The organism is Candidatus Parcubacteria bacterium (assembly GCA_023131895.1).
Lineage (GTDB): Bacteria > Patescibacteriota > Minisyncoccia > Minisyncoccales > JAGMDC01 > JAGLYZ01.
The window spans coordinates 1-115,343 of sequence record JAGLYZ010000001.1 but is presented as its reverse complement, the minus strand read 5'-3'; the positions used below and the strand labels follow the sequence as shown (position 1 = coordinate 115,343).

General features: G+C 34.0%; 100 protein-coding genes, 3 tRNA genes, 1 other RNA gene and 1 pseudogene. 3 read left to right on the top strand and 102 right to left on the bottom strand.

Features of this window, described 5'->3' with window-relative positions; all coding sequences use genetic code 11:
- The first annotated feature begins 71 nt into the window (after positions 1-71).
- Positions 72-341: a hypothetical protein gene (locus KAT95_00525; protein MCK4520342.1), complete on the top strand. Its 270-nt coding sequence runs from the start codon at positions 72-74 to the stop codon at positions 339-341.
- A 107-nt stretch (positions 342-448) separates the two neighbouring features.
- Here the strand turns inward: KAT95_00525 and KAT95_00520 are convergent, their stop codons facing one another.
- The 47 genes and pseudogenes from KAT95_00520 to murB all read right to left on the bottom strand — a co-directional run bounded on the left by KAT95_00520 (position 449) and on the right by murB (position 39,733).
- The gene (locus KAT95_00520) at positions 449-847 is read right to left on the bottom strand and encodes a secondary thiamine-phosphate synthase enzyme YjbQ (protein MCK4520341.1); all 399 of its coding nucleotides are present in this window, start codon (positions 845-847) and stop codon (positions 449-451) included.
- Between the two features lie 212 nt (positions 848-1,059).
- Entirely contained in the window at positions 1,060-2,160 is a 1,101-nt protein-coding gene (locus tag KAT95_00515) for a peptidoglycan-binding protein (GenBank protein ID MCK4520340.1), read from the bottom strand.
- A gap of 217 nt (positions 2,161-2,377) precedes the next feature.
- A complete protein-coding gene (locus tag KAT95_00510; GenBank protein MCK4520339.1) occupies positions 2,378-2,701 on the bottom strand; it encodes a hypothetical protein in 324 nt (107 codons plus the stop codon).
- Between the two features lie 299 nt (positions 2,702-3,000).
- The gene (locus tag KAT95_00505; protein ID MCK4520338.1) at positions 3,001-3,255 is read right to left on the bottom strand and encodes a hypothetical protein; all 255 of its coding nucleotides are present in this window, start codon (positions 3,253-3,255) and stop codon (positions 3,001-3,003) included.
- Positions 3,256-3,560: 305 nt separating this feature from the next.
- Positions 3,561-3,848, bottom strand: a complete 288-nt coding sequence (locus KAT95_00500) for a hypothetical protein (GenBank protein ID MCK4520337.1) — start codon at positions 3,846-3,848, stop codon at positions 3,561-3,563.
- A gap of 86 nt (positions 3,849-3,934) precedes the next feature.
- A complete protein-coding gene (locus KAT95_00495) occupies positions 3,935-4,129 on the bottom strand; it encodes a hypothetical protein (protein ID MCK4520336.1) in 195 nt (64 codons plus the stop codon).
- Positions 4,130-4,327: 198 nt separating this feature from the next.
- Positions 4,328-4,834: a hypothetical protein gene (locus KAT95_00490; protein MCK4520335.1), complete on the bottom strand. Its 507-nt coding sequence runs from the start codon at positions 4,832-4,834 to the stop codon at positions 4,328-4,330.
- A 545-nt stretch (positions 4,835-5,379) separates the two neighbouring features.
- A complete protein-coding gene (locus KAT95_00485) occupies positions 5,380-6,066 on the bottom strand; it encodes an ABC transporter ATP-binding protein (protein MCK4520334.1) in 687 nt (228 codons plus the stop codon).
- Positions 6,067-6,074: 8 nt separating this feature from the next.
- Positions 6,075-7,229: an ABC transporter permease gene (locus KAT95_00480; protein ID MCK4520333.1), complete on the bottom strand. Its 1,155-nt coding sequence runs from the start codon at positions 7,227-7,229 to the stop codon at positions 6,075-6,077.
- Positions 7,230-7,329: 100 nt separating this feature from the next.
- Entirely contained in the window at positions 7,330-8,367 is a 1,038-nt protein-coding gene (locus KAT95_00475) for a carotenoid biosynthesis protein (GenBank protein MCK4520332.1), read from the bottom strand.
- Positions 8,358-9,065: a phosphatase PAP2 family protein gene (locus KAT95_00470; protein ID MCK4520331.1), complete on the bottom strand. Its 708-nt coding sequence runs from the start codon at positions 9,063-9,065 to the stop codon at positions 8,358-8,360. The genes KAT95_00475 and KAT95_00470 overlap by 10 nt, the downstream gene beginning before the upstream one ends.
- Positions 9,032-9,865, bottom strand: a complete 834-nt coding sequence (locus KAT95_00465) for a UbiA prenyltransferase family protein (protein ID MCK4520330.1) — start codon at positions 9,863-9,865, stop codon at positions 9,032-9,034. Before KAT95_00465 ends, KAT95_00470 begins: the two co-directional genes overlap by 34 nt.
- Before the next feature lie 2 nt (positions 9,866-9,867).
- Positions 9,868-10,647, bottom strand: a complete 780-nt coding sequence (locus KAT95_00460; protein ID MCK4520329.1) for a glycosyltransferase — start codon at positions 10,645-10,647, stop codon at positions 9,868-9,870.
- Between the two features lie 134 nt (positions 10,648-10,781).
- Positions 10,782-11,381 carry a TetR/AcrR family transcriptional regulator gene (locus tag KAT95_00455; GenBank protein MCK4520328.1) on the bottom strand — a complete coding sequence of 200 codons (600 nt, stop codon included), beginning with the start codon at positions 11,379-11,381 and terminating at the stop codon, positions 10,782-10,784.
- 149 nt (positions 11,382-11,530) lie between these two features.
- On the bottom strand, positions 11,531-11,806 hold the full coding sequence (locus tag KAT95_00450) for a hypothetical protein (protein ID MCK4520327.1): 276 nt from the start codon (positions 11,804-11,806) through the stop codon (positions 11,531-11,533).
- A gap of 3 nt (positions 11,807-11,809) precedes the next feature.
- Entirely contained in the window at positions 11,810-12,052 is a 243-nt protein-coding gene (locus tag KAT95_00445) for a hypothetical protein (GenBank protein ID MCK4520326.1), read from the bottom strand.
- 266 nt (positions 12,053-12,318) lie between these two features.
- Entirely contained in the window at positions 12,319-12,498 is a 180-nt protein-coding gene (locus tag KAT95_00440; GenBank protein ID MCK4520325.1) for a 4Fe-4S binding protein, read from the bottom strand.
- Between the two features lie 13 nt (positions 12,499-12,511).
- Positions 12,512-12,787, bottom strand: a complete 276-nt coding sequence (locus KAT95_00435) for a ferredoxin:thioredoxin reductase (GenBank protein ID MCK4520324.1) — start codon at positions 12,785-12,787, stop codon at positions 12,512-12,514.
- Positions 12,784-13,596: an AAA family ATPase gene (locus KAT95_00430; GenBank protein MCK4520323.1), complete on the bottom strand. Its 813-nt coding sequence runs from the start codon at positions 13,594-13,596 to the stop codon at positions 12,784-12,786. The genes KAT95_00435 and KAT95_00430 overlap by 4 nt, the downstream gene beginning before the upstream one ends.
- A 7-nt stretch (positions 13,597-13,603) precedes the next feature.
- Positions 13,604-14,413 (bottom strand): ATP-binding cassette domain-containing protein, encoded by an 810-nt coding sequence (locus KAT95_00425; protein MCK4520322.1) that lies wholly within the window; start codon positions 14,411-14,413, stop codon positions 13,604-13,606.
- A gap of 10 nt (positions 14,414-14,423) precedes the next feature.
- Positions 14,424-14,756: a thioredoxin gene (trxA, locus tag KAT95_00420; protein ID MCK4520321.1), complete on the bottom strand. Its 333-nt coding sequence runs from the start codon at positions 14,754-14,756 to the stop codon at positions 14,424-14,426.
- 5 nt (positions 14,757-14,761) lie between these two features.
- Positions 14,762-15,010: a metal-sensing transcriptional repressor gene (locus tag KAT95_00415; GenBank protein MCK4520320.1), complete on the bottom strand. Its 249-nt coding sequence runs from the start codon at positions 15,008-15,010 to the stop codon at positions 14,762-14,764.
- Positions 15,011-15,146: 136 nt separating this feature from the next.
- Positions 15,147-15,217 (bottom strand) — tRNA-Gln (locus tag KAT95_00410).
- 19 nt (positions 15,218-15,236) lie between these two features.
- A complete protein-coding gene (locus tag KAT95_00405; protein MCK4520319.1) occupies positions 15,237-16,151 on the bottom strand; it encodes a permease-like cell division protein FtsX in 915 nt (304 codons plus the stop codon).
- A gap of 6 nt (positions 16,152-16,157) precedes the next feature.
- Complete coding sequence (gene ftsE / locus KAT95_00400; GenBank protein MCK4520318.1) at positions 16,158-16,838, bottom strand: cell division ATP-binding protein FtsE; 681 nt, start codon at positions 16,836-16,838, stop codon at positions 16,158-16,160.
- A 3-nt stretch (positions 16,839-16,841) separates the two neighbouring features.
- Positions 16,842-17,940 (bottom strand): annotated as a pseudogene (prfB, locus tag KAT95_00395) (peptide chain release factor 2).
- A gap of 314 nt (positions 17,941-18,254) precedes the next feature.
- Positions 18,255-18,590, bottom strand: coding sequence for a hypothetical protein (locus tag KAT95_00390; protein ID MCK4520317.1), 336 nt, complete (start codon positions 18,588-18,590; stop codon positions 18,255-18,257).
- A gap of 785 nt (positions 18,591-19,375) precedes the next feature.
- Positions 19,376-19,447 (bottom strand) — tRNA-Thr (locus tag KAT95_00385).
- Between the two features lie 4 nt (positions 19,448-19,451).
- A tRNA-Gly gene (locus KAT95_00380) sits at positions 19,452-19,522 on the bottom strand.
- 78 nt (positions 19,523-19,600) lie between these two features.
- A complete protein-coding gene (locus KAT95_00375) occupies positions 19,601-19,993 on the bottom strand; it encodes a septum formation initiator family protein (protein ID MCK4520316.1) in 393 nt (130 codons plus the stop codon).
- A gap of 151 nt (positions 19,994-20,144) precedes the next feature.
- Positions 20,145-21,995: a translation elongation factor 4 gene (gene lepA, locus KAT95_00370; GenBank protein MCK4520315.1), complete on the bottom strand. Its 1,851-nt coding sequence runs from the start codon at positions 21,993-21,995 to the stop codon at positions 20,145-20,147.
- The gene (murJ, locus tag KAT95_00365; protein MCK4520314.1) at positions 21,983-23,374 is read right to left on the bottom strand and encodes a murein biosynthesis integral membrane protein MurJ; all 1,392 of its coding nucleotides are present in this window, start codon (positions 23,372-23,374) and stop codon (positions 21,983-21,985) included. Before murJ ends, lepA begins: the two co-directional genes overlap by 13 nt.
- Positions 23,367-24,050: a coenzyme F420-0:L-glutamate ligase gene (locus KAT95_00360; GenBank protein ID MCK4520313.1), complete on the bottom strand. Its 684-nt coding sequence runs from the start codon at positions 24,048-24,050 to the stop codon at positions 23,367-23,369. Before KAT95_00360 ends, murJ begins: the two co-directional genes overlap by 8 nt.
- Positions 24,051-24,085: 35 nt before the next feature.
- Positions 24,086-24,488: RNase P RNA component class A (gene rnpB, locus KAT95_00355), an RNA gene on the bottom strand.
- A 45-nt stretch (positions 24,489-24,533) separates the two neighbouring features.
- Positions 24,534-24,977, bottom strand: coding sequence for a ribonuclease HI family protein (locus KAT95_00350; protein MCK4520312.1), 444 nt, complete (start codon positions 24,975-24,977; stop codon positions 24,534-24,536).
- Entirely contained in the window at positions 24,970-26,133 is a 1,164-nt protein-coding gene (locus KAT95_00345; protein ID MCK4520311.1) for a DHH family phosphoesterase, read from the bottom strand. Before KAT95_00345 ends, KAT95_00350 begins: the two co-directional genes overlap by 8 nt.
- A 442-nt stretch (positions 26,134-26,575) precedes the next feature.
- Complete coding sequence (locus KAT95_00340) at positions 26,576-27,601, bottom strand: phosphoglycerate kinase (GenBank protein ID MCK4520310.1); 1,026 nt, start codon at positions 27,599-27,601, stop codon at positions 26,576-26,578.
- Positions 27,598-29,202 carry a type IV secretion system DNA-binding domain-containing protein gene (locus tag KAT95_00335; GenBank protein ID MCK4520309.1) on the bottom strand — a complete coding sequence of 535 codons (1,605 nt, stop codon included), beginning with the start codon at positions 29,200-29,202 and terminating at the stop codon, positions 27,598-27,600. The genes KAT95_00340 and KAT95_00335 overlap by 4 nt, the downstream gene beginning before the upstream one ends.
- Positions 29,203-29,207: 5 nt before the next feature.
- Entirely contained in the window at positions 29,208-30,500 is a 1,293-nt protein-coding gene (locus KAT95_00330; protein MCK4520308.1) for a hypothetical protein, read from the bottom strand.
- Between the two features lie 3 nt (positions 30,501-30,503).
- Positions 30,504-31,478, bottom strand: coding sequence for a hypothetical protein (locus KAT95_00325; GenBank protein ID MCK4520307.1), 975 nt, complete (start codon positions 31,476-31,478; stop codon positions 30,504-30,506).
- 115 nt (positions 31,479-31,593) lie between these two features.
- Positions 31,594-32,145 (bottom strand): class I SAM-dependent methyltransferase, encoded by a 552-nt coding sequence (locus KAT95_00320; protein ID MCK4520306.1) that lies wholly within the window; start codon positions 32,143-32,145, stop codon positions 31,594-31,596.
- A 217-nt stretch (positions 32,146-32,362) separates the two neighbouring features.
- Positions 32,363-32,575, bottom strand: coding sequence for a hypothetical protein (locus tag KAT95_00315; protein MCK4520305.1), 213 nt, complete (start codon positions 32,573-32,575; stop codon positions 32,363-32,365).
- A gap of 185 nt (positions 32,576-32,760) precedes the next feature.
- Positions 32,761-33,663 carry a protein translocase subunit SecF gene (gene secF, locus KAT95_00310; protein ID MCK4520304.1) on the bottom strand — a complete coding sequence of 301 codons (903 nt, stop codon included), beginning with the start codon at positions 33,661-33,663 and terminating at the stop codon, positions 32,761-32,763.
- Positions 33,664-33,829: 166 nt separating this feature from the next.
- On the bottom strand, positions 33,830-35,257 hold the full coding sequence (gene secD / locus KAT95_00305) for a protein translocase subunit SecD (protein MCK4520303.1): 1,428 nt from the start codon (positions 35,255-35,257) through the stop codon (positions 33,830-33,832).
- 48 nt (positions 35,258-35,305) lie between these two features.
- The gene (locus tag KAT95_00300) at positions 35,306-35,956 is read right to left on the bottom strand and encodes a DUF1614 domain-containing protein (protein MCK4520302.1); all 651 of its coding nucleotides are present in this window, start codon (positions 35,954-35,956) and stop codon (positions 35,306-35,308) included.
- A gap of 75 nt (positions 35,957-36,031) precedes the next feature.
- The gene (gene secA, locus KAT95_00295) at positions 36,032-38,566 is read right to left on the bottom strand and encodes a preprotein translocase subunit SecA (protein MCK4520301.1); all 2,535 of its coding nucleotides are present in this window, start codon (positions 38,564-38,566) and stop codon (positions 36,032-36,034) included.
- Positions 38,567-38,839: 273 nt separating this feature from the next.
- Positions 38,840-39,733: a UDP-N-acetylmuramate dehydrogenase gene (gene murB, locus KAT95_00290; protein MCK4520300.1), complete on the bottom strand. Its 894-nt coding sequence runs from the start codon at positions 39,731-39,733 to the stop codon at positions 38,840-38,842.
- Positions 39,734-39,846: 113 nt separating this feature from the next.
- Here murB and KAT95_00285 point away from each other — a divergent pair, with 113 nt between their 5' ends.
- Entirely contained in the window at positions 39,847-41,013 is a 1,167-nt protein-coding gene (locus KAT95_00285; GenBank protein MCK4520299.1) for a DegT/DnrJ/EryC1/StrS family aminotransferase, read from the top strand.
- Positions 41,014-41,270: 257 nt separating this feature from the next.
- Here the strand turns inward: KAT95_00285 and KAT95_00280 are convergent, their stop codons facing one another.
- The 20 genes from KAT95_00280 to KAT95_00185 form a co-directional block, all read right to left on the bottom strand.
- Positions 41,271-41,990 (bottom strand): hypothetical protein, encoded by a 720-nt coding sequence (locus tag KAT95_00280; protein ID MCK4520298.1) that lies wholly within the window; start codon positions 41,988-41,990, stop codon positions 41,271-41,273.
- A gap of 67 nt (positions 41,991-42,057) precedes the next feature.
- Positions 42,058-43,380 carry an exopolysaccharide biosynthesis polyprenyl glycosylphosphotransferase gene (locus KAT95_00275; protein ID MCK4520297.1) on the bottom strand — a complete coding sequence of 441 codons (1,323 nt, stop codon included), beginning with the start codon at positions 43,378-43,380 and terminating at the stop codon, positions 42,058-42,060.
- A gap of 3 nt (positions 43,381-43,383) precedes the next feature.
- The gene (locus KAT95_00270) at positions 43,384-44,436 is read right to left on the bottom strand and encodes an SDR family NAD(P)-dependent oxidoreductase (protein MCK4520296.1); all 1,053 of its coding nucleotides are present in this window, start codon (positions 44,434-44,436) and stop codon (positions 43,384-43,386) included.
- Between the two features lie 16 nt (positions 44,437-44,452).
- Positions 44,453-45,679, bottom strand: a complete 1,227-nt coding sequence (locus tag KAT95_00265) for a glycosyltransferase family 4 protein (GenBank protein ID MCK4520295.1) — start codon at positions 45,677-45,679, stop codon at positions 44,453-44,455.
- A complete protein-coding gene (locus KAT95_00260; protein ID MCK4520294.1) occupies positions 45,676-47,859 on the bottom strand; it encodes a bi-domain-containing oxidoreductase in 2,184 nt (727 codons plus the stop codon). The genes KAT95_00265 and KAT95_00260 overlap by 4 nt, the downstream gene beginning before the upstream one ends.
- Positions 47,860-47,893: 34 nt before the next feature.
- Positions 47,894-48,892 (bottom strand): NAD(P)-dependent oxidoreductase, encoded by a 999-nt coding sequence (locus KAT95_00255; GenBank protein MCK4520293.1) that lies wholly within the window; start codon positions 48,890-48,892, stop codon positions 47,894-47,896.
- Between the two features lie 33 nt (positions 48,893-48,925).
- On the bottom strand, positions 48,926-50,053 hold the full coding sequence (locus KAT95_00250; protein ID MCK4520292.1) for a glycosyltransferase family 4 protein: 1,128 nt from the start codon (positions 50,051-50,053) through the stop codon (positions 48,926-48,928).
- A gap of 79 nt (positions 50,054-50,132) precedes the next feature.
- Positions 50,133-51,299 (bottom strand): glycosyltransferase, encoded by a 1,167-nt coding sequence (locus KAT95_00245; protein ID MCK4520291.1) that lies wholly within the window; start codon positions 51,297-51,299, stop codon positions 50,133-50,135.
- On the bottom strand, positions 51,296-52,774 hold the full coding sequence (locus KAT95_00240) for an O-antigen ligase family protein (protein ID MCK4520290.1): 1,479 nt from the start codon (positions 52,772-52,774) through the stop codon (positions 51,296-51,298). The genes KAT95_00245 and KAT95_00240 overlap by 4 nt, the downstream gene beginning before the upstream one ends.
- A 28-nt stretch (positions 52,775-52,802) precedes the next feature.
- Entirely contained in the window at positions 52,803-54,551 is a 1,749-nt protein-coding gene (locus KAT95_00235; protein ID MCK4520289.1) for an alginate lyase family protein, read from the bottom strand.
- Complete coding sequence (locus KAT95_00230; GenBank protein MCK4520288.1) at positions 54,529-56,004, bottom strand: polysaccharide biosynthesis C-terminal domain-containing protein; 1,476 nt, start codon at positions 56,002-56,004, stop codon at positions 54,529-54,531. The genes KAT95_00235 and KAT95_00230 overlap by 23 nt, the downstream gene beginning before the upstream one ends.
- A gap of 21 nt (positions 56,005-56,025) precedes the next feature.
- On the bottom strand, positions 56,026-56,898 hold the full coding sequence (locus tag KAT95_00225; GenBank protein ID MCK4520287.1) for a class I SAM-dependent methyltransferase: 873 nt from the start codon (positions 56,896-56,898) through the stop codon (positions 56,026-56,028).
- A complete protein-coding gene (locus KAT95_00220) occupies positions 56,888-57,979 on the bottom strand; it encodes a glycosyltransferase (protein MCK4520286.1) in 1,092 nt (363 codons plus the stop codon). The genes KAT95_00225 and KAT95_00220 overlap by 11 nt, the downstream gene beginning before the upstream one ends.
- A 14-nt stretch (positions 57,980-57,993) precedes the next feature.
- The gene (locus KAT95_00215) at positions 57,994-59,022 is read right to left on the bottom strand and encodes a polysaccharide biosynthesis protein (protein ID MCK4520285.1); all 1,029 of its coding nucleotides are present in this window, start codon (positions 59,020-59,022) and stop codon (positions 57,994-57,996) included.
- A 29-nt stretch (positions 59,023-59,051) separates the two neighbouring features.
- Complete coding sequence (locus KAT95_00210; protein ID MCK4520284.1) at positions 59,052-59,972, bottom strand: NAD-dependent epimerase/dehydratase family protein; 921 nt, start codon at positions 59,970-59,972, stop codon at positions 59,052-59,054.
- Between the two features lie 13 nt (positions 59,973-59,985).
- A complete protein-coding gene (locus KAT95_00205) occupies positions 59,986-61,335 on the bottom strand; it encodes a phenylacetate--CoA ligase family protein (protein ID MCK4520283.1) in 1,350 nt (449 codons plus the stop codon).
- A gap of 58 nt (positions 61,336-61,393) precedes the next feature.
- A complete protein-coding gene (locus KAT95_00200) occupies positions 61,394-62,635 on the bottom strand; it encodes a nucleotide sugar dehydrogenase (GenBank protein ID MCK4520282.1) in 1,242 nt (413 codons plus the stop codon).
- The gene (gene wecB, locus KAT95_00195) at positions 62,632-63,708 is read right to left on the bottom strand and encodes a UDP-N-acetylglucosamine 2-epimerase (non-hydrolyzing) (GenBank protein MCK4520281.1); all 1,077 of its coding nucleotides are present in this window, start codon (positions 63,706-63,708) and stop codon (positions 62,632-62,634) included. Before wecB ends, KAT95_00200 begins: the two co-directional genes overlap by 4 nt.
- Before the next feature lie 16 nt (positions 63,709-63,724).
- On the bottom strand, positions 63,725-63,970 hold the full coding sequence (locus KAT95_00190) for a helix-turn-helix domain-containing protein (protein ID MCK4520280.1): 246 nt from the start codon (positions 63,968-63,970) through the stop codon (positions 63,725-63,727).
- Between the two features lie 51 nt (positions 63,971-64,021).
- On the bottom strand, positions 64,022-64,969 hold the full coding sequence (locus KAT95_00185) for a GDP-mannose 4,6-dehydratase (GenBank protein MCK4520279.1): 948 nt from the start codon (positions 64,967-64,969) through the stop codon (positions 64,022-64,024).
- Positions 64,970-65,016: 47 nt separating this feature from the next.
- On the opposite strand from KAT95_00185, the gene KAT95_00180 reads away from it, so the two are divergent.
- Positions 65,017-67,323, top strand: a complete 2,307-nt coding sequence (locus KAT95_00180; GenBank protein ID MCK4520278.1) for an O-antigen ligase family protein — start codon at positions 65,017-65,019, stop codon at positions 67,321-67,323.
- On the opposite strand, the gene KAT95_00175 is transcribed toward KAT95_00180, so the two are convergent.
- From KAT95_00175 to KAT95_00005, 35 genes are all read right to left on the bottom strand, one after another.
- A complete protein-coding gene (locus KAT95_00175) occupies positions 67,303-69,039 on the bottom strand; it encodes a hypothetical protein (GenBank protein MCK4520277.1) in 1,737 nt (578 codons plus the stop codon). The two genes, KAT95_00180 and KAT95_00175, sit on opposite strands and share 21 nt — an antisense overlap.
- A 2-nt stretch (positions 69,040-69,041) precedes the next feature.
- Positions 69,042-69,896 (bottom strand): hypothetical protein, encoded by an 855-nt coding sequence (locus KAT95_00170; GenBank protein MCK4520276.1) that lies wholly within the window; start codon positions 69,894-69,896, stop codon positions 69,042-69,044.
- A 100-nt stretch (positions 69,897-69,996) separates the two neighbouring features.
- The gene (locus KAT95_00165; protein MCK4520275.1) at positions 69,997-73,035 is read right to left on the bottom strand and encodes a peptidoglycan-binding protein; all 3,039 of its coding nucleotides are present in this window, start codon (positions 73,033-73,035) and stop codon (positions 69,997-69,999) included.
- A gap of 289 nt (positions 73,036-73,324) precedes the next feature.
- Positions 73,325-73,543, bottom strand: a complete 219-nt coding sequence (locus KAT95_00160) for a hypothetical protein (protein ID MCK4520274.1) — start codon at positions 73,541-73,543, stop codon at positions 73,325-73,327.
- A gap of 6 nt (positions 73,544-73,549) precedes the next feature.
- Positions 73,550-74,281: a hypothetical protein gene (locus tag KAT95_00155; protein MCK4520273.1), complete on the bottom strand. Its 732-nt coding sequence runs from the start codon at positions 74,279-74,281 to the stop codon at positions 73,550-73,552.
- 80 nt (positions 74,282-74,361) lie between these two features.
- Positions 74,362-74,859, bottom strand: coding sequence for a sigma-70 family RNA polymerase sigma factor (locus KAT95_00150; protein MCK4520272.1), 498 nt, complete (start codon positions 74,857-74,859; stop codon positions 74,362-74,364).
- A gap of 85 nt (positions 74,860-74,944) precedes the next feature.
- Positions 74,945-75,499, bottom strand: coding sequence for a DeoR family transcriptional regulator (locus KAT95_00145; GenBank protein ID MCK4520271.1), 555 nt, complete (start codon positions 75,497-75,499; stop codon positions 74,945-74,947).
- A 219-nt stretch (positions 75,500-75,718) separates the two neighbouring features.
- Entirely contained in the window at positions 75,719-76,306 is a 588-nt protein-coding gene (locus KAT95_00140) for a hypothetical protein (GenBank protein ID MCK4520270.1), read from the bottom strand.
- A gap of 367 nt (positions 76,307-76,673) precedes the next feature.
- Positions 76,674-76,883, bottom strand: coding sequence for a hypothetical protein (locus KAT95_00135; protein MCK4520269.1), 210 nt, complete (start codon positions 76,881-76,883; stop codon positions 76,674-76,676).
- 801 nt (positions 76,884-77,684) lie between these two features.
- Complete coding sequence (locus tag KAT95_00130; GenBank protein ID MCK4520268.1) at positions 77,685-78,884, bottom strand: restriction endonuclease; 1,200 nt, start codon at positions 78,882-78,884, stop codon at positions 77,685-77,687.
- Between the two features lie 76 nt (positions 78,885-78,960).
- Positions 78,961-79,677, bottom strand: coding sequence for a serine protease (locus KAT95_00125; GenBank protein MCK4520267.1), 717 nt, complete (start codon positions 79,675-79,677; stop codon positions 78,961-78,963).
- A gap of 3 nt (positions 79,678-79,680) precedes the next feature.
- Positions 79,681-82,380 carry an AAA family ATPase gene (locus KAT95_00120; GenBank protein MCK4520266.1) on the bottom strand — a complete coding sequence of 900 codons (2,700 nt, stop codon included), beginning with the start codon at positions 82,378-82,380 and terminating at the stop codon, positions 79,681-79,683.
- A 224-nt stretch (positions 82,381-82,604) separates the two neighbouring features.
- Positions 82,605-82,913: a hypothetical protein gene (locus tag KAT95_00115; GenBank protein MCK4520265.1), complete on the bottom strand. Its 309-nt coding sequence runs from the start codon at positions 82,911-82,913 to the stop codon at positions 82,605-82,607.
- A gap of 347 nt (positions 82,914-83,260) precedes the next feature.
- Entirely contained in the window at positions 83,261-84,574 is a 1,314-nt protein-coding gene (locus tag KAT95_00110; GenBank protein ID MCK4520264.1) for a trypsin-like peptidase domain-containing protein, read from the bottom strand.
- Positions 84,575-84,684: 110 nt separating this feature from the next.
- Positions 84,685-86,256 (bottom strand): hypothetical protein, encoded by a 1,572-nt coding sequence (locus KAT95_00105; protein ID MCK4520263.1) that lies wholly within the window; start codon positions 86,254-86,256, stop codon positions 84,685-84,687.
- A 134-nt stretch (positions 86,257-86,390) separates the two neighbouring features.
- A complete protein-coding gene (locus KAT95_00100) occupies positions 86,391-87,389 on the bottom strand; it encodes a beta-galactosidase (GenBank protein ID MCK4520262.1) in 999 nt (332 codons plus the stop codon).
- Positions 87,390-87,395: 6 nt separating this feature from the next.
- Positions 87,396-88,334, bottom strand: a complete 939-nt coding sequence (locus KAT95_00095; protein ID MCK4520261.1) for a hypothetical protein — start codon at positions 88,332-88,334, stop codon at positions 87,396-87,398.
- Between the two features lie 236 nt (positions 88,335-88,570).
- The gene (locus KAT95_00090; GenBank protein MCK4520260.1) at positions 88,571-89,728 is read right to left on the bottom strand and encodes a glycoside hydrolase family 1 protein; all 1,158 of its coding nucleotides are present in this window, start codon (positions 89,726-89,728) and stop codon (positions 88,571-88,573) included.
- Positions 89,729-89,836: 108 nt separating this feature from the next.
- Positions 89,837-91,309, bottom strand: coding sequence for a ComEC/Rec2 family competence protein (locus KAT95_00085; GenBank protein MCK4520259.1), 1,473 nt, complete (start codon positions 91,307-91,309; stop codon positions 89,837-89,839).
- Positions 91,309-92,010: an anaerobic ribonucleoside-triphosphate reductase activating protein gene (locus KAT95_00080; GenBank protein ID MCK4520258.1), complete on the bottom strand. Its 702-nt coding sequence runs from the start codon at positions 92,008-92,010 to the stop codon at positions 91,309-91,311. The genes KAT95_00085 and KAT95_00080 overlap by 1 nt, the downstream gene beginning before the upstream one ends.
- Entirely contained in the window at positions 92,007-94,112 is a 2,106-nt protein-coding gene (locus KAT95_00075; protein ID MCK4520257.1) for a ribonucleoside triphosphate reductase, read from the bottom strand. The genes KAT95_00080 and KAT95_00075 overlap by 4 nt, the downstream gene beginning before the upstream one ends.
- Before the next feature lie 97 nt (positions 94,113-94,209).
- A complete protein-coding gene (locus KAT95_00070) occupies positions 94,210-95,742 on the bottom strand; it encodes a radical SAM protein (GenBank protein ID MCK4520256.1) in 1,533 nt (510 codons plus the stop codon).
- Positions 95,739-96,383 carry an SdpI family protein gene (locus tag KAT95_00065; GenBank protein MCK4520255.1) on the bottom strand — a complete coding sequence of 215 codons (645 nt, stop codon included), beginning with the start codon at positions 96,381-96,383 and terminating at the stop codon, positions 95,739-95,741. The genes KAT95_00070 and KAT95_00065 overlap by 4 nt, the downstream gene beginning before the upstream one ends.
- 93 nt (positions 96,384-96,476) lie before the next feature.
- Positions 96,477-97,709, bottom strand: coding sequence for a cation diffusion facilitator family transporter (locus tag KAT95_00060; GenBank protein ID MCK4520254.1), 1,233 nt, complete (start codon positions 97,707-97,709; stop codon positions 96,477-96,479).
- A gap of 43 nt (positions 97,710-97,752) precedes the next feature.
- A complete protein-coding gene (locus KAT95_00055) occupies positions 97,753-99,423 on the bottom strand; it encodes a hypothetical protein (protein ID MCK4520253.1) in 1,671 nt (556 codons plus the stop codon).
- Between the two features lie 65 nt (positions 99,424-99,488).
- Complete coding sequence (locus KAT95_00050) at positions 99,489-100,835, bottom strand: hypothetical protein (protein ID MCK4520252.1); 1,347 nt, start codon at positions 100,833-100,835, stop codon at positions 99,489-99,491.
- 23 nt (positions 100,836-100,858) lie between these two features.
- Complete coding sequence (locus KAT95_00045) at positions 100,859-102,064, bottom strand: hypothetical protein (GenBank protein MCK4520251.1); 1,206 nt, start codon at positions 102,062-102,064, stop codon at positions 100,859-100,861.
- A gap of 40 nt (positions 102,065-102,104) precedes the next feature.
- Positions 102,105-103,277 carry a hypothetical protein gene (locus tag KAT95_00040; GenBank protein ID MCK4520250.1) on the bottom strand — a complete coding sequence of 391 codons (1,173 nt, stop codon included), beginning with the start codon at positions 103,275-103,277 and terminating at the stop codon, positions 102,105-102,107.
- Positions 103,278-103,302: 25 nt separating this feature from the next.
- The gene (locus KAT95_00035) at positions 103,303-104,256 is read right to left on the bottom strand and encodes a hypothetical protein (GenBank protein ID MCK4520249.1); all 954 of its coding nucleotides are present in this window, start codon (positions 104,254-104,256) and stop codon (positions 103,303-103,305) included.
- Positions 104,257-104,280: 24 nt separating this feature from the next.
- A complete protein-coding gene (locus KAT95_00030; protein MCK4520248.1) occupies positions 104,281-105,219 on the bottom strand; it encodes a hypothetical protein in 939 nt (312 codons plus the stop codon).
- 120 nt (positions 105,220-105,339) lie between these two features.
- Positions 105,340-106,473 carry a hypothetical protein gene (locus tag KAT95_00025; GenBank protein MCK4520247.1) on the bottom strand — a complete coding sequence of 378 codons (1,134 nt, stop codon included), beginning with the start codon at positions 106,471-106,473 and terminating at the stop codon, positions 105,340-105,342.
- Positions 106,474-106,598: 125 nt separating this feature from the next.
- Positions 106,599-107,690, bottom strand: a complete 1,092-nt coding sequence (locus KAT95_00020; protein MCK4520246.1) for a hypothetical protein — start codon at positions 107,688-107,690, stop codon at positions 106,599-106,601.
- Positions 107,691-107,701: 11 nt separating this feature from the next.
- Complete coding sequence (locus KAT95_00015) at positions 107,702-112,636, bottom strand: hypothetical protein (protein ID MCK4520245.1); 4,935 nt, start codon at positions 112,634-112,636, stop codon at positions 107,702-107,704.
- A 34-nt stretch (positions 112,637-112,670) separates the two neighbouring features.
- Positions 112,671-113,390 carry a transposase gene (locus tag KAT95_00010; GenBank protein MCK4520244.1) on the bottom strand — a complete coding sequence of 240 codons (720 nt, stop codon included), beginning with the start codon at positions 113,388-113,390 and terminating at the stop codon, positions 112,671-112,673.
- A gap of 21 nt (positions 113,391-113,411) precedes the next feature.
- Positions 113,412-115,343, bottom strand: a 1,932-nt coding sequence (locus KAT95_00005) for a hypothetical protein (protein MCK4520243.1), incomplete at its 5' end; no start/stop codon positions are given.

Genomic DNA, 115,343 nt, shown 5'->3' with positions numbered 1-115,343 from the left:
TTAAAAACTTGACATTTTTTAAAAAAACTTTATTATGAAATTACTGAACATTTAAAAAGGAGATAAAAAAAATGGTTGGAGAAACTGTAGGGCAGGCATTAGGTCTGAAGAGAAAAGAAGAAGAAAAACTCAAAGATTTAGTAGAAAAAATCGCCCTTATGAAAGGAGACAAAATTTCGGAGTATATAAAAAAACTATCTAAAGAAGGAGGGTTCGACTTGAAATCGCTTTTAGCCGGTTATTATCTAGCTAGACAGCAAATTGGATGTGGACTCAATATAAATGTAATAGCTCTGGTCCCAAATACCACAAAAGACAAGGATCTTTCTTTTTACGCTTAAAGATAGCCACAAAATTAAAAACGAAATCAAAAAAGGAGATTTATTAAAATTCTCCTGCTTTTTTTTATCCGCCAATAGTAAATATCCAATGCAGCGAATTTCATATTTCAACCTTCTATTATTTTTACTATTATTTTTCTTGTTCTTGGACCGTCAAATTCGACTAAGAAAATTTGCTGCCAAGTCCCTCTTATAGTTCTACCATCTTTAATCGGCAAAATCTTCCCTTGACCAGCCAAGCCGGAAAGGATATGAGAATCAGCATTATTATCAATTCTGTTGTGTTGAAAATCAATCCCGGATATTAGCTTTTTGAAGATTTCAAGCCAGTCCCTTTTTAATCCTTCTTCGTTCTCGGTCAAAATAATGCTGGCCGTAGAATGAGGGACAAAAATAAAAACCAAGCCGTTTTTAACGCCGCCTTCTTTAACTATTTCTTCCACTTTTTCAGTAATATCAATCAACTGATACCTATTTTCTGTTGAAACATTAAATTCTTTAAACATAATAAAAAGTTAAGCCAATTTCCCTAAAAAAATAGAGTTGACCCCATTTTCCCTAACATTGATAATAGAGTTTATGCTTTATACGTTTAATTTAACTCATTTTTTGGTTTTTTTCAATGAAAAACAAAAGCACGAGGCAGCGAAATTGCTGCCTCGTGCAAGAAGTCATAACTGTAAGGTCTGAATGATGATTATCTGATTGAGAGATAATATTACTCAATGTCTACACAAGCAGTTCCGTTAAAACATTTATCAGTTTCGCAATTGCAAACTTTCACTTCATGACTATTTTCTGAAGAGCAACCGCAAGCACCGATAGCACAGGTATTTGGGAAATCACTGGCTGATTTACAACACATTGATGTTGATACTTCTCCTCCAGAATCTATACATCCCTGCTCTTCTGTAGTTAATGTAGTAAATGTCTTTTGCTCGCTAATGTCATTATTACCTGCTCTATCAGTAGAATTTACTATAAAGTAGTAGATAGTATCAGAGATGAGATTAGATAATGCGACATAGTGGCTTAACACAAAACGAGTAGAAATTGCGTTCATGGTTCCAGTTACAACAACAAGTGGAGTTGTAGTGCTATACCAGACCCTGCTGTCTGCTTTCTCGTCAGTGGTCCAGGTAATTCCGGCTGATATAGCGTCAATGTTACTTGCTGTAACATTTGAAATAGCAGGCGGCATAGTGTCTTTTCCGAATGTTCCTCCATCCAATTTTTTAGCAATACCAGGAGGAAGTTCCTGTCCGGGTAATGCTTGAGGAGTAAAGCCGAGTTTTTTTCTAATTCCCGGAGCAATTAAAAGACCGGGTGGCACTTTGCCGGATTTACCTGCTCCTACAAGAAGTAACTCATTAATCCTAGCTGATGTTTTTGGTCCGACTAATCCAACTTGTTCAATACCTGCTATTTTCTGAAATCTTTTTACTGCATTTTTTGTCAATGGGCCAAAATATCCTGTAACCAGTCCTTCAGGATAAACATCTATGTCTGTTGCTAATACTTCTTGCAGCAACGTAACGTCTTCACCGCTCATACCCTCACGCAAATGTCTGATTAATTTTAAGGTTCCTTTAATCTCTTTGGTTGTCTCCCTTGCTTCTAGCCTTGCTTGTTCCAACGATTCTATCTTTATGATTAATGCTTCTATCTGGGTTTTTAAATTTTCAATCTGCTCTTGTAATGTCTGGATAAGTTCCTGAGCAGAAGAATCGTTTGTTGTTTTAGCTGAAAGAGAAACAGGCGCGCATAAAACAGTAAATAAAATACCTGCGCTTAAAAGAATAGCAATAATTTTTTTCATTTTATCTTTTATTTTAATTTTATAAAATGTATTCTTTTCTTAATTCGACCTTTTTAAGGATAGACTTCGTCTTTTATTATAGTATAAACTTGAAGGAAATAAAATTCAACCCCCGGAGTATTATTCTAATAATACCAAAAATACAAAAAAGCCGCCGTTTTGGCAATGGGTCCTGTTGATGTCAGACATCAACAGGTCTTTTGATTAAAGTTTACAATCATTTTTCATATCTTTTCTTAATCTCTTCAATTTTTTCTCCCAATGCCTTTTCAATATCAATATCCATTGCTTTTGCTAAAAGAAATGCAGTAATAACAACATCTGCAAACTCTTTAGATAGATTTTCTTCTTCTCTATTATTGAGTTTATCTTGTCTTTGAAGAGAATTATAAGAGAGAACCTCATCGCAAAGTTCGCCTAATTCTTCTGTTAATTTAACAGTTCTAGCAAGAATTCTTTTTTCTTTATCTGAATAGCCATAATATTTAATCAATCTTTTGTCTTCATCTTCTATAAATTTTAGTAAATTCTTGAATTCCATAAAATGATAAAAATAATAAGTAATCTTTAAGTAATTTTATTGTGCTTCAGATTTCTATGCTGCCATAATCGGTTTAGAACCCGTGTTTTAAGGGTAAATTCGACTATTTTGGGAGTGTTTCACCGATCTGCCTCGCCGGCAAGGCGGGTGCGTCTCAGTCGATGCGTTTTAAGCTAAAATGAGACAGTGCTAATGAGTATATTTTTTTTCGTTTCTATCCATTTACATATTTTTTGTATAACGGCATTTTGAAAAATCAAAGTTGACACTATTTTCCTGACTATTTCCCTCCACTGATACTATTTTTCTATTAAAGATTTTCTTAAAGTCGCTTTTTTAACACGGGAAATTTCTAAAGGAATTCCCTCACCGATACCTCCCTTCTCATCTAAATAGGTCATCATAAGGTAATCGCCCTCAATTTCTTCCGGCGCTTGCTCTTTTTCTCTTTGTCCCCCGCCTTCAAGTTTAACCTCCTCAATTTTGGGTTGTCCTATTTTGGATTCCTCTTTTTTAGGTTGTTCGTAGATATTTGGTTCTGGTTCTTTTCCCATAAGTTTTTAAAAATAAGATTGTTTTATGTTATCGATATTTTCACTATATCGAAAATTTACCGAGGTGGCAATTTTTTTACGCGGTTCGGTCACACGAACCGCGCTCAAGATGGCTGGCAAGCTCGGTCTTGAACCAAGACTTTAAGGGAAAATTTAGCCGTTTTTAGGAGTGTCTCACAATGCCTCTCGGTCTCCCCTATTTTTCACTTTTCAGTTCAAAAAGGCTCCTGACCCTGTTTTCCTGACCTCTATTTTAGTATAATTTTGTCAAATTTAAATAGTTTTAAACCTGACCTTAAACATTTTTAAAATTGGTCAATCTTGTTTTGTATTTTTCTTGCTTCTTGTTCCACAACCTGTCCGTCATATTCTCCGCTATGCGCGCTTTCTCTGCCATAACTTGGTTTCTTTTGATCAAGATGCAGATTGAGAATATATTTATCATCTGTTTCGCTTGTATAAATATGGAACCGTGGATAACCGCTTGGAGCCAAATGCCTTATATAGCTGTCATGAAAAGACATATACCCGCAATCTCTCATAAAGCTATATAAATTTTCATTAAATTTATTTTTCTCTATGTAAATTTTCATTATTTCAATTCTACCAAAAAACCGTTGAGAGTAAAAGATACTTTAATAAAAAATAGAGCATAGTTAGATTTTGTCTATGCTCTTTTCTATTTTTGTCTCTCGTTTTCTATCTTCTTTCTTTTGACTTTTGTGTGCAAGAGTTGTTTTATATCCTCTTTTATTATTACAAGAGGAATTATAAAAAACATACAAACTCTTGCCCATGGTCGTTGCATCTCTTTTCCTATCTCTTCTATACCAAGAAGTTCTCTTAATTCCTCTACATCATACACAGGAAACATTTTTTACCTCCTAAAATTTTTCTTTCTTCTTAATTACTCCCCCATATTTTTTTACAAAAAAGCTATCTCCTTTCTTATCTACTGGTTAACTTATTAGCCAGTAGGCAATTATCAGTTTATATGTTTCAAAAATCGTGTCAAGGCCAAATTATGGATAACTTTAATTAAAAAAATAAGCTTAGAATTTTATTCTAAATTCTAAGCATTTCTTTGTCTTTTATACTCTTCAATGGTGTCGTTTATGCTTTTTATTGCTTTATCTGTGTTCCCAAACCCTGCACTTATAACGTAAGTCATTGCATCCGCTTTGGTTATATCAAGCTTTTTTACTTTTTTCTTAGGCACCATCGGGCCAATTCCTGTAGTTACATTTGGACTAGTAGGATCAAACACCGGAACATTCTGTAAATCGGGATTGTCTAAATACTCTCCATTAACAAATCCTACAAGATAGACACCTCCTATTTCAGCAATACAGGGTATGCCTTTTTTTATATTCTCAGAGATGTGCTTGAAAGAAAACAGAATTTTTAGCCAATCTATCAGCATTGACTCTCTTTCATCTATTTTTATCTTTAGGTAGTGATATAGAAGGTTTATAACCGTTCCCGCAGCAATTAAAACCAGAAATACTACGGTTGTTTTTATCAATAAACCTTGATTCTGCCAGCCAGGAATAAATCTTAAAAAAAGATTAATCCCCATTAATAACAGGCCTATAATCCAACCTACCAGTCCTATTGCAATAACACTACTATCCCGATCTTCAATCCACCAAAAACAAATTTTCCTATTTCTTTTCTCATCTTCTCACCTCTTTTTTATATATTATGTACTGTATTTCCAATACTAATTTTAAAAACAAAAAAGTCAAGTCCGAAAACAAAAAACCGCCTCTTTGGTGAGACGGTTTGTTGATGTCAAACATCAACAGGTTTTTTAATTTTTTTACGCGGTTCGGTCACCTGAATTAGTATATGATGGCTGACCATCGTGAAGGATGTTAGAACGATTATTCAAAGCCAAACCGAGTATATTTACATCCCAGATTTAAGCCCATAAGCTTAAAATCATTATATCAGATTTTGCTCTACCCTGCTACTCACCATTTCTCAAAATCCTCCTCATTTGACATCTTCGTTGAGCGACATTTCGGGTACACTCATTCTGCTATCCGCTATTTTTTAAGCAAAAAAATTATCCAGTAGAAAACTTTTCTATTTTAACTGTATAGTGACAAATTTAATTTCTTAGACGACTTTCTCTTCCTTTTCAATCAACCCATCTTTAATCCAAATAACTCTGTCAACATATTTTTGATCATCTGGTTCGTGTGTCACCATAACAATTGTTTGCCTTAATTCTTTATTCAATTTTTGGAAAAGTTCTAAAATTTGTCTTGAAGAATTAGTGTCTAAATTCGCCATTGGCTCATCAGCAAACAAAATCTTTGGGTTGTTAATTAAGGCTCTGGCAATCGCCACTCTTTGCTGTTCACCACCAGATAATTCATGGGGGCGATGATCTACTCGTTCTTTTAAGCCAACCTTGTCAAGCATATCAATTGCTCTTTCTCTATAGCTCTGTTGTGAGCCATTTAAAGCAAATGCTGGCAATAAAACATTTTCCAACGCTGTCAATTCAAAAATCAGTGCGTATTCTTGAAAAATATAACCCAAACGTTGAAGTCTAAATAAAGTCTTTTGATGATTACTTAACTTCAAAACTTCAGTATTATCAATTAACAATGTTCCTTCTGTGGGAATATCTAAAAGTCCCAGCTGGTGAAGTAATGTTGATTTTCCACCGCCACTCTTACCCATGATTGCCACAAATTCACCTTCTTTAACATCAAAAGTGACACCTTTCAAAGCATGTGTTGGAACCTTGCCGTGATAAATCTTTTTTAAATTTTTTACTTCAACGTAAATACTCATATTTTTATTTATGCTCCCCAAATAGCTTTTAAGATATTTTCTCTGGCCGCACGCCATGCTGGAATAAGTCCAGCCACAAAAGCTGCGCCCAAAAGACCAAAAACGCCTTGAAGAACTTGAAATTCTTTAATAGTTAAAGTGATATCACCGATAGGAAATGCTAATGGGTGATTTATAAAATACGGTTCAACAGCATAAAACATTATAATAAAGCCAAACACAATACCAAAAATTGCATAAAATAATGCCTGTAAAATATAAGAAATAATAATGATATTTTCTTTAATGCCGATTGCTTTTAAAATTCCGATTTGGCGTCTTTTATTTATCGCATTGACATAGATTAAGATAAAAATTGTAACAGCGGCCACGGCTAAACCGATAAGGCTGATCATTGCCGCTATTAAATCAAAACTTTTTGTAAGATCGCCGACTATGCTAGTATATTCTGTCCATTTCCTAACTTTTAAATTAGGCGCCATTTCTCTAATTTTCTCAATATACCAATCTTCATTGCCGGTCTCATCAATCTTAACCAAGATTTGTGAAACTCTATCATCACTGGTTTGCAGGATTGACTTTGCTTCTTTTGCGGTGATATAAGCTATCTGATCAATAAGAGTAAATCGCACTTTGGAAATACCTTGAACAGTATATTTTCTTGTTATTCCATTGCCAAAGTTAAGTCTTACTTTTTCACCAACCCCTACACCCCCAAGACTTCTAAATTCTTCAAGCGCTCCGTAACCGCCAGCAATATCAGAACCTAAGACAATATCGCCAATTCCTCGTCCTTCTAAATAACGACCCATAATAATGTGATTTGAGATTCCAGTTACCAGTGGTTCTTCTTTTGGATCAATGCCGATGACTTCCCATGTGCCGTATTTAAAATCACCATCTTTATCTTTATCATAGGCAAAAGTAGCGGTCATTTTATAGTGCGCAATAGTTGCAACCACACCTGGCAGACTTTCAATGCTTTGCCGCAGTTCTTTTGCGTGTAAAATATAGTCTTTTCTTTTTGGCTCCTCTTGGGGATCAACAATAATATTAGCTACCGAGTTATCAATAAGTTGATTATTAATAGTATCTGTAATGCCATTTAAAATAGAGGCCACAAATACCAAATTAACAAAAGCCAATGATAGAATGAAAATCATTAAAACAATGGTGCCCTTATGACCATTTACAATTGATTTGTATCCCAAAAATAATGCAACTTTAAAATCTTTTATTATATACAATTTTCTAATTCTTAAATTATTTTAGCTTAGATTCAATAATAGTTTCTATTTGCTTTTTAGTCTTAATAATTTGAGGCGAGATTTTTCTAAAAAAATAGATATGTTTTTCTTTTTGTAAAAATAATGGCGCAAAGTGCAAGGCCAAATGAACTAAAAACATAAAAATTGCTATAAAAAGCAAAAATGGCAAGGTTTGATAAATATTAGTTATCACCAAACTAATCATAAATAATAAATGCATGGCTGTTAAAATACTGAAGGATAGAACATCAAAGTGCCATTGAATAATATTTTTGGATTTCAACACTTTATAAGCCATAATATTAACCATCTCTATAATAATGATAATTAAAATAACCATTTTCCAAAACTGCACTTGGGGATGATAAATAATGGCAATATCGTGTTTAAAGCACAGATTAAAAAGGTGAGACCAATCACCTAAATAATTAATCTGGAAAGGAGCAATGGCTAATATCAAAAAAAGATTTAATCCAAGATAAAAAAGACCGTAAGTAATTAAAGGACTAAAGCATTGGAGTATTTTAGTTAAAAATCTTTTAGGATTGAGTGTGCGGATAAAACGAATAATAAAAGAAAAACTAAAAACAACAACGATCCAGCCAAATAAATTCTCAAAAGGGACACCATACCATTCCTGATCAAGAGGAATTTGCCAATGCCAAAAATGTAGCCGAATAGCCACTGCATCCATAGACAAATCCAAAACTAAAGCAGTAAAGGCATCAAAAATAGGTTTAATTGTCCAAGAAACCCTATATTGGTCTGACAAAAGCATGGCACTGTAAATAATCACTGCCCAGCCAAGACCAACTGCTATAGGCACATCAAAAATTCTCAATAAAAATTGATCACTGTAATAGTAAGCGTGAAAAAAATAAATATTAATTATCTCTAAAAGTAAACCAAAAGCAAAAGCAGCTAATAGTTCAAAAATAGTTCCTCTATTTCTTTGATAAATAGCCCTTAAAAAAATAAGCAGAAAGGCTGCTACGCATAAAATTTCAAAAATAAGATAAAAATTTATGTCCATCTTTTTTTGAGTTTATCATTATTTTGAATTTTTAAACTTAACCAGATAGCAAAAAAAGCTAAAAGAAATCCAGCTATTATATCAACGAAATAATGAAACCTAAGATAGATTGTGGCAAACCAAAGACTTGGTATCAAAGGTAAATAAAAAATAAATAACTTGCGGGAATATTTATAGCTAAAAAATAAAATAATTGCGCTGAGGGCAACATGCAAGCTGGGAAATTCACCTCTATTATAGAGAAACAAATCTAATAATTTCTGAGTGGCTTTAGTAATGTATCCGCCTTGTAATTCAATTGAATAAAAATCCTTAAAAATAATATATGGACCAACTGCAGGAACTGCTAAATAAAAGGCAAAACTAATCATTATGGCTATAATTAAAGCTCTTCTTAAAGAGTAAAACGCCTGATATTTTCTTTGGAAATAAAATAGCCCTAAGATAATGGGAAATAAAAAAATATAAAATCCATAACTGAAATTCATATATTCGGTTAAAAAAGGTGAAATAAATCTTTCTAAAAGAAAGCTTGGCTGTTCCCCAAAAAATAAAAACCGATCAATAGAAGCTAAAAGCCAATCGTAATCGGGTCTTTTAAAAAATTCAACCAGCCTGGCAAAATTTATGTATATTCCAGTTAATAAAATAACTGGCAGACATTCTAAAACAAATTTGGGGATTCTCTTAAAAAACATATTTTAATTATATTTTTAATTTCTTTAATATAGCGAAGAGGAAAGCAAAATGCTAAAAACATAAGTATAGAATAATGAAGCCACCACTCAATAGTAAAAAATTGGCATATAAACTCAAAACACAATAAAGAGGCTACGATAAATAAAATTAAGCAGATACAACTCATCTTTAGACCGATTTTTATGGCAAAAGTTTTTGTGTTTCCTAAATCCTGCTCATAATCAACTGCCTGATGAGCTAAAAGACCTGTGCTGCTTAATATTGTAAACAAAATTCCAACTAAGATTATAGGAAAATTAAGACCTCCTCCAGCTAAAGTCGCTCCAGCTAAAAAAGGAAAAAATCCAAACATAAGTCCAGAAATAATTATATCTAAACCAGGTTTTTCTTTAAGCCGAATATGTTTCGCAGAATAAAGAGTAGAGGCAAAAATGCTTAATAATACAAGAATAAATCCGATAAAACTCATCCGAATAGCTAAAATAAGAGGAATGAACAATAAAATTCCTAAAAGCATCAGAGTGCCTTTTCTAGATATAATGCCTTGAGCCAACGGATTTGTATTTGCTTTAATTTTCTCTTTATGTTTTTTGTCAATTTCTATATCAAAATAATTATTTATAACAAAACTATAAGCAGTGGCGCAAAAATAAATTATAGCGATAAGAAAAAAACTTTGCAAAGAAGTGTGGACTAAAACCGCTCCAATAAGCGGAATCCAAAAGGTTGATTTTATCCAATCTTTAATTCTCAACATTTGGAAATACCCTTTTGATTGCCTAAATACTGTCTTATCCATAATTAATCCTTAAACCATTTATCGCTAACTTGATTAAAAAACTTTGTATAACAGTTAACAATTGGTTTTAGCGCTCTCTCAGGATAATCTCCGAAGCGATAATATTTAAATAGGACATCGGATTTAATTCCTCCAAATAAAAAGACATATATTGTTCCTATTACTCGTTGAAAAGCGACATTAATCCTTCCGTCTCTTTCAAATCTTCTCATAGACACAAAAATTTTACCATTAGAAAGAAATCTGAATTTACCTTCTTTGCTTGCTCTGCTGATATAATCCCAATCTTCGGCTATTTTTATTTTCTCATCAAAACCATTTATTATTTGATGTATCTTTTTTTTAATCAAAATGCAATAACCTGGAGCTTGAGGTTCAATATGCTGACTCATTGCGTAATACAGATTGCCAAAACCATAAAGTATATTATCAATTCCTTTATCACTCAAAGGCGAAACAAAGCAGGAAGCAATATCAAGTTGACTTGTTTTAAATTCTCTTAAAATCTCTTTTAAAAAGTTGGGTGGTAAAATAACATCGGCGTCTAAAAATAAAAGCAGGTCTCCATCAGCAGCCTCAGCTCCTCTATTTCGACCAACAGAAGGCAAACCTCCTTGCACTAATAGACATCCCTGCTCTTTTGCTATCTGTTTGGTTTTGTCTCTGGAATTTGCATTAGCAACAATAATCTCATAATCTTGAAAGGTCTGTTTTTTAATTGAACCTAAAAGAAAAGGAAGATACTCCTCTTCATTTAAGGTAGGTATAATAATGCTTAACATTTTACTTAAATAGACCAAAACTGGACAGCCAGTAATATACTAAAGCTACTCCCATTGCTGTCCATACAATGAATGCAAGAGGATGAAGGTTTGTAATAGTTAATAATTCCATAACTTAATAAAATCCTATATTGTTATTCATCGACATTTTGAAATAACACTGCGATAATTTGATTTGACACTTTTTCTGAATCAATTTTTTTATCTAAAAATGAGTATTCTAAAAGTAATCCATCCATCATTCCAGTAAGCAGAGAAGTCAATAATTTGCTATCAACTTTTTGTATTAATTTTTTGTTTGCAATCATTTCTTTAATTACTGGTTGAATTAAGTTAATAGTTTGTTCTCTTAATTGAATAATGTGTTTTCCTATCTGGGGATCAGCTGGCGATATTTTCAACATTAAAGATTTAATAAGATTTTTCTCTTTAAAACCAAAATCTAAATAATTCTTAATAAGCTTATGCAACTTTTTGTTAATTGTCCTCTCGTTAAACGCTTCTCCAAGCGACAAACTTAAATTGCCAAAAACTTCATCAAGCACTTTCATGTAAACTTCTGTCTTGCCTGTGAAATGATAATAAAGCGCGGCTTTAGTAATATTAAGTTTTTTAGCGATATCACTCATGGAAACGCCTAAATAGCTATATTCTGAAAAAAGTCTACCAGCGACTTCAATAATGTGTTTTTTGGTGCCTTGAATAATATCTTCTTGTTGTTTTTCAATAGCCATAATTTTATAGTCAGTTTAAGATTTACTTACCGAGTGGTAAGTTATTTTAGTATATCAAAACAAAGAGATATCTGTCAAGCCAAGCCCAATTGGCGATAATTTTAAATAAAAAATAAGCTTAGAATTTTATTCTAAGCTTCTCTTAAATGTTATCTTAAAAATCCTCCGCTTGCCAATACAGCAAATGCTTCATAGGGCTTCATATCAATTTCTTTCAGGGACTCTTTCTCTACCAAAAAGGTAAATCCGGTAAAGGGAACAGGTGTGTTCGGGACCATCACTGGAACAAGATTAACTTTAGGGTTGGAAATCACTTCGTTATTAGTAAAGCCCAAAAGATATTTTCCAGGAAATACCTCAATCCCTACTACCTGAGCATTCAATAGGTTTTCTGAAAGATGTCCTACTGAAGTCAATCTTGTCAAAATTCAGTGTTGCTTTCCTTTGCTCATCAAGGAGTTTATGACTGCTCCTATGACTATTAAGAACAGAAGCCCAAGACCTGCTTTGACAAGTATTGGTTGATTCTGCAATCCTGGAATCAGACCTAAAAAAAAACTGTTTCCCTTTAGTATTGAATCTATCACCAAACCAAGTATTCCTATCCCGATGAATAATAGAATACCTGTCCTTAAAGCCCCAAAAACAAATTTTCCTATTCTTTTTTTCATCCTCTCACCTCTTTTTCATATATTATGTGCTGTATTTTTAATACTAATTTTAAAAACAAAAAAGTCAAGACCAAACCAAAAAATCGCCTCTTTGGCGATAGATAAAAATGACCCAGTGCTGGGCGGCTCTGTCATCTGACTTAGTATATGACAGCTAGTCCCCTCGGTCTTCCGAACGCCTCACTAGCCTGCTCCATATGATAGAGTTTGTTCGAACCCGTCTAACAAAAATCTAATATCCTTTAATCGAAATTGAAATTACCAGTTCATTTTTTAATTATAGCGTTAAAAGGACAAATTTCTTTGCATTTGCTACAATTTTGACATTTTTTTTCATCTATGACCGCTTTGCCATCTTCCCCAATTTTAATTGCCCCGTAAGGACAAACTTCAACGCAAGCTCCACATCCAGCGCATTTTGATTTATTAATTTTAAATTTGCTCATATTTTTATTAAGATTATTTTACGAATAAAAAGCAATGACAGTGTCCGTCTTTTTTAATTTCTTTTTTACAATAAAGGCAAGGACAAACAATTTTGCTATTTTCTTTTTCGCTTTCCTTAATTCGACGGCACGGACAATACCTCCTGCCATATTTTCTTTCTCGTTCCAGCAACGTTTTAATCAAATAACTTACTACTTTTCGATCTGGATTTAAACGAAAACCGTTTTTTTCTGCGTAATTTTCATATTCTTCAAGCAATTGTTCAAATTTTTGTTTTTTCTCTATCATACTTTTTTATCAACAACCTTTTTTTTAATAAATGGACACTGTTCATTTTTTGCATTTCCGTCTAAAACCGCCCTGATAAACTCATTGCAAGATTTGAATCCGCATTTTCCGCAATTTAAATTAGGAACTAAATTTTTCAATTCCTTGCCGGCTAAATATCTTTTTTGTGTTTCTTTTTCATCAATTATTTTATTTCCATAACAATAACCACAGATTGCCGAAGGCATAGAATGTTTTAGTGTTAATTTTTTATCTTTTTCAATATAAGATGATGCTTTTATATATTCTACGATATCAATGGCTCCTTCTCCGGTAAGCCCGTTAGCTTCCACTATTTTTGCTTTAGGGTTAACCTTTAAAATCTTTGCTCTAAAAATTTCTCTTTCCGCTTGGGAAATTAAATCGCCTTTGCTAACAGCCACAACATCCGCATCGGTTAAAATCGGACCGTAGCGAAAAGGATCTCCCGAAGTAATATCCAAGATATTGATCCCCAGCCCTTCTTTAATATAAGGAGAACAACGAAGACACAGGCCCGCAGTTTCTAAAATAATAATATTTTTATCCTGGTTCTCTTTAATTATCTTGGGAATTTCCAGAGCGGTATAATGGTCTGGGCAAAGTTCTCCAGCTAATTTTTTAATGGCAGGAATTTTATATTTTTTAGCAATATGTTCGTTGTCTGATGTCTTCAGACAATCAAACTTAACGAAAAACAATTTGAAATCATCTTTTAATTCTTGAATTATATATTTAATTATGCTTGTTTTGCCTGAACCGGGCGTTCCGGCAAAAATTATAAATTTCATGTTATTTTTAGAGATTATTCTTAGATTTAATTGGTTCGCAGTATATTTCTATGTTTTTAATTTCTTCACCTTTTCTTATTTTTTCTCTTATATCTAAGCTATAGCCCTCTATCCAATTAAGGTAATAGGCAATACCTTTTTCCTTTAAAGAAGTATTTAGAATTTTAACAATACCTCCATCTTTGATAATAATTCTTTTATCAGCGTTTAATGCCAAAGAAGGGTCGTGGGTAACAATTAAAATAATTTTGCCCTCCTCTACTAAAATTTTAATTGCTTCTTCTTTTTTAATACCGGCATTTTCTATCTCATCAATTAAAATAATGGGCGAAATGCTGATATTAGCCACATCAGAAACCATTAGGGCTCTGCTTTGCCCGCCGGATAAATTTAACAAATTCATTTCAGGAGAAATTGCCTCGCCGGTAATTTTATTAGCTTCCTCTATTACTTCTTCAAGCAATCCCTGTCTTGGTTTCTTCCCGCGAGATTCCAAATGCAACTGTAAAAAATCCTTAACAGATATATCTGTTAAAAAATTCATGCTTTGGGCCAATGAAGCGATTAATTTTCTTTTTGGATTAGACCTTATTTCTTTGTCAGGAATTTCATCATTGACTAAAATTTTTCGTCGGCTTTTGGTGTCTTTTTGGGCCAATCTTTCAATATCATAAAGAAACTGGCTTTTACCTGCTCCAGTATGGCCAACAATCGCCACTACTTCTCCCTTTTTTATATCAATTTTTTCAAAATTTTCTTTTTTACCGAATTTATTTATCCCGGCTAAAATTGTGATTTTTTCAATTTTTTTAGTCATAAAATTGGTTTTAACTTTCTTTTTCAATAACAGACTCAACAGCTTCTGTAATAATCTCCTTTGGTTGAACTCCGATAAATCTTTGGACTATTTTTCCATTCTTGAATAAAATTAATGCTGGTATTGCATCTATTGAGAAAGTAGCAGAAATTAAAGGGTTTTTATCAACATCAATCTTGCCTATTTTTATTTTTTCTCCAAATTCATCAACAATTTCTTGAAGAATTGGAGATATCATCTGGCAGGGCACACACCACTCGGCCCAAAAATCAACCAAAACTGGCTTTTGGCTTTTAAAAACTTCTTCTGAGAAATTTTTATCAGTTAAAATTAAATCTGACATAAAAATTATTTATTTTTAATTATTTCTTTTAATAAAAACTCAATAGTTTTTCTTTTTTTAAGATTGATGGATTTTAGGCAGGAAGATAGATTGTCCTTGAAATACATTTCAATTACTTTCTTCAGACCAACATTGATTGCATAAAATTGCTCTGTTATTTTGCGGCAATCCTCCTTTCTCTCTATAAGATTAGCCAATCCGTCAATTTGACCCTTGACAATGTTTAAACGTTGGATTATTGTGTTTTTTCTCATATATTTATTTTCTAATTGTATAATTTCATATTATACCCCCTCAGGGTGTTCGTCAAGTGTTAAAAAAAACCGCCTTTCCGCCAATTGGCGGAGGCGACCTTTAGGCGGCTCAATCACCTGACTTAGCATATGACGGCTGCCGGGCTTGGATTCGAACCAAGATTCAATGCTCCAGGGGCATTTGGCCTACCATTAGCCGACCCGGCAATATTTAGCTTTCCAAGAATTACACCTTTAGGTATTTTCTGATGGCGATTAAACTGGAGATTACTCCCAAGCCAATGCCTGTTAAAAGCTGTATTAAGAATATAATAAATAAATTGCTTACAAAATATTCAAAAAGATTAAATCCTGAAACAATCTCTCCGATTTGAGGACTTAAAAAGAAAATACTTACAGTAAAAAACAAAAGACAAATAATAGCGGCAAATATGCCGGCAAGTATTGACTGGATTACAAAAGGTCCCCTTATAAACCAATTGGCAGCTCCGACCAGGCGCTGAACCTCAACCTCTTTATGATAATTTAAAATCGCCAGCTTAATATGGTTAAAAACAATTAAAATAGCAATAATAGAAACAATCAAAGCCAAAATAATTCCTGTTGTGTTAATTTGATAGCTTATGGAAAATATTTTTTCAATGATTGGTTTCTTTTGGAAATAATCAATTTTTGCTATTTTTTCGTTGAATTCAGCATTTTTTAAAAAATTATCAACTTCTTCGTATTGGGACGGCTGCCAAGATGTAATGTTCAAAGAAGCAAAAAAAGGATTTCTTCCCAATTCTTCCAATGAACCCATTAAAACCTCATCATCCTGATGCCTTTGCTTAAAAGCTTCAAGCGCCTGCTCTTTTGAAACATATTCCACTTTTTTTACTTCAGAGAATGCTTCAAGCTCTTCTTTGATTACAAAAATATCTTCTTCTAAACAATCCTCTTTGAAGTAAACAGAAATATCAACTTTTTCCTGAAAATCAGCAATCACAAGCTTTGTGATGTCTTTTATAATAAAAAGCGAAGTTGCTAAAGAAACAGCTAAGACCAAAATAAAAACTGTAGCAATTGAAAGCCCTATGTTTTTATAAAAACCTTTCCATCCTGCATTAAATATTCGCTTTAATGAGATTATTATAGGCATTTTTGATTAAATAATAAAACGGCCTTTTTCCTCATCTCTAATTATTCTGCCGTCTTCTAACGTAATGACCCTCTTTTTCAAACCATTAACTGTCTCCTTGTAATGAGTGGCTAAAATAATCGTTGTCCCTAATTCATTGATTCTCTCCAAAAGCTTTATTATGTCCTGTGTATGATAGGGGTCAAGATTGCCGGTTGGTTCGTCAGCAATTATCAATTTAGGCCTGTGAATTAAAGCGCGGGCAATAGCCACCCTTTGCTTTTCTCCTCCGGAAAGCTGGACCGGGAAATTTTCTGCTTTGTCAGACAATCCTACAATCTCAAGAACCTGGGGCACATCCCTTTTGATATCCTCGTCTCTTACCCCCATAACTTCCATTATATAAGCAATATTTTCGTAAATATTTCTTGAAGGAAGAAGTTTGTAATCCTGGAAGATAATTCCAATTGCTCTACGGAATTCTGGAAGATAACACCTTTTAATATTACTAACATTTTTCTCTTGAAAAAAAATTCTACCGGAATCAGGCCTTTCCTCTGCTAAAATCAATTTTAACATGGTTGTTTTACCCGCGCCGCATCTGCCCACAATACAAACAAATTCTTTATCTTTTATCTCTAAAGAAATATTTTTAAGGGCAGCATTGTCTGGCGGATAAATTTTTGTTATATTTTCAAATTTAATCATTGTTTATTTTTTAATTTCTGCCTCAATGAACTTATCTAAGTTTCCGTCTAAAACATCTTCCACATTAGAGGTTTCCACATCTGTTCTTAAATCTTTTACCATTTTATAAGGATGAATAACATATGACCTGATTTGATTTCCCCATTCAGCAGAAATTGATTTGCCCTTTGCTTTCTTAACTTCTTTTTGTCTTTCTTTTTCTCTTAATTGATAAAGTTTGGCATATAATAATTTCATTGCCTTCCCCCTATTCAATCCCTGTAAGCGTTCACTCTGGCAGCTCACCACAGTATTGCTTGGAATATAAGTAATGCGGATTGCTGATTCTCTTTTGTTGACATACTGTCCTCCAGGACCAGAAGCCCGAAAAACATCAATTTTTAAGTCATCTGGCTTAATCTTCATTTCCTCTTCATCTATTTTTGAAATTTCTGGCAGAACTTCAACCAAGGCAAAAGAGGTATGGCGAAGTTTTTGCGGAGAAAAAGGAGAAATTCTTACTAAACGGTGAACTCCTGTTTCCTTTTTCAAAAAACCATAAGCATACTTTCCTTTTATTTCAAAAGTCGCTGATTTTGTGCCTATTCTTCCTTCTGGACCGCCTGGTTCGCCAAATGACTGGTGTAAAAGTTTTGTTTTAAATCCTTTTCTTTCAGTATACCTTTTATACATACGTAAAAGTATTGTTGCCCAGTCCTGGGCATCCTGTCCGCCAGCGCCAGAATAAATAGAAAGTATGGCATTACCTTTGTCATATTTGCCAGAAAGAAAAGTTCTCTGTTCTTGTTTTTTTATTTCTTTCTCAATTTGAAAAATTCTTTCTTCAATTTCTTTTTCTAAACTCTCGTCATTTAATTTAATTATTTCTTTTAATTCCTCTAAATCCTTTTTAAATTTTTCAAATTTTTCTGTTTCTTCTTTCAAATCAGCTAATTCTTGGGAAATTTCAGCTGCTTTTTCTCTTTCATTCCAGAAATCAGGCCTTTGGGCTTTTTTTTCTAATTCTTTGATTTTTTCCTGTTTCTTAGCTAAGTCAAAGACGGTCCTCTAAATAGAGGATTTTATCTTCTAAATTTCTGATGTTTTCCTCAAAATCCTTCATACAATTTTAGTATAAGAACCTACCTCGCTCTACTCGGCAGAACCTTCTAATTGCTCGTTCAGTTGAAATACAAGAATAAATTCTTGTATTTCTTCTTCACTTACAATTATAGCAAAAATCGCCAAAAAGAAAAGACCAAAAGTGTTCTCACAGCAGAGAGGAGAGAGATTTCTTATCTACTGCGAGAACGCTTCTGGTCTCTTTGAATTCTTCATTTTTAAACCCGCAATCCTTCGACAAGCTCAGGACAAGTCTTGTGAGCTTAAAAATAAAGAGGAGGAAGGAATGAGTATACTTCCTTCAAAATTTTGATTTTAGTGAGAAAGTGCTTTCAACACTTTCTCTATTGTCCAACCAGCTGCGACTGGCAAACTAATCCTGAATGGCGCTCCGCTTGGCAGACCAAACAGGTTCACCAAATTGAGTTCCTTGTCCATCGTCGCTATCGTGACTATCTCCTCGCTTTCTGGGTTTTTACCCAAAAGCACTGCTGTCTTCGTGGGAGCCATTTGTTCTCCTTTCACTAAAAGCTGTGTGCGGTCGTAATCATCACTGACATCTCTGACATCCACTACGGCGATGCCGTCGCGAATTTCGTACCGTTCCACCAGTTGTTCTGTTGTTTCCTGCACTTCTTCCTGTCCTTCCAAGCCACCTACAGTTCCATAGGCGGCTTCATCTTCGCCAAAAACAGCGTAGAGGCTTTCATCTCCGGAACCGTCGCTCCGAGAACTCCGAAGCAGACACTCACTACTAATTTTTGTTTTGCGAGAACTAACTAAGGATTACCTCTCTCCTCTACCCTATACAAGATTGCTCTTATTCAGGGTTTAATTGCTCAATCCTTAATCCCGTTCATCGCTTGTATTAAAGAACTATTTTGAATAAAGAACTATTATTATTTCTCTCCTCTTATATTAAGGAAAGGGATGAAGAAGATTTTTTTGATACTCCAGATTAGAGTAGTAATGGCAAGCAACCTTTAACGATTCCTGCCTACAGCATTATTTTGCTGGTCTCCGCAAATCCAGGGTACTCTCTCCTCTTCATCCCTCTCCCTACCATGTATAACTTTTATTTAAATAAGCGACTCTTAGAGAGAGTCGCCTATTTAAACATGATTATAATCATCAAATTTGATGGCTAATGGTTATTACTCTCTCCTTTAATAACCTTTATATTATTTATTTTTTTCAAAAAACTATTTTTATTCTCTAACGCTTGTATTATAATATACCATTAAAATCTTGTCAAGAGTTTGAAGTGATTTTAGAAATCTAAAAGAACTGGAAAGAAAAATAAAAGTATGGAATGATGAATATAATAACCTTGAGCACTGCGGACTGAACGGAAAAACACCCAATGAAATGCTACAATTATTATCAATTAACGAACCGACAAATGTCCTTGCCTAAAACATTAATCGGAAAAAAAGAGCCGGGAGAGAGATTTGAACTCTCGACCTGCGATTTACGAAACCGCTGCTCTTCCACTGAGCTATCCCGGCAAATAGCGGGATACCGGAATCGAACCGGCGCCCTGACCTTGGGAAGGTCATGTACTGCCACTATACTAATCCCGCCTTCGCCAGCCGTAGCTGGCTTCGGCGGGCAAAGCCCGCAAAGTCAGCGAAGGCTGGACATATATATCTAAATATGGACTATTTATCGATAAATTTTTCTAAAAATTTATCTAAAAAACCTCGTTCTTTTTGTACCTGATTTTCATCCTCTATTTCTTTTTTAATTACCACTGCCTCCTCGCCCTGCTTTTTATAGCCCTGCTCCCTGATTTTCTCCTCTAAATATTCATCTTGGGTTGTTTGATAAACTCCAGCCTCCAGCTGCGCCTTTCTTGCTTCTAAGGCCTGCACTTCTCTCTGCAATTCTTGCTTTTGCAAGCGAAGTTCAGCTCTTTTTTGAGTTATATTCCAATTAGAAATAATCAGATAACTTATTATCCCAAATACAAAAATCAAAAAAAACAGAAAATACAATAATGAACGCAAATCATTATCTCCTTTCTTTCCATATTTTCTTTTTTTTGTTATCATAAAACAATGTCTAAAATTAAAGGAAAAACAATTTTTAAAGCAATCTGGATTATTTTAATATCCATGGTTGTTTTAGGTATGATTGGCTTCCTCTTCGCCCCTCTTTTCTAATTTTATCCTAATAAAATTTCCTCATTATTTCAATACACCCTTAACTCAAAACTTTTAGATAAACATCGGAAGGGATTTTAATCTGGGCTTTTTCCTTGAGTTTCTTTTTCCCCTTTTTCTGCTTTTCCAAAAGTTTTCTTTTTCTGCTATAATCGCCGCCGTAAAGAGGAGCAATAACATCCTTTCCTCTGGAGCTGATTGTTTCTCTGGCAATTATCTTGCCGCCAATTACGGCCTGCAAAGGAACACTGAATTGCTGCTGAGGCAGCACTTCTTTTATTTTCTTTAAAAATGTCCTTGCTTCTGGATATGCTTTTTCTTTTGGAACGATTCTTGAAAATGCTTCCTCTTTTTTTCCGATTATTAATATTTCTAGTTTGACTAAATCGGATTTTTCATATCCTAAAATTTCATAATTCATAGAAGCATAACCTTGGCTCACAGACATAAGCTTATCATAAAAACCAGTGATTACTTCTCTTAAAGGAATATGATAAGTCAATAGCGGTTTATTTAACCCAAGATATTCTGTCTTGATATACCTGCCTTGCAATTCATCTAAGATTTTCATTATATTGCCTAAGGCGTCTGAAAAACAGATTATTTCCAGCTTCACATACGGCTCTTGAATTTCTTTTATTATCGCGAGATCCGGCCATTCAGCTGATGAATAAACAAAAATTTCCTTATCCACTTTATCTATAATTTTATAAACAACTGAAGGCGAAAAAACTACTAAATCTAAATCAAATTCCCGGTGAAGACGTTCTACTGTAATTTCTAAATGAAGAGAACCAAGAAATCCGCAGCGGAATCCCTGTCCAAAAATCTCCTTATGTTCCGGCTCAAAATACAAAGAAGCATCATTAAGCTTCAATTTGTTCAAAGATTCTCTTAGTAAGCCGTATCTATCACTATTCTCTGGATACACGCTTATAAAAACAACCGGCTTCGGCTCTTTATAACCCGGCAACGCCTCAATATCAACAATTTTTAACTTTTCACTTTTAACTTTTAACTTGGTTATGGTGTCTCCTACTCTCACCTTTCCAGGTTCTTTAATGCCAGTGGCAATATACCCTATTTCACCAGCTGATAGCTTTTTTTGGGGAGACAATTCCGGCTTGAAATAACCGAGTTCTTTTATTTTTGATTCAGTTTCAGAAGCCATTAAATATATTTTCTCATCATTGCTGATCTGGCCGTCTATAACTCGGACATAGGCAATTACTCCTTTATAAGAATCAAATTTTGAATCAAAAATCAAAGCTCGCAAAGGCCTGTCCTGATTTATTTCTGGAGGCTTTACTTTGGCAATTATCGCTTCTAAAACTTTTTCAATATTAATGCCTTTTTTAGCAGAAATAGACAGGATGTCTTGTTCTGAAATGTTTAAGAGCTTAGCTAATTCCTGCTTTGTTTCTTCGGTTCTCGCTTGCTGTAAATCAATTTTATTAATTATTGGAATAATTGCTAATCCCTGCTTTTTGGCTAATTCTAAATTAGCCAATGTTTGCGCCTGGACTCCTTTCGCAGCATCTACTAATAAAATAGCTCCTTCTACAGCCGCTAACGCGCGGGAAACCTCATAGGAAAAATCTACATGTCCAGGAGTATCAACCAGATTCAAAATAAATTTTGAATCTGGAATTTTTAATTTTAAATTTTTAATTTTTAAACTATCTGTATCTAATTCCATTCTAACTGGCTGAAGTTTGATTGTAATTCCTCTTTCTCTTTCCAAATCCATCATATCTAAAAACTGCTCCTGCATTTTGTTGTCTGGAACAGTATTAGTCAGTTCTAAAAACCTGTCTGCTAAAGTAGATTTGCCATGGTCCACATGCGAAATAATTACAAAATTGCGAATCTGTTTTTTTATTGGTTCCATTTTAATTTGGTTGAAAATATTAAAAGCAAGGCAAGTTGAAAAATAGCTGAAAGAGACAGGGCTAAAGGCAGGCCAATAACCTGAATATTTGCTAAACTCTCAATATTAAGAAAACCTGTCCAAAACTGCTGGAAAGAATTAGCGAAAGAAAGCAAATGAACAAAATAAAAGCAAAGAAAAATATTTAACAGGGTTGCCGCTACACTGGTGAAAGCCGGGATCTTAGTATTTTGGACAGCGTAAAATGTTTTAGCGATTAAAAGAACCAATGATTGGGCAAAAATGCCGAAACAAAGCATTCCCAGACAAGCAGAAGTTAATTGCGCATCAAGCAAACTGAACCTCCCCACTCCCAGAATAATGTTGACTACTTCTTCTTTAAAAAGAAAAAGGAGAATACTTAAAAATAAGCTTAAAAAAAGAATTTTATAAAAAACAGAGAGAAAAATTTTGTCAAATTTTTCTTTTTGCTTTTTAGCGAATGACAAGCTTAAACTGGGAAAAGCAGCAGTGGAAAAAGAGATTGCCGCTAATGTCAAAAGAGGACGTGAAAGATTTTCAGCTAAATTAAAAACAGCTATGCTTCCAGCGCTCAAAGTAGAAGCAATTATGGTCACTACTACTAAATTAATTTGAGCAGCTGCCAAACCTATGGATCTGGGAATGGTTAGTTTTATTGTTTTTCTAAAACTCGGTTCAAAAAAATTAAAAAGTTTTTGATGCCTAAATCCTGTTTTAAATAAAATCGGAATCTGGATCAAAAAATGCAGGAAAGCTCCAAATACTACTCCCCAAGCCAAACCTTTAATGCCCATATAGGGAACAAAAAATAAAATGCCAAAAATAATACCAAGATTATATACTATGGGAGCTAAAGAAGTAATGAAAAATCTCTTAAAAACGCGCAGGACTGCAGAGAAAATATTGCTCATTCCCAAGATAATCGGGCTTAAAAACATAATTCTAGTTAAAAGTATTGTTAATTCTTTCTTTTCACCGGAAAAACCAGGGGTAATTATAGAAATTAATTGAGGGGCAAATATAAACAAAATAAGAGAAGCAATTATTAAAATAAACAAAAACAAATTAACAAGATTAGAAAGATACTCCCATGCCTTTTCTTTTGAAGAAATTAAATATTCACTGAAAATAGGGATAATGGCTGCGGAAATAGCGCCTGTCATTAAGACCATTGTCAAAAAATCCGGAATTTCAAAAGCAGCATAATAGATATCTAATTCATCTCCAGCGCCGAATTTCCCGGCTAAAAGCCGATCCCTAATAAAACCTAAAAGAGCGCTGATTAAAAAAGCCACGCCCAAAATCAAAGCAGCTGAATTAATGTTTTTTGTTTGTAGATTAAAAACTCTTCTAATCATTTTTTCGCAAAATAATTATTGGCGTCTGCTGGTTTGACTGGCCAGCAGGATTATCTTTTAAGAGCTGAAGCAATAATTTATCCTTGCCTTTTAAATCATCACTCTTTCCCAAGATATTTCCCCCCAAATCATTTATATCTGCCGCAACAAAAGAAACGTCATATTTCTCTTTTAATTGATTGCAGAAGTCATCAAGATTCTCAAGCCCTAAGATACCCATTTCAGAATATTGAGGAAATGCATCTCCGTAAAACCCGTCTATTTGATTTATTTGATGCCCGGCTACTCTGTAAAAGATTCCTCTGATGCCAAAAATTTTAGCAATACCTCCTAAAAAACTTGCTAATAAAATTCTGGGCAGGCCTGCTAATGAAATAGCGACCTGCATTTTTAAAGGATTGCCTACTGAAAAACCATAAGGAGTTTTTTTAGCAAACCTAGATAAAAACACAGCCCAATTTCCCGGACTGACATCTTTTTTATAAACTATTTTGCCCTGTATAATGGCAACAATTTTCTGGCATAAAACAACAATATCATTTTTCTCAACAGAAGAAAGAACATATCTCTCAATAATGTCTTCCAGCCTATCTTTTGTTTCAATAAAATGCGTCTTTATGGGATAGCGAGCCCATTTTTCTTCATTTATACTGATAACAATTTTTTTAGAATACATCAATCTTATTTTAACTTGTTTTTTGTAAATAAAAAAGCCCAAGCAGGCAATAAGCCGAATTCTGTTCCCCGCTTTTAGCGGGGAGGCAATCATTTATCTATGCCAAGAATTACTTCTTGACTAAAGCGAACCACTTTTTCATTTCGGCAAATCCGGAGATTGCCGAAATGCTTGTTCTTGCACCCGATAAGGATTTAGCCGTTTCACCCGAGCACATAAAATTTACGTGCTCGATTCGCCAAGCACTCAGCAAACTGAGTGCTCGGCGCCTCAGCTCTTTCGAGCTTCGGCGTCACTGTTCGCACCTCTAACCTTGCGGTCGACGGCTGTTAGCCGCTATCTTTTTAAACTAAGCACATAAATTGCTTAGAATGGGTGTTCGGACTTTCCTCTAAGCACTCAGCGAACTGAATGCTCAGCGATTGCCTTGCCTGCTTGAACTATTTTTATAATAACAAACTAAAAACAATCTGTCAACTATTTTTAAAATAGCTTTTTATTGCTGTTTTGAGCGTCTAAGGCCTGGTTGACTAATCTATCTGCTTCTTTATTTTGCTCTCTTGGAATTGATTTAAATGTTAGTTTTTTAAAATCAATTTTCAAATTCCAAACTTTTAAAAACAATGGCTGCAGGTTTGGTTCTAAAATCTTATATTTGCCGTTTAATTGATTTACCAACAATTCAGAATCAGAATTAATCTCAATTTCTGAATTATATGCTTTTTCCTTGCCAAATAATAGTTTTATCTTTTTCAAAGCAAAAATTACTGCCTGATATTCTGCCTCGTTATTAGTAATACCATCTCCTAAATACTGGAAATATTCTTTTAATGTATTTCCCTTTTCATCAGAAATTACTACTCCTATGGCTGACGGGCCTGGATTTCCGCGCGACCCGCCATCTGTGTAAATAATTATCTTATTCATATTTCTCAAAATATTTTATTAAACACTCTTTGAACTTTTCCAAGTTTTCGTTTTTAATACTGAAACCGGCTGCTGGCGCATGGCCGCCAAAAGTAATCAAAAGCTTTTCACAGCTTTGCATTGCTTGGACAGCATCCATTCCTGAAGGCATTCTTACTGCGCCAGTAGTTTTTTCTTTTCCTTTCTTGTAAATAAAAGTTGGTTTTTTATATTTGTTGCAAATCCTTGAAGCCACAGACCCGTTTAAAATATTAGTCCAGCCAGTATCGCCTTCAAAAATCACTGAACATGGATTTTCTGATATTTTTTCTTCTATTTGGCTGGTGATTTCTCTTATTTGAAAATGTCTTGTTTCATTTCTATCCAAGAATTTTTCAGCCAAGTTTTTTGCTTTTCTTTTATTCTCGCAAGTCAAAAGCAAAAATGCTTCTGTTAAATGTTCTTTAATTTCACTGACATTTAAGGCAGAAACAATTTTTTGAATTTTTTCTCTTTCTTTTAATCCGCCAACTGGCGGATTTAAAGAGTTAATTTCAAAAAAAACTTTTAATCCTAATCTTTTTGTGTATTTTAACGACCAAAGTCCTTTCTCAATATATTCTTTATTCTCTTTTTCTCTAATCATCATATCAGCAATAGTGGCTAAAGCGACTAATTCTAAAAACTGATTATCTAATGAATCACTCATTTTATCTTTAAGCATCACTTTGGCCAATTCATAAACAAGACCAGTGGCAGCAAATTCTTTAAAGGGATAATTATCTTCTTTTTGTTTTGGGTCAACAATAATTGAAGCTTTTGGCAAAGAACCAATCACCTTATGATGATCAATGATTATTACTTCAAAACCTATCTTTTTGGCTATTTCTACTTCTTTAAAATTAGTAATGCCTAAATCCAAACCAATAAGCAATGCTGGGGCTAATGGTTTTAAAAAATCCAAACCAATCTCGTTTATCCCATAACCCTCTTTTTCTCGGTCAACAAAATAAACAGCAGAAACTTTGCCGCTTAATTCTTCAATAGCTTCTTTTAAAATAACAACTGAACCAGTGCCGTCTAAATCAGCATCACCGTATAAAATGATTTTTTCTTTATTTTCAATCGCTTTCAGAATTCTGTTAGATGCTTTTTTAAGATTTTTGATTTCAGGCATTTATGAATTTCAGCCATAAAATCTGCCAAAACTATAAGTGGGGGTTGACAAGATTTTATAGTTGTGTATAATGAAAACGTGTAAGACCTGGTGGAGTCTTACGCACACAAACAAGGGTATGTCCGATGTTTTAAGGGCTTACCTATCCACCAAAAGGCAAGAATGGAAAAGAAAGAAAACTTTAGAAAATAAGTACTGTGCCACCGGAACAGAGAACTGAGTGTGGGTGGTAGAAGAAAGATTGGAAAATTCTGACAAACATCTTGATATTTTTTAGGACTGGTCAATGATGACTGTATCAATCAAGACGAAAACAGAAAATTCCTCTCCCTTCTGCCAAAAACCATTCCATTTTGCTAATTGCATCTTCACAACTTAATAGTTTTTATTTTTATCATAGGGCAATGTTATATATTTTCATCGCCCTTTCTTTATTTTTAATTTAACTTTTGGAGAACTTCAGTGCTTCAAGGCCAACTAATTTACTGTCAACTATGTAATCAAGCATTGCACCGCCGCCAGTGGATACAAAGCTGAATTTTTTAATTAAGCCAATCCTGGTTAAAAACTCAATTGTCTCCCCTCCTCCTATTACTGAAAAAGCTTTGCTTTTAACAACAGCTTTGGCAACCTCTTTTGTTGCTTTAGAGAATTTCTCTTCTTCAGTTTTTCCTAATGGACCATTCCAAAAAATGGTTTTTGCTGTTTTAATCTTTTCATTAAATATCTTTATTGTTTTTTCTCCGATATCACCGCTGTCTATCCAGTCCACAGGCAAGATAATTTTCTCCGGCTCTTTAAATTTTATTTTCTGCTTTTCTATTTCCTTAGGTATTAAGCCGCCGATTAAAACAAAATCAGAAATTTCAGATATCTTATCAATAAATTTTACTTTGGTCTCTACTTTTTTCCCTCCAATTATGGTTATAAAAGGCCTTTTAGAATTTTTCAAAATTTGGTCTAATATTTTTATCTCTTTTTCTATCAGCAAGCCAATACCTGATGGAAGATACTTTGGAATGCCGACAATAGAAGCATGCTCACGATGGCAAACAGCAAAAGCATCATTAATATAAATATCGCTCAATCTTGCTAATTGCTTGGCGAATTGAGAATTATTCTCTTTTTCTTGTTTGTAAAACCTCAAATTCTCCAAAACAACAATATCTCCTGATTTTATTTTTTTGACACTAAGACCGTCAACAAATTTTACTCTTTTATTTAATAATTCTCCTAATCTATTAGCGACTGGTTTTAAGCTAAATTTTTCTTCTCTTTTTTTCGGCCTGCCAAGATGGCTTATTACAATAATTTTTGCTCTATTCTTTATTAAATACTCAATAGTGGAAATACTTGCCTTAATGCGAAAATCATCCCTGATAGACCCTCTATCTGACAAAGGAACATCAAAATTAGTTCTTAATAAAACTTTCTTATTCTGAAAATTAAAATTTTTTAAAGTTTTCATTTTTTATCTTCTTCTTTCTTTAGGGACTCTTTTAAAACTTCTTTTAATCCTTGTATATCTATTTCCTTTTTGGGACGCTTCTCCCTTTCATTTTTTTCCCTTTTGCCGGGTCGGAAAAAAACAGGCTCCTGTTTTATCGCTTCGCTTAAAGACATATCTTTGTCTTTCGGTTCTTCTTCTTTTTCTCCTCTCTTTATTTTTTCAAGGCAGGTTTTGCAATAAACAGGCCTTACTCCATCTGGTTTAAAAGGAACTTTTATCATTCTCTTGCAGTTCTGGCATTGGGCATCGTAAAGAACCTGCGGTTCTGCCAATACTGGTTCAACTCCCTCTATGGGCTCTGCCCACTGAATAATGCTTTCCTCAACAGATTTTTTTTCTGTACCATATTGTTTTCTGGATTCCTGAATAATTGCTTCTTTATTTGATTCTTCTAACTTTGATTCGGGAGATAAGGTTTCAGCTGAAAACGGCCTGCCTGCCAAGCCATCAATCATTAGTTTCAAATAAATATTATATTTTGCCAAATTAACTAAATCAGAACCATTAAACTCTGGTAGAAACTCTTTTTCTAAAAATTCTGCATCTTCTGCTCCCACTCGAAAAGAAACAATTGTGCCCACGTTTCCAAAAACCGCGTCTCTTACTGTTTCTTCCATTTGAGTAATGTACTGATGGGCTAAAATTAAAGACAAGCGGTATTTACGCGCTTCAGATAATATATTAACAAATGATTCAGTGGCAAAGTTTTGAAATTCATCTACATAAAGGAAAAAGTCTCTTCTTTTTTCTTCCGGCACATCAACTCTGGACATAGCAGCTAATTGTATTCTAGTAATTAAAAGAGCCCCTAATAAACGGGAAGCATCTTCACCTATTTTCCCTTTGGATAAATTCAATATTAAAATCTTTCCTTCATCCATTGCCTGCCTCACATTAATAGTTGATTTTGTCTGGCCAATAATATTTCTAATTAAAGGCGCGGATATAAACTGGCCAATTTTATTTTGAATAGCAGCGGTTGCCTCTGTCTCATATCTTTGATTATATCTGGCAAATTCTTGAGTCCAAAACGCTTTTACTACTGGATCAGTCACTTTTTCTACGACTTTCTTGCGATAATCAATATCAGCCAGCATTCGATTAACACCTAAAAGAGTAGAACCTGGATATTCTAAAAGAGCTAAAATACAATTGTTTAAAATATATTCCATTCTGGCTGACCAGACATCAGGCCAGATTTTTTTAAAAACGCCCATCAAACCGCCGGCTACTAAATGCCTTTTTTCCGGATCTACTTCTTCCATAACATTAAAAGCAATAGGATAATCTAAATCAGCAGGATTAAAATAAATAACATCTTTAATTCTATTTTTTGGAACAAAATCAAGAAGGTTTTCCGATGCTTCGCCATGAGGGTCAACAAAACCTATCCCATGGCCTTGCTGAATATCTTGAATAGCCATATTCTCCAGCATAACTGTTTTACCCATGCCGGTTTTTCCCACAGCATAAACATGCCGGCGCCTGTCATCGGCTTTTATTCCGAATTTTTTCCTAATATTACGAAAATTTGTTTCCCCGAAAAAATTTATATCCATAAATTTTACTCTGTAGGTAATTCAATCGGAGCTTCGCCTCTCTTTGCCTCTACTCTTGAAATAGAAGGCGCAGCTGTAACTCCTCTACCTGGAAAATGATACAAAGAAGCTAATTCTTCAATATTTAGAATAAAAGTGCCGCCTGGCCATGGACAAAAAGGACCTAATCTTTCAATAAAATTTCTAAACATTCTTCTTTTCCGAACATAAACCCTTCTATTGTCTAAAAACCAAAGCCAAACAGTATGAACTTTAGTAATGGTTCTTCTCATTGGCTTTAATCCATTAAGATCAACTGTACCAAAAAGGTCAAAAAAGCCCATTGGAATAGCTTTGTTAGGGGAAAAAAACACATCCCTTTTTCCTAATTGAAGAAACCTTATACTGCATTCAAAAGCATATTTGCTTATTTTATCTTCAATAGCAGATACTACTTTCATCTCCCCGGGCGTCAGCTCCATTGCGGGCATAATGCCTCCTTCTTTTTTTTCTTCTTCTTCTTTTGGCGGCTCGCCAGTAACTAGGACATCTATTGCTTCTTCAACTATTGGTTTTGAAACTGACGGTTTTGGCCTGTTCACTAATTTATCTACTTCTTTTTTTGCCTTCTCTATAAAATCTTTACTTTCTTCAAGATGAGAAACCGGCTTAGCCATAATTTGAACCCATAACTGCTCCCCTGGCTTAAATTTTGCCATACCTTCCAAAAGATTAGACATAGGATCAATTCTTTTTTCTTCCTTTGATATTTCTGGTTTTTCTTCAAAAAATTTAGAATAGGTCTTAATGGGATAAATATCATCTTTTAGCTGTTCATAATCAGTGCCCCATATTTCCCAGTCCTTATTTGGAACATCCTGGGGAACTTTTTTAGTATAATCATCAACTTCTTTAATTTCTAAATCAGGATATTGGGAATAAAGCGTTGATTCAACTAAATTACGAGCATTTTCTGGAATTCTAATAAAAAAATGGGGCTCACCTCCAAAACAGGCAATTTCCAAAGAAAAACCTAATTGCATTTTTCCTTCAAACCATTTTTCCCTGTAATTAGGCGGGTCGTAAAAATGCCATAAGCCATTAAAAACTGTCTCCATTGCCTTAATAGGTCTTAGAACTTCTTTTGGCGGTTTTATTTCCAATACGATAGATCTCATCTTGCCAAACCAAACCTGATTTCTCCACCAAAGATAAATAAATAAAAAGGGCTTGATTAAAATAAACGGCAGAATAATCCACCACCAAGTCCTTAAAAAATTCCAAATGGTATTAAAAATTACAAAAATTTGATCTTCCATTTATTATGCTTCTTTGATGGTATATTTTCCTTGAGAATCCCTTAGAAAATATTCCTTATTCTGGAGATTCAAAAGAACAGTGTTTTTTTGGACAAAACGTTGAGATAAAACCTGCTCAATAATTGCCTTTGAAGGCAGTGGTTTTTGAGCTTCTTTTAAAACATTTTTGATTACATCCTTGACTACTCCTGGATTGTATCCCCAATCCTTTAAAGCATAAAGTCCCCTGCCCACTAAAACAAATCTTTGGTCTTTAATCAATTCATTATGAACTGTCTTAACCAGGCATGATTTCTTTTCCTGCTCCTGCGTTTCAATAAACTCTGCTACTTTAGTAAAATGCAATGGCTTGTTTTCTCTTTTTATCACTAAAAATGCTTTATCTTTTATGCCTTTAGGATTAATTTCCGGCCAATCAGAAAAACCGTATAAACCGTCCGGTCCTTTTAGGACTTGCTTTGACAGCTCAATATAATTAACTAAACTAATATCTTTTAAAGACAATGGCTGCTTTCTCTTTTTGAGTTCATTAGCAAAACCATTTATAGCTTTTTGAGCTGAATTTAAAGAATTTTTATCTATACTCCAAAAAGCATGAAGGTCATTTGTCTCAGAAAATCTTTCAAACTGTTTTCCCAAAGTTAATAAAAATAAAACTTGGGGCTTAAAGTTTTTTCCTCCAAGTTTCTCTAAAAGCAAATCTTCTCTTCTTAATCCGCCAGAATTCTCTAATTCTTGGCCAAAAATCTGAAAAGGTTTTTGGGCTGTCTGAACTGCTTTCGCCTTGGCTTTTTTGAAACCGTCTTCCTCTATCTGACGCACTCTTTCCCTGGTAATCCCATAGCTCTTGCCTATTGATTCCAATGTTTCTTTCTTATCTGCTCCAAAACCGAAACGTCGGCTTATAATATCTCTTGTTCTATCCTGCGGCAAGCATTCAAGAATATCATTACAAATTTTTTGATAGTTAACAAACATATTACATTTTTATATCATATTCCAGAAAAAGTGTCAAATCTTTTTCTGTGGATAAATATTGTAAAAAATCTCTTTCATTAAAGAAAGAGATAATGGGATTTCTAACAAGGAATTTTTATCTTGGAATCTGATACAATCTTATAAAAGAATATTCTGAATCAGATTTTACAAAAGGAATATTATCAAAAGTAAAAGCTAAAGAAACAAGCCGAGTTCCTGGTTTCAGCTCTGAAAGAAGCTTTTTTTCTAAAGGACCCATAGTGGGCTGCCAAAGATAGGTCAAAATAATATCAGCATCGGAGAGATTTTTTTTAAAAAAATTCCCTTGATAAATTTTTATTTTATCCTCCAGTCCAAGTTTCTTAATCTTTCTACGAGAAAGCCAAACTAATACAGGATTGATCTCAACACCAATAGCTCTCACTTTGTATTGTTTTACCGCTTCAAATAAAATTTTTCCATTTCCAGAGCCAAGATCGTAAAGAATCTCTCCGGATCTTGGACTGGCTAATTCCAACATCCTTTTGACTTTCTCTGTTGGAGAAGGCATAAAAGGAGCGCCAAATATCATACTTGAAGCAAAATACAATTGAATTAAAAGATAACTAACAAAAATAATCAAAAACGCCAGAAGTAATAAATTTAGAAAAAGAATTAAAGAAATCATTTTGTCCTTTTTAAATTATAATCAAAAATGAAAAAAATAAAAAGGGAGAAAAAATGAAAATCCCCCTTACTTTTTACATTTTGTGTTTAACTAGTTTTAATAAAAAAGGAGGTAAGGTTCTTGTTCTGCCTTTGCTCTGCATAAATTCTTTACAGAGGAAGCACAATTACCCTTTTAAGAGATATACATCTCAACCTTGCTCTTTTATCTTTTTCTCTTATCGACTGCCGAAATTCTTCTCTATCTGCTCTTCAAGAAGAATTCTTATAAATTGTTTTAGCTCGTCTTGAGGAATATTCGTTTTCTTAGAAATATTTCCCAATCCTCGTTTAAAAGTATTGAAACGAATACCTTCGTTTGCAATTTTTTCTTTCACGAGAGCTAAAGCTATCTCGCCTTGTCTTATCTCGCCCATGAATTTTTCAATCATTTTTTTCTCTTTCACCTCCTAAATTTTTTTATCGGCCGGTTTTTCTGTCTTCGCTGTCTTACTGGATTGTAATCTTTGTGGCCGAGAGCTGCTTACCAACTACATTGGCAAACAATTCTTAACCACAAAGATTTTTTTCTTTCCATATTTTAAGTATTTTAAAAAGCTATTTATAGCATAGCACACTATTTAATTTTGTCAAATTTTTCTCGGTGTTTCAGCCACCAAACAAGAACCGGACTGGCTAAGAATAATGAAGAATAAGTCCCAGCTGTAATACCAATCATTAAAGCCAAAGCAAAATACTTTAAAGTTTCTCCGCCAAAAAAGAAAATGGCTGAAAGAACAAATAAAGTAGTTAATGAAGTATTAATTGAACGGGTGAGTGTTTGATGCAGGGAAATATCAACTATTTCTTCAAAATTCTCTTTTCTATAAGGGCTTAACAAATTTTCTCTTATTCTGTCAAAAACAACAACCGTATTATTAATGGAATATCCTAAAACAGTAAGTAAGGCAACAATAATAGGAATAGAAATCTCTACTCCATAAAATTCTCCCAAAATAGCAAAAACACCTAAAGGTATTAAAACATCATGGCTTAAAGCAACTAAGGAAGCCAATCCATACTGCCAGCTTTTTATCGGCCTCTGAACTTTCCTGAATGCAAAAGCAATATATGAGACAACAGCCAAAAGAGACAGGACAATAATAATCTTTGTTTTGTCTTTTAATTCCTGGCCAATAATCGGCCCAATATTTTCATATCTTAATTGCTCTAATTCTCGGCTCTCTCTAAGTTTTTCAATAATGGTTTGATGAGTTTCTTCAGTAATATCTTTTGTTCTAATAATAACTCCTTTCTCTCCAGTTGGCTGGATTATTATGCTTCCTAAGTCAAATTCTGAAAGCTGGTCATGGATTTTCTGGTTACTCGGTCTTTCTTCAATATATTCTATTTCTAAAATGCTTCCTCCGGTAAATTCAATGCTGGGCTTCAAGCCAAAAAGACCAAGACAAAACAAACTACCAAGAATTAAAATTCCAGAAAAAATAAAATAAATCTTTGTGTATTTAAGAAAATTCATAAATCTACGAATAATAGTGAGCGAGACAATAAGGTTTTAAAGTAACTCTCGGAGCCTCGCTGGCATGGTCTCCGATTTTAAATCGGAGCAGCGAGGCGAGAGCGTAGGCTGGCAAATCTCGCTGGAGATTTGAACAGCCGGTACTTTAAAACTTTATTGCCGAGCACTATTTCCATAATCTGCCAAATTTTTCTAATCGTGTTCCTTTAAAATACTCTAAAAAGTTTTTAGTAATAAAAATGGCAGAAAACATGCTTAAAAGAATCCCCAAACTCAAAGTCAAAGCAAAGCCTTTCACAAAGCTTGTTCCAAAAGCAAATAAAATAAAAGCAACAATCAGAGTAGTTAAATTTCCATCTTTAATAGATGGCCAAGCCCGATTAAATCCTTGGTCTACGCTCTGGGAAAAAGTTTTTCCTTCTCTTAATTCCTCTCTCATTCTGGAAAAAATTAAGATATTAGCATCTACAGCCATTCCAATAGATAAAATAAATCCGCCTATACCAGCCAAGGTTAAAGTAACTGACATAAGCTTAAATATACTTAAAACTAAGAGAACATAAATAACTAAAGCAATTGAAGATAAAATTCCAGGAACCCGGTAAAATACTATTAAAAACAACAAAATTGCCAGAAAACCGTAAATTCCTGCTGTCAGGGATTTTTCTAAAGAGGCCTTTCCTAAAATTGGCCCGACTGTTTGCTGGGAAATCAATGCAATTGGAACTGGCAAAGCGCCAGCAGAAAGATTGCGGACAAGCTCTTTTGCCTCATCTAAAGTAAACTTGCCAGTAATTTGTGCTTTTCCTCCAGAAATTTTTTCCTGAACAGTAGGGCTGGAAATCATAATATCGTCAATATAAATAGCTAATGGCTTGCCAATATTTCTTTCTGTTAATTCTTCAAAAAGCCTTGAACCCTCCTCGTCAAACTGAAGCAGGATCAAGGGCTCATAAGCTGTTTGTCCAAAACCTAATTCTGATTTTTCAAGGTATTTTCCAGTTAAATCTGTGGATTTAAAAGGTTCTTCAAAAGCTAAATGCCAGTTTTCAACAATATTATCTATTTCTTCAAGGGTTTTTCCTTCGGCAAAATATTTATTTACTTCTTCTCTCTTGGCTATAATCTCATCAATATCATCTCTCTCTTCTCTAAATTCCAAAAAAGGCGTTTCGCCAATCATTTCAATTGCTTTGCTTGGATCATCTATTCCGGCTAATTCCACAATTAAACGGTGATGGCCTGATGTTTTCTGGACTTGCACAACTGGCTCTGTAATACCAAAAAGATTAATTCTCCTTTCAATAACATCCCTTAATCCCTGTAAAGAAGAAGTATAATCATCTTTCTCAATATTAGACATATCTGCCTCATAGACCAAGTGTGTGCCTCCCTGCAAATCCAATCCTAAAACAAAATCCTTTTCAGGCATTTGTGGAATATTAGTTAAGCGTTCAATATATCTAATCTCATTTTTCTTGGCATTAATAACATCAGCTGTGTTATTCCAATATTTCGGCTCCACAAAATTTCCTGCTGAAAAAGCCAGGATAAAAATAAGAACAATAATGACACGGATTCTTTTTTTAGACATATTTAAATATTATTTTATTGTATCTCTTAATTCAAAAATGTCAAATCTTTAGAAACTGGTTAAGAGAGATGAAACAATGCCAACTAAAAAGATGCCGTCAAACACGCCGGCTCCGCCAATAGAGATAAAGCCTGGGCTCAATCTTTGCGCTTTTCTAATATTTAAAATATCAGCGCCGATTAAAGCGCCTAAGACACCTGAGACAAAAGCGCAGGGAGCAGCAAATCCCGGAGCTAAAATTAAGGCAAAAATAGCTGAAAAAATCGGTGGAACAAAAAATGGCAGAGCTATTCCCCTACCCGGAACAATCCGAGCCAGATAATAGCAAATAATTATCATAAAAGCAGTAGCTGCTAAAACTGGCTCTAATGGAATTTTAGACAAAAAGAAAATGCAAAGCAGGAAAGGAATTATTCCTCCGCCTAAATTGACAGCTATTCCCTGCTCTATTAGCTTTGGCTTATGAAAAAAACTAAAAAATCTATATTCTTTAACTTGAACTAATTTTTTTCTGGTCAAAGGAATATTTACTACTGAACCAAATAAAATTAAAACAAGCAATAAAAATGTTGCTTCCGGCGAAATGCCTAAATTCTCAAATCCAATAGTAATAATATGAAAAAAGCCCAAAACAAAAAGAATGGGTAGAAAAAGAATAAAGAGTATTAAAATTGAACACCCGGCTGGCAAGAAAAACATATTATTTTATTTTACCAAAAAACCGCCTTCAACGAAAGGCGGTCGATAATACAAACACCCGGTGTTTGTATTATTTTATCCATATTTGGGCCAGCAGCACTTTTTGTATTTTTTACCCGATCCACAGGGGCAGGGATCATTCCTGCCGATTTTTTTTCTTTTACCTAAAGGCCTTTGGACTGAAGGCCGGGCAGAAGAAACTCCTGGAGCAGAACTTGAAGGATGGCTGAATTCCATCCCTGGACTAGGAACAGTTTTTTCTTCAGGCTTGGTTAAACTCACTTTAAAAAGGGTTTCCACAATATTTGCTTCAATCATATTAAGAAGCTGGCGAAACATCTTATGCCCTTCGTTTTTATACTCCACCAAAGGATCTTTCTGTCCGTAAGCACGCAAACGCACAGAATCGCGCAAATATTCCATATTTTCCAAGTGGTCCATCCACATAAAATCTAAAGTTCGCAAAGAAATAATTTTTTCCACTTTTCTCATATTCTCCTCACCTATTTCTTTTTCTTTTTTCTCATAATCAGCTTCTGTTTTCCCTTGTTTTTTAACTATTTCCAGAATTTGAGCTTTAAGTTTTGAATCTTGAGCTTTTTCTAAGATTTCCCTCCGCTTCTTATAAATTACCTCTCTGTGTTTATTTAAAACATCATCATAATCTAATAAATGCTTTCTCAAATCAAAATTCATTCCCTCAATTTTTTCCTGCGCTGATTCAATAACTCCTGAAACCATTTTGGCTTCAATTGGCTGGTCTTCTGGAATTTTCAGCATTTCCATCATTTTCTGAATTCTTTCTCCGCCGAAAATCCTTAGCAAATCATCTTCCAAAGAAACAAAGAACTGGGAAGAGCCAGGATCACCCTGCCTTCCAGACCTGCCCCTAAGCTGATTATCAATTCTCCTCGCTTCATGCCTATCTGTGCCAATAACGCAAAGACCATTGCTTTTAATAACTTTTTCTGCCTCCTCTTTATCAAAAGGATTGCCGCCTAAAATTATATCTACTCCTCTTCCAGCCATATTAGTAGCAATAGTTACTGCCTTATATCTGCCTGCCTGGGCAATAATTTCTCCTTCTTTCTGATGATGCTTGGCGTTTAAAATCTGATGAGGAATTCCTTCCATATCTAACAGCTTGCCAAGATACTCATTCTTTTCAATAGAAGTGGTGCCAACCAGAATTGGCTGGCCTGTCTCATGCCTTTTCTTAATCTCTGACACAACTGATTTAAATTTTCCGTTTTCTGTTTTATAAATTCTATCCGGCAATACCTCGCGAACCATTGGCTTGTTTGTCGGTATAATAACAACTTCCAAACCATAAACTTTGTCAAATTCTTCGCCTGAAGTGGCTGCTGTTCCTGTCATTCCAGCTAGCTTATTGTAAAGCCGGAAATAATTCTGAAAAGTAATTGAAGCTAATGTTTTTGATTCTGGCTGGACATCAACTCCTTCTTTTGCCTCAATCGCCTGATGCAGTCCACCGGAATAACGACGGCCTGGAAGCAAGCGGCCGGTAAAATCATCAACAATAATAACTTGCCCGTCCCCGCCTTGCGGCGAGGCAGGTTTCACCACATAATCTTTGTCTTTTTTAAAAAGCGCTTGGGCGCGCAAGGACTGTTCCAAATGATGCAGATATTTAATGCCTTTTTCTTGATAAATATTTTCCATGCCTAAAATTTTCTCTATTTTTTCAATGCCTGGTTCAGTAAGAGTAACTGCTTTCATTTTTTCATCAATTTCATAATCAGTTTCTTTATTCAACTTAGGAATAATACTGGCAAATTCTGAATACATTTTTGTGGCTTCTATATCAGGAGCTGAAATGATTAAAGGCGTTCTAGCCTCATCAATTAAAATTGAATCAACTTCATCAACAATCGCGAAATCAAATTCTCGCTGAGCTTTGTCTTTTAATTCATAAACCATATTATCCCTTAAACAATCAAAACCAAATTCATTGTTGGTGCCATAAGTAATATCTGCTTGGTATGCATCCTTCCTTGAACATGGACGCAAGTAACTCTCACTCACTTTAAAACCGCCAAGAATATCTCTTTCTTCATCTCTTTCATTGTTTGAGATTTCTGACTTGCCAAAGTTAGGATCATAAATATAAGCAGTATCATGAACAATGCACCCAACTGACAACCCAAGAAAGTCGTATATCTGCCCCATCCAGACAGTATCTCTTTTAGTTAAATAATCATTAACTGTTACCACATGAACGCCTTTATCTGTTAAAGCATTTAAATAAATTGGCAGAGTAGAAGCTAATGTTTTTCCTTCTCCAGTTTTCATTTCCGCGATTTTACCTTGGTGTAAAACAATGCCGCCGATTATTTGGACATCAAAATGCCTTTGATTTAAAGTTCTTTTTGCCGCCTCTCGCACTAATGCAAAAGCTCTTGGCAATATATCATCAAGCGTCTTGCCTTTTTTTAATTCTTCTTTGAATTCTTCTGATTTTGAACGAAGCTTTTCATTAGAAAAATCCTTGAATTGCAATTCAAGGCTGTTTATCTCATCAACAATTGGTTGAATCTTTTTTAAATATTTTTCATTAGCATCACCGAATAGTTTTGATAAAATTTTCATAATAACTTAATTTTAGTATTTTTCTCAAAAAAAACAACCCCCTTCTTTTGCGCAAGCGCGAAAAGGAGGGGGTTGGAGAAGAAATTTATTTCTTCTTCTTCTTCTTTTTTTTCTTAGCCATCTTAATTATCTTAAAAATCACATTTTGCGTTTTTTAAGAACAGCTAGTTTTATCTAGGACAAATACTCGACTTGTATTTGCCATTTAAATTTATTACTTTATTTTTTCATTTTAAAAAACTTTGTCAATGTGGATAACTATAAAATTTTTAATTATTCCAAATATTCTATTTCTTCTTTTAATTCAATGCCGAATTTTTGTTTTACTTTTTTCTTTGCTAAATTTATTAATTTCAAAACATCTTCAGCTTTGGCATTATCTAAATTGACAATAAAGTTAGCATGTTTTTTAGAAATTTGGGCTTTGCCAGCTTTCTTTCCTTTTAAGCCGCATTGTTCAATCAGCCAGCCAGCAGAATGTCTCTTGTGGTTTTGGAATATAGAACCAGCTGAAGGAAAATCCAAGGGCTGGTTGTGTTTTCTCCATTTTAGGTTTTCCATTGCTCTTTTTCTAATTTCTTTTTTATCACCTTTTTTCATTTCAATTTCCGCTGAAAGAATAATCAAATTTTTCTTATGCTTAAAAATACTATCCCTGTATTTAAATTTACAATCCTTATTTTTCAAAGTTTTGGATTCTAAATTTTTAATATCCAAACATTTTACTTTTTTAACAATATCAGAAATTGATTGTTCAAAAGCGCCGGCATTGCCCCTAATTGCACCGCCAACAGTGCCTGGAATTCCTATTGCCCATTCCATACCAGTTAGTCCTTTCTCTGCTGTTTTAGAAACCAGTAAAGATAAAGGCATCCCAGCTTCAACATAAATTTTTGGATTTTGAAATTTGGTTTTTATTTGGAATAATTTGGAATAATTTGGACTTTGGATTTTAATCACTAATCCATCATATCCTTTGTCTGCTGCTAAAATATTGCTTCCTTTGCCTAAAATAAAAAAATCCAGCCCTAGTTCTTTTACTGCCTTAATTGCTTTGATTAAGTCATTTGCAGTTTTGGCAATATAAAAATATTTCGCTGGTCCGCCAATCTTAAAGGTAGTGTAATTCTTCAATTGAACATTTTTTTTAAACTTTAAACTTTTCATTTTTAGTTTTAAAAGGCCGGGAGAGTTGACTCCAATTCTAAGTCTTTAGTGAGTGCTTGGCTCCCGGCCATTTTTATTATAGCAAACTTTTATTTAATATGCTATCATATTCAATGATGAAAATGTATTTTGTCCATCCGCAAATAAATTTAAAGAAAAAAAAACTTAAGGAAATCTTTTTTTCTTTTTTACAGTCCGCTGATTTAAAAGCTTTAAATAAAAAGCTTTCTTTTTGTTTTCCAGAAAAACAAATTATTTTCACTGATATGGGAAGATCAGCTTTCAGGATTATAATTGAAAAAATGAATTTAAGAGACAGCCAAATCCTTTTTCCTGCTTATGTTTGCGACATTTTCTTTCCTATTTTTAAAAAATATAATATCAAACCGATTTTTATAGATGCTGATATCAAAAGTTTTAATATCAAAATTGAAACAATAGAAAAGAAAATCACTCCTAAGACAAAAGCTGTTTTTGTTCCGCATATCTACGGACTTCCGAATAATATAAAAAAGATTACAGCGATTGCCAAAAAACACAATCTGAAAATAATTGAGGACTGCGCCCATAGCTTGGGAGCAAAGCAAAATGAAACTTATCTTGGAAATTTCGGTGATGCCGCCTTGTTCAGTTTATACAAATCTCTGCCTACTATAAGAGGCGGAATGCTGGTCTGCCCGAATGACTGGGAAATTGAATTGGAAAAAACTAGTTTTTCTTTCAGGGATATTCTTTCTTTTTTAAACTGCTTCCCTTTCTGGGCATATATCTTTAAAAAATTCGGCAGTAAAATCGCTCCAAAAATGATTAGAAAAGAAAAACTGTTTAAAATTGGAGGAATTAACCAGGTTTCTTTAAATTTGTTTTCCTGTTTTTTTGAAGAACATCAAAAAAACTTAAAAAAAAGAATTAAACTGGCCAGCTTTTTTCAAAAAGAACTTAAGTCCTTGGGCTTTGAAACGCAAAAATCAAAAAACAATAGTTTTGGCTACTTATCTGCTTTAATGCCAAAAAAAATAAAAGAAAAAAGAAACGATTTTATAAAAGGGCTGCAAAAAAAAGGCATCTTTTGTACGAGAATGTGGCACCAGCCAATAATCCTTAATCCAGAAGCGCAGAAAAAATATAAATTAGATTTGCGTCAATTTCCTAATACAGTTGATATCAGCCAGAGGATTATTAATTTCCCTTTGCAAAATCACTTTCAGAAAAAAGACATCAAAGAAATAATTAAAATGATAAAATCAGTTTTATTAACACTACAAGGACAGTCCTCGTAGTATCGGGGTTGACATAAAAGTTTGAATTTGCTAACATTAAATTAGTGAGTGTGGTTCCTATGAGAAATCAAAGGAGCTCCATTCTTTGTCGGCAAAAGATCCCGGTTTCCGGGGTTTTTTGCTTTATAAAAACCAGCCTCGATTTAAATCAAAGCGGGATACTAAAAGCAGCAAGGCATTTTTGCGGCTGAAATAAAAAAATTACTGAATAATTCAGTAATTTTTCTATAGGATAATATATCGAATTACTATTTGTTTTAAGCTAAATTTTTCTCTTTTTCCCACATTTCTTTGAAAAAAGCTAAAAATGTTCCAACAAACAAGCCTAAAACAGCTACAATAACTATATTTAACAAAGGTCTTGGTTTTACTGGTTGTTCCGGAATTATGGGCTTTTTCACTACTTTTGTTATTTGGATGGTATTCGTCTGATTTTTCAAATTTACAAGTTTGATTTGTAATTGAGCAATTCCTTCTGAATAGTATTTTTTTGTCTCCAAGAAATTTAATTCTGCTTGAATTTCCTCTATGTTTTCCTTAATCTCTGATTTTTTCTTATCTAACTTTTCTTGATGTTCTTTTAAAATTAAATTATCAATTTCTTCTAAAATTGTTTTAGCTAACTTTGGTTCGTTAGATTCTATTTTCATTACTACCAAATTTGTGTTTTTCGGATTTTCTGTTTTCATTTTAGGATAATCCTGTTCTGAAATTTGCAATTGTTCTCTAATTAAAACTCCATAAGCATCGCTCTCTATTTTTGCAACTATCTGACTCGGCTCCTCAATCAATTCAAAGCTATCCTTTCCTTGTTTTTCCATTATACCTACTTCCAAGCTTGTACTAATTTCATAAACTTTTGGCATATAATAACTAAAACCAGCTGCTACAGCAACTGCCAAAATAGTAATTCCAAAAATCATTTTTCTTCTTTTCAGAATTACTTTTATATAATCCATCAAATCAATCTCATCCATATTATCTCTTTGATACATGCCCTGCTCCATATTTTTTATATTAACAATATCTGAAAAAATGTCAATTTTATCTAAAAATAAGCTGAATGGTTTTGAATAAAATAGCCAAGTCCAAAAAGAAAGAACGATTTTTAATATAATAAAGGTCGTATTGAAATTTTTCTTTCGCCTCTTCAACAGAGGTAGAAGCTGGATAATGTATTTGCGCCCACCCAGTAAATCCTGGCCTCACTAAATACCGTTGTTGATAAAAAGGAATTTCTTTCTCAAAAATTCCACTTAATTTCTCCCATTCCGGCCTAGGACCAACAAAACTTAAATCCCCCTTTAAAATACCCCAGAACTGGGGAAATTCATCTAAGTGAGTGGTTCTTAAAAACCTGCCTACCATGGTAATTTGGCCTGGATCTCTTTCTCTCCAGGGTTCTTTATACTGGTCTGGCGTTTCTTTCATACTTCTAAATTTATAATGCCTAAATACCTTTCTATTTTTGCCTATTCTTCTATGAATATAGAAAATAGAACCAGGAGAATCTATTTTTATAGCCAAAGCAATAAAAGGGAAAAGAATTATTGTGATTAAAAGCCCGATAAAAGAAAAAACTATATCAAATGTTCTTTTTGATATTTCGTAAATTCTTCTCTTTGATTGTGAAATATTTTGCAAGAACCATAATTCATCAATATCTTCTAATGGCACTTTCTTTGTTATTGTTTCATAAAAAGTAATAAAACTAATATAATTTAATTTCAGAGGTAATGTTGAAAATATTTTTTGAGATAACTCTTTGTCTTTATGAATATCCAAAGCAAAAACGATTGTATCTACCCTATTTTTCTCTATAATTTCTTTTAGTTTAGTAATATTTTCTGCAGGGTCAAAAAAGGAAACTACTTCATAATTGCTTTGATTGATGTAATTTGATATTAGTTCTTTAAATTGTGAGCTAAGCCCTATAATAACTATTTTTTCTTTAAAACCTCTTGTTTTGATGACACGGTTTAGAATATATCGCCAAATAAAAATAAAAGAAGAAAATATTAAAATATCTAAGACCAAAATTGTTTTAGGGGTAATAACTGATTGAGGTTTTAAATAAAAATAAACGACCCCGAAAATTCCGGCCAAAAAAATAAAAATTACTAAATTACGTAAAACATCAAATATCTTTCTTAAAGGAGGTATCTCATAAAAATCAAAAGCAAAGAGAAGTAAAATCCAAAATATAGCAATAATTGAAAAATGAAAAATAAAAGCTTGTGTTCGCGGACCGGGCAAAAAAGAAAAATCACCATACCTTATAGCTAAAGCCAAAAATAATGCTCCATACATTAAAATAATATCTCCTATAATTAAAATACATTTAAGAAGACTCTTTTTGTCTGACATAAATTATTTTTGAAAACTATTAGTATAAATTTCTCGAACTGCTGAAGAAATACCAGGTCCGAATTTAGCAGATTTTTCTATATTATCCCAATTTTCTTTAAACCAATCAATAGTATTTATAAGGCCTTGTTTAAACTCTGTCTTAGGTTCGTAACCGACTAATTCTTTGGCTTTGTCCACTGAAGCCAATAATCTATCTTTAGTATCCCACTTTCGCCTACTGGCAAATCTTACTCCTGTCTTATTCCCTATTATTTCATTTATCATATTTGCTAAGTCAATAATCTTCGTTTCCTTGCCTGAAGCAAGGTTAAATTCTTTATTTATTGCTTTTTCATAAAAGCCTGCTCTTAAAAGCCCGTCAACTAAATCTCCAACATATGTAAAATCTCTTGTTTCTTCTCCGCTTCCGGTAATTGGCAATGGTAATCCTTTTTTTGCCCAATAAATAAAGTTAGGGATTACGTTTCTATACTGTCCCGGCACTTCCCCAGGACCATAAGAATTAAAAAACCTTGTTTTTACTACTGGCAAATCATAATGATTATAGAAAAAATTACAATATAGCTCTCCCAACATTTTTGTTACTTGATAAGGAGTACTTAAATTCATTGACATAAAATCTTCCTTCAAAGGCAGGGGAGATGCACTTCCGTAAATAGAACATCCAGAAGAAACATATATAAATTTCTTAATTCCAGTTAAGTTTGAATATTCAAGCATTTTTAAAGTTCCAAATCCATTTACTTGTAAATCTCTTTCAGGATAGTCAACCGAGTTTTGGTTGGCAAAAAAAGCAGCTAAATGAAACACTATTTCCGGTTTTTCGTTAAAAACTCGTTTTAAATCTATATCATCAGTTACATTCCCCTTTATAAACATAACATTCTGCAAAGAAAGAATATTCCATTTATAAGATGAAGATAAATTATCTAAAATAATTATAAGTTTTGCTCCAGCATTAGAAAGTGCTTTAACTAAATTAGTACCAATAGCTCCAGCTCCGCCAGTGACTAATATTGTTTTGTCTTTATAATATTGAATATAATCTTCCATAATATTTAATAATATCTTATTTTTTAATTATTTTCAAGAATAAATTTTCATATTTGCCAACGCAGATTTCCCGGGAAAAATTCTTTTCTGCATATTTTCTCGCATTCCTACTGAATTCTTCTCTTTTTTCTTTGTTTTTATAAAGCTCTAAAATTGCCTGTGACATAGCTTTTGGATTTTCAGGCTCCACAACTATTCCTGCCTGCGCTTGCTTAATTATCTTTGAAGCATCTCCTTCTAAGGGCAAGCTTGCGATAATAGGCCTTCCGGCAGCCATAATGCTCATAATTTTTCCAGGCACAACTGGTGTTTTCACTTCTTTTTTTAGGGTTGCCAGACAAATATCAGAAGCAGCTAAAACCTGTGGATAAATTCTACGCGGCTGCATTTGTAAAAACTTAACATTTTTTAATTGAAGCTCTTTTGCTTTATTCTGAAGTTTTTCTTTTGCCACGCCCTCACCAACTAAAAGAAATATTATATCTTTGTAGCTATCAAGAAGTTTAGCGCTCTCAACCACTGTTTCTAAGTCCTGGGCAAAACCCATAACTCCGGCATAGGAAACCACAAAGCTATTTCCTAAATTATACCTCTGGCGAAAATCGTTTATCCTATTTTCTGGTTTTATTAAACCAGTATCTACCCAGTTAGGCACTACTGATATTTTATTAGGATTTAGGCCATCAGAAACTAAATAATCAAGATTTCCTTTGGAATGAACTGTAATAAAAGAAGCTTTTTTATAAATAAATTTTTCCATCGCCCTGGCTATTTTTATTAAGAAGCCACTCTTAAGCAATCCTAAATCAATAGCGGTTTGAGGATAAATATCCTGAACATTAAAAATAAAAGGTGTTTTTCTAAAAAACTTAATTAAAGAAGCAGAAAGTCCTAAGGGCAATGGTGGAGAATAAACCAAAATTATATCCATCTTTTCTAAAAAAAGTCCTCTAATAAAAAAGAGGGAAGATAAAAGAAACTGTTCAAAAGTTCTTGCGGCTGGAATACCGCGAGGAAAAGGCAAAGTAGCCAATCTTACCACCTCTATTCCTTTCATCTTCTCTCGGAACAATATTTTTCTTTTATATTTTTTATCTAAGTTAGGAATATTATACTTTGGCAGTCCAGTAATTACTGTAACTTTATGGCCATTTTCAACTAAACTTTCAGCAAGTTCATAAAAAAGATGAGAAGCAGATCTAATTTCAGGAGGGAAAGAATTAACCAAAATAAGAATCTTCATGAATTTAATACATTGATATCAATAATTTGAGGGGTATTTTTTTGAATCGATTCTATTATTTTAAAAGTAGTAAGAGTGGTAAAAAGATATTCCTTGAACTTAACTGGTGTCTCTTCGCCTTTTTGAATTGCCTCAAAGAACAGCCGAAATTCATCTTTGTAACCTTTATCTATGTCAAAAGTACTTTTCTTTTTCTTTCTGCCGTTCTGTACATAAAGCATAGATTTAAAATTATCAATTACCGCCACTGCTCCTCCTCCAAAAATTTCAATTCTCTCGCGAGGATAAGCTCTGGTTCCAAGCGCTGTGTAAACTATTGAAGCTATTGAACCTGAGCTCATCTTAAGATTTATTAAAACATTATCATTAGAAATATGTTCGTTGATTTTACCAGAAATAGTTTTAGCATAAACTTCCATTGGTAAAGATCCTGTTAAAAATTGAATTAAATCTATAAAATGGCAACCCTCTCCAATAATACTTCCACCTCCGACAGATAGATCGTGAGTCCAATGATCTGGAGGAATATAACCGATATTAACACGGCAATTTACAGCAAAAGGACCTTTATACCAACTAAACAATTCTTTTACTAAAACACTAAAAGGAGAAAAACGTCTATTAAGACCAACCATTACGCGGGCAGAAGTTTGATTATAAATTTTGATTATTTCTTTAAGCTGCACTTCATTCATAGCTAAAGGTTTTTCAATAAAAATATCTTTCCCTGCTCCTAAGGCATCTTTCAACATTTTAGCATGAAGATTATGAGGGGTGGCAATTACTACTGCATCAATATCCGTATCATTAAGAATTTGTTTATAATTTGTTGTACAATATTTAAAATCAAATTTTTCACCTATAAAACGAGCATTCACACCTTCGGCATCAGCTATTCCTAAAAGATTAATTTTGGGAATTTGTTTTATTGTAGGAAGGATTACCCCTTTAGAATGAAGACCAGCCCCAATTAACCCTACATTTATCTCTTCTTTTTTGCTTTTCTTAATAATTTTTGTTTCATTCAAATTTATTTTCTGAATCTCTTTCTTGTTCTCTTCATATTTTAATAAAACTCCTATATAATTTTCTTTTGTTTCCCCTAAAATCATCTCATAGGCCTTTAAAGCATCGTCAATTTTAAACCTGTGTGTTATAAGTGGTTCTAGTCTTACTTTTTTTTCTCCAATTAATTTTAAAAATTCTTCAAGATTACGTCTCAATGTCCAACGAACATAGGCAATGGGATAATCTATGCCTTTTTTCTCGTACAAAGAGTCATAAATACCAGGTCCGGAAGAACGAGAAACAACTACTTTCAACTCTTTTTCGTAATAAACTTTCCTGGGAATATTAATTGTTATTTCCCCTGTAATCACCACTTTGCCTCTTTCCCTGGCAATTTCTCCAGCTAATTCAATCGGTTGATTACTATAGGTACTAGCAAAAATATAAACAATATCTGCTCCAACCCCTTGAGAAAAACTTTTTACCCTGTTCTGAATATCATCCTTATTAATTACTGCTACCTCATCAGCGCCTAATTCTTTGGCTAACTTAGTTTTATCCTCATTGATATCCACTCCAAAAACTCTAAGACCCGAAGCTTTTAAAATTTGAACAGCAATTTGTCCTAAGAGTCCTAATCCGATAACTACTGCTTTCTCGCCAAGGGTTGGTTCTCCTGTTCTCACTCCATGAAGAGCAATGGCTCCCAAATCCACAAAACAAGCTTCTTCAAAACTGACATTTTCTGGAATTTTAACACAGAGGTTTCTGGGAACATAAATAATTTCAGCATGAGAGGCAAACTTGTGACCAGCGCAAGCCACCCTATCTCCTACTTGAAATTCATCAGCCCCTTGCCCAACTTCGATCAGCTTACCTGCTGAACTGTAACCCAAAGGTAAAGGTTCTTCAAGTCTAGCCATTGCTTGTCGATAAGCCTCAAATAAACCCTCTTGTTTTACTTTATTAATAACTTTTTTAACTAAATCAGGACGGGATTTAACTTTAGCGAAAAGATTCTTTTTCGCCAAATTAATCATTAACTTTTCCGTACCAATACTAATTAAAGAATTAATATTTCTTACTAAAACTCCTCCCGGTCTAATAATTGGGGCTGGAACTTCCTGCACTTCTAATTCTCTTGTTTTGTAATTTTGAACAACTTGTTTCATTTTAGTTCTTTTTAAAAAAATTAAATAATTATTGTTAAATTTCGCCAACTTGATGCATCCATTGAATAGTTCGTCTTACGCCCGTCTTAAAATTATACGGCAGAAACCCGGAAATTTCCATAATAGGATGCATGTCAAACACATATTCTGTAAGAATATTATTAAGGCGGAAGCTTGTTAACGGAACGCTTTTCCATCCTAAATATTTTAAAACATCACCAATCTTTGCACATGACTTGGCAAACCATAAAGGTATATGCCTAATCTTTTTTGCGCCAGAAACTTTTTCGATTTCATTAGCAAAATCATATAAATCTGCTGGCTTATTATCTGCTAAATAGAAAGTTTTTTTATCTACTTTTTTTAAAGGAGCTAACAGCAATCTATGAATCTGATAAATAATATTTTCTACATAGCCAAGCGACCTTTTGTAATGGCCAGAACCAATATGAAAATACCATCCCTGCACAACAGCTTTAAAAAAGTTCTTATATGGTTCATCGAACCATGGACCCCAAATAGATATAGGTCTGATAATTGTCCAAGTATAAGGCAGGTTTTTCTGTTTTCTAACAATCTCCTCCATTTTTACCTTGCTCAAACCATAAGGCGTAGAAGGATTGTAATCTGTATCATGTTTTGGTACATATCCCATTTCACAAACAAGCAAAGAAGAAGTAAATATTACTCTTTCAAGACAAGGAATTTCTTTAAAGATATCTAATAAATTCTCCACTCCTTCTGTATTTGCTTTGAAATCACTCAATTTTTTTTCATCTACACCAGTTTTTGCTGCCAAATGGACAACATAATTAGGCGAAAAATCTTTGATTATTTTTTTTAGATTATCCAAATCCAATAAATCACATTTTCTCCAAAAATCTTTTTGGGTAAGATTTCGCGGCAAATCAACATCTAGATTAATAAAATCATAATTTTTATCTTTTAATAAAAATTCAATGTAATTGGTCCCGATAAAACCGGAACCGCCCGTAATAAGTATTCTCTTTTTTTGATTTGGATTATATCTCATAATTTAGTATTTTACATTATTTTTTTTAATTTATCAATAAATAGCTTTCTCTAATTCAGATATAGTTTGTTGAACACATTTATCCCAGTTAAAGTAAGAAGCTCTTCTTAATGCTTTTTGACGCATTTCCTGTTTTTTTACTTCCGACCAATTTAAAGTTTCCAAGATTTTTTCAGTTAAAATTTTTGGATTTTTACCTGGATAAAAAAGAGCAGTTTCATTAAAAATCTCTGGCAAACAAGAACTATCACTGGAAATACAAAGACAGCCGTAAGACATTGCCTCTGTGGCAACCATTCCAAATGATTCAACTTGACTAGTCATTACAAACATTTGACAATTTTTATAACACCAAGCCATTTCCTTATCATTTAAATCCCCCGCCCAAATAACTTTTGAAGATAACTTATGCTTTCTCAGCCAATTTTTTAATCTTTGCCTGTAGCCTTCCATTCCGGGACTGATTTCTCCAGCAATCACTAAAAAAGAAGTATCCGAATAATCATCAGAAAGTTTTTTAAAAGCATAAAATAAATCCTCTAATCCTCTTGTCGGTCTAATTGAACCAGCTGTAAATAAAAATTTATTACTCAATTCTTTTGGAATAATTTCCGGCCTGCGAACATCTTTTTCAGGTAAATCTTTTCCGTGATAAACTAAACTGATTTTGTCACTTTCTATCCCGCAATATTTAATAAGAAAATCGCGGGCGTATTTAGAAGGAACTATAATTCTTTTTGATTTTTTAAATGATTTCTTACCTTCTGTTTTACGAACCCATATTCGAAACTGTTCAATCAAGGGATTATCGCCAATATTAACAAAGGGCTCCATATTTTGAATCATATTCACAATTGGCACATTTTTAAATTTTAAAAAGCGCTCTAAGGGAATAAATATGACATCAGGAGAAAATTCTTCTAAGTTATCAATTAATACTGAATCATGTTTATTAAAAAAAAACTGAAATGGCAAGCAATTCACAAATTTAACGTTTAGAAACGAACCAAGCCAATCTTGAATATTTATGGATTTTGGAAAAGCACAAAGTATACTTTCTATTTTAGGGTTCTTGGCCATTCGAGGAATAATATTTTGTAGATATTTTTTATATCCTCCGCTCATCCCACCGCCAGTTATATTAATAATAGCAATTTTCATAATATTTGTTTATTTCGCTACAAAATGCCCCAGGGATGAAGTAGCGAAACAAGGTTCTGTGAACATAGTGAGCAGGTTCTTATTTTAAATAAAGTTCCAATATTTTCTCCAATTTAAAAAAACGTAAATTCCAAGAATGCTTTTCAGCTTCTTTTAATCTGGCTTCTATTTTAGTTGAATCTTCTGGAAAATGGTCAAGAATTTTTTGGATTTTTCTCAAAAAATCTTTGTAATCTAATCCAATCTCAATAAATTCTTCAAACTTTCTTGCTTCGGGCATATTTACAGAAACAATAGGTTTTCCCGCAGCCAAATATTCATAAAGTTTAAGCGGACTGCAATGTTCAGCCACTTTGTCTCTTTTATATGGATTTATACAAACATCAAATGCCTTAATATAGAAAGGCAATAACTGATATTTTTTTCGACCAAGAAGATAAACGTTTTTTAAATTTTTAATCTTTTCTATCTCAGCAAGCCGGGCAATCGGTCCAATTAAAACAATAGACCAGTTTGGTTTTGTTACAGCTATAAATTTTATTAAATCTAAGTCAATCCAATACTGAATAGTGCCTATGAAACCAATAATTGGTTTAGGAATTTTTTTTATTTCTTCAGCAATAGACGTTTTGGGTAAAAATGCTTTTTTAAAGTGTTCTACTTCAACGCCATTAGGAATAAGATAAATATTTTTATTAAATTCTTTTTTAGCTTGAAATATTTTTTCATGAGTGACAATGATAAGTCCTACTTTTCTAATTAATTTTTCTTCTAATAGTGTTATTGTTTTTTGTTTAACTAAACCCTTACTTGCTGAAAATTCATCTACACAATCATAAATAGCTAACTTTTCTTTGAATTTTCCAACAAAATAATCAGAATATGGTGTATATGTCCAGAAAATAAGGTGTTGAAGGTTAAGCTTTTTCGCCCAGTACTTTAATAGTTTCAAAAGAAACCAATTATTTATCTTGTTTATAAAAAAATAAGTTTGGAAAAATGGTAAAACCAATGGTAAAGTAGCTACATGTAAATTTTCTTCAATTTTTCTCGGACCCTTTAACCATTGGAAAATTCTTTTCCAGTTTGATTTAATAATATTAAAACTTAAAATACTTGTTTGAGCTTCAATATATAAAACTCTATTTCCCTGTCTGGAAAATCTCTGCATAAATCTTTGCTTTCTTGTCCAAAGATCATTCCAATCCTGTGTTGAAATACAAATAATATTTTGATTTTTAATCATTTTGCTAAAATTTTCTTTTTTTTAATTATTTTAATGGCAGCCATAGACATTCCTAAAAAAACCCAAAAGTATAAATTAAAATGGTCTCCAAATGTAAAATATTGAACTGTCATGGCGATAAAACTGGCTAAAAATCCAAGACAATATGGATACCAAAAACTGTCCTTAACTTTTCCTAAAGTGCGCATTATTATTCGATAATAGACAGATACTAAAAAAATAAGAGACAAAAAACCTAAAATACCAGTCTCAACTAAAGTATTTTGAAATACTCCATGAGCGCTTACTAAGGCAGAAGAAGAAAAATAAGAAGCTCCATACCATCCATAATTGCCAATACCCACCCCTAAAATAGGATACTCTTTCCAAAGATCAAATATAAAAGAATAATAAGTCAATCTTGGCCCTGCTGAAAATCTGTGAGTAAATTCTTCAGAGATAGTTTGATAAACTCCTGGAGAATAAAAAAAGAAAAAAAGACCGATAATCAACGCAATTAAAAAAAAGATAGCAACCAATTTCAACTTATATTTTGTTTTTATCATTATCAATAAAAAAAACATACTAGCCAAAAAACCTATCCAAGCTCCTCTAGATTTTGTAAGAAACAAAGCAAACAGCATAATAAAAATTAAAATAGGAAACCATTTAACGTTTAAAAAAACTTTTTGAGTAGTCTTGCTTTTATTTTTAAAAATATACATTGTCAGCAAAAAAGGAATAACTGAAAGCAAATAATGGCCGAAATTAAGGGGCTCTTGAAAAGTAGCATGAGCCCTAAAAAGAGAAGGGTCAGTATAATAACTCACTCCATAGCTATGTCCACCAGTTGAAATAGCACTAGTTATATCTACAAAGGGCAAACCAAACTTAACAGCAAAAAACTGATAGACTCCATATATTGAAACGACTAAAGCTATTCCAATATAGGCCTTTAAGACCTTTTTTAATCTTTTCTTGTCAGAACAAAAATGAAGAGTTAGAAAATAAGCCGAAACAAAGAAAAATAAAAAAAGTAACTGTATAATAGATCTCAATTGAGTTCCCCTATAACCTGCTTCCTTTCCAAGCTCTACTAAGGGTGGAGAAGAAAAAACAGTCATCAGTAAAGAAAGAGTGGAAACAGCTAAAAAAATGAAGATGGGGATATTCAAGTTTGATTTAAAATGCAGTTTTCTTCCTGAAAAGAATAAACCCAATATAGTTATTATTAATAAAATATAACTTATTCGGATAGTAAAATCTGCTTCAATTACAAAAGCAGCCTCAAAAGGAAGAGTAATTATAAAAAGCAAAAAAGAGTAAAAAGGAAAACGAAAAGCAAAAAGAACTAATGCAATAAAAATTAACGCGGCAAACAACCATTGAATATATTCTATAAAATAAACTGATACTATACTTATTATTATAGCAACAATAAAAACAAAAAAAGCTAACGAAATATTTTTTTTTGATAATGAAGATAATAGTGTCATAAAAAATTATTTTATTTATTTTCTTTCTTCATATTTTTAGTTTCTCGTTATTTTCTAAAAAATCTTTTACCGTTTTTTTGATGCTGTCTATATCTGGCATAAAATTTTTAAAAGGAAGAAAAAGGGTCACAAATTCTGTAGGGGTTTCTGTAATTTTAGAATATTTAACTACTGGTGCTGGGATTTTTATTCCATAGCTTGGAGAAATCCAACTTTTTCTAATAGATAAATTTAGATCTTTAGTTTTCAGGGGAAAAACTGCTAAATTTAATCCAGAAACATTTTTAGTTCTAATAAACAATGAATTTTCAGAATCTCTCTCTAATGCTATTTGGGAAAAATGAAAATATAAATCAAAAGAATGTCTGCCCCTTCCCGTTAAAATATCTTTGATTATCCAGTAATTATCTTTTTTATTAAAAATTATTTGCCTTCGATGTATTACTGGGTCTCTTAATCTTGCATACCCATTATGTTCAGCATCTAAGATATCAAAATCTTTGTGAATCTCCCATTTGTTAATCTTAATTTTTGCGTCACTTCTAAGAGAAAATAAATTATTTTTAACAAATCTATTCTGTTCTTCATTATCTACAACTACTGTATTGTGAAAAACAGTAGAACGGAATTTATTCCGCCATTCTGGATATGAAGTATAAACATAAGTTCCTGGATCAACAATAAAGTCCCGACCATTTATTTGCAGTTCAAAACTCAAAATGTCATTGTGTTTATGATTGCCAAGCTCACCGGTTCCAACTTTATTAGCAGTAATAAACATATAATTATCATTATGTCGAATAATATAGTAACCACTATGAAAAAAACTTTTACTTTTAACTTCCGGGGATTTATAATCTTTCCAAATTTCGCGAGCCAAATCAAGCAGGTAGCGATGGTCATTAACAGTCCAATTATAATAATCATTAAAAATGTGAAGTCGTCCGTTGTCGTTATCGCCAAGTTGGGGTATTCGACCGTTTGGTTTTATATAATAAGCCGCGAAATCAAACATTTTTCTTAGTTTATTCCAAAAATAATCCGAAAGCTCTATATTATTTAATTTACAAAAAAGGGCCGAATAACCAAATAATTCAGTGACTAACCGGTGATAAGAAATAGAGTTTTCCCAATTACAGCCGTCTTCATTTACTTGTGTTCTTATTTCTTCCTCTAATCCCTTAATCCCTTTTTTTAGCCATTTTTTTGATTCCTTGAAATCAGGAAAAAAAATACCCAAATAAACAAGACCAACCAAATTAGATAAATAATGATTACTATGACCAGATTCTAAATGAGAATAAATAAATTTGCCGTGTTGATAAAGAGAATTAAGGAATATTTTAATAAATTTTCTATCCAATTCATCTAAATCCTTGATATATTGCCATATCAAACACCAATTACACGCTCTAATAGCAACCTCCATTGTACATTTCCAGTTGACTCCAAAACCATAGGGATTCTTTTTTATCCAATCTAAAATTTCTTCTTGAATTTCTTGGATATACTTCTTATTGCCTGTTAAATTATAAGCTTTAGCTAAAATCGGAAGATGATAAAAACGAGATAGTTCCCACGGTACTTTAATATCAAATCCTTTGCCAAATTCATACCTTATCAGCCAAGACGGTAACCAATAAGGCCAAATTTTTTTAGATTTAAAGTCCTGATGCCAGTTAATTTTTGACCCTAAATTAATCTTTCCAGATCCAAGTAAATCAAAATAGTGATTGCAAATTTCATCTGCATCTCTAATTATTTCTTTTAAAAACATACTTTTGGATAATTTGTCTTAATAGTGCTTTTTCTTCAGGTAAAATCTCCTTTAACAAAAAAATTAAAATAGAATAAATTACTACACCAACTAAAATTCCTAAAATTAAACTTACCAAAGCAGAGAAATGTAAATTATTTACTAAAAAATATATTCCTCCTCCCATAATTATTGAGGCAAAGATGCATTTTATTAACGTTTTCAAGGGAAACTTCCAAATGAAAAACTTTCTTGAAAAATAGATTTCTAATATTAGCATTACCGCATATCCAATAAGAGTAGTAATTGCTGCTGCTATATAGCCGTATTTTGGTATAAAGATAAAATTAAGTTCTAAATTAATTAAACCAGCGATTATCAAAGACCACATAATATATTTTGTTTTTCTGTAGAAACCTAATCCGTGACCAAATTTTTGAGAAAGTCCTAGAAAAAAAATACTTAAGGCAATAAAGGGAAAAATTCGATAACCCTCAAAATATTCTTGTCCGGTAAAGATATCAATTATAGGCTTTGACAGAACACTTAATCCTATTGTTGCTGGTAAGCAAACTATTAAAAAGTATCTTGTGAGTTTGCTTACAAATTCTTGGCTTTCCTTTTTTCCCTTTTTTTCCCAAATAGTTACCCCTATCGGACTCGAAGCTAATAGAAAAAAAGAAACGAGAAGTAAGATACTGTTTTCTCCGATTGCATAACTTGCTGAATAGATTCCTACTTCCTGGGCCCCTCGAAAAAATTCGAGTATATACCTATCAGATAAAGTTAATATCCAATAAGATAAGTTTCCAATAATTAAAGGAAGACTAAACTTTACCATTTTTAAGGTAAGAGGTTTTGAGATTTTTTCTTTTAAGTGAATTTTATCTACTACTTTTTTCCAAAGCCAAGGAATAACTAAAACTATACTTAAAATTACTCCTAAAAGTAAGCCCTCAACTCCAAGTTTAAAAATTATTACCAGAATTAATCCAAAGCCAATAGCAGTAATGCTTTTCCAAACTACAAAATTGCTATACCAACCTACTAGGCGTTTTATCCGAAGAAAAGCAAGCAGGGTTTGAAAAATGCTTAAAAAAATAAAAACTCCCAAACCAATCAGCATTAGATTATAAAAGTTCTGAGAAATATAATTTCTACCGATTAAAATTATTGCCAAAAAGAAAACACTTATAATAAAAATAGAAACAAAAAGCCATTTTAGTATTGTACTATAAAATGTGTTTAATTTTTTATCGCGTTCATAGGCAGGATAAAATCTAACGATTCCCGAACCCAACCAGCCAACAATAACCGTTAGCACTGTAATGATACTTAAAACTAAAATATAATTTCCGTAATCTGCTGGCGAAAAAAGACGAGTAATAATTGGGATACTAATAAGCCCTACTGCGGCGGGAATGATCTGCGAAGGAATATATTTAATCGTATCTTTCACAAGTGCTCGTATCATAATATTATTGAATGTTCTTTTTCATAATGTCTTTTCTAATTTATAATAGCTATACATATGATCAAATATAGGAAATTTTTTAACAAAACTTTTGTCTAAAATTTTGTTTTGAATTATGCTCATTACTCTTGTAAGATATTTATTCTTAAAATAATCAACCATACCGCCTCCGGTATAATATCTATAAATTAATTGAAAACCATATTTGGCTAAAAATTTATCCAACGAATTAGCAGTAAAGAAAAATTGATGCTCGGGAGGAGAATACATATGCCAACCCTCTCTTTTTATCTTTGCTTTTAAACTATTAGAATCAGAAGTCATAACGGCTAATACGCTTTCAGGTTTGAGAACAGATTGAATTTTATTAAACACTTTATGAATATCTATCAAGTGTTCGATTAAAGCATACATTGTAATAATATCAAAAAAATTTTCTTTTATCTCTATATCTTCTATGTTTTGCTGTAGAATATTAAGACCGTGTTTTCGACCAATAGCTGCGAGATCAGATAATTCTACCCCACACTTCTCCCAAGATTTAGGAGCATAATATAAAAAATTTCCTGTATTACATCCAACATCTAAAATTCGAATGTTCTTTTTTGGTAATAAATGCTTTAATATTTGAACCTCACTTTTCCAGTATTTACTTCCTTTATAAATATAATCATCATTAATGGCTCTATTTTTATATCTAAAATTGTAAAATTTTTCGTAATCAAAATTAGGATATTGATCATATTGAATAAATTTAAGTCCACAATCAAGACATTCATAAATATTCCATATCTTATCATCATAGTTTAAAAATGTTTGCTTTGAAAACAAAAACTGTGTTTTTTCTGAATCACATAATCTACATTTTATATTTTTAACCTTATCAATATTCATTATTTTTAGGATTAATCACTTTTCTATAAATTTTCAGTATTTTTTCAGAATTATCCTCAATTTTCACTGTCTTCAATCTTTCTTTATATTTTTCGTAATTATCTAACGCATCTTTCACTTTTAAAGTGAAATCATTCATATCTCGATTTTTAAATAAAATAGTGCCTTCGGGTCGAAGAACAATATTACTAGCTATAGAGGGTATCTTAAAATATAATGCTTCACGAAGTGAAACTGCATCTCCGTCGCTATTTGTTGGTCTTACAAACAAATCACTCTTTATAATAATCGGGTACATTTGATAAGGTTTGGTTTGAAATAAAAAATTATTCTCTATCCCCATCTCTATAATTCTATGCTTCATTTTATGAAAATAATTATAATCTCCAATATTTGGAAGACAAAAAATAAAACCAATTTGAGGATAAGTATTTTTTAAGTGGGAGCATAAATCTATACACATATCAATCCCATACAGATCTTGGTTATGATAAAAGTTTATCTTAAAAGCATTTGCAGAGATTATCGGATAGTGAACTTTTATGAAATTCCACATCTGGTTAGGAATTTCTTGATAATCTTCTTTTTTAATCACTGGGGGAATAAAAGCTGGAATTACTGTTATCTTTTGAGAATGAATATTTGACGATAAAAGTAGATTCTCTGTCTCTTTATTAGCGGCAATAACAAAGGATGTGTGTTTGAGCGCTAATATAATAATTTTCTTTTTAAACCAGCTTGCCAACTTTAAAGAATCCTCCAAACTCGCTCCCTGAATTGAAATAATTGTTTTTTTCCCTAATAGTCCCATTAATCCTATTACTACTCGCATCTTCCAATCCGAATTATGATAGTGAATTATGTTCTCTCTCGCGAAAAAGAAATATCTTAGTAGCCATCTCTTTACATTTTTGATACATATGATATTTTCCTTTATCAACTCATTTTGTCCTTTCAGATCATAAACTATACACTCATATTCTTTCTCTTCTAGTTGTCTTTTTAATCTTTGGATGTGAATAGCAATCCCCCCATAGGGTGGAGGATATGATCCAATTAAAGCTAATTTTATCTTTGACATATTTCTAGCTTTTTCTATATAAAATCTTTATTGAGAAAATCTTTGAGTACTTGTTTAATTTGGTCTTTTTTAAGTAAAGAGTTTGGATCATTTGAGATAAAAGTATTTTTTTTAGATTTTTTAAAGTTTATTTGATGATAATATTTCATATTAATTTTTTTTAATTGTAATGGTAATTTTAAAAGGATTTCATTTTTTTCCATTAACAATTTACCATCTTCCTTAAATAATAATTCTTCGTGCTTTTTTTCTCCCTCTTTAATCCCTGTTACGGTATAATAATCTGAAGGGTATCCCTTCAACTCTAAATAAGCCTCAGCTAATATGCTTATTTTGCAAGAAGGCATTTTAAAGATAAAAATCTCACTATTTTTAGCGTAATAAGTAGCGGAAAGTATTAACCTTATAGTCTGTGATATACCCATAAAGAATCTTGTCATTTCAGGATCTGTTATTGTAATTTTTCTTCCTTCTTTTAATTGATTCTCCCAAATTTCTAATACAGAACCTCTAGAATACAAAACATTACCAAACCTCACCATCCCAAATTCGGTATCAATTCCATTTCTTAGATTATATATGGCAGCTACAATTCTTTCTGCTAATAATTTACTTGCCCCCATAACGTTTGTTGGATTTACTGCTTTATCTGTGCTTATCAATATCATCTTTTTTATGCCGTTATTTACACATGCTTCAATGACATTTTGAGTTCCTATTACATTTGTTTTTACTGCCTCAAAGGGATTTCTTTCGCAAACTAAAACATGCTTCATAGCTGCCGCATGGAATACAATATCGACATTTTTCATAGCTTTTTCTAAAGATTCTCTATCTCTTATGTCTATAAAACAATATTCTATTTTTTTATTTTTGTTATAATAAATTCCGTAAAATAGCCCTGTTTCTCGATTGTCAATTACTTTAATGTTTTTCGGATTAAGTAATAGTAACTCCTTTACTATTGCTGATCCTATACTTCCCAATCCTCCGGTGATTAATATATTCTTATTATTAAAGTATTTTTTGATTTGCTTATTCATGTTTTTATTTTTTAATTTATTTTATGCTTTTAATATAAATACCAATCAATAGTTTTTTTGAGACCTTCGTCAAAATCTATGCAAGGTTTCCATTTTAACTGTTTTTTTATCTTCGCATAATTAAGGAAACTTCGAGTAATTTCATTTTTTTTAGGATAATATTTTGGCTCTATATTTTTCCCCAAAATTTTTGAAATTTTTTGAATAACCTCATTTAGGGTAATCTCTTGAGAACTACCAACATTAAAAATTCCTATTTCCTTACTTTTAGCAGATATTAGAAACGCTCTTATTACATCTTCTATAAAAATGAAATCGCGAGTCGTTTGGCCATGGCTATAAATTATGGGCGATTTGTCTTTTTTAATTCTATTTATAAAAGAAGGGATTGCTCCACTTTCCCATTGTCTAGGTCCATATACATTACTTAATCTTAAAATTATAAAATTTAATTTATGGGACTTATAATATTCTTCTAGAAGCCTTTCAAGAATTAGATTTGCCCGACCGTAAAGTGATGATGGATGAGCTGGATAATCTTCTGAAGTAGGTAAAATTTTTGCACTTTCGTAAATTGCTCCACCTGATGATGCGAAAATTAATTTTTTAATCTGAAAAGTATGAGAGTAATCTAAAATCTTTTTAAATCCTTTTATTACATCAAAGCCATTTTCAAACAAGGGATCGCTAATTCCTCTTCTTAAATGGATTGGACCTGCTAAATTGAAAACGAAATCAGGTTTTTCTTCCCGAAAAATCTTTTTAACTAAGGGGGAAGAAATATCAAGATTATATATTTTTACTTGAGAAGGTAGTATGTTTTTTGAGCTGGCAGAAAAATGATCTATCACTACTACATCATTCTTGTTTTTTATTAATGCTTCACTTAAATGAGATCCGATAAATCCTCCTCCTCCAAGAATTAAATTTTTTTTAAACCTAATATTCATACTTACTTATTTTTTAATCTCCGAATTTAATTGGTAGTTTTTGAATTAAAAATCGGTATTTACCACTTTGGGTGCGTGGAATAGTGTTTACATATACAAAATTTATATCTAGCCCACTACTAACAGCTCTTTGCATTTTAGAAAGAATTTCTTGTTCATCATCAATTGAATATTGTGGGGTTTTCACTATTTTCACTGTTACCTCTCCCTCCTTCTCTTGAACAAGTTGTATTTCTCTTATCTTAAAAAAAGCTTCAAAATGCTGTGCGAATATAAGTGCCGTTAACGTAATAAGCCTATTATCTTTAGTGACCACTAAATCCTGCAATCTACCTTCTACTTTAGTTAATAGCGAGTAATTTCTCCCACATTCACATTTTGTATTTGAAGGTGTCGCCAAATCCATCGTACGATATCTTATAAAAGGACAGGCAAAATTATTAAATCCTGTAGCTACGATTTCACCCATTTTGTTTTCACCAGTCACTATATTGCCCTTTTTATCGATAAGCTCAACAAATCCATATTCGGGAAAAATATGATAGTAAGTACTTGTTTCACATTCTCCAGCTAATACTACCATCTCTGAATGCCCATACCAACTATAAACCCGGCATTGAAATACCTTCTCTAATAACTCTCGCTGCCAAAAATATAAATTTTCTGAACCACACAGTAATGTTCTAACGGTAGAAAATGGCTCAATATTATTTTCCTCCATAAATCTAGCTAGAATGGTGATTACTGAAGGATAGGCCTGAATAAAATCAGGTTTGAACTCTCTGATTTTGGCAATATATTCTGGCAATGTCTCGTCAGTTATATGGTAGGACGAAAGAATAAGATCTTTGTTTCTTGGATCGTATTCCCAAAACTTATTTTTACTAGCGAAGGGAACTATATTACCTCTTAGCACCACTGACCTATCACCTATTTTAAACCCAATTCTATTCCACTGAGTAAGTATAAAAGCCCATTCCTTGGCTTCAGATACCTCCCTTTCAAGATAAAATCCCAATGGTATGCCAGTAGAGCCACCTGTGGTTAGATATTGTAGTTTAGATTTAGGATAATTACGAGCTACCAGGTCTGGCAAGTTTTCCCGAATAATCTCTTTCGTCAAATAAGGCAGTTTCGTTAAATCACCAAAATCCTGGATGTCTTTTGGCTTTAATTCTCTTTCGTCAAATATTCTTTTGTAATAAGGCACATTTTTGTAGGCGTGATGCAAAAGTTTGCTTAGTTGCTCCATCTGATACTCTTCTAATTTTTCTCTGCTCCACCACTGCGATTTCTGAAGGAAATTATAGGTCTCCCAAAATACTTCGCCTAATCTTATTTTAGGAGGAATGAACCCATAAATATGTTTTATTCCTTGTTTTATTGGATAAGGAAGTTTTCTTATTAGATCTCGCATATAGTTATATATTATTCTTTCCGCCAAGAACTATTAAATTAATGTCTTCAAGTTTGTTTTTATCTAAAAAATTACGGGTATCTACTATATTTTTTACTGCGTATTTTTTGAAATCCACTTCTTTATAAAAATCATGATTAGTAACTAAAACTGCGCAATCAGAGTTTTTTAAAGCTTCTTTTATGTTTAATAATTTATAGGGAAAATTCTTAATATAAGGATCGTGAATTTTTACCTGCCAACCCTTTTTTTTGGCAAGTTTTATTATTTTTAAAGCCGGGGTCTCCCGCCAATCATCAATATTGGCCTTGTATGCAGCTCCTAAAATAGTGATGGTGGGCTTTTTAATATTTTTTACTGTCTTAGAAATAAGGTTTATTACATAATCAGGCATTGAATCGTTAATAGTTCTAGCCAGTTTTATCGCTTGGGTACCATTATCATCTTTTCTTACTAAAAACCATGGATCGATTGCTAAACAGTGCCCTCCCACTCCAGGGCCTGGCAGATTAATATTCACTCTTGGATGCAAGTTAGCTAGCTTTATTGCTTCCCAAACATTTATTTTTATTTTATCGCAAAGTTTTGCTAATTCATTAGCAAAAGCAATATTAACATCTCTATAAGTGTTTTCAATGATTTTTACAAACTCAGCAGTAGTAGTATCTGTTAAATAAATTTTTCCTTTTACAAAAGATGAATATATTTCTTTTGTTAAATTACTTGATTTTTTATCAATCCCGCCAATAACTCTATCGTCTTCTACCATTTCTTTTAAAGTTTTCCCGGGAATTGCTCTTTCCGGAGCATGTGATAGATAAATTCTATAGTTTTTATGCCTTTTTTTAAAAATTGGCAGAACAATTTCTTTAGCTGTACCAGGAGGTATTGTTGATTCAATAATTATTAAATTTTTATCATTTAAAATTTTATTTATATCCTCAGCTGCTTGTTTCACAAATCTTAAATCAGGCTTTCTATTTTTAGTAATTGGTGTTGGAACTGAAATTATAAATACATCTGCCTTTTCCGGAACCAAAGAAAAACTAAGGTTTTTTATCGCTTCTTTAAAAAGTTTAGGAAAACCAGCTTCTTGAAAAGGAAATTTTCTTTTAATTAAATCGTCAATTTTATTTTTATTCGAATCAACTCCAATAACTTTATAGCCCGCTTTAGCTAAAAAAAGAGCTGTAGGTAACCCTATATAACCAAGACCAAGAACACAAATTGTTTTATTCTTTCTCATTTTTTTTGAATAATATTTATTATTCTTTCCCCTGTCTTACCATCACCAAAAGGTTGCTTCCAAATTCTTTTTATATTCAACATTCTCTTGGTATTCTTTAAAATATTTTGAGGATCAGCTCCAACTAAAATATTACTTCCTATTTCTATAGTTTCTGGTCTTTCAGTATTATCTCTTAAGGTAACGCAGGGAATCTTTAATATACAAGTTTCTTCCTGGACAGCACCGGAATCGGTTAAAACTAGCCTTGCATTTGACTCAAGCTGAAGAAAGTTCAAAAATCCAATCGGCTCTATTATCCCTATTCCTTTCGGAATTTTTAATTTAAACTTAGATATCATTTTTTTAGTGCGAGGATGAATTGGATAAACTACTGGTAAATTAAACTTTTTATAAATTAAATCTAATCCTTTAAGAATCCCTTTTAATTTTTCTTTTTTATCAACATTTTCTGGACGGTGAAGAGTTAACAAAAAGTAATTTCCTTTTAATAATTTTAAATCATCTAAAATACTTGATTTTTCTTTAGCCAAATCCAAGCCTTGATATAGCGCATCAACGATTGTATTACCAGTAATAAATATCTTTTTATCAGATATTCCTTCGTTAATTAAAATTTCTTTTGCTTTTTTTGTCGGCGCAAAAAGAAAATTTGAACAGTGGTCGGTCAGAATTCTATTAATTTCCTCAGGCATTTCTCTAAAATATGAACGAAGACCTGCTTCTATGTGTCCAACTTTTATATGGAGTTTTACTGCCGCTAAGGCTCCGGAAATGACCGAATTGGTGTCCCCTTCTACTAAAACTATATCTGGTTTTTCTTTTATTAACACTTTCTCAATTCTAATCAACATCTTTCCCGTTTCTTCTCCGTGAGTTCCTGAACCGACTTTTAAATTGTATTTGGGTTGAGGTAATTCTAATTCTTGAAAAAATATCTTATCTAAATTTTCTGAATAATGCTGGTTTGTATGAAGAATAAAAAAATCAAGACGCTTTTTTTGACATTCCCGAATTACTGAAGCCATTTTGATTATTTCTGGCCGAGTTCCTAAAATAATTGCAATTTTCATAATTTCCTCAGTGAAATTACCACTTTTCAATGGTTTTTATGGCTTTTCTTTTTACTTTTTGATATGCCTGAACTGCCTTGTTTTCAACTTTTGGCGAGACCAATCTTAAAATTTCCTTGCCCCAGATCCTATATCTGCCGCCAACTTTGTTAGCTTTAAGAATGCCATTTTTTAAATGACGCTTAATAGTGCTTTCGCTTATTTTTAAAAAATCGCGAGCTTCCTCAGTTGTATATACTTGATCTGGTTTTATTTCAGGCATTATATTATTGTATCAAAAAGTGTCAATAGGTGTCAAGGGTGAGCTGATAAGTTAGTAAGCTAACTTATTCTTGAACCATTCCACGGTTTCTTTTAATCCTTTATCTAAATCATATCTTGGCTGCCAGCCAAGCTCTTTTTTTGCTTTTGAACAATCTAAACAGCTTGTTTTCTGCTCCCCTGGCTTTTCAGGAACATGAATTTCCTTGCAATCTGAATTAATCAACTTTCTAATTTTTCTAAAAATAGTATTAACATCTGTTTCTTGAGCAGTTCCAATATTGAAAATTCCAATTTTTTTCTTTTTGAAGGCTAAAATACCTGCTTCAACCACATCATCAACATAAACATAATCTCTGGTCTGTTTGCCTGAACCATTTATAATCGGTTGTTTGTTTCCAAGCATCTTATCGCAAAAAATAGCTATTACTCCTGCCTCTCCTTTTGAATTCTGCCTTGGACCATAAACATTTGATAAACGCAGGGATACATAAGGCAGACCAAAAACTTTATAATAGTAATTAAGATATTTATCAAAAACTAACTTTTCAACTCCATAAGGCGAAAGCGGCATTTCAGGATATGTTTCTGGAGTAGGAATAATGTCAGCGTCACCGTAAATAGCACCGCCGGTAGAAGTAAAGATAAACTTAGACACAGATTTACGCGGATTTAACTGATTTATACGGATAAAATTTTGAAGAATATTAAGGGAACCTAAAATATTGATTTTGGCATCCTCTACGGGATTTTCAACTGATTTTCTTAAATCAATCTGGGCTGCCAAATGAAAAACTGCTTCTGGCTTTTCTTTCTTAAAAACATCAGAAACCTTTGGATTTCTGATATCCAGCTTATAAAATTTGGCTTTTGGATTAAGATTTTTTTTGCTTCCAGTAGATAAATTATCAATAACTATTACCTTGTGTCTCTCCTTTACTAATCTATCTACAAGATGGCTTCCTATGAACCCGGCTCCGCCTGTAACTAATATCTTCATAATAAAAAATTTGCTTTATTTATTTCTTTTTTATATCATAAAATAATATGGAAAACAATGTTAATGAAAATAAATTTAAATTAGTTTACTTAATCGGCTTTCTTTTGATTTTGACTTTGCCGCTTTGGAATTTACCGCCATGGTTTTCGCCCCCTGATTGGGGAAAAACAATTGTTTTCAAGATTGTTTTATCTGCTTTGATTTTTTTGTTTATTTACCAAATACTTTCTAAAAAAGATTTTGCTGCTGATATTAAAAATAAAATTTCAGGATTTTCATTACTATCGCCATTTTCTGCTTTAATCGCACTCTTTGGAGTTTTTTTCTTAGCCACAATATTATCTCAAGAACCCTATTTTAGCTTTTGGGGTTCGCCTCATCGCTCTGGCGGATTTTTAAATTTCGGTTTTTGTATTATTTTCGCTATCTTAGCTTTTTTTATCTTGAAAGACAGAGATTGGAAAAAAATATGGATTTTTAACATAATTATTGGAATTTTGGTCTCTTTTATTGCAATTTTCCAACTTTACGGACTTTTTGAAAATATTTTAATCCCTTTTGATGGACGGCCTCCTTCTACAATCGGCGGACCAACATTTTTAGCTATCTACCTTATATTATTAAGTTTTTTAACTCTGGCTTTTGGAATTAAAGATAGAAATCTGTTTAAAAAAATCTTTTATTTCTCTTCTTTTACATTATTTCTCTTTACTATCCTTATTGTCACTCAAACAAGAGCTGCTTTTATTGGTCTTTTTATAGGTTTTGTATATTTCTTTTTATTCTATCCTGCTAAAAGCAAAAAAATCATTCTTGTTAAAATCTTAGCTAGTTTAGTTTTAATTTCAGGCATCTATGGTCTTTATTATGTAAACACTGCTTCAGAACTGCCTCAATTTATTCAAGAAAACAAATTATTAAAATCAGCTGTGAGCAGATTGTCAATTGAAAGAGCTTTAGATGACCCGCGCATCTCTGGCTGGAAAATCAGCTGGCAGGCGCTGAAAGACAAGCCAATCATTGGTTATGGACCGGAAAACTTTTCTATCGGTTTTGACAAATATTATGACCCTACTCTGCCCAAAATTGACGAGGCATGGGGTTCCTGGTGGGATAGGGCTCATAATTTTTTCCTTGATATTAGCACTAATACTGGTATTTTAGGATTGATTGTTTATTTGTCACTTTTTGGGGTCTTAATTTATGAACTGCAAAAATTAAAAAAAAGAAAACCAGAAAATCTAATAATGTATCATGGTATTCAGGCAACTTTTTTAGCTTATTTGGCTGCTAATTTCTTCAGCTTTGACACTTTCTCTACATACTTAATTTCCTTTCTTCTAATCGGTTATTGCCTAAGTTTAATAAACCAGCCAAATGAAATGGAAATCAGAAGTGTCCAAAAACTCACGATCGTGAAAATTTGGACACTTTTAAAAAAATACAAAAAGGCAATTATTGTTATTTTATTTTTATTCCTAATCTGGTTTATCTGGTTTAATATAAGCGCTTTTCAGGTTAATAAAAATCTAAAACTGGCTGGATATTATTCAAACGAAAAAAACTTTGAAAAGAGCTTTGAGTACATAGAAAAAGCACACAACAAACACAGCTTTATAGACAATTATGCCGGCTTGAGATATATTGACGTTATCAGCGCATATTTTAAAAACGCAAATCCTTCCCCCCAGGAAATAACTGAAAAAACTAACAAAGCAATAGAAATTTTAAGGAAAAATATAACTATTCGCAAAAATTATGCCCGTTCTTGGCTTTTATTAGGCGCTTATCTTAATATATCTTTGGAAACGCAAAAACATTCTCCTGAAGATTTTGAAAAAATAAAGCAAGAAGCAAATTCTGCTTTTGAAAGAGCTAATCAATTAAGCCCGAAAAGGCAGGAAATCATTGCTGAATGGGTAAAAACCGACTTACTGTCTCATAACTTCCAGCAGGCAGAAGAAAAGTCACAGATGTGTATTGATATAAATCCAAAGTTCAAGGATTGCTTTTGGATGATGGCTTTAACCCAGGCATATTTAAACAATATTGAACAAGCAAATGAAAATATAAAACTTGCTTCTAAAAAAGGTTATCCTGTAAATAATGAATTATCCTTGCTACATTTGTCTAAAGCTTATTATTATAATAAAAACTATGCAGAAATGGTTGCAGTGTATGAAAAGCTAATCAAACGAAAACCTAATTATGTTTCATACCGTCTCAACTTAGCCATTTTATACAAAGAAACAGGCAAATACAAAGAAGCAAAAAAACAAGCCCTAAAAGTAATAGAACTTGACCCAAATCTTAAGCCGCAGGCAGAAGAATTTCTAAGAACCCTGCCTATTTAACAATTCATTGATTTTTGCGCGCGTGGAAGAACCGACAAAACCAGTTCCATTTTCCAAGCCAAGCGGTTCCAATATCTCTGATTTATATTTTTCTTGAAAGCGGATAACCGCTTTTTTTGTTAGAGAGAGAAAATTGCCTGTGACCAACCCTTCCGGATAAACATCCTGGCCCTGTGATTTTAAAAACTCTTGAAGGCAGCTCACTTCATTGTTGTCCAGAAAGCCGAAGGAAAGATTGTTTTCTATGTTTTGGCAGGTTTGGTTATATTCATTTTTATTTCTCTCTGCTAAAATAGCATTTATTTTTGCCTGAATCATGGCAATTTGAGCTTGTAATTCAGCAATTTGTGCAAGAAGCGCCTGCCTTAATTCTGCTTCTTCCTGCTCCGGTGTTCTCTTTACTGTTGACAAAGTAAAAGAATATTTATAGGAATCCTCTTCGCCGTTAAAACCGGCTGTTTTTTCCTGGACTGAAGGAAGAAGAAATAATGATTTATTCTTTGTCCCGAAATCAGAAACATAAAGAACAGCTTTGTTATCATCGTCAAATTCAATAAAACCAATAGAAAACTCATCATCTGTTGACTCTATCAAATAAGGCACTATTAAATTAGTCCCTGAATTATCTTCAAATTCAACTTTTAAAGCATCTTTGCCTCCAATAATCTTATGCCAGTTCCCTGCCCAATCCTTAGTGGTATCACTTACAGAAAGAGTTGTCTCGCCTTTTTTAGGAAGAAAAATAATACGGGGTGAGATTTTTAAATTTCTTAAATTATCATTTAAATAACAATACTCTTCTCCGAGCTCACAATCATTGATTAAAACAGTAATTGTCCAGTCAGTAAATACATCTGAAAAATCCTTGTCAAAACCGTTTTTTTCCAAAGCATAGTTTAAAGAGGCAATGCCTGTTTTTGACGAGGTAAGCGAATCAACTAAAATCTTTATACCATAATGGTCAACCAAGTATTGGGTAAAAAGATTGACAACCGCATAGTCAGATTTTTCATTAAGCCATTCTGTCAAAGAATCGCCAGGAGAGTTTAAAAAACTTCTTACTCTTGCGGACAAATTGCTGTTTTCATACTCATCATCATAGCCCAAAAAAGTGGAAGTATGGTCAGCCCTTGCTTCATTGAGCCATATTTCTTCAGAAATTCCATAGCTGTTATCTTTCTGGTTAAAAGTGATTAAATGCATAAATTCATGCGCCAAAAAACCTTTTAGATTCGCGCTGTCAATAAAATCAGAGCTAAGATATACCATTTCCCTTTCATTTGATGCTGGCACCAGGGCTTTTTCATACTCATCTCCAGCATTAAAATAACCGGCTATATCATTAATCATCTTATGAATTAGCACTGTAATATGCCCGTCATTATCAATTCCTGTGTTCCATTCTATGCCAAAAGTTGGAGTCATTAATGGATAAATCTGTTCTTCAAACTCTTCTGCTAATACATCTAACTTTTTTCTCTTTTCCTGTTTTTGGACATCATTCAACTGGTTCCAGTATTGGTCGTCAATATAAAAATAAAGCTGGGAGCTTCTCTCTCGCAAAGTGGCTGAAATCTGGTCTCTTTCTTGCGAATCATATAAAGAATCAATAAAAAAATCAATGTTTTGGCCAATATAGTCAGCTGAAACAAAAAAAGGAGAAAGGCAAAACGCCAATCCAACAAAAAATATTTTTACTGAATTATTTGTCTTCATTATTACGTGATTTGCTCTTGAAGTTTTTGAATTAATTGAGTTATAAGTTCAATAATCTGCTGCTGGATTTCTTTGATTTTTTCTTTAAGCTCATCGGCTGTCATTGGTGTAATAGGTTCTGGTTCTGGCTCTGGCTCTGGTTCCTGAATTTCTAAAACAACTGTTATAGCAATTGCTTCTTTTGGTTCTTCTGTATTGTTCCACCAATCTATAGCTCTTGTTTTGATATTGTAATCTCCTTGTGCTGGATCTTCCCAAACATACTCCCAAGTAAAACCGGTCTCAATGCTAGTTTTCGGATTTGCTAAAACCCATGTTTCTCCATTGTCAAAGCTGATTTCTACTTTTTGCACAGAAGAGCCGCCAGTATCAGTGCTTTGTCCTTGAATAGTAAAATCCTGTTCAGCTAAAATTTCCTGGTCTTGTTCAAGATTAGTTATCAAAGAAACAGGCGCTTCTTCATCTTTATTTTCATCCAGCTCTACAACATAACAACGGACAATATTGGAAATTCCTGAACTGCCGTCATTATTAATCGCTTTCATTGCAAAAAACAAAGTAGCATCATCAGGCAAGCCATAAACTATGGCCTGTGTGGTTTCAGCTTCCCAATTCTGGGAAAATTCTGTTGCCTGGCTATAATTTGAAGCATTAATATTGGATAATGAATATTTTACCTCCCAACTGGTAGGACTGTTGCTTGGTATGACCCAACGCAGCCAAACGCCATTATTAACCTTGCCTTCAATGCACCTTAAACCAGTAATAGCGCTCGGCGCTGCCGCGCTGACTGAATTTGTTATTAAAAAAATACAACTAAAAATTAATAAAAAATAAAATAATTTTAAGTAGTTCATATTACTTAATTATATAATAATTCAAGAATCCATGCAAACTAAAAAGCCGTCCCAAAAGGAACGGCAATTTAGTTTCCCTACAAGGAAAGGAAAATAGTCGTTACAGATTTATGGTAATTGTATTAGCTTCTGATTGAATGCTCCAGTTATCTCCGCCGAAACCAACTTCACCGTCTGTTATAGTCACATCAGTGTAAGCCGCTATATACCATTTCTGGCTCAAGTCAACTGTTCCCCAATCAGAATCAGTAAAGTCAACTCTTAATTCAATGGTCTTAGGAACGCCGACTTCAACAGTCAAATTAGTGCTAATGCCTGAAAAAGCAATGGTTCCATCCCCCTGAGTAAGAACACGACTAGTGGTTAGTTGTGTGCCATCTCCGTCATAAAGCTTGAACAATGTTGCGTCAGTGGTTCCAGTAATAGCAGTTGGTATTCCACTATCAGTGGTAAATGTTATAGCTGTTATAACAGCGTTTTCCAGTTCAGCGTCCATATTTGCAACATCCCATTTACCAACAACTGTGTTGCTTGTTGGGCTGATTGTCCCAGAAGGCGAATCAGATGCTTTAGTTATTTCTACCACTTTAGTATCTAACTGGAATGTACCTCCGCTAAATGGAGAACTAATAGCAAAATCAATAACAGCGCTAGCGTCTGCGTCTGTTCCACTCTCAATACCAGTCAAGGTCAAAGAAGTAGTAGCGGATACGGTCAAATGGAAATTACCAACATCAGCAGTGCTTGTAGGATTACCTACTAATAGAACTGTTCTGTAGACATTCTTTTCAAAAAGAATATCATCGTCCCATGTGTCAGAATCAAAGGTGAATACACTACTCGCTTCTGAAACTGAATCAGTTAAGGCAGTAGTAGGAGTTCCATCGACATTGATATCATCAGCAAAAATCCTTAAAGCACCAAGTTTGCCAGTAGTTGATGGAGTAACAATCAAATCTTTTAGCTTCATATTCTCTCTAGTTGCTCTAATCTTTAAAGCACCTAAAACAACATTAGCGCTTGGAGTTAATACACCTTGATTATAATGGGTCAAGGTCTTGTTAGTGCTTGCCGCGCTTGTAAATGTTCCAGCAGCATAAATCTTAATCGCAGTGCTGGCAACATCATTAGTAGAAGAAATGGTTTCCCCAGAAGACATACCAGTTCCAGAATAACCACTAAAAGTAATAGTTATCACATCATCATTAACATCCAAATTAGTAGTAATTCCTCTAACAGCTAACTTCTTAGTGGTTCCAGCAGGAACAGTCCAAGACAAAGAATACACTTCTCCAGGAGACACGGTCTCAGCATTTACGGTTAATGTAGCAGTAGAAACCCCGCTAAAACCAGTATCAGTTATTTCATAAAGACCAACAGAGCTTAAATAATTAGTAGAGTCAATATCAGGGGTACCAGCAAACAGAATATTAATGGTATCAAATATTACATCCTCTCCAGTTGCTTTTACATCAAACACAGCCAAAGTTTGAGGGCTGGTTGATTGAATCATAAAAGCATCCTGTCCTTGAGGATGGCTGGCAGACATTGAAACAGATACTGTACCTGTTCCAATAGTAACTGTGTCAGCAGTAGTTGTTCCAGTGCTGGAGATATTTACTCCAGAAGTAGCTCCATTACCAACTACAGCGCCAGCAGCAATTGCCATTAAAATTGTTCTGTTATCACCGCTTGCAATATCAGCAATCAACTCAAAACTCTGGGAATAACCTTTAGTTAGAGCTACTGGAGAAGTTAGATTGAAAGTAACTTTGTCATTACTGCCTAATGTTTCAGCATCAGTAACTGCATCTCCGCCGATTTTTCTAACTTTAAGATTAGAAATATCAGAAGCAGAAATAGTTCCAGTATTGGTGAAAGTCATCTGGTTAATTGTTACATCTTCGTTAGAACCAGCAGAAACAGTGAATTTCTCTAAAACAACCTCGGTTTCTCCAATTTTAGCAGTGCTTTTTGGTAGAGAGCTGTATTCAGCTATAGTCAAGGTTCCAAGAGAACCAGCTGGCACAACAGTAAATACTTCACCTTTTACTGGAAAATCGCCAGTAAAGGTTGCCCCGTTTATTGCATCAGCAGAATCAATACCCATTTGAATAGTGGACATTGTTGTTCCAGAAGCGTCAACATTAACAGCAACGCTTAAAGTTCGGCTTCCTGCCTGTGCGATAGTTAGTTGAGGGACAATTACAAAAGTAGCTGTTCCTCCAACTAAATTCCTTTCTGTGGCTATTTCAACGTCATTTTCGTCAAGAATCTTGACTTTGGCAATAGTAGTAGTGTTTGTTTCAGCAGTTCCGTAATTCTTTAGTGTTAAACCATTAATGGTTGTAGCTTCATCTTCACTGCCGTAAATAATGAATTTGGTTACTGTGTTTAAAGCAGAACCTTTCATTACGTTAGCAGCAACTGGTGTTTCGTCAGAAAGCACAACGCTTAATGGTTCAACCACTCCTGCGTCTTTACAACTTGCATCAGCTACACATTGACTGGTTGCTGCTCCTTCGCAAACATCAGCTGCAGCTCCTGTTTCTGGAGTACAAGTTCGAGTTTGATTCATCTGAGTAGCAGAACAATCTCCACCACCGCAGACATCATCTACCCAAGCAGTACAATTACAGCCAGTAGGAGTTACTCCACTGACTAAAAGCTCATTTAACTTTGTTCTGGTTGTTGAACCAACATAACCGGTTCCAGAAGTTAAACCCCAAGAAGCTAATACTTCATCAGCATATAGTTCCTGGAATTTGATTACTCCTGCTTTGGTCAAAGGACCAAAATAAGAAGTTTCATTTCCTGGAGAACCAGCTCCAGTTGTACCTAACTTTGTTACAGAATCAGTGTTTAAAACAATCTGTAAACATTTAACATCGTCGCCAGTCATTCCTACACTAAGATTGCGGTCAAAACTGGTAATTGTACAACCTTCAATGGTACCTGTTGTGCCGCTAAGACCAGCCAACTGCGTCTGCAAATCAGCTAATTGAGCTAATAATAGGTCAATTTGAGCCTGCAGATCTTCAGTAGTTGTTGCTTGAACTGGCATAACAACCAAGCCCATCATCATTGACGCGCAAGCCAAAGTTGTAATACTAGCAATAATTTTTTTCATTTTAGACATTTATTAATTTTTCTTTAATATTCTTATCTTGTTTTTTATAAAAACAAGTAATTCTATTAAAGATTTTTATGTTTTTATTCTTTTATAACTATTATCGACCTTATGACATCTTTTGAATATAAAGAATTCTTTTTAGCTTTTAGCAAACATTCAGAAGATGTTTATTAATAGTTCTTTTCTTTGTTTTCTTTTCTTTTTGCCGACCTTTACCCCGTTAAACGGGATAAACAACTTTTAAAATAGTTGTTTTTAAAAAAATAATATAAGCTATTTTTTAATAGCTGATGCTTCAAACAATACCTTCCAATCTTGTTTCTATTCTATCTAATCTTGTCTCCATCCTATTTAATCTTTCAGTATGATCAATTAACATTACCCCATGTCTATTCAGAACCTCTAACGTCTCTTGATGTTGTTTAGTATTCTCATCAAAGCTCTTATTTATCATCCCGCCTAAATTTTCTTCAACTTTATCTAAATCTTGTTTTGTTATATTCTCGTTTGCCATATATCCTTAATAACTTAAAAGTAAGATTTTTTCAAGTGCTTGCTGAAAATCTCCTTGTCCAAGCAGCTCTTCTGCTTCATTTAATAATGTCTCTTGCTCAACATTCAAGGTTTTCCCCTCTAAACTTTTTATCTCCTGCTCTACCAAGCTCTTATAATAATCATTCATTGACTCGTCTAACTCTTCGCTGTCAATTTTTACAGCTAATATCTCTTCTACTTTTTCTTTCTGTACTTCTATGGCTTCAATTTTCTCTCTTACTTCTGCTGTAACAAGTGTATTTTTCAATGTTTCAGCTACTTCTTTCATAGCTTTTTCCACTTCTTGAACAGCTGAAGCAAGGTTTTTACCTCTATTTTCTTCAGCTATTATTGTTAATTCATTTAATTTTCTTTGTGTTAGATCTAATTGAGCATTAGTCCTGCCTTCTTCAGAAGTTAGGCTCAACTTAGTTTTCTCGCCAATTTTCTTCACTGAATAAAGCAAATCCCCGGGTAAAGCGTTTTCAGCAAAGCTGAAAACCGTGAATAACAAACAAAAACAAAGAGCCGTTGCAAAAGCCGGCTTTAGATAAGGCCTAACATTAAAAACTGAAATAAATTGGGAAATAAAAGATTCTTTTACTTTATTATCTTTATTATCGCTCAAAATCTGATTTTTTGTCAAAACAACCCAGTCCTGACTGGGTTTGATTTCTTGTAGTTTTTTTAATTTTTTAATGAGTTCTTTTTCGGTCATTAGACCTAAAAATACAAAATTATTGCTTCTTTCTATAATATATGACGCATTTTAAGCTCTTTTGTTACACCCCCTCCTCCCTAACTCAACTCTTTTTTAAGGGCTTTTAAGCCGCGATGAAGCATAACCCGAATCGTGCCTTGCGGCTTATTCATCATTTTAGCAAGCTCTGGAACAGATAAATCATCTAAATAATGGCAGATAATAATATCCTGATACTCTGGTTTAATGTTATTTAAAGCTAATTTCACGCTGTTGATGTCAGACATTAACAAGCTTTTTTCTTCTAAATTAGGCTGATTATCCTCTATTTCCTTGCAATTTTCTATAGAAACCAGCTTAGCTTTACTATTTTGACGATAATGGTCAGCAATCAAATTCCTGGCAATCTGATAAGCAAATGCTTGGGGATTTTCAATATTATTCCCTTTATTCAAACTCTGCCAAACCCGGGTAAAGACCTCTGAACATAGGTCTTGAGCTATTTCTTGAGAACTAACCTTTAAAAAGACAAAACGGTATATTTTATCAATATATTGATCGTATATTTTACTGAATTTTTCCTCTAAATTATCCATAAAATTGATGATTTGTACTTTTGTCGTATCAATGTCGTATCATTTTCAATTTTGTCGTATCAATGTCGTATCATTTGTCATGACATTATACTAATTCATAGAATGTTTTGTTAAAATCGTGATGCGCTTTTACTAAACCCTTATTTGCTAAAAAACCTAAATCTCTTTGAATGGTTCTTTTACTAATTCCTGGAAGACTATCTTGAATTCCCTGCACCTGAATTTTTTGTTCTTTGCTAATAATATCTAATATCCGCTCTTGACGTTGCAAAACCCATTCCCCAATATTCTCTTCTTCGTTAATCTTTTGAGGTTCGGTTTCAAAAGATTCTTCTTTTTTTAATTCATTATATATTTTACCATATTCTCTCTGAAGCACTAAAAAATTAGTTGGGCTTGATAATTTTTTAACTATAGCTATTTCAAAATATTTTTTAAGATCTTCTATATTTTTAACAATTTCCCTGTCAAGTTCATCTGCATTAATGCCTAATTCCTTGCTGTTCTGTAAAAATAATAAATCATTTAAAATCTCATTTACCATTGTCCTTATCTCTGCTCTCAATGGATCTTGTTTTGGAAAAAGCTCTGTCACTTTATAAACAGTAAAACTAAGATTGATAATATATTCTTTATCCATAATTAAAAGCTTTCCTCCTTAAAAGATTTTCTATACAATCACTATACCAGAAAATAAAAAAAGGAACAAATCCTTGTTTATATAATAGGAAAACCTCATTTTTAGTCAACTGTGGATAACTAATAAATTAACTTTTTTAATAAAAAAATAGGGCTCAAGTAAATACTATATTGCCCTTTGTGAGATTTTATTTTTTTCGCAAGTTTTCGCAAGAGTTTTTTACCAGTAAGTTTCTTTGGCTATTACTTTCATTCTTGAGAAAAGAGCTCTGGATAAGATCTGGGAAGTTTCCAGGTCTATTATACAGCAGAGAAGGATATAATTAGTAATTCCATCTAATCTATTAACTCTTTCCCAGGCCTTTTTTGCTTCTTCTACAAAATCGTAAAATTTAGCTTCCATGCGTTGATGGACATCGAAATAGCACTGAATGAGATTATACTTTTCTGTTTGCGGCAATAAACGGTTGGTTCTAAACTCTTTTTTCTCGAAATTAAGAGCTATCAAAATCTCGTCTTGACTAAATGGCTGCTTTAAGGCCTCTAAACACTCTTCCCAGGTTGGGTAATTCTGAGCGCTACTGATTAAATAATAATCCAGAAAGCCAAGGTTTACCAACCTAACCAATGTAAAGTCGCTCTCAACCACTACTTCTCCTCTTTGAAAAACACTTATCTTTTCTCTTGCTACAGGGTCGTCTAATTTAACCCTGCAAACTCCGTTAACTCTTGAAGATTTGATTATTCCTGGTCCATCAGGGGTTAAAACTCTCAATCCTGGCTTCAACCATTCTTCTTTTACAGACATTTTTATACCTCCTTTTTTATTTTGTACTGATTTGTGCTAACTTTGATATTACTTATTTACCCAAACCTGTCAATACTTTTAAAAAGGCATATATACCATTATAACAAGTAAAGTTTTATAAAAACCAAAAAGCCCCGTAGGGCTTCTTGGTAATACTCATTGTTTTAAAAGGTAGATGAGTATCAAAATCAGAATAATGTGTTCCATCTGATTTGCCTCCTTTGTGGAATAATTGGGGGCATCAACCTTTCTTGACCTCCTGCCCCCATTATTTTAAATATATCATATGAAATTATATATATACAACACCCATAACTCTATCTGCAAAGTTAGTTGGTCAACAATTTTAAACTTGATAATTAAAAAACTATTCTGTTTTTAGTTTTTCATCAAGAAATTTTTTGCTGAATAAGTGTATATAACCGCAATCACGACAAATTACCGCAACAACATTGTCTCCTTCTCCCATTTTGACCGCATTTGTTTCATCATCAAGAGCAAACAGTATAAATGGCATCTTTCTAACATCACATTCCTGTCCACCACAATTTATACATTTATTCATTATTTTGCTCATAATTGGAATATATTTTTCACAACTCATATTATTTAAAAATTATATTTAATCCCATCGACCTTTAATAATTTAATTATAGAGATACTCATTAAAAAATAAAAAACATTGACAACTAATAATCGGCATGATAAAAGTTATCCACAGGTTAAATCTTAATAAGGTGGTATAATAAAAATAGAGATATTCTCATTTGGGACAATTGCAGTGTCTATTTGGGCAGTTACAGCAAGTTCTTTTAGCACTGAATTAAATTAACTTAATAACTAATGGTTTTAGAATCTTCAACCTTTATGGTTGGAGATTCTTTTTTTGTCTCATTAATTAGGTTTTCGATCTTTTCTGTTGTGGCCTCGAAACGAAGCCATTTGCCAAATTTACTAATAATAGCATATCCAATTTTGTTTGGGTGATGAACCCAATTACAAAAGATAAATTTATCTTTCGCAAAACATATTTGAGAAGGTAGTTCATTAATTCTGATTATCAATTTTCTTGGTGCTAACTTTCCCTCTGCAACCGCCCCAAATAAAAATATCAATAAGCTAACAAAAAATCCCAGCCTGAAAACGAAACACCAAGAGGTAAATATGTTATTTACCATCTCTTGAAGCACCAAGTGGTTATTCCTCTTGATGCCTCGTTTTCAAAATGGGAAGCAAATTTTGATTTTTTTATTTTATGATAACAACATATTTTACAACAATAACAAATGATGCTTCTTATAGAGAAGACGAAAAATCAAGGAAAATATTACACCGCTAATTTATTAAGGTTTTTTTGGTTTAAATCGGTAAATACTTACTAAATTATTGGTTTTTTCTTTTCCAATAAATCCTTGACTGTAATCAATTTTATTTCTAATCCTTCTTTGTTTTTAATCCGTGCTACTTCTTCATAAGCACCCTTGCTAAAACTAAAAGCTACGATATAACCTTTTTTATAATCCGCTCTTTTAAGTGCAGTTTCAAAATTATCTACAATATTACGTCCCACTCCATCAGATTGTTTTACTTGTATTCCTGCTGATTTGGTTAAAATGCTTTCAGGATAATAACCATCTAACCCCATATCTCCTACCTTTTTTCTGCTTGCATTGGCTCTCATTTTATCTATCACTACCCAGTTTTGAAATTCAAAAGGCTCTAACTTTTTCACTTCCTCTACCGTAGTGGGCATACCAATCACCTCGTAATTGATACCCTCTATTGTTTTTAAATTCTTTTTTAGCCTGCGTTCTATTATTTTAATGGCTGTCGGTGATATATCTATCCCTATCCATCTTCTACCTAATTTTTGAGCTGCAGCCATTGTTGTCCCACAACCACAAAAAGCATCTAACACTATATCGCTTTTATTTGAAGACGCTTTTATTATTCTCTCTAAAAGTGCCTCTGGTTTTTGGGTAGGATAACCTTCTAACTCTTTTGATATACTTATTAAAGCGTTAATATCGTCCCAAATATCTCTTATATAAACATCTCTATAATATCCTTCTTTGTCCTTTTTTGCATCATAAAATGATTTTTTATATCGCAATCTCTCTTTTTGTGGATTAAAAATATAATTTTTTGTTTTTGAGTAGAAAAAAATGCTATCGTGTTTCCTTGCCCATCTTTTTTTACCAACACCTTGAATTCTATAAGCCCAAACTATCTCATTTTGAAAATTCTCTGGCCCAAAAATTTCATCTAACATAATTCTTATATGAGCATTAGCGTGCCAGTCGCAGTGAATATAAAAAGAACCAGTAGGTTTCAGTATTTCATACATCGCTTGAACTCTCGGTTTTAACCAACCAATGTAATGTTCTACTCCGCCCTCCCATCTATCCCTATAACTTCTAACTTCTGCTTCATCACCCCAGACAACCTCATATTGTTTGTGGGTAAAAAATGGTGGGTCAATGTAAATTAAATCCACATTCTCTTTAGGAAGTTTAGCTAACTCCTCTAAATTATCCCCACAAATAAGTTTATTGGTTTTCCAAAGCTTGTTTTCCATTGTTATTTATAATTTTATGAAGTCTATTGAAATTCAGCCTCAATAGATTGTAATCTCAATAGATTGTAAAATCTTTTTAAAATCCGAGGAAGGTTTTGATTTTAAGTACTGGGATGGTTACAATCCTGTCATCTGAGTCAGTTGTGTTTAAGCCCAAAACATTGCCCTCAATATCAAATAATGGGCTGCCTAAGACATTGTTTTTTTCAAAAATATTTGTCTCAATCAAATCCTGGCTAAAACTGCTTATAATACCTTGATTAACAAAAGTTTTTGGGAATTCTGCTCCTATAAGAAAAACTCTTTCACCTAATTTAAGCTTTTCAAAACCATTAAAGCCAGTGGTGGCTAAATCTGCTGCTTCAAGCTTTATCTGCGCTAAATTATTTTTTAAATCTCTTTTTACAACCTTGCCGTTAACTTTTTTGAAATCAGAGCCATCTTTAATGTAGAAATTAAATGTTGAGCCCTGAGGCACAAGTTCGGCTAAAGAAACTGCTATGCCGTCAGAAGTATAAATTAAACCAGAGCCGTATAAAATTTTCCCTGTTTTTTTAATTGTTTTTATCCCTATAACTGTTTTCTCCACTTTTTCTACTGCATTTTCCAAGGCAGTATTTTCTTGGATAATAGTTTCTCTTATTTCATTGATATAAACAGGCGGCTGGTCCAATCGGTATTCTAAAAAAAGAGGCCTTTCTATAAAATAAGGCCAAAGAATCTGGTCAGCAAAAATACCGCCTATTGTTCCGATTATAAAAATGACTATTATTTGAAATGCTAATTTAGGCATAATTTAAGCTAAAGCTTTTATTTTTTTCCGAATTTCTTGAACGCCGTTTAAAACAATTTTTCCATCTTTCAAATCAGCGGTAATCCTTTCCCCTTCTTTTAATAAACCAACAACTATTTTCAAAGCCAAAGGATCTAAAACAAGTTTTTGAATCACTCTCTTCAATGGCCTTGCCCCTAAATTAGGATCAAAACCTTTTTCTGCTAAAAATTCTTTTGCCTTAGAGGTAACATTTAAAGTAATTTTCTTGCTCTTTAAGCGGTTAACAACTTTTCCTAATTCAATTTCTACTATTTTTTTGATTTCTTTTTTGCCCAAATAATTAAAAATAATAATTTCATCAATTCTATTCAAAAATTCAGGCCTAAAACTGTCTTTCAAAGCAGGCATAACTTTGTCTTTCAAAGATTGGCTTACTTCTTCTTTTTTTTCTAAAAAACCTATTGAATTTATATCGCCTATTTCAGCAATCTCTTCTGAACCAATATTTGAAGTCATAATTAAAATAGTGTTTTTAAAAGAAACTTTTCTGCCTTTGGCGTCTGTCAAACGGCCGTCTTCAAAAATTTGAAGCAGAATATTAAAAACTTCGGGATGAGCTTTTTCAACTTCATCTAATAAAACCACGCTGTAAGGCCTTCTTCTTATTTTCTCTGTCAGCTGGCCAGATTCCTCATAACCAACATAGCCTGGCGGCGCGCCAATAATCTTGGAAACAGTATGTTTCTCCATATATTCAGACATATCCAAGCGAACTAAAGCATTTTCATCATTAAAAAGAAACTCTGCCAAAGCCCGCGCTGTCTCTGTTTTACCAACGCCAGTCGGGCCCAAAAACATAAACGAACCCAATGGCCGATTCTCTTCTGCAATTCCGGCGCGGGAACGCCTGATAGCATTGGCAATAGCCTTAATGGCTGATTCCTGGCCAACTACTCTTTTAGAAAGAATTTCCTCCATTCTTTCCAGCTTCTTAGCTTCTTCTTCCATCAACCGAGTCACCAAAATACCAGTCCAATTAGCAACCACTCGCGCAACATCCTCTTCAGAAACCTCTTGTTTTAACATTCCTTTTTTTCTTTGAAATATTGTAAGCTCTTTCTCTTTTTTGCTTATTTCTTTCAGAAGCTCTGGAACTCTGCCGTATTTTATTTCTGCCACTTTCTGAAGATTGCCTTCTCTCTGGTTGACTTCCGCTTGGAAATTTAAATCATCAATTTCCTTTTTTAAGCCCCTAATTCCCTGAATTAATTCTTTCTCTGTTTTCCAGCGCATTTCAATATCTTTTATTTTTTCATTCAAATCAGCTAACTTGCGGTTAATAACTGTTAAACGTCTTTTTAGCCCGGCTCCTTTCTCTTTATTCAACGCCTGTTTTTCAATTTCTAATTTCTGAATTTCTTTCCTGAACTCATCAAATTCTGTTGGCTCTGACTCTATTTCCAGACGGAGAGCGCTTGTCGCCTCATCTACTAAATCCACTGCCTTGTCAGGCAGGAACCTGTCTGAAATATAGCGGGCAGAAAGCTCAGCTGCTGCTACTAAAGCTGAATCCTTGATTTTGACTCCGTGATGAAGCTCGTATTTTTCTTTAATGCCGCGCAAAATAGCAATAGTGTCTTCAACTGTCGGCTCTGATACATAGATTGGCTGGAATCTCCTTTCCAAGGCAGCGTCTCTTTCAATATACTTCTGATATTCTTTTAAAGTAGTGGCTCCAATTGCCCGAAGCTCGCCTTTGGCCAAGGATGGTTTTAACAAGTTAGAAGCGTCAATAGCTCCTTCAGCAGCTCCAGCCCCTACTAAAGTGTGAAGCTCATCAATAAATAAAATATAATGGCCTGCTGCGCGATTTATTTCTTTAATCATTGCCTTCATTCTGTCCTCAAATTCTCCACGATACTTTGTGCCGGCAATTAAACTTCCTAAATCCAAAGAAATAATTTCTTTACCCCTCAAGCTTTCTGGAACATCTTTTCTAATAATTTTTTGAGCCAAACCCTCAACAATAGCTGTCTTGCCTACGCCTGCCTCACCGATTAAAACCGGATTATTCTTTGTCCTTCGGGAAAGAATCTGCATCAATCGCCTGATTTCATTTTCCCTGCCGATTACTGGATCAAGCTTGCCCTGGCGGGCCAACTGGTTTAAATTTCTGGCATATTTTTCTAAAACCTGGTATTTTGTTTCTGGTTCAGGGTCAGTAATTCTCTGGCCTCCTCTAATTTGCTTTAAAAGTTTTAAAACTTCTTGATAGCTTAATTTGCCGAATTCCAAAGCAGGCGCGCCTCCGGCCGCTGGTATAAAATTAACATTTTCTAAAATCTCTTTTGCTTTAGTCGGGACATCAATCAGGGCTAAAAACAAATGTTCTATAGAAATAAACTCATCGTTCATTTTTACTGCCTCCTGCCTTGCCCTATCCAAAACCTTTGCCATATCCTGGGTCAAATAAAACTGGCCAAATGCTTGTGGATTAGCAATGCTGGAAATCCCGCTTAAAGCGCCTTTGGTTTTCTTTTTTAAACCATCTATGTCAACTCCTATTTTTTGAAGCAAAGTTAAAACTACGCTGTCTTCCTGCGAGCATAAAGCAAAAAGCAGATGAAGAGCATCTATCTGCTGCTGACCCATTTCTCTTGCTGAATCTTGAGCCAATAATATTGCCTCTTGGGCTTTGTGTGTAAAATTAGCGCCAATCATAAAATCATTTTAACATTTAAGCATTTTAACATTTTAACAAAACTTTAATTCGTAATGTTTATATGCTTTATTTCTTTTTACTATAAAATAGGTGAAAAATCAACCCCATTTAAAATAAAAAGAGAGGGGTAAAAAAAATGTTTACCACCTCAATATATCTTGAAGATATTTTTTATGACTCCAAATCCTTTCGGAAATAATCCTCGCGCTTTGTTCCCACTATACTATCCTGCTGCCGTGATGGCGTTTCCGGTGCCGAGTCGTAAGGCGTTTTTTATTACTATACTGTCATCAAAATCCACATCTTCATCTTCTTCAGCGAGCATTATCTCATCCTGGGGTTGAAGTTCAACGCTACCTTCCGGTGGTCCCAATCCTTTACCATTTAATGCTTCTACTTGGGCACTTTTTCCGATGCCTGTTTTCGCCGGTGTAGCCTCACCCGCTAATAGTGATTCTACTGCCATCGGTGCTCCAGACAATGCAGCCATAATTACTGCTATTCCTATTACTAACGCAACTATTGTCTTCATCTTTTCGCATATCACCTCCTATTCTTTTTTAATATAGTGTGCTGCTCCATACTGCTAACCCTAGTTCTCTGTGGAAGACGTTATCTCCCCGTGTCATCACGTGTGATTGTTGGCTTTTGGGTTTGTTAGACCCAAGTCAATCACTAATACCCCTTTTCCGAGAAACTATCTTTGAGGGAGCAGCGTTTTAATCTATCACATTCAATTTAGTGATAAACTAAAATACTGCTCCCAACTTTATATTATAAAAGAACTAAAAAGAACTATATTATCCACATCTATTATTTATAGTAAACAACTAAAACCAAATATCAACCCCAAAATGCCGAGAACCGTTCTCGGAATTTTCATTCTTCGCGTTCGGATAGGATTACCCAGATTGTTCTTTCTTTATCGCCAGACAAGATTTTTAATTTTACCTTATCGCCTGGATTGTGCTTTAAAATAATCTTTGCCAAAGAATTGCTAATACTGATTTTTTCATTATTAAATTCCAAAATAATATCACCTTCTTTTAAGCCAGCTGTTTCTGCCGGCGAATCAGGAAAAATAGCTGATTCGCCTTGCTTTCCAGGAACAATTAAAATGCCGTAATCAACTGACAAACCCTGCTCTTCCTTAATTTTTTCATTGATTAAAACATAACGGACTCCTAAAAAAGGATAAACAATCTTGCCTATTGCTTTAACCTGCTCAATATCCTTTTTAGCGTTATTTACTGGAATAGCAAAACCAATACTTTGAGCGCCAATAACAGTAGCTGTATTAATACCTATTACCTCTCCCTTTAAATTTAAAAGCGGCCCGCCGGAATTCCCTTTGTTAATTGCCGCGTCTGTCTGAATAACATCTTCAAGAATTTCTACTAATCCGCCGCCAGAAGCGGTAATAGTCCTGCCCAAGCCGGAAATAACGCCTACTGAAATAGTATTCCTGAATTCTCCCAAAGCATTGCCAATGGCAATAACTGTCTGGCCAATTTGAAGATTAGAAGAATTGCCCAACTTTACCATAATAAATGGTTTTTCTTTAATCAGCTTTTCGTTTCCCTGTATTTTAATAATAGCTAAATCCTGAACAGGATCTCGAGCCAATACCTTAGCAGGAAAACTCCTGCCATCATTGGTAAAAACCGTATAATCAGCTTCTTTATCTAAAACAACATGCTTGTTAGTTAAAATCATTCCATCTTTAGAAATAATAAAGCCAGTTCCGCCTCCGATCTCCTGCTTTTCAAATCCTTTTTGCCGGTACTCTGGTATCTGAATTTCAAACGGCCAGTCCTCTCCAAAAGGATCAATAAAATACTGCTCAATAACAGGCACATCTTTTGTAATGATAATACTTACTACAGCCGGGGCGTTTTCTTCAACGACTTTAATAATTTTCTCTTCCTGAGTGGTTTGAGGAATATACTCTTTTTCTGTAATATGCTTTTCAATTATTTTTTCAGTTTCCGGAATTTCAATATCTAATTCTGAAAGATAATCTTTTACCTCCTGATAAAAATAATAACTGAAAAATCCTCCAGCTAAAAAACCGAAAAGAGAAGAAACAAGGATGCTTAATATTAAAATTCTAAAAAGAAAACCTTTCTCTATTTTCTGGCTTCCAGGAGCTTTTATAAATTTTGGAAATTTCAATTTTGGTAACTCGTACATATTATTTAAAATTTTTAATTATGCTTAAAGCGAAAAAAAACAGATTTTTCAAATTCTGGGGTGTAGGCGCGGGCTTCAATTTTTAATTATATCTTATTTAAAAACCTTGTTCAAATATCTTTCTTAAAACGGATTTTTTCTGTAACCCAAAAACCCATATATTTGCCAAGCATCAATCTTGTCTGAGCGTCAATAGCAGGTATGGTTCCAAAAACTATTAAACTAAAAGGCAGAAACAACCATTGCGCAAGAATGAAAAAACTTTTCCTTTTACCAAAATTAAAAGTGCGGGAGTTAATAATTAAAGTATTAACAACCATAAAAACAACTATCCCAAAGAGAGCTATTTTCATTAAACCGCCGGTAATGCCGGGAAGATTATATGAAAGAACGCTTTCTTTAAATGCGTCTCCGCCCAAAACAATAGGCAGCCATCCTAAAAAAAGAATAATTAAAGCATTTGTCGCCCAAGCCCAACAACCTTCCACCATTAGAAAACCATAGTGGAATTTCTTTCTAAAGGAGATTTTTTTATTTTTAAAAAATCCAAAAAGAAAATAGGGAATACCTTCGCTTCCCCAAGCCCAGCGCCTTTGCTGTTTATATTGGTTAACAACGGTTTGCCATAATGTGTCAGCTACGCAGTTATCTTGGGAGATAGGATAATGAAGAGGAACTGTTTTGTAGTTGCCGTCAAAAAATAAAAGAGATTTCCAAAATATGCCAGCGTCTTCAGAAACTACATTGCTTTGCCAGAAATCCATTTCTACCAGGGATTTAAAGCTCATAGAATGCGAAGAATAAGTAACTAATTTTTCCGGGCGCTGCTGCTGTATCATCTGCCAAAAAACATTACAACAAGAAACCACCCTTGAAAAAAAAGGCGCCTCTTCAAGATTGTTTAGATATAAAGGAATAGGCTGAAAGCTGGAATGGAATGGCTGAGGATCAGTTAAATAATTATAAGTTAAGCAGGAAAAATACTCTGGGTAAACCTGGGTGTCAATATCAAAAGAGGAAACAATAATGCTTTCATAAGGAATTTTCTCATGGTCTATTATTTCTTTTTTTACCTGAGAGCCGGCCCAGCACTCATTAGAACCCTTGCCCGCAATCTCTCCTGGAATATTATTAGGATGTTCAGTAATTAAAAATCTATAAAAAACGTTTCTAAATTCTTTTTCTATTCTTTGAGCTGTCGCCTTTGCCTGCTCTCCAGCTCTTTCTTCTATAGCTAAAACAACAATCATCTTATCCTTTGGATAATGGCAATCTTTCAGGGCTTGGAAACTTTCTCTGGCTATTCTTATGTCCTCCTTGTACATTGGGAAAACAATCAAATGATAAATATCTCTCCAATGATCCACTTTGAATTCAGGATTGAAAAATGATAATTTGTTTAGTTTTTCCTGCCAATCAATATTTAAATTTTTATAAAGCTGTTTATAAGCAAAAATTAAACAAGTAGAAAAATAAAGAGTTCTTAACAGCCAATAAACACAAAAAGCAATAATAAAAAAAGCGGCATAAACAGGAGCCAGCCAAGAACAAACAAACATTCCAATAAGGGTAAGCCATACCAAAACGCCTGGGAAAATCTCAAAAGCCCGGTAAATTATTCTCTCTTTCCAGCCTTTAACATCAGTAGCTTTTCCAATTTTTAAATAATAAGGAATACTCACAAAATTTTTAATTATTACAATTTAGAAGCGGAGAAAACAGATTTTTTAAATTCTGGGGCGTGGGCGTGGCGAAGCCCGAAGGGCGAAGGGGGGCTGAATTTGAAAAATCTTGTTTTCGGAGCAATAAATTGATTTTAGTTATTAATTATTTGTTTAACTTCGTCCCATATACTACTATCACCTTGTGTTTCCTTCATCCAGTACCACCATTCTCCTCCCCAAAGATAAAATTCTTTTAAGCCGGTTTTTCTGGCAAATGCAATATTTTCCTTGAATTTTTCCAAGTCCATTGTTTTTTTCTGCTCCTCAATAGGCAAATCATAGAGCAAAACCGGACCCCATGGCTCTGCCTGTAATTCTGCGCAAATTACTTCTTTATTAAATAATCTTTGGATAATCTGCGCCTTGCGCCAGTAAAAAACAGAGGGAGAAGGATAACTCACATAAATTTTAGGTTTATGAAACCAAACCTTTCTGTATAAAGAAATTCCTACTATGTCGCCTAATTCTGCCCCCTTAAACCAAAAAGAACCAGTGCCGCTCTCTGTAATAATAATAGGTCTATCTTTATAGTCAAGCATTTTTACCAAATCTATCTCTTGTTTTAAAAACTCTTCGCTAATTTCCGGACACTCGCCAAATTCAAAAAATGGTTCATTTTCAACCTGCCAAGCGATTATTGAAGATGAATCTTCATACTTTGAAACTATTTGCTTTGATAAATCTAAAATCTCTTTTTCTCTATTTTCTGTTGATAAGTTTTCTGCCCAATCAGGAATATGGCATTCTGGCCAGCGAGGAGTTTTCATACCCATTGCTAAAATAATTTCTACATCTCTCTTCTCTGCCTCATCTATTTGCCAATCCAAATCCTGGAAATTATAATCATCTTTTTCTGGTTCAATCAAATCCCAATAAGCAATCAGTCGTAAATTTTTTACATTTAAATCATCTAATATGGCTATATATGTTTCCTGCCAATTCAATCCTAACGCTTGAGCATGCTTTTGGGAAAAACTTACTCCCCAAGTAATTTTTTCTTGTTGAGGTGCTTGACCAATAAAAAAATAGCTGCCAATAATTAGAATAAACAATATCAGAATAACAAAAAAATACTTTATAGGACTTCTCATACTATATTAAAACAAAAACAAAATAAATAATCCTAAACCGATGAATAGAACAGCAATGGTTTTTTGAACGATAATTTTTTTTGAAATTTCTTCTTTTAGAACTTTTGGATACTTAAAACAAATAATAAAGGCAAATATCAATATAAAAACATATTCTACTCCTTGAAGAGCGTTAATAATTGCTATATACCCTATTGGCGCCAAAGCAATTGCCCAATTCTGCAAGATATTGGCCATTGCTCCAATCCCTTTGTTAAAAAGAAAAATGCCGGTTGTTCTTATTTTATAACCCAGGGTGGAAAAAAAAGAAATCATAGAAATTCTTGGTTTAAAAATTTTCTTTTTTAGCTCTGAACTGATTAGAAGAAAACCAAACGCAGTTAAAACCCCTCCTATTCTTATCCAAATATAGCCGTTCCAAAATGGCTGGGACAAATAAACATATTTTGTTAAAACAATTACCAAAGAAAATAAAAAAGCAGTAAAAACAGAATACTTCAGAACCCTTAAAGTAATAAATGCTTCTTTCCTAAAAGTAATTAATATACTTCCTAAAACCAAAAAAATAAAAGCAATTATTTTTGAAGAAGACAAAAATTCTTGGCCTGAAGAAAAAATATAAATTAAAATAACAACAAAAATTGGACTCAATCCGCCAATAACAGGAATTACCCTGGATGCCTCAAAAAGATGAAGGGACTTATAAAGACAATAAAGGGCAAAAACAAAAATAGAGCCAGTCAAAAAACTTAAAATAATTTGGTTTGCTGATGGAATATAAAAATCAATAAAGGGAATTAAAAATAGAACCAAAATTCCCATTATGCCAACATAAAAAGCATAGACCCTTGGATGAGGGATGGGTCCGGTTAAAAGATACTTATCAACCAAAGCGCATATTGCTAAAAGAAAATAAGCTGAAATAATAGCTGAAAGCCAAAGCATATTATAAAATTTTTAATTTTTAATTTTTAATGTCTAAATTTTTAATTAATAATTCTTGTGAAGAAAACAAATTTTTCAAATTAGGTTGGCGAGGATTCTGAATTTTCCGAAGACGCGTCGGAGCCCTTTAGGGTAAAGCGCAAGGAAAATTTAGAATCCGAGCAAACCGTGAGAATTTGAAATTGGTTGTTTTCGGAGCAATAAATTGATTTGAAAATTTCGCTGCCGAGCGTAAATTATATTTCTATATAATTATTTCTACAAATTTTAGCATAGTAATAAGCGCTCGGTCTTGGTTTTCGTTTCATTGTTTTATAATCAATTTCAATTAAGCCAAATCTTGGCTCAAATCCTTTATTCCATTCCAGATTATCCATTAAGGACCAGTGGAAATAACCCCTAACATCAATCCCTTCTTCAATTGCTTTATGAACCCAAAAAAGATGGTCTTTAATAAAATCTTTTCTTTGCTTGTCTTGAGCATCAGCCAATCCGTTTTCTAAAATATAAATCGGTTTTTTAAACTGATTTAAATATTTTAAAGCATAATAAATTCCTTTTGGATAAATTTCCCAGCCCATATCAGTTGTTTCCTTTTTAAAATTTCTTATAAATGGCGGATACCAAACAATTCTGTGGTGAAAATAATAATCAAAACCGATATAATCAAGCTGGCTTTTTATTCTTTTTAAAAACAAATGATTCCAAAAAATATGTCCGAGCCAAGCAAAAAATATTTCTAAAACACACCATTTTCTAGCCGGCTCAAAATAATTAGTAAGTTTGGATATACTAACTTGGGCATTAGGATATTGAGCATGAATAGATTGATAAGCGATTTTATGCGCTTTAACTAAATTATTAAAAACTTTTCTGAATTTTAAAATATTTCTTTTTTGAAAAGGCGGAAACCTGCCTGTTGAATATCCGCTGATATAAACCATTGGTTCATTCAAGGTCACCCAGAGATTAATTAAATCCCCTAATTCTTTGACAATAACTTTTGTATAGTTTTCAAAATGTTTTACTGCTTTTTTGTCTGCCCAGCCGCCCATTTTTATAAACCAAATCGGATTTGTCCAGTGCCAAAGCGTGACTATTGATTTAATATTTCTTTCTTTTAGAGCTAAAAGTACTTTTCTGTAATGTTCAATTTCTTTTTGATTAAATTTTCCTGGTTTTGGCTCAATTCGAGACCATTCAATAGAAAAACGATATGCGTTTTGATTAAACTTTTCCAGCCAATCAAAATCTTGTTCATATCTATTATAATAATCGCAGGCCTTTCCTGCTCTACTCCCCCAATCACAATTTTCAATTCCGCCTTCAACCTGATAAGCTGAAGTAGACGAACCCCATAAAAACCATTTTGGAAACCTTAGCACTTTTACCATTTAATAATTATAGCACGATTAAAACCATATTAAACCCGCATTTCAAATAATCTTACGTCACAGAATAGAACGATCGTTCTAATTTGTGACGGATTAGTTTTATGCAAATCAGTATTCCAAAAATTTTAGTTTTTGTTTTTCGTTTAGGTGCCAGGTAATAATGGCTAAAATTAAATAAGCAATTAAAAGCCAGAGCCAGGAAATATTTTCTATTGTCAGATAAGCAAAAGGCAATTGAGAAAAGAAATCAACAACTTTTGTAATATAGGTTAGTAAAAACCATACTGGCAAAGAAAAAATCCAGCCCAATGCCTGCCAAACCATTCCTAAAAATCCAGAAACAAAACCAAAAATCATAATAAAAGGAATAAAAGGCACAATTAGAATATTGGTAATTGGCGAAACTAAAGAGATATACCCAAAATTGTAAATTAAAATCGGCAAAGTAAAAACTTGAGCAGCTAAAGTCATTGCTAAAATGCTTTTAATAAAATCTATCGGAATTTTCTTTAAATAATCTTGAAAAACAGGCATTAAATAAATTATTCCCAAAGTAGCTAAAAACGAAAGCTGAAATCCAACATCATATCTTAAAAGAAGAGGATTATGAAAAAGCATTAAAGCAGCAGCAAAAACCAATGCCCTGTCAGCAACTCTCATCCTTCCTATTTTTTCGGCAAAAAGAAACATACCGCCCATAATACCAGCCCTTACTGCTGACGCTGGAAAACCAACCATAATAATAAATAAAATCAAAAAAACAATGGCAAAATAAAATGCCTGCGTCCGCCAAAGGCCTAAAGCCATACCAATCCACATTAAAATACCAGCTAAAATAACTATATGCATGCCGGAAACACAGGTAATATGCCTTGTGCCGGTAATGTTTAATTTTTGCTTCCACTCATCTGAAATCCGCCTTTTATCGCCTAAGATTATTGCTCCTAAGATTGATGATTGAGGTGGCGAAAGATTTTGAAAAATTGATTCTCTCAACTTATTTTTAAAACCCAAAATCTTAGAATAAACCAAAGAGCCAACGAAGGCCCGACCTTCGTTAATCTTTCTGATTTCTGGGTAATACATTACTGAATAAATTCCGTCTTTGGCTAAATAATCTTTATAGTTAAAGTCCTCAAAAACTTTAGGGGTTTCTAATCTTCCTTTAATTTCTAACCTATCTCCATATTGATATTGAGGATACGCGCCAGCAGTAACTAAAATTTTACTCTTGTTTATTTTAATTGTTAATTGTGTATGATTTTCCCTTGTATCTGGTTCTGCGTCAACTATTCCAGTTAAGGTTATTTTTTGCTCTAAATCATTATATTTTCTCAATTCATTATTTATAATTTTTAATTCAGCAATCCCCTGGCGGTAAATTCCAGTAGATAAAAATAAAATACAAAATCCCAGAATTACTAATCCTTTTTTTTTAGAAAAAGGCGGAATGGAAATTAACAAAATTCCCAAAATTAGAAAAAATAATATTAAAGCTAGAGAAAAATTAAAAAAGGAATTTAAAAAAATTCCTATAATAAAAGAAAGACAAAAACATAGCAATATTTTAGAGGCAGTCATTATCTTAGTTTGCAGATTTGAAATTTTGGTTTCATTGTTTCAACAGCCTTCTCAATCTCTTCTTTTTTTAAAACTGGGAGTTTGAGAATCTCTGGATTTAAAATCGGCTTTTGAGAATTAAACTCTTGAAAAAAATAACTAACTTTTTTACCGCCGATCCAATCAGCAATTTTTAATATGTCCTTTTCTGTCAACCCAGGCGCCACGGTTGTTCTGAACTCAAAATCAATTCTTCTCTGCTTTAAGATATCAACACTTTTTTTAATCTTTTCGATATCTGATTTATTCCCTGAATAAAAACTATATTTATTTTGCGGTGCTTTAATATCCATTGCCACATAATCTATCAATCTTTCTTTTATCAATTTCTCAATCATTTTTGGGCTTGAACCATTAGTATCTAATTTCACCAAATATCCTAATTTTTTTATTTTCTGGCAGAATTCTAATAAACCTTCAGAAATGGTAGGTTCACCGCCGCACAGGACAACTCCTTCTAATAATCCTTTTCTTTCTTTTAAAAAATCAAAAAAAACTTTTTCTGGAATTATTGGCTGTTTTTTTATTTCTTCTGGCAAAACAAGTTCACCGCTATAACAAAAAGGACAGCGAAAATTACAGCCCATTAAAAAAACCGTGCAAGCAACCTTGCCCGGATAATCAATTAATGTAACTTTTTGCAGTCCCCCAATAAGCATTATGTCTTTATCTTAAATTCTTTTCTCTCCTTGAACTCCTGCTGTTTTCCAGTATTGTATTGTGTCACGGGGCGGTAATATCCCACGACTCTGGAGTAAACTTCGCATGGCTGCTTAACAAGACATTTTGGGCACTCAAAATGTTCTCCGCTTAAATAACCGTGAACCGGACAAATAGAAAAAGTTGGGGTAATGGTAATATAAGGAAGGTGAAACTTCTCAAAAACTTTTTTAATTAAACTTTTTACGGTTTGAATATCAGAAATTTTTTCACCTAAAAAGAGATGGAGTACGCTGCCTCCTGTATACTTAGCTTGAATTTCGTCTTGGAGTTTTAATGCCTCAAAGGCATCATTTGTATAATCAACCGGAAGCTGGGTAGAATTGGTGTAGTAGGGATTTTCCTTGGTTCCAGCAGTAATTATATCTGGATATTTCTCTCTATCTTTTAAAGCCAATCTATAACTTGTGCTTTCTGCCGGTGTTTGTTCTAAGTTATAAATATTGCCAGTTTCTTTTTGATATTTAACTAGTTTTTCTCTCATAAAATCTAAAATTTCCAAGGCGAATTTTTTGCCTCTACGGGAACCAATATCTTCACCTAAGAAATTTAAAATTGCTTCATTCGTTCCTATTAAACCTATGGTTGAAAAATGATTGGCAAAATATGCATTGCGCGCTTTTTTTATTCCTGACAAATAAAATTTTGAATAAGGATACAAACCTTTTTCAATAAAATCCTCAATAGTTTTTCTTTTTATTTCTAAGCTTTCTCTTGCTAAATCCATCATTTTTCCAAGTTGTTCAAAGAATTCTTTCTTGGTTTTTGAAAGATAACCAATCCTTGGAAGATTAACCGTTACCACGCCAATACTTCCGGTTAATGTTCCTGAACCGAACAACCCGCCTCCACCACGGTTGTAAAGATCTGTCAGGTTTAACCTAAGCCTGCAACACATTGAACGTACATCAGATGGCTCCATCTCCGAGTTAATATAGTTGGCAAAATAATTGGTACCGTATTTTGCTGAGGCCTCAAAAATTCCATCAAAAGCTGGTTCATCCCAGGGAAAATCTTTAGTAATGTTTATAGTTGGAATAGGGAAATGAAAGGGTCTTCCTGATTTATCTCCTTCCAGCATTATTTCATAAAAAGCTCTATTAAAAACTTTCATTTCTTCCGCAAACTCGCCATATGTTTCTTTTTGCGGCTTGCCGCCAATGATAACTGGCTGTTTAGCAAAAACCGAAGAGGGCTTAAGGTCTAAGGTGACATTACTAAAAGGACATTGGAAACCGACCCGTGTTGGCACAGCCATATTAAATAAAAATTCCTGAAGCGATTGTTTCACCTGTTGATAGTTCAAATTGTCATATCGAATAAAAGGCGCTAAAAGAGTATCAAAATTTGAAAAAGCGATCGCTCCCGCGCATTCGCCCTGGACTGTATATAAAAAATTCACTGCCTGGCCTAAAATTGCTCTAAAATGTTTTGCTGGTTTTGTTTCTACCTTTCCTGAAACGCCGCCAAATCCCTTTAATAAAAGGTCATATAAATCCCAACCCATGCAGTAACATGCTAAGGAATCCAAATCATGAAGATGCAGATCGCCTGATTCATCAACTTCCCTTATCGTCTTGGGATAAATTTTATTAAGCCAGTATTTTTTTATGATATAAGTGACGCCGTAATGATTCAAACCCTGCAAGGAAAAAGCCATATTAGCATTTTCCTGAACCTCCCAGTCCAGCTTTTCCAAATACTGGTCAACTCGATTAACTGCCTCCTCGCTTACTGTAATTGCTTCTCTAATTCTTCTTCTTTGTTCACGATATAAAATATAGGCCTTGGCTGTTTCTACTAAATTTTCTAATATTAAAACTTCTTCGACAATGTCTTGAATATGTTCTACGGTGGGAACTTCATCTTTTTTAAATCTTCTGTTCAAAATCTGAACAATTCTATTGGAAATTCTCTTAGATTTCTTCCCATCGCCCTGGCCGCTGGAAGTAAGAGCTTTATAAATCGCTTTTGTAATTTTATCTTGGTCAAAATCAACTATTCTACCGTCTCTTTTTTTAATTTTAGTAATTTTATTTTTCATAAGAGGTTTATAGATATTATTCCATTTTACTCCGATAAAAAAACGGCGTCAAATTTTGCCTCCGCCGTTGAAAATCCGAGGTTATCCACAAGAGATTTTATGATACAGGGCCGTTTTTCCAAAGATCGTCTTCCATTTTTCTGCCGGTTTTTTCCTCCCATTCTTTCACAGACATAGAATGCCTCTTACGAATCTCATCGCCATATCCCAAACCATTATAAGCGCAAAAAGGCACTATGCCTTCCGGGGTAGAATAATGAATAACGCATCTTTTCAACCGTTCCAGATTAAGATTCCAAACATCCTGAAACCACATTGAACCGATAAAAAGGGCTTCGTGATGGAATTTACCCAATGATTTATATTGACCTCTGGTAATAGCGCTTATTAAAATATTTTTAATATCTAAACCTTCTGGCACTTTATTTTGATTAATAAATTGAGAAATATTTTTGATAAAAAGAGCAGTCACTCTTGCCCTGTAAAATGGTCCTGATTTTTCTAATTGCTCTTCAATGAACTTCCTTAGCCTCTCTACATTAATAAATCTAGTTATTGGCACTAAATTCCCATTCTTAACAAATACATAAGTTGCTCCGCCGCAGCCTGGGTGAGCAGTAAATTCAACTTGGGGCTCACCCCTTAGCCTTTCTACTAATTTTGATATTGGATAAACGAAGGGTACAGGATAAAAATCATCTCTTGTTATTTGTCCTCCAAAAGAATCCTCCAAGACCTCAAAAAGTTTTACATAATCAACTCTTTTTCTTTTTCTAACCTCATCAGGCACAAATCCTGCCCTTCCGCAAAAAGAAATGGGCTGGAAATTAACCCCTCTTACTATATCAATATTTTCTATGGCATATTTAACAATCTCTCCTGCTTCTTGAAGATTGGAATCAGCGATAACAGTGGGAACCAAAACAACGCCTATGCCTGCTTTTCTTAGATTCTCTATTGCTCTTTTATTTTCTTCTATCCAAGGGTTGGTTTGCTTTGAAACTCCGTCAAAGCTCATATAAATAGTATTTACTCCTGCCTTTTTAATCTTTTGACAATATTCCGGCTCTTCAGAAAGCCGTATGCCATTGGTGTTCAACTGGACATGAACAAAGCCCATATTTTTAGCTATTTTGATAATCTTTATTAAATCATCTCTAATTGTTGGCTCACCACCGGTGATCTGCAGCGCCTTTGAGGGCACAGGTTTTTCTAATCTTACTGCCTGCATCATCTTTTTCAGCATCTCTAAAGACGGCTCATAAATATAACCGGCGGCTCCGGCATTCATAAAGCAGTAGCTGCACCTTAGGTTGCATCTGTTGGTAACCATTAAATTTGTCAGAACTGTTTGGGAAAAATGCTTTGGATAAAGAAAATGCGAATCAGGCAGGCTTTTAATCTCTACATTTTCAACCCCTCTGCCATCTGCTTGATACTTCATCCATTTGCGATAAAGCTCTGGAGAACTGAAGTATATTGACTTAAAAACACCATGTATGGAACACTCTTTTCTCATCCACACCTTTCCTTCCTCCTCAATAATTTGAGCGTCTATTTTCTTAATTTTCCCTGCTCTAAAACATTCAGGACAAACAGATATTGTTTTTTTTAATATTTTAATGCTCATTTCTTTATCTTTATTTCTTTCTGATATTCAAGATAGGAATAGACAACTAAATAAATACTGACAAAAAGTATTGGAACCAAAACAAAATATGGAGCATAACTTTCCAAGACAATCCCTAAAAGAATAATTATGCCAGCACTTTTAAACAGTTTACCGCCCAGTTTGTGAGTTTTATTCCAGACATTTTCATTACTCAATGTCCAGGGAGTTTTAATGCCAATAAACCAGTTTCTTTTGGCATTTTCTACTAAAATTCCGCAGTAATAAAATAAAGCAGCCATAGCTGGAATCATCAGTTGTATCATACTGAATCTAATGCCAAGATTCCAAAAAATAGTTAAAAGATAAATATAAAACAGAAAGCCGAGCATCAAGACAATAAATGTATCAAAGTATTTTCTGAATTTTTCAATATTTTGTTTTAATGGATCAATTTTAGGAACCACAAGAAAAAGTAAAAACAATCCCAAAGACATTAAAGGCATTAAAAACAAAGCCCAGAATTTGGACATATAATCGTTAACTTCGCCTCTTGCATTCCAATGCGAAGCCATCATATCTGGCATCCTGTTATAAAAATAAATGCCAATCAAAAATGATATTAAAATAATCCCTAAGGCAATAATTTCTGTTTTTCTCATTATGGTATTATATCACATTTTTTTGAAAACAAAAAAAAGGACGTATAAACGCCCATATTTTTTTCGGAGTATCAAAATCCGATTTCGATAATATCAGGGTAAAAATTCTTTTATTTCGTTTTCGTCTTTAATGATGGTCAGCTTAATTCCTAATTCTTTTAATCTTTCTGTAGCGCCTGGACCTATTTTTTGAGTAATAACTTCATCTGGATTAAGCGATTTAATAAACCGCATACCGCCGCCAATACCTTCTGCGAAAAATGGATTTTCCACGATTTGTTTTTCTAAAATGCGGCTAGCGCGACCGCCTTCGCGATCTACCACTAAATATTCCGGCGCTCCAAAATCTGAATAGAATTTTCCATCTTTAAAAGGAATGACTATTCTATAACCTTTCTTTTCCGGACCTAATGGTTTAAATCGCTCGCGAAAATCAATCCTTCTACCCCATCTTTGCCTAATAAATCCCTGCCTTGTTTTATGCGATTCAACCTGAATAACCACATATTTTAAATTTTTGATTTTGGCCAATAAATCATTTTGTAATTTTTTAGAGACCCCTTCTGCTTCCTCTACTTTTAAACGAGCGTCTAATTTAATAGTGATTTCTGCAGAAATCACTGGCCCAATTTTCCGCGTTTTTAAACCAATTAAAGAAATATTTTTTTGCTTACAATATTCTTTAATCATTTCCTCAGTTTTCTCGTCCCTTACTCCTAATAAATTATCAACTACTTCCCTGCCTAATTTATAGCTTTCTTTTAAAATATACATACCAATAAAAATAGCAATCAATCCATCTGCATATAAAAAATAACCTGAACCCAAAGAAGCAATCAATAAGCCAATTAAAACACCAACTGAAGAAATAGCGTCAGCGCGCGAATGCTCGGCATCAGCAATTAAAGCCAGAGAATTCTCCTTGCGGCCGTATCTTAATTTCAAACGAGCCATTGCCTCATTTAAAAATATGGAAAAAACAACGACTATAATTCCTATTGAACTTAATTGAATAATATTTTTATTCAGAATACTTCCTACTCCATCATACATAATCCATATGCCTGCAAGAATTAAAAGAAGAACCACGCCTAACCCGCTTAAGGTTTCTGCAGCATAATGGCCATAAGGATGCTCTTTATCAGCTGGTTTTTTAGCAATTTTAATTCCAATAAAAACACCTAAAGAAGATACAAAATCAGTAGCTGAATGGATACCATCAGCAACCAAAGCAGCGCTGTTAATCATCAAACCAATCACTAATTTGCTAATCCCTAAAAAGATATTGGCTAAAATGCTAAAAATTGAGACAGATTCTTTATTCATATTTTTATTCTAACATAAACTTAATTTATTACCGATTCTGTTTTTATTTTAGCTCTCTTTCAATGTCTTTAATTTCTTTTTCTATTTTCTTTTTAGTGGTTTTGAGCGCTTTTTTAATATTTTCACAAACATCTTTTTCCGCTTCACTAAATCCAGGCTGATTATCAGCCATCTCAATCCGCTTTTCTATTTCTTTTCCTAAGGAATCAAAATTTTCTTTAAGAATTTCTCTTGCTTCACATGTTTCTTTTATTAATACTCTTTTAGCCAAACGATTTTTATAAAAGAAATAAGCAAATATAATAATTCCTAAACACAAAACTAAAAATAAGGATAGAACCAATGTTTTAAAAGAAACCATTAATGGTCCAAAAAAAAGCCCGCTGAAAAATATTTCTATTTCTTTTGCATCAGAAAAATCACTTATTGCTCCCCTGTTGTCTTGAGCCAGAGCAGATAAGGAATAATTACCGGATTTTAAGAATTCTCTTGTTGAAAAAGACCATTCTCCTTGATTGTTGCTAATGGTTTGCCATTTTCTAATTTCTTTATTGTCTTTTTTTAAAAAAATTGTAATTTCTGCATTAGGCAAGGATTTGCCTTCAATATAGAACACTTCTTCTCCTGCAATATATTTCTTGGGCCAGACATTAATTTCAGGAGATTCAATAGATTCTATATTAATAAAAGATTCAGCTTGAACAGAATTTCCAGCTTTATCTACAGCTCTTACTATAATTTCACGGCTGCCTGGATCTTGAAGCGATAAAAAAACAGGATTTATTTGCGCAAGCATTAAATTAGAAAAATCTCCTTGTCCAATTTTAAGCTTATAATTCTTTATTCCTGAAGCAGCATCACTGGTTTCAAAATAAATACTGGGCTTTGGATTAGTAGGATCTCCGGCATTATCAATCACCAATTCAAAAAGGTTAGGCGGCGTAGTATCAATCTGAATTTTATAATGCACAGGCTCCAACCATCCTGTTTCATCTTTTGAACTTAAATGAAAATACCAAATACCATCTAAAACTTTTTCATACTTTTTAAATTCCTTTATGCCTTCAGAAACTGTATCAGGCATGGCTTCTGGTTTTTGGTTTAAATCAAAACTAACATCAGTAATACCAGGGGTTAAATTCCATTTGAAAGAAGGGGAATTATTATTATACCATTCGTCTTCTTGAGGATGAGTTAGAGAAAAAATTTGAGGCAAAGCTGCTTCTGGTTCTTTTCCAGAAAGAGTTATTTTTTCAAGAATAAAATATTTGGCGCTTTTAAGATAAACTAAAACATTGGTTCCTTTGCCGTCGTCAGCTAAAACCCTGGCATCACCGAAAGTAAGATTTGAAACACCTAATTGTCTTGCTTTAAATTCAACAGTAATTAAATTTCCTATTCCTGTAAAGCCAGGCGTAGGCAATCCGCCAACAAACGAAATTTCACCTGTTGAATTAGAAAAAACCGGCTCTTCCGGCCAAAAAGAAAATATAGAATTTTCTTTGGAAATACTGACAATCTCTAATGTATCATATGGGAAATGAATAATTGCCTGTCCGGCATTAATAGGAATAGAGCCAGTGTCTACATTTACCTCCATTGAAAATCTCTCTCCTGTTTCAAGGCTTTGGCTTGCAGGTGTAAGAAAAAGCGAAGCACTTTCTGCCTTCGCTTCGCTAGGCAGAAAACAAGAAACCCACACTAAACAAAACACTAAACCGACACCAAGTAAAAGGTTTCGTGTCTGTTTAGTGTATGGGTTTTGTATGTGTTTAGTGATCATATGCCATTTAATTTTCTTTTAATTTCCTCTCTATTTTTCTCTGCTTCTCCCTTAACCCCTATGAGATATTTTTTTGTTCGCTCTAAACGCTTATTTTTGCGCCACCACAAAAATGTACATATCAAAATCAGAATTAGAATAATAATAAGGATTAAAATCAGTTTCCACCAAGAAATAAAAATGCTGAAAATATTTATTCCATTTTTTGAAACATAAAATAATTGTTCAGTCGGGATAACTTCAATTTTCTCCGCACTGTCTTGATAATTGCCAGCTGCGTCAAAAGCCCTAATTATTATTTCATGTTCTCCTAAGGCAAGCTCAGGCATTCTATACGGACTGCTCACTTCCACAAAAAAACCTTCTTTTTTCTCTTTGCCAGTCAAATCAATATGTTTTAACGTATAATGCTCAAGCCCTGAAAGCGCATCAGTGGTAATAAATCTAATTATTGGTTCTTTAGAAACAGAAACCGGGGAACGCAGCACGGGATCAAACACGAGTTCAAAACTTGCTGGCGCGCTTTTATCAATCTGAACAATATATCTGCTAATCCCGCCCCAAAGTTCGCCTTGCCTTGCTTTTATAGAAAAATACCATATTCCATCTTCTAAATCAGCAAAAGAAATTGAACTATGCTCCCCCTCAGAAACATTATCTGGTTCATCATAATAATTGCGGCTCATATTATAGCTAAAAGCATTTACCATTTCTGCTTTTTCCCAGCTAAAATTCGGGGTATTATTTTTATACCATTTATTTTGGTCAGGATGTGTATGGGAAAATATCTTAGGGCCTTCTGGCGGAGGAATAGTTAATGTATAAGCTCCTTTTCCTAAAGATGTTAAAATGTCGGTTCCTTTACCGTCGTCTAAAAGAACCTTGGAAGAATCTGCAAAATAAATACTGGTTTCACCCGGACTAATAGCTCTGAAAGTAATAGTAGATACTAAGCCAGAAGAAGTATTAATTCCTGGAGAAGGCGCTCCTCCCTGGAAAGAAGCCGTGCCTTCAATATTGGAATAAGCGGGCTGGGCAACCCAAACAGCAATAAATGACTTTCCAGCTGTTGGACTGGCTATTTGCAGTTTTTTTGGATCAAATTTTAAATCAACTTTTACAGCATTAACATTATTGCCTCCTGTGTTGATAAAAATAGAAATATCAAAAGTGCTTCCAATAAAAAAAGTGCCGCTTCCTGGCGAAAAATACAAAGAAGCGCCAGCTCCTTCTGCTACAGAAGGCAGCCCGCTAATACACACTAATATAAAACTAATCAACACTAATAATTTATATTTAGTGCCTATTGGTCTAATATTAGTGTTTTTTAGTGGTTTAGTCATTAGTGTCTATTGATGGATTAAATTCATTGAGTGTACTTCTGGTATCTTTTCCAGAACCACCAAACAATTAATACTGGTCCTAAAATTATAAAAGATAATAAAAATCCCATCAACCACCAAGGTAAAAAAACTCCTTTAATTTGCAATCCATTGCCTTCAATATGGGATATCAAAGGAGTCATTATCCGAAACCGGGCCTCGCTTTCTCTAATATTTCCAGCCCTGTCTATTGCTTTTATAATGACATTATACTTGCCTGCTTTTTTAAAAGGAACCCGATAAGGGCTTATTTCTTCAGAAAAAAAAGAACGAAAAGATTCTGAAGAGCTTAAATCAATAATACTTGCTTCGTAATGGTCAATGCCTGAAAAATTATCAATTGTCTCAAAATAAACCATTGTCTGATATCCAACTAAACGTGAATATGTTTCAACTCTCGGAAAGAATTCCTTTGGAGGATTAGTGTCAATTCTCACTGCCGCAGAAGAGGTCTTGCCCCAAATTCCTTTTTTATTTTGCCTTAAATGAAAATACCAAATTCCATCCTCTATATCGGAAAAAGATGCCATTGTTTGGATTCCTTCTCCTTTAGTGTCTGGCCTGCTCTTTGGATTTTCATCAAAACTCCAGGAAAAATCACTTATTCCTTGCTCTTTTTCCCAACTAAAAGCCGGGCTTGAATCAGAATACCAAACATTTGGACTCGGATGAGTGGGAGAAAAAACAACTGGACCCTCTGGCATTGGAATTAAAACCTGATATTCTCCGTTAATTTTATTAGTAAGAACATTCGTGCCTTTTCCATCGTTTAAAAGAACTCTGGATTCTTTTGTAAACTCAATTTTTGCAGTGCCAGAGGCCTTTGCCCGAAAAGCGACAGAAGAAACCAGTCCTGCTGAAGTGCTAATTCCTTCTGGTATGCCTCCCCTGAAACTTATTATCCCTTTTTTGTTTGAATAATTCGGAGGCAATATCCATTCAGAAATAAAAGAATTGCCAGCAGTTGGCGAAGTAATCTGTAAAATTTCCGGATTAAACTTTAACTCTGCCCAAACCACGTTTATGTCATTTCCTTCAGTATCTAAAAATATAGAAACAGTAAAAGTGCTTCCTACCAAAAAACTTCCCGAAGAAGGTGAAAGATAAAGCGAAGCCGAAGCCCCAGAAACCGAGAATGGAATAATAAAAAAAAGTATTAAGATAAATAATATAGAAAACAATCTCTCCATTAAAATCGCTAAACTACGCTAAACTTTACGCTAAACTACGCTAAACTTTTGTGTGGTTTCGCGTCTTTGTTTCGAGTGGTTTCGCGCTAATTCTTTTAATAATCAACCAAATTACTCCAATCACAGCCAGAATCAAAATAATTATCTGCCAAGGGAATAGTTTCTTTGTCTCTGAAGGTAGATATTCTGCTATTCTTTCATTTCCAGCCTTATCTACTGCTGCTACTTTTATAATGCTCTGTAGTCCTTGGTCTTCTAATAAATAAGGGCTGCTTATTGTTTTCCAATCTCTTTTGCCTTCTTTTATTTTGTAATAATCTATGCCTGAACCCTTGTCAGTGGTAAAAAAATTTAAAAAGTATTTTTCTTCAAATAGACTCTGGTCTTGAGCAATCTTTAAACTAAATTCTTCAGGAGCAGCAGAATCAATCATTGCCCTGTAAGTGATTTTCTCTGACCAACTCTGGTCAGGGTCTTTCTGCTTTAAAGTAAAATAATAAATTCCGTCTTCCAAACCAACATACTTCATATCGCCCATCCAAACCAATTCTCCTTCCGGCTTATCAAGAATATTATCAGGTTCAGCCAAAGAGTCCTGGCTTAAAAGATAACTATATTCGGCTTCTTCAACTAAATCCCAATGAATATGAAATGTGCTTGATTTTGACCATTTGTTTTGGTCTGGATGAGTAGTTGAAAAAATAAGCGGCCAAGCTTGTGTTTTTTCAATAATGTCATAACTCGCTCCAAGCAAACTCAAATCAGCTGAAGTGCCATGCCCGTCATTTAATAAAACATGGCAAGCTTCTTTAAAGCTAACTTCTGCCCCGCTAATTTCTTTTCCTGTAAAAATAACTCTGGCAATTATTCCATCTCCTTTAAATCCGCCCGGAACGCCTCCAAGAAAATATATTTCATTATTAGAAACATCCGGCTCTTCAGGCCAAAGAGCCAATATAGAACCTCCTTTATTAATATCAACAACTTCTAACAAATCAGAAGGAAATATCAAATTTGCTTTAACAGTATTTATTTCTTCTTCTTCAGTGTCTAATCTTATTTCAACAATAAAAGAATCGCCCTGATAAACAGTTTGCGCTTGAGGCATTAAATAAAACACCGCCGCTTGGCAATAATTAAAAACTAAAAATGAAAAGCTAAAAACTAAAATCAGAAAATAAGAAATTTTTAATTTTGAATTATAACTTTGCATTTTTAACTTTAAACTTTTAATTAAATTACCCTGTCCAGTAATAAAGCATAATGGAAAAGTCAACAAGATTTACTTCATTGTCTAAATTAATGTCAACGCAGGGGTCTTTAATTTCTTTTGACTCCCACCAGAAAAGCATAATTGAAAAATCAACAATATCTATTCTGTTATCGCAGTTTATGTCAGCTCCGCAGCAAACAGCAATTCCTTCAGGTAGAACTTCAAAATCTAAAGACTCGGAGAACATTGAAATCTCTCCTGTAGAAGATGTTGATCTTGCTCTAACCGAATAACCTGCTTTTTTTATTATAGAAGTATCAAGCGAATAAAGCCAGAATCCATCAGTATCAGATTTAGTCCTCAAAACAATTTCTTCTGAACCATTATTGATAAAAATATTAACTTCAGCTTTTGGAGCAGTATAACCGTATATATCCAAAACTTCTCCTTTAGAAATCTCAAAGGAACTCAAATTAATAGTCGGTGCCAAAAATAATCCAGCAAAAGTAGTGCTTGTTCTGTTTGTTAAATAAACACTAAAACTTAGAGTTGGTGATTTTTTCCCTTCTTTATCTTCAGCCCAAAGCGAAAAAATCCTAAAGCCAGACGGAATTCCAGTTAAGGTTGCTGAAAACTCAGCAGAAGAATCAGCTGTTAAAGTTGAAGCTATTGAGCCATTTCTTAAAATAGTGACTAAAGCTCCAGGATATGCTTTTCCATTAAAAACAACTGTGGATTGCAATATAGGCCCTCCTCCAGCAGAGGGAGGAGGAGCAACGCCTTCTACAACTGCAGAAATACTTATGCCTTCCTCTATTGGATCAAGGGCTTGGCAAAATGAAAAAGCAAATAATAAAATAGAAAATGTAATTGAAAATAAAAAAACGGCTTTATATGTTAAACAAAACCGTGAAAAAAAATCTTTTTTTCTTTTTTCAAGCTCTATTTCTTGGTTTTTCTTTTTCTTTAAAAAAAACATTCATTTTTAATATTGATTCAGAAATTATTGTTCTCCTTTAACTAATATTCTCATTGCCAATCTCCACCTTTTTCTGGTTTTATAAAAGAAAATCATTATTATTAATAAAGCTATCAAAGCGCCTAAACCTAATTTCCAAGGAAAAACCCAGAAAGTTAAGACAGGCGGATTAAACGGAACATTAGCAGTGCCGTAACTGCCTACTAATGTGGCAGTATAGCGGCCTACTAACCATTTTTTATCCCAAGAAGCCTCAATTTTTCTTATTGCTCCTGGAATAACATTGTTTTGCGGAAAAGCAACATCAGCTACTTTTTTCCCGCGCCAGTCGCTAATAGTTACAAAACCTTTTGGCCGTACATGAATAGTTCCTTTATTCTCAAACCTAATAGTGAACAGCACTGGTCCGTATTCTAAAAAAGAAGGAGATGAAAATTCTTTAACAATTAACTCTTCTTTTAATTCTCCTGAAACCATTAACAAAATCAAACCTCCTACTTTTTGAGTCAATGCTACTCCAGTAACTTCTTCGCCTATAGCTCCAGTTACACAAGCTAAAATTGAACCATAATGTCCTCCTGGCTCAGCATTTTCCGGAACATTTATAGTAAAATCAACAAACTTCTGTTCTCTTGGTTTTAAAGTAAATTCAGGAGGTATTGTTTCCACCCATCTTTTTAAAGAATAAGTTACTTCCTCTTCAGGGCTGACTATTACCTGACCTGTTTCACCAACCGGCCTGAAATCCTCTACTTCCATTTTTATGCCAATAGTGCTGTCAGTTGGATTATAAACCTTAAGCTTGTTTGAAATCACATCTCCTGGATTTGCTGTCAATTCAAAAGTTAAAGGAGAAATAGTAATACCTGTTGCTTGAGCATTAACCTGAAAAGCTAAAACTAATCCTGTTATTCCTACAAATATTAAAACACCTATTAAAAGTATTGCTTTTACACTTTTCATTTTATAAAGCTCTTATACCAAAACTTAGGCAAAAAATCAATCTTTATTAGCATAAAGTCCAAATCTGATGCCAACTAAAAATCGCACCCAAAGGGATTTTTCGCCTTAAGTTTATTTACCTTAATAAGTCGGCGTAGCAATTACAATAACAGTATCAGCATAGGAACCAGCTGGAGTAGTGCCTGCAATGCACGCTTTCATAGAAACATCAACCGTACCACCGCTTACAGCTGCTGCAGCAGTGGCAAAAGTTTGAGGGGTCCTGGAGATTGCCACATCAGAGACTGTATCATCATCAAATCCCTCATGAATGGTCAAACTGGAAGCATCCTTGCCATACACGCCATACTCTTCTGTACTAGTGCTTACAAGGCTGGAAGCTACTGCAGGAATTAATTTTACCGTAGCTGTTGATTTGTATAACCCAGCTGCATCTGTTCCGTTTCCCACATCTTTTATAGTAATGGTCGCTCCGCCAGAAGCATTTGTTGTTAAAGAAAGCTGTGTTGGCTGGCCGGCTGCAGGAGTACTAGTAGCGCCCTGTTCATTCGCTGTGGCATAACGCACTTCACTAGCATCTAATGTACCAAAACCAATAGCGCTATCTGTGGCAGTAAAAGTTAATGTTTCAGAAACAGTTGCTGAAACTGCTATCCCGGCAATAATCGCTACTTTGGTCTTGCCAGTGTCTCCAAAAGCTCCTGATATATCAATATCGCAAACACTGCTAGCGCCTTCACAGCCTCCGGCAGCAGGATTAGTAATCTGATTACTGCCGCCAGCGTTTGTTCCAATCTCAATTTGAACACATCTATCAGCAGCAATTTCCCCTGCGCTCGCATCTGTAGGAGGAGTAAAAGTAATCTGATCTGTACTGGTAGACACAGACACTCCCCAGACACTTGATGTGGCAGTATCTGCTAATGTTTTTTGAGTCCAACCGCCATCACAATTATTATCATCGTCAACAGCTAAATCAATGTCAGCAAGAACAATGCTACTAAGATCAAAACCATCATTTGATCCGTCAAAGGAAATTATAATCGTATCAGTGGAAGTCCCAACTCCAGTAGGAGTTACAAAATAAATTTCATGGTCTGAAACAGTTGACGGCCTTGAATCAGTAAGAACATCTTTTTCTTTACTGCAATAAGCTCCATGAACAATTGGAATGATTGTGTACATTCCAACCATTAAAATCCATAAAGAAAAAATAAGAGCTATTTTGCTGTATTTTTTTATCTCTTTAGCCATTTATTCTTTTTAATTTTTGTTTTTTCTATTTTTTTATTCTCGACCTTTCTAAAAAAATTTCTTTGGGTTAATTTAGAACCCGTAATTATTATATTATACTGTAAAAACAAATACTAAAAAAGGAGTCAATCTGTGGATAACTTTTTTACCTTTGCGCGCCTTTGTATAAGCGCTTTGCCTGCCCCTATAATCCTTTTGCGCATTAAAGCAAGGATAGCTAATATAAAAAGAGTAATAAGAGTAACTTTCCATGGAAAAGCCCAAAATATAATATCTTCTTTTATTTTACTATTTTCAAAATTAATCAACAAACTGGCTTTATATTTTCCAAAAAGCAAGTTCTGGGAAATAAAATTTGAAACTGTTTTTGGCAAATACTTTTCAAGTTTTTCTGGAAGTACTGGCCTGAATTCCACTGGAAACTTACGGGTTTTTCCAGGCAGAATTGTTGTTTTTGGTACCTGCGTCTCTCCTACTATTTTGCCCCTGCCTGTTGTAATCAGCAGTTTGCCTTCAGGCTTAATATGATAAGGATCATTGTTTTGAATGCGGAGAGTAAAAGGCAGATTGCTTTTTTCAACAATAGAAAACGTTTTCTCTCCAGCTGCCCATGCCTCGGAAAATATTCCAGTGATATTTGCTAAAAGATTTTCTAATTTTTGTAAATGAAACTCTTCAGGGATATTAAACTCAACAACAGTTAAAGGTTTTTCAGTTCTGTCTGATTTGTCAACTCCAACTGAAATCAAAAACAAAACGCCTATTTGAGGAATAGCTTCCAATGTTTTTTCTTCAAAATAAAAAGAAGGCAGTTTTGGCTCAAATAAAACAGTAACATAATGCCCGCCAATTTCGGCATTTTCAGGAACATTAATTGAAAATTTAACTTTTTCTGACTGGTGAGGTTCTAAAATAAAATAAGGGTTTTCAATTTCAAACCATTTTCTTGGATTAATGCTGATATCTGCCTCTTTCTCATTAAATGCTATGCTGCCTTCCTCGCCAGCTGCCTCAAAATTAATAACTTTAGCTTCCATTGGTATTGCTAAATCGCTTTTGTTTAACAAATAAATTTCATCTTGAAAACTCTGGCCAGGTTCAATTTCCTGTTCAAAAATCGGCGGCGACACGAAGATACTCATACCCTGCTCTGCCGAGCATATCCCACCAATAAATAAAAATAATATTAAACTAATTAAAATTCTTTTTTTATTCATAGCTTTATACGTCAATATTGCGCTGTACAAACAAACACAAGGGTTGTGGAATAGTCGCCTGCTATTTGCGTTGCCAAAACCGAGGCCTTTACTGTTACTCTGTAAGTTCCTTCAGCATCTGCTTTGGAAACAGGTTGGTTATGATCACTCACCCTATTGCCAGGGCCAGAAGAAACAAACTTGGCATAGTTATTACCGCTGCTATAGCGATTAGAACCTTCAACTGAAGGGTCACTGGAAGTATAGCCGAATCCGCAATAGTTGCTGTTATCTTTACAATAACCACCCCACTCTGTTGATGTTGCGTAAGTGCCAATAAAGTCCTGGATATAAGTGGAGGAAGGATAATCAGCATGCCGGAAAATATCAGGAGTATAAGAAGAAACTGCCCAAGCAGTAATAATATAACCATTGCTCGCGCTTGTGTTCACTTTCAAATCAACCCAGTCAGTGTTGGTATAATTGGGAGAATCCAATGTGCCAATCTCTAAAGAAGGCGGGGAATCTGAATCGCTGTCAACAATTTCAAATTCCAGGCCTGGCCGCAAACCGCAATACCAAGTGCCGTAAATTGGCGGACCGTCTATTGAACCTGGTTCAGCATTATTTACATCAATATCTTCCCTATGCCAGTCATTTGTGCCGCTGTCATTGATAATATTATCATGGCCGCCGCCAGTATAATAAGTAGAAATAACATATTTATTACTGCCTGCTCGCTCGTAATAATCGTATTCGCCATAACTTGCCTGCCATTTAACATGGAGATTATAGTAATAAAAAGTATAGCCAGCAGAAGTTCGGGAATACTCCCTGATTCTAATGGAATCATCAATTTCTGGCTGGGGAATCTCGCCATTACTGCCAGTTCCAGTTTCCTGGGAAGTAGACGCACTGCCCCAGCTGTTGCTTGCGTATTTCCAAACAGTTGACTGAGCGCCTCCAGAAGAATTTTCTGAAATAACCACATCAAAGGAACCAGTATTAATATCTGTTGTTGTAGTAGCTGCATCAACTAAATGCACACCAACATACCAGTCAACATTCAAAATAGCTACAGCAGCCGGCGTCGGTGGCGTGCCTGAATCGTCTAAAACAGTATTCAAAGCAGTGACAATGCCGGTATTGACTTTCATATAATCAATTTTGGCTTCCTGGAAGATTAATTCAGAACCAGTGCTATTGTTAAAGTTCCAAGAACCAGAAGCAGGCGCGTAAGTTACTGTTGTTTTGTCATTGGAAGCTGTCTTATTTCCTTTGATTTCCAAGCTCTCGCTTGATGAGCCAACTGTGACAGAAGCGCTGGATTCAATAGTAACCTGGCTTTGCCTGGAAACTCCAGCACCATCAAAATCCTTGAGGTAAGACCAGTAATCAGTGGTTGTGGAAGGAACACTATAAGCTCCCCAAATATGGAGATGTCCGTCATTTGCTGCATGATCCATAGAATAAAGCGAACCGCTAATAGTGGAAGTGGCAGCAGAAGAATCCCACATTCTGATATATTGTCCAGCGCTAACCTGCAAAGTAGCATAAGTATCATCGCCAACATTTTTATTAGTATTAATGCAATAACTGCCGCTGCCGTCTAAAACCAAGGTTGAGCCGGTCCATTTGGTAGATACTCCGCCAATATCATTTTTGAATTCGCCTTGAACAGTAACCGTAATGCCTGAAGCCACGGTAAAAGAGTCAGCAGCAGAGTTAATATCAGTCAAGTTAAAATTATGAGTCGCTTTTAAATCATTGGTAGAAATTGTCCAGCCGCCGGCAGAATTATTAAAAACAATATCATAGAAAGTTTTGCCGCTGCCTGTTCCGCCGCTAACAATAGTTTCGCCAGTGTCTCCAGAATCAAAGGTTACTGTTCCTGTTCCGGCAGTAAATGTTCCGGAATTTGACCAGGAACCAGCAACATTAATCGCATAATTAGAACCAACGTCCAAGGTTGAAGCCACATTTGAAATAGTTAAATCATTTTCAACATCAATGGCAGCGCCAAGAGTCACAGTAGAAGTAGCGCTTTTAGTGACCAAGAAATTATAAAAGTCATGGCTTTCATCAGTGCCGCCAGGAGAAACACTGCTGGCAGCTGCTTCGTCAAAAATTACTGCAGTTGGATAGGCTTCTGATTCCTGGGCAGTAAAAGTGGCGCCAACAGCTACTGTCCAGTCAGTTCCTAAATTAATAGTTGTTCCGTTGCCCTCATTGTTGGCTCCGCCAGAATCAGTGCAATCTAAAGTGCCGTTTACTGTTACAAAAGTAGCAATATTCGGATCCCATCCCTGGGTTTCTAAAGTATCGCTAGCAGAAACAGTTAAGCTGTCAGCAGTCATATCGCTCTTTAGTTTAATCACTGCTGGCGAAGTTCCAATTTGAACAGTTCCCATATTCTGCTTACTTCCATTCTGATCATCAAAGTAACGAGGATAAGTAGCGTCTCCGCCGTCAAGAATTAAAGTTCCTGTTCCTTTTGTCCAAGTTGAACTACTATTCAGGGTTAAATCTCCGTAAACAGTGATATTATTTGAGCCGCCCACAAAAGTAGCAGCGTTTTTAATTAAGAAAGTTGTTGTTTCTGTAAGAGTGGCATTACCTATCGTCATAATAGGATCGTTGCTGTCAGCTTTTAAAGTTACTCCATTACTGCCATCACCTATTGTTAAATTATTATTTACAGTCAATGTGCCGTTCTGAATTGTATAATTAGGAGTGCCGCTTGCTGGAGAAAACTCTAAATGATTATAAATAACAGCAGTAATATTGGTAGCTGAAGTGCCAGTGTATTTAATAGTAGAAGTACTCACAGTGAAAGTGCCGTTTTTAACAAAAGGCGTGCCAGAGCCAGATAAAGTAATAGTTTTTGAAGAAGCGTCAAAGGCATGATTGTTAGCGCCGCCGTCAATAGTAAGAACATGGCTTACTGTAAAATCAGAAGCCGCAGTAGTTGTGCCTGTTTCAGTATCATCGCCTAAATCAAGATCATAAAAAGTAATTCCGCCTGTGCCGCCGCCTAAATTGCCTGTTCCTAAAATAGTAGTTTTTCCAGCAGAACAAGCAGCGCAAGTAATGATTCCAGTTGTGCCAGCAGTGGTTAAAGCGCCGTTAGTAATATTCAAACTCTGGCTGTTTAAATCCAATTCATGAGCATCAGCAACAGCAAGAGTGGTTGCTTTGACTGCTGTAGAAAGCTGGATCTTAGGCAAGGAAGAACCGCTAGTAATAGAAACTATGCCAATGTCCTGCTTGGTGGCATTATCATCGCTCCATGTTTTAGTGCCTTCCGGCGACCAAGTCAAAGTAGCGCTATCGCTCTTAGTCCAGATGCTGGGAGAATTCAAATCTAAATTGCCTTTTAAAGTAATGGCCGGATCATTAGTAGTCCAGTCAATGGTTGACGTAGCGGTTTCATTCCCTACTGTCAAATTATTATTAATAGTTATTGTCTGGGACCCGGTAGAAGCCAAGCGATAAGTGGCGCTGGCAGACGGCTTTAATTCTAAATTATAATAAGTGGTTTCCTGGATATGGCTTTCAGCAGAACCAATAAACTTAGTTGTACTGCTGGCAGTAGTAAAAGTTCCGCTTTCATTAAATAAAGGCCTGGAAGCGCCGGTGCCAGAACCAGATAAAGTCAGGGTTTCTGTATCGCCGGTATAAGTGCCGCCTGTGACAATATGCATCTTGCTGGTATTGACATCATCGCCAGGAGCATAACTGCCCATTATATGAATCTCATCGCCGGTAAAAGTAGGTACATTAACAGAACAAGTAAAAAGATTGTCTCCAGAACCAGGATAACTGGTAAAACCGCAAATATTAGCATTAGTTGTATTGCCGGAATTGTTATTAGTAATAGCTGTTTTATTTAAATAAAGATGCAAATTTTCTATATTTGTTGTCCCGTCTGTAACAGTAAAAGTATTATCATTATTAGCATGTCCCTGGATATAGACAGCTATGGGATCATTAGCATTAACGCTTACTGAAGTGAATTGAAAAGAGCCGCTTGAAGTGCTAGTAGTAGTCGGCTCCGCATTATTAACTGAAACAGCAACAGTATAAGCAGTAGTGTCTAAGGTTGATTCATTTGCCAGATAGATATTGCCGGAAATATCAATGCCGGTCACGCAGGCGGTAGATGTGGCAGATTTCCATTTAATGTCATAGGGAGAACTGCTTCCCTGGGTCCATTCAGCAAAGATTTTTCCAGAGCCAAAATCTTCATACCCGGCAACTGCCCAGTCATTACTATTTCCGCCAGCGCTTTCAAAAGTAACAGCTGAATCCCAGTCAGTTGAAGTAGAAGTATAAGGAGAACAGCCCCTTCTATAATAAATATTATTATCTCTAGTCCAAAAAGCGTATATTCCATTGTTTCCGGCTGTGTCAATAGCGATAGTGGTATATTCGTTGGTGGCAGTGGAATCCAAAGCCACTGCTGTTTGCCAACTGCCAGTGTATTTCTGGTATTGAACATAGTTGGATGAATCAATATATGTAAGATGGACATATCCGCTGGAATCAGAAACCGCAGACATATTCTTAGTCATTCCAGTAATGCCAGTAGCAATGGCATCAACATTATTTCCGCCAGAGTTTTCAGTACCCACTGAATTCTCCCATCTTGAATCTGAATCATCCCAAACAGAACCTTGAATAGCGGCGTCTTTTATCCATGTCGCGTACATATCTCCGCCTGTTAAAGGCACCACAGTGCCATAAACATTTTCATTTTCATTTGAGGTGACAGAAGTGCTGCTTGCCGAGCCCCAACCGGAAACACTATTGGCAGTATCAGAGAGTTTTGATTGGATGTAATAATTAATCGCAGCAGCTTCGTTAGTAAATCCAAAACCAGCTAAAATCAAGATAATAACAAATATAATTAAAATTATTTTTTTGTTATTTTTAAATTTTCTAAATTTTTGAAACAAGTTTGCCATAAAATTTTCAAATCAAAGCTTAGCTTTGGAAAGCTTAGCTTTCAAGAAAAAGATGGTTAATTGATTTTATTCTTTCACCCACTAAAACTTCTTGAACAAAATTTTTATAATCGTCAGAATTACCAAATATCTTATTTAAAGCATTTTTTCCTAAGATTATTGAATCTCTTTTCCCAAGATGCTCTTGATTAGTACTCCAAGGATACTCTCCTGCAAATTTTATAATCTGCTCTGGATTTTTAATTCCATTTTCTTTTAAAAACGGCTCTATTAATTCTCCTGGGTTGACTACATTGATATAAACAAGTAAATATCGCAAGTAATCTTCTTTGTCTATCAAAACAGCTTTAAAAGTCCCTTGAAACAAACTCCCTACCCGCTGATATCTTTTATTGAAATATTTTGTGTATCCTGTACCCAATTTATGCATAAAAAGAGTAATTCCATTTTCTCTTATCTCTTCTAAAATCAGGTGAAAATGATTAGGCATAAGACAATCAGCTATTATATTAACCAAATTACTCCTTTTATCACCCTGTTCTTTAAGAATATCTTTTAACAAACCGAATGTTGCTTTTCTTTTTTTCTGCTCTAAATGCCAAAGAAGATTAAAACTATTCTTTTCATCGTTAAATAAAAATAATCCCTGAAGAAAGCGCCATCTGTCGTTATCGTCTTGAAAAATACTGCGTTTTTCCACGCCTCTGTTGTATATATGATAAAAATTATTTTTAACAAATTTTACTTTTCTCATATTTTTTTCTAAAGCTTAGCTTTAATCATCCCTCACGCACCGCACGGAAAAGCCGAAGGTCTTATCGTAGTAATCGCGGCTGACGCTGATGATATTGTAATACAGGCCGCGTCTCCAAGCGTTAGTACCATTCTCGGTAGACGACCACAGGTCGGCGTAGTCGCTAAGATCGTAGTAACTGCCACCAGTATTGCGGAAGCCGCCGGGAAGAACGTTAAAACCGGAAGCGGCAAAGCTAGCGTGATTTCTAAGGACTCCGTTAGTCCAAAGGTTATATTCTCCTGCCATGGCTGAGCCTTCGCCATTGGTTCCTTTGTCGCCGATAGCTGATTCGTCATATAGAAATTGAGTTGCGCAATCTGTTCCGCCGAGGTCAGAACATATCTGACGTTCAAGGGCAACGTATTCATAATGGCTGGGTATGTGCCAGCCGTTAGGACAGAGGCCTTGAACAGGTGTTGTGCAGGCGGGCTGGGACTCGCCTGCGCCGTTGCAGGTAGAAGAACCGCACATTGTATCTGCCCATGTGTATAAGCCGCCGTAGGTGTCGCAACAATTAGGAGTACAACTAGCATCATCGTGACAGTATTTGGTGCCGCCAGAGCAGTTAGAATTATCAGCGCTAGCCGGAGCTATATTTAAATTCTCTGACAGCCAGCACACATTGTCGATTGAAACCGCATCATAGGTTTCTCCACCGTAACTAATTGAATCGCAGGATGGATATTTTACAGTAACATTAACTCTTAATTTATTATTTGTGTCTTTAGCAATGGTTGGATAATAATACTGCGTTACAGGATCACCGTCATAAACAGTGACAGCATCCAGCCAAGAAAAAGAAATACTTGGAGTAGAAGTGGCGGCTCTTGCCTTAATATCATAGCCGTCAGTGTAGGTTATAAAAGCGGTTGAGGTGGCGGCTTCTATGGAAAAATCATTGGTGGCAACATCAATGGTGGCGCTGTCATTTACAGCCCAGTTTGTTCCGTCAGTTGAATACCAAAATTTAATCGCCCCTCCAGAATTAAACGCTTTCCAAAACCGGGTCCCGTCATACCAGGTCTTTCTCTGGAAAGAAGATGCAGTTGCTGATGAAGAGCTTGATATATCTATAGCGTTTACATTAAAATAATCGGTTTTTAGAGTTTCAGCGTTAGTGCCGTCTTTTTCCTGGAGGACACGGAAAAATGACCAGTAATTAGAGCCGTCTGCCTCATAGTATTCTGAAGGCGAGTCGCTGACAGGTCCGGAAATGTCGCAGTCAGTGCTGGTAGCGGCAGAAGAACAAGTGTTAGTGCTTGGAGTAATGTTTTCCCAGGCATTGGTTGTTCCAAACCTGTACGCCTGCAAACTGATTGCTTTTGAAGAAGGCGCTGTTGTTGATTGGCCGTTCCAAGAAACAGAAGGCGTGTCAGTATTGTTTGTGTTGCGGCCGGCAATAAGATAAAACGGCCTTTCGTCTTTTTGCGCGGTAATAGGGTCGCGGTTGGTGTTATCATCTGTGGCAATATCGCTCTGGCCATTGTTATCAGAAAGATAACGCAGGTCGTTTTTGTAATGAGGGGCGTTAATTTTCGCAACCTTGAGCCGGTCATTGGTGACGTCATAATAGCTTACCCAGGCATTGCCAGATGGGTCAAAAGCAATAGAGGTGTATTGGCCATAGTTCTCAGTGGCATGATCGTCAACAGCTGTGCAGGTCCAGTCGCTGGACCCTATTCCGCACCCAGTGCCGTTTCCGTTTCCAACATATTTGGCAATCTTGAGCCGGTTATTGGCGACATCGCGATAGCTCACCCAAGGGTTGCCTAAAGAGTCAAAAGCAATAGAGGTGTATTGGCCAATATTATCAGTATCATGATCGTCAACAGATGTGCATGTCCAGTCGCTGGACCCTATTCCGCACCCAGTGCCGTTTCCGTTTCCAACATATTTGGCAATCTTGAGCCG

Excerpts from the sequence above, each read along its gene's own strand:
- KAT95_00525 (MCK4520342.1), top strand. The coding sequence starts at position 72 with ATGGTTGGAGAAACTGTAGGGCAGGCATTAGGTCTGAAGAGAAAAGAA.
- KAT95_00520 (MCK4520341.1), bottom strand. The coding sequence starts at position 847 with ATGTTTAAAGAATTTAATGTTTCAACAGAAAATAGGTATCAGTTGATT.
- KAT95_00515 (MCK4520340.1), bottom strand. The coding sequence starts at position 2,160 with ATGAAAAAAATTATTGCTATTCTTTTAAGCGCAGGTATTTTATTTACT.
- KAT95_00510 (MCK4520339.1), bottom strand. The coding sequence starts at position 2,701 with ATGGAATTCAAGAATTTACTAAAATTTATAGAAGATGAAGACAAAAGA.
- KAT95_00505 (MCK4520338.1), bottom strand. The coding sequence starts at position 3,255 with ATGGGAAAAGAACCAGAACCAAATATCTACGAACAACCTAAAAAAGAG.
- KAT95_00500 (MCK4520337.1), bottom strand. The coding sequence starts at position 3,848 with ATGAAAATTTACATAGAGAAAAATAAATTTAATGAAAATTTATATAGC.
- KAT95_00495 (MCK4520336.1), bottom strand. The coding sequence starts at position 4,129 with ATGTTTCCTGTGTATGATGTAGAGGAATTAAGAGAACTTCTTGGTATA.
- KAT95_00490 (MCK4520335.1), bottom strand. The coding sequence starts at position 4,834 with ATGGGGATTAATCTTTTTTTAAGATTTATTCCTGGCTGGCAGAATCAA.
- KAT95_00485 (MCK4520334.1), bottom strand. The coding sequence starts at position 6,066 with ATGAGTATTTACGTTGAAGTAAAAAATTTAAAAAAGATTTATCACGGC.
- KAT95_00480 (MCK4520333.1), bottom strand. The coding sequence starts at position 7,229 with ATGATTTTCATTCTATCATTGGCTTTTGTTAATTTGGTATTTGTGGCC.
- KAT95_00475 (MCK4520332.1), bottom strand. The coding sequence starts at position 8,367 with ATGGACATAAATTTTTATCTTATTTTTGAAATTTTATGCGTAGCAGCC.
- KAT95_00470 (MCK4520331.1), bottom strand. The coding sequence starts at position 9,065 with ATGTTTTTTAAGAGAATCCCCAAATTTGTTTTAGAATGTCTGCCAGTT.
- KAT95_00465 (MCK4520330.1), bottom strand. The coding sequence starts at position 9,865 with ATGGATAAGACAGTATTTAGGCAATCAAAAGGGTATTTCCAAATGTTG.
- KAT95_00460 (MCK4520329.1), bottom strand. The coding sequence starts at position 10,647 with ATGTTAAGCATTATTATACCTACCTTAAATGAAGAGGAGTATCTTCCT.
- KAT95_00455 (MCK4520328.1), bottom strand. The coding sequence starts at position 11,381 with ATGGCTATTGAAAAACAACAAGAAGATATTATTCAAGGCACCAAAAAA.
- KAT95_00445 (MCK4520326.1), bottom strand. The coding sequence starts at position 12,052 with ATGAAAAAAAGAATAGGAAAATTTGTTTTTGGGGCTTTAAGGACAGGT.
- KAT95_00440 (MCK4520325.1), bottom strand. The coding sequence starts at position 12,498 with ATGAGCAAATTTAAAATTAATAAATCAAAATGCGCTGGATGTGGAGCT.
- KAT95_00435 (MCK4520324.1), bottom strand. The coding sequence starts at position 12,787 with ATGATAGAGAAAAAACAAAAATTTGAACAATTGCTTGAAGAATATGAA.
- KAT95_00430 (MCK4520323.1), bottom strand. The coding sequence starts at position 13,596 with ATGAAATTTATAATTTTTGCCGGAACGCCCGGTTCAGGCAAAACAAGC.
- KAT95_00425 (MCK4520322.1), bottom strand. The coding sequence starts at position 14,413 with ATGACTAAAAAAATTGAAAAAATCACAATTTTAGCCGGGATAAATAAA.
- trxA (MCK4520321.1), bottom strand. The coding sequence starts at position 14,756 with ATGTCAGATTTAATTTTAACTGATAAAAATTTCTCAGAAGAAGTTTTT.
- KAT95_00415 (MCK4520320.1), bottom strand. The coding sequence starts at position 15,010 with ATGAGAAAAAACACAATAATCCAACGTTTAAACATTGTCAAGGGTCAA.
- KAT95_00405 (MCK4520319.1), bottom strand. The coding sequence starts at position 16,151 with ATGCCTATAATAATCTCATTAAAGCGAATATTTAATGCAGGATGGAAA.
- ftsE (MCK4520318.1), bottom strand. The coding sequence starts at position 16,838 with ATGATTAAATTTGAAAATATAACAAAAATTTATCCGCCAGACAATGCT.
- KAT95_00375 (MCK4520316.1), bottom strand. The coding sequence starts at position 19,993 with ATGATAACAAAAAAAAGAAAATATGGAAAGAAAGGAGATAATGATTTG.
- lepA (MCK4520315.1), bottom strand. The coding sequence starts at position 21,995 with ATGGAACCAATAAAAAAACAGATTCGCAATTTTGTAATTATTTCGCAT.
- murJ (MCK4520314.1), bottom strand. The coding sequence starts at position 23,374 with ATGATTAGAAGAGTTTTTAATCTACAAACAAAAAACATTAATTCAGCT.
- KAT95_00360 (MCK4520313.1), bottom strand. The coding sequence starts at position 24,050 with ATGTATTCTAAAAAAATTGTTATCAGTATAAATGAAGAAAAATGGGCT.
- KAT95_00350 (MCK4520312.1), bottom strand. The coding sequence starts at position 24,977 with ATGAATAAGATAATTATTTACACAGATGGCGGGTCGCGCGGAAATCCA.
- KAT95_00345 (MCK4520311.1), bottom strand. The coding sequence starts at position 26,133 with ATGCCTGAAATCAAAAATCTTAAAAAAGCATCTAACAGAATTCTGAAA.
- KAT95_00340 (MCK4520310.1), bottom strand. The coding sequence starts at position 27,601 with ATGAAAACTTTAAAAAATTTTAATTTTCAGAATAAGAAAGTTTTATTA.
- KAT95_00335 (MCK4520309.1), bottom strand. The coding sequence starts at position 29,202 with ATGGATATAAATTTTTTCGGGGAAACAAATTTTCGTAATATTAGGAAA.
- KAT95_00330 (MCK4520308.1), bottom strand. The coding sequence starts at position 30,500 with ATGGAAGATCAAATTTTTGTAATTTTTAATACCATTTGGAATTTTTTA.
- KAT95_00325 (MCK4520307.1), bottom strand. The coding sequence starts at position 31,478 with ATGTTTGTTAACTATCAAAAAATTTGTAATGATATTCTTGAATGCTTG.
- KAT95_00320 (MCK4520306.1), bottom strand. The coding sequence starts at position 32,145 with ATGATTTCTTTAATTCTTTTTCTAAATTTATTACTTCTGGCGTTTTTG.
- KAT95_00315 (MCK4520305.1), bottom strand. The coding sequence starts at position 32,575 with ATGATTGAAAAATTCATGGGCGAGATAAGACAAGGCGAGATAGCTTTA.
- secF (MCK4520304.1), bottom strand. The coding sequence starts at position 33,663 with ATGAATTTTCTTAAATACACAAAGATTTATTTTATTTTTTCTGGAATT.
- secD (MCK4520303.1), bottom strand. The coding sequence starts at position 35,257 with ATGTCTAAAAAAAGAATCCGTGTCATTATTGTTCTTATTTTTATCCTG.
- KAT95_00300 (MCK4520302.1), bottom strand. The coding sequence starts at position 35,956 with ATGTTTTTCTTGCCAGCCGGGTGTTCAATTTTAATACTCTTTATTCTT.
- secA (MCK4520301.1), bottom strand. The coding sequence starts at position 38,566 with ATGAAAATTTTATCAAAACTATTCGGTGATGCTAATGAAAAATATTTA.
- murB (MCK4520300.1), bottom strand. The coding sequence starts at position 39,733 with ATGAAAAGTTTAAAGTTTAAAAAAAATGTTCAATTGAAGAATTACACT.
- KAT95_00285 (MCK4520299.1), top strand. The coding sequence starts at position 39,847 with ATGATGAAAATGTATTTTGTCCATCCGCAAATAAATTTAAAGAAAAAA.
- KAT95_00280 (MCK4520298.1), bottom strand. The coding sequence starts at position 41,990 with ATGGATGAGATTGATTTGATGGATTATATAAAAGTAATTCTGAAAAGA.
- KAT95_00275 (MCK4520297.1), bottom strand. The coding sequence starts at position 43,380 with ATGTCAGACAAAAAGAGTCTTCTTAAATGTATTTTAATTATAGGAGAT.
- KAT95_00270 (MCK4520296.1), bottom strand. The coding sequence starts at position 44,436 with ATGGAAGATTATATTCAATATTATAAAGACAAAACAATATTAGTCACT.
- KAT95_00265 (MCK4520295.1), bottom strand. The coding sequence starts at position 45,679 with ATGAAGATTCTTATTTTGGTTAATTCTTTCCCTCCTGAAATTAGATCT.
- KAT95_00260 (MCK4520294.1), bottom strand. The coding sequence starts at position 47,859 with ATGAAACAAGTTGTTCAAAATTACAAAACAAGAGAATTAGAAGTGCAG.
- KAT95_00255 (MCK4520293.1), bottom strand. The coding sequence starts at position 48,892 with ATGAGATATAATCCAAATCAAAAAAAGAGAATACTTATTACGGGCGGT.
- KAT95_00250 (MCK4520292.1), bottom strand. The coding sequence starts at position 50,053 with ATGAAAATTGCTATTATTAATATAACTGGCGGTGGGATGAGCGGAGGA.
- KAT95_00245 (MCK4520291.1), bottom strand. The coding sequence starts at position 51,299 with ATGATTAAAAATCAAAATATTATTTGTATTTCAACACAGGATTGGAAT.
- KAT95_00240 (MCK4520290.1), bottom strand. The coding sequence starts at position 52,774 with ATGACACTATTATCTTCATTATCAAAAAAAAATATTTCGTTAGCTTTT.
- KAT95_00235 (MCK4520289.1), bottom strand. The coding sequence starts at position 54,551 with ATGTTTTTAAAAGAAATAATTAGAGATGCAGATGAAATTTGCAATCAC.
- KAT95_00230 (MCK4520288.1), bottom strand. The coding sequence starts at position 56,004 with ATGATACGAGCACTTGTGAAAGATACGATTAAATATATTCCTTCGCAG.
- KAT95_00225 (MCK4520287.1), bottom strand. The coding sequence starts at position 56,898 with ATGAATATTGATAAGGTTAAAAATATAAAATGTAGATTATGTGATTCA.
- KAT95_00220 (MCK4520286.1), bottom strand. The coding sequence starts at position 57,979 with ATGTCAAAGATAAAATTAGCTTTAATTGGATCATATCCTCCACCCTAT.
- KAT95_00215 (MCK4520285.1), bottom strand. The coding sequence starts at position 59,022 with ATGAATAAGCAAATCAAAAAATACTTTAATAATAAGAATATATTAATC.
- KAT95_00210 (MCK4520284.1), bottom strand. The coding sequence starts at position 59,972 with ATGAATATTAGGTTTAAAAAAAATTTAATTCTTGGAGGAGGAGGATTT.
- KAT95_00200 (MCK4520282.1), bottom strand. The coding sequence starts at position 62,635 with ATGAGAAAGAATAAAACAATTTGTGTTCTTGGTCTTGGTTATATAGGG.
- wecB (MCK4520281.1), bottom strand. The coding sequence starts at position 63,708 with ATGAAAATTGCAATTATTTTAGGAACTCGGCCAGAAATAATCAAAATG.
- KAT95_00190 (MCK4520280.1), bottom strand. The coding sequence starts at position 63,970 with ATGCCTGAAATAAAACCAGATCAAGTATATACAACTGAGGAAGCTCGC.
- KAT95_00185 (MCK4520279.1), bottom strand. The coding sequence starts at position 64,969 with ATGAAGATATTAGTTACAGGCGGAGCCGGGTTCATAGGAAGCCATCTT.
- KAT95_00180 (MCK4520278.1), top strand. The coding sequence starts at position 65,017 with ATGGAAAACAATGTTAATGAAAATAAATTTAAATTAGTTTACTTAATC.
- KAT95_00175 (MCK4520277.1), bottom strand. The coding sequence starts at position 69,039 with ATGAAGACAAATAATTCAGTAAAAATATTTTTTGTTGGATTGGCGTTT.
- KAT95_00170 (MCK4520276.1), bottom strand. The coding sequence starts at position 69,896 with ATGAACTACTTAAAATTATTTTATTTTTTATTAATTTTTAGTTGTATT.
- KAT95_00165 (MCK4520275.1), bottom strand. The coding sequence starts at position 73,035 with ATGTCTAAAATGAAAAAAATTATTGCTAGTATTACAACTTTGGCTTGC.
- KAT95_00160 (MCK4520274.1), bottom strand. The coding sequence starts at position 73,543 with ATGGCAAACGAGAATATAACAAAACAAGATTTAGATAAAGTTGAAGAA.
- KAT95_00155 (MCK4520273.1), bottom strand. The coding sequence starts at position 74,281 with ATGACCGAAAAAGAACTCATTAAAAAATTAAAAAAACTACAAGAAATC.
- KAT95_00150 (MCK4520272.1), bottom strand. The coding sequence starts at position 74,859 with ATGGATAATTTAGAGGAAAAATTCAGTAAAATATACGATCAATATATT.
- KAT95_00145 (MCK4520271.1), bottom strand. The coding sequence starts at position 75,499 with ATGGATAAAGAATATATTATCAATCTTAGTTTTACTGTTTATAAAGTG.
- KAT95_00140 (MCK4520270.1), bottom strand. The coding sequence starts at position 76,306 with ATGTCTGTAAAAGAAGAATGGTTGAAGCCAGGATTGAGAGTTTTAACC.
- KAT95_00135 (MCK4520269.1), bottom strand. The coding sequence starts at position 76,883 with ATGAGCAAAATAATGAATAAATGTATAAATTGTGGTGGACAGGAATGT.
- KAT95_00130 (MCK4520268.1), bottom strand. The coding sequence starts at position 78,884 with ATGGAAAACAAGCTTTGGAAAACCAATAAACTTATTTGTGGGGATAAT.
- KAT95_00125 (MCK4520267.1), bottom strand. The coding sequence starts at position 79,677 with ATGCCTAAATTAGCATTTCAAATAATAGTCATTTTTATAATCGGAACA.
- KAT95_00120 (MCK4520266.1), bottom strand. The coding sequence starts at position 82,380 with ATGATTGGCGCTAATTTTACACACAAAGCCCAAGAGGCAATATTATTG.
- KAT95_00115 (MCK4520265.1), bottom strand. The coding sequence starts at position 82,913 with ATGAAGACAATAGTTGCGTTAGTAATAGGAATAGCAGTAATTATGGCT.
- KAT95_00110 (MCK4520264.1), bottom strand. The coding sequence starts at position 84,574 with ATGTACGAGTTACCAAAATTGAAATTTCCAAAATTTATAAAAGCTCCT.
- KAT95_00100 (MCK4520262.1), bottom strand. The coding sequence starts at position 87,389 with ATGAGAAGTCCTATAAAGTATTTTTTTGTTATTCTGATATTGTTTATT.
- KAT95_00095 (MCK4520261.1), bottom strand. The coding sequence starts at position 88,334 with ATGCTTTGGCTTTCAGCTATTATTTCAGCTTATTTTCTTTTAGCAATA.
- KAT95_00090 (MCK4520260.1), bottom strand. The coding sequence starts at position 89,728 with ATGGTAAAAGTGCTAAGGTTTCCAAAATGGTTTTTATGGGGTTCGTCT.
- KAT95_00085 (MCK4520259.1), bottom strand. The coding sequence starts at position 91,309 with ATGACTGCCTCTAAAATATTGCTATGTTTTTGTCTTTCTTTTATTATA.
- KAT95_00075 (MCK4520257.1), bottom strand. The coding sequence starts at position 94,112 with ATGAAAAATAAAATTACTAAAATTAAAAAAAGAGACGGTAGAATAGTT.
- KAT95_00070 (MCK4520256.1), bottom strand. The coding sequence starts at position 95,742 with ATGAGCATTAAAATATTAAAAAAAACAATATCTGTTTGTCCTGAATGT.
- KAT95_00065 (MCK4520255.1), bottom strand. The coding sequence starts at position 96,383 with ATGAGAAAAACAGAAATTATTGCCTTAGGGATTATTTTAATATCATTT.
- KAT95_00060 (MCK4520254.1), bottom strand. The coding sequence starts at position 97,709 with ATGAATAAAGAATCTGTCTCAATTTTTAGCATTTTAGCCAATATCTTT.
- KAT95_00050 (MCK4520252.1), bottom strand. The coding sequence starts at position 100,835 with ATGACTAAACCACTAAAAAACACTAATATTAGACCAATAGGCACTAAA.
- KAT95_00045 (MCK4520251.1), bottom strand. The coding sequence starts at position 102,064 with ATGGAGAGATTGTTTTCTATATTATTTATCTTAATACTTTTTTTTATT.
- KAT95_00040 (MCK4520250.1), bottom strand. The coding sequence starts at position 103,277 with ATGCAAAGTTATAATTCAAAATTAAAAATTTCTTATTTTCTGATTTTA.
- KAT95_00035 (MCK4520249.1), bottom strand. The coding sequence starts at position 104,256 with ATGTTTTTTTTAAAGAAAAAGAAAAACCAAGAAATAGAGCTTGAAAAA.
- KAT95_00030 (MCK4520248.1), bottom strand. The coding sequence starts at position 105,219 with ATGAAAAGTGTAAAAGCAATACTTTTAATAGGTGTTTTAATATTTGTA.
- KAT95_00025 (MCK4520247.1), bottom strand. The coding sequence starts at position 106,473 with ATGGCTAAAGAGATAAAAAAATACAGCAAAATAGCTCTTATTTTTTCT.
- KAT95_00020 (MCK4520246.1), bottom strand. The coding sequence starts at position 107,690 with ATGAATAAAAAAAGAATTTTAATTAGTTTAATATTATTTTTATTTATT.
- KAT95_00015 (MCK4520245.1), bottom strand. The coding sequence starts at position 112,636 with ATGGCAAACTTGTTTCAAAAATTTAGAAAATTTAAAAATAACAAAAAA.
- KAT95_00010 (MCK4520244.1), bottom strand. The coding sequence starts at position 113,390 with ATGAGAAAAGTAAAATTTGTTAAAAATAATTTTTATCATATATACAAC.